98 protein-coding genes, 3 rRNA genes and 1 pseudogene (2 of these 102 cut by a window edge) are annotated in these 115343 nt (G+C 72.4%); 22 read left to right on the top strand and 80 right to left on the bottom strand.

Annotated elements, in window-relative coordinates:
• The 3 genes in view from ACZ466_RS43215 to ACZ466_RS43205 are tightly spaced (at most 46 nt apart) and all read right to left on the bottom strand, a layout consistent with a single transcriptional unit that may run on beyond the window.
• Window positions 1-265 carry the start of a vWA domain-containing protein gene (locus ACZ466_RS43215; RefSeq protein WP_378290702.1) on the bottom strand. 1169 nt of this gene lie to the left of the window's left edge, so 265 of the gene's 1434 nt are visible here — the first part of the coding sequence; the start codon lies at window positions 263-265; the stop codon falls past the left edge of the window.
• 2 nt (window positions 266-267) lie between these two features.
• Entirely contained in the window at window positions 268-1164 is an 897-nt protein-coding gene (locus tag ACZ466_RS43210; protein WP_378290700.1) for an AAA family ATPase, read from the bottom strand.
• A 46-nt stretch (window positions 1165-1210) separates the two neighbouring features.
• Window positions 1211-1744, bottom strand: a complete 534-nt coding sequence (locus ACZ466_RS43205) for a hypothetical protein (protein WP_378290698.1) — start codon at window positions 1742-1744, stop codon at window positions 1211-1213.
• A 141-nt stretch (window positions 1745-1885) separates the two neighbouring features.
• Between ACZ466_RS43205 and ACZ466_RS43200 the strand changes: the two genes are divergently transcribed.
• Window positions 1886-2239, top strand: coding sequence for a hypothetical protein (locus tag ACZ466_RS43200; RefSeq protein WP_378290696.1), 354 nt, complete (start codon window positions 1886-1888; stop codon window positions 2237-2239).
• Window positions 2240-2285: 46 nt separating this feature from the next.
• Here the strand turns inward: ACZ466_RS43200 and ACZ466_RS43195 are convergent, their stop codons facing one another.
• The 11 genes from ACZ466_RS43195 to ACZ466_RS43145 all read right to left on the bottom strand — a co-directional run bounded on the left by ACZ466_RS43195 (window position 2286) and on the right by ACZ466_RS43145 (window position 17517).
• On the bottom strand, window positions 2286-4484 hold the full coding sequence (locus ACZ466_RS43195) for an acyl-CoA dehydrogenase (protein ID WP_378290694.1): 2199 nt from the start codon (window positions 4482-4484) through the stop codon (window positions 2286-2288).
• A 202-nt stretch (window positions 4485-4686) separates the two neighbouring features.
• Window positions 4687-5754 carry a TerC family protein gene (locus ACZ466_RS43190; protein ID WP_378290692.1) on the bottom strand — a complete coding sequence of 356 codons (1068 nt, stop codon included), beginning with the start codon at window positions 5752-5754 and terminating at the stop codon, window positions 4687-4689.
• A 247-nt stretch (window positions 5755-6001) separates the two neighbouring features.
• Entirely contained in the window at window positions 6002-7192 is a 1191-nt protein-coding gene (locus ACZ466_RS43185) for a glycosyltransferase family 4 protein (protein ID WP_464044050.1), read from the bottom strand.
• A gap of 79 nt (window positions 7193-7271) precedes the next feature.
• The gene (gene murJ / locus ACZ466_RS43180) at window positions 7272-8879 is read right to left on the bottom strand and encodes a murein biosynthesis integral membrane protein MurJ (protein WP_378290690.1); all 1608 of its coding nucleotides are present in this window, start codon (window positions 8877-8879) and stop codon (window positions 7272-7274) included.
• A gap of 301 nt (window positions 8880-9180) precedes the next feature.
• Window positions 9181-10242 (bottom strand): hypothetical protein, encoded by a 1062-nt coding sequence (locus tag ACZ466_RS43175; protein ID WP_417281734.1) that lies wholly within the window; start codon window positions 10240-10242, stop codon window positions 9181-9183.
• Window positions 10243-10247: 5 nt separating this feature from the next.
• Window positions 10248-11204, bottom strand: a complete 957-nt coding sequence (locus ACZ466_RS43170) for a copper transporter (protein ID WP_378290688.1) — start codon at window positions 11202-11204, stop codon at window positions 10248-10250.
• Complete coding sequence (gene steA / locus ACZ466_RS43165; protein WP_378290796.1) at window positions 11201-12373, bottom strand: putative cytokinetic ring protein SteA; 1173 nt, start codon at window positions 12371-12373, stop codon at window positions 11201-11203. Before steA ends, ACZ466_RS43170 begins: the two co-directional genes overlap by 4 nt.
• Window positions 12374-13446: 1073 nt before the next feature.
• Complete coding sequence (gene recN / locus ACZ466_RS43160) at window positions 13447-15150, bottom strand: DNA repair protein RecN (protein ID WP_378290685.1); 1704 nt, start codon at window positions 15148-15150, stop codon at window positions 13447-13449.
• Window positions 15151-15262: 112 nt separating this feature from the next.
• Window positions 15263-16180 carry an NAD kinase gene (locus tag ACZ466_RS43155; RefSeq protein WP_378290683.1) on the bottom strand — a complete coding sequence of 306 codons (918 nt, stop codon included), beginning with the start codon at window positions 16178-16180 and terminating at the stop codon, window positions 15263-15265.
• Between the two features lie 144 nt (window positions 16181-16324).
• On the bottom strand, window positions 16325-17134 hold the full coding sequence (locus ACZ466_RS43150) for a TlyA family RNA methyltransferase (protein ID WP_378290681.1): 810 nt from the start codon (window positions 17132-17134) through the stop codon (window positions 16325-16327).
• On the bottom strand, window positions 17131-17517 hold the full coding sequence (locus tag ACZ466_RS43145; RefSeq protein ID WP_378290679.1) for a hypothetical protein: 387 nt from the start codon (window positions 17515-17517) through the stop codon (window positions 17131-17133). The genes ACZ466_RS43150 and ACZ466_RS43145 overlap by 4 nt, the downstream gene beginning before the upstream one ends.
• Window positions 17518-17585: 68 nt before the next feature.
• Between ACZ466_RS43145 and ACZ466_RS43140 the strand changes: the two genes are divergently transcribed.
• Window positions 17586-17927: an SCP2 sterol-binding domain-containing protein gene (locus ACZ466_RS43140; protein ID WP_378290677.1), complete on the top strand. Its 342-nt coding sequence runs from the start codon at window positions 17586-17588 to the stop codon at window positions 17925-17927.
• Window positions 17928-19124: 1197 nt separating this feature from the next.
• Here the strand turns inward: ACZ466_RS43140 and ACZ466_RS43135 are convergent.
• The 3 genes from ACZ466_RS43135 to ACZ466_RS43125 form a co-directional block, all read right to left on the bottom strand.
• Entirely contained in the window at window positions 19125-20111 is a 987-nt protein-coding gene (locus tag ACZ466_RS43135) for a glycerophosphodiester phosphodiesterase family protein (RefSeq protein ID WP_378290675.1), read from the bottom strand.
• A 157-nt stretch (window positions 20112-20268) separates the two neighbouring features.
• On the bottom strand, window positions 20269-21273 hold the full coding sequence (locus tag ACZ466_RS43130) for an HAD-IIA family hydrolase (protein ID WP_378290673.1): 1005 nt from the start codon (window positions 21271-21273) through the stop codon (window positions 20269-20271).
• A gap of 21 nt (window positions 21274-21294) precedes the next feature.
• Window positions 21295-21747 (bottom strand): tetratricopeptide repeat protein, encoded by a 453-nt coding sequence (locus ACZ466_RS43125; protein ID WP_378290671.1) that lies wholly within the window; start codon window positions 21745-21747, stop codon window positions 21295-21297.
• A 72-nt stretch (window positions 21748-21819) separates the two neighbouring features.
• Here ACZ466_RS43125 and ACZ466_RS43120 point away from each other — a divergent pair, with 72 nt between their 5' ends.
• Together ACZ466_RS43120 and ACZ466_RS43115 are read left to right on the top strand one after the other, a co-directional pair.
• Window positions 21820-23100, top strand: a complete 1281-nt coding sequence (locus ACZ466_RS43120) for a DUF1015 family protein (RefSeq protein WP_378290669.1) — start codon at window positions 21820-21822, stop codon at window positions 23098-23100.
• Between the two features lie 1338 nt (window positions 23101-24438).
• On the top strand, window positions 24439-24834 hold the full coding sequence (locus ACZ466_RS43115; RefSeq protein WP_464041912.1) for an NUDIX hydrolase: 396 nt from the start codon (window positions 24439-24441) through the stop codon (window positions 24832-24834).
• Here ACZ466_RS43115 and ACZ466_RS43110 read toward each other — a convergent pair.
• The gene (locus tag ACZ466_RS43110) at window positions 24809-25156 is read right to left on the bottom strand and encodes a single-stranded DNA-binding protein (protein WP_378290665.1); all 348 of its coding nucleotides are present in this window, start codon (window positions 25154-25156) and stop codon (window positions 24809-24811) included. The genes ACZ466_RS43115 and ACZ466_RS43110 overlap by 26 nt on opposite strands.
• 103 nt (window positions 25157-25259) lie before the next feature.
• On the opposite strand from ACZ466_RS43110, the gene ACZ466_RS43105 reads away from it, so the two are divergent.
• Window positions 25260-26192 (top strand): MBL fold metallo-hydrolase, encoded by a 933-nt coding sequence (locus ACZ466_RS43105; protein ID WP_378290663.1) that lies wholly within the window; start codon window positions 25260-25262, stop codon window positions 26190-26192.
• Between the two features lie 34 nt (window positions 26193-26226).
• Here the strand turns inward: ACZ466_RS43105 and ACZ466_RS43100 are convergent, their stop codons facing one another.
• The 15 genes from ACZ466_RS43100 to argC all read right to left on the bottom strand — a co-directional run bounded on the left by ACZ466_RS43100 (window position 26227) and on the right by argC (window position 45904).
• Window positions 26227-27441 (bottom strand): alkaline phosphatase PhoX, encoded by a 1215-nt coding sequence (locus ACZ466_RS43100; protein WP_464041911.1) that lies wholly within the window; start codon window positions 27439-27441, stop codon window positions 26227-26229.
• A gap of 196 nt (window positions 27442-27637) precedes the next feature.
• Window positions 27638-28687, bottom strand: a complete 1050-nt coding sequence (locus ACZ466_RS43095) for an ICP22 family protein (RefSeq protein ID WP_378290659.1) — start codon at window positions 28685-28687, stop codon at window positions 27638-27640.
• Window positions 28688-29892: 1205 nt separating this feature from the next.
• Window positions 29893-30009, bottom strand: a 5S ribosomal RNA gene (rrf, locus tag ACZ466_RS43090).
• A gap of 156 nt (window positions 30010-30165) precedes the next feature.
• Window positions 30166-33270: ribosomal RNA gene (locus ACZ466_RS43085) — 23S ribosomal RNA — on the bottom strand.
• Between the two features lie 449 nt (window positions 33271-33719).
• Window positions 33720-35235 (bottom strand): 16S ribosomal RNA (locus ACZ466_RS43080).
• Together the 16S, 23S and 5S rRNA genes form the textbook arrangement of a ribosomal RNA operon.
• 702 nt (window positions 35236-35937) lie before the next feature.
• Window positions 35938-37212, bottom strand: coding sequence for a tyrosine--tRNA ligase (gene tyrS / locus ACZ466_RS43075; RefSeq protein WP_378282284.1), 1275 nt, complete (start codon window positions 37210-37212; stop codon window positions 35938-35940).
• A gap of 76 nt (window positions 37213-37288) precedes the next feature.
• Window positions 37289-37696, bottom strand: coding sequence for a hypothetical protein (locus tag ACZ466_RS43070; RefSeq protein ID WP_378282285.1), 408 nt, complete (start codon window positions 37694-37696; stop codon window positions 37289-37291).
• 26 nt (window positions 37697-37722) lie between these two features.
• Window positions 37723-38385, bottom strand: a complete 663-nt coding sequence (locus ACZ466_RS43065; protein WP_378282286.1) for a DNA-3-methyladenine glycosylase — start codon at window positions 38383-38385, stop codon at window positions 37723-37725.
• Window positions 38386-38409: 24 nt separating this feature from the next.
• Window positions 38410-39843, bottom strand: a complete 1434-nt coding sequence (argH, locus tag ACZ466_RS43060; RefSeq protein ID WP_378282287.1) for an argininosuccinate lyase — start codon at window positions 39841-39843, stop codon at window positions 38410-38412.
• Window positions 39844-40025: 182 nt separating this feature from the next.
• Window positions 40026-40532 carry an arginine repressor gene (locus ACZ466_RS43055; protein ID WP_378282288.1) on the bottom strand — a complete coding sequence of 169 codons (507 nt, stop codon included), beginning with the start codon at window positions 40530-40532 and terminating at the stop codon, window positions 40026-40028.
• Between the two features lie 8 nt (window positions 40533-40540).
• Window positions 40541-41470, bottom strand: a complete 930-nt coding sequence (gene argF / locus ACZ466_RS43050) for an ornithine carbamoyltransferase (RefSeq protein WP_378282289.1) — start codon at window positions 41468-41470, stop codon at window positions 40541-40543.
• Window positions 41471-41473: 3 nt separating this feature from the next.
• On the bottom strand, window positions 41474-42727 hold the full coding sequence (locus ACZ466_RS43045) for an acetylornithine transaminase (RefSeq protein WP_378282290.1): 1254 nt from the start codon (window positions 42725-42727) through the stop codon (window positions 41474-41476).
• Entirely contained in the window at window positions 42724-43671 is a 948-nt protein-coding gene (gene argB, locus ACZ466_RS43040; RefSeq protein ID WP_378282407.1) for an acetylglutamate kinase, read from the bottom strand. Before argB ends, ACZ466_RS43045 begins: the two co-directional genes overlap by 4 nt.
• 50 nt (window positions 43672-43721) lie before the next feature.
• Window positions 43722-44879, bottom strand: coding sequence for a bifunctional glutamate N-acetyltransferase/amino-acid acetyltransferase ArgJ (gene argJ, locus ACZ466_RS43035; RefSeq protein WP_378282291.1), 1158 nt, complete (start codon window positions 44877-44879; stop codon window positions 43722-43724).
• Entirely contained in the window at window positions 44876-45904 is a 1029-nt protein-coding gene (gene argC, locus ACZ466_RS43030; protein ID WP_378282292.1) for an N-acetyl-gamma-glutamyl-phosphate reductase, read from the bottom strand. The genes argJ and argC overlap by 4 nt, the downstream gene beginning before the upstream one ends.
• Window positions 45905-46037: 133 nt before the next feature.
• Between argC and ACZ466_RS43025 the strand changes: the two genes are divergently transcribed.
• The 4 genes from ACZ466_RS43025 (at window position 46038) to ACZ466_RS43010 (ending at window position 49982) form a co-directional block, all read left to right on the top strand.
• The gene (locus ACZ466_RS43025) at window positions 46038-46583 is read left to right on the top strand and encodes a MarR family winged helix-turn-helix transcriptional regulator (protein WP_378282293.1); all 546 of its coding nucleotides are present in this window, start codon (window positions 46038-46040) and stop codon (window positions 46581-46583) included.
• Between the two features lie 42 nt (window positions 46584-46625).
• The gene (locus ACZ466_RS43020) at window positions 46626-47687 is read left to right on the top strand and encodes an ABC transporter ATP-binding protein (protein WP_378282294.1); all 1062 of its coding nucleotides are present in this window, start codon (window positions 46626-46628) and stop codon (window positions 47685-47687) included.
• A complete protein-coding gene (locus ACZ466_RS43015; RefSeq protein ID WP_378282295.1) occupies window positions 47684-48586 on the top strand; it encodes an ABC transporter permease in 903 nt (300 codons plus the stop codon). The genes ACZ466_RS43020 and ACZ466_RS43015 overlap by 4 nt, the downstream gene beginning before the upstream one ends.
• Before the next feature lie 121 nt (window positions 48587-48707).
• Complete coding sequence (locus tag ACZ466_RS43010) at window positions 48708-49982, top strand: dienelactone hydrolase family protein (RefSeq protein ID WP_378282296.1); 1275 nt, start codon at window positions 48708-48710, stop codon at window positions 49980-49982.
• A gap of 13 nt (window positions 49983-49995) precedes the next feature.
• Here ACZ466_RS43010 and ACZ466_RS43005 read toward each other — a convergent pair whose 3' ends face one another.
• From ACZ466_RS43005 to infC, 9 genes are all read right to left on the bottom strand, one after another.
• Entirely contained in the window at window positions 49996-51678 is a 1683-nt protein-coding gene (locus ACZ466_RS43005; protein ID WP_378282297.1) for an ABC-F family ATP-binding cassette domain-containing protein, read from the bottom strand.
• A 343-nt stretch (window positions 51679-52021) separates the two neighbouring features.
• The gene (pheT, locus tag ACZ466_RS43000; protein ID WP_378282298.1) at window positions 52022-54517 is read right to left on the bottom strand and encodes a phenylalanine--tRNA ligase subunit beta; all 2496 of its coding nucleotides are present in this window, start codon (window positions 54515-54517) and stop codon (window positions 52022-52024) included.
• Complete coding sequence (gene pheS / locus ACZ466_RS42995; RefSeq protein ID WP_378282299.1) at window positions 54517-55626, bottom strand: phenylalanine--tRNA ligase subunit alpha; 1110 nt, start codon at window positions 55624-55626, stop codon at window positions 54517-54519. The genes pheT and pheS overlap by 1 nt, the downstream gene beginning before the upstream one ends.
• Before the next feature lie 155 nt (window positions 55627-55781).
• Entirely contained in the window at window positions 55782-56819 is a 1038-nt protein-coding gene (locus tag ACZ466_RS42990) for a sensor histidine kinase (protein WP_378282300.1), read from the bottom strand.
• A gap of 569 nt (window positions 56820-57388) precedes the next feature.
• A complete protein-coding gene (locus ACZ466_RS42985; RefSeq protein WP_464041909.1) occupies window positions 57389-57880 on the bottom strand; it encodes an STAS domain-containing protein in 492 nt (163 codons plus the stop codon).
• 278 nt (window positions 57881-58158) lie between these two features.
• Window positions 58159-58977, bottom strand: a complete 819-nt coding sequence (locus tag ACZ466_RS42980) for a TrmH family RNA methyltransferase (RefSeq protein ID WP_378282302.1) — start codon at window positions 58975-58977, stop codon at window positions 58159-58161.
• Between the two features lie 23 nt (window positions 58978-59000).
• Window positions 59001-59378: a 50S ribosomal protein L20 gene (rplT, locus tag ACZ466_RS42975; protein ID WP_378282303.1), complete on the bottom strand. Its 378-nt coding sequence runs from the start codon at window positions 59376-59378 to the stop codon at window positions 59001-59003.
• A 69-nt stretch (window positions 59379-59447) separates the two neighbouring features.
• Window positions 59448-59642, bottom strand: coding sequence for a 50S ribosomal protein L35 (gene rpmI / locus ACZ466_RS42970; protein ID WP_378282304.1), 195 nt, complete (start codon window positions 59640-59642; stop codon window positions 59448-59450).
• 218 nt (window positions 59643-59860) lie between these two features.
• Window positions 59861-60427, bottom strand: a complete 567-nt coding sequence (gene infC / locus ACZ466_RS42965; RefSeq protein WP_464044049.1) for a translation initiation factor IF-3 — start codon at window positions 60425-60427, stop codon at window positions 59861-59863.
• Window positions 60428-60946: 519 nt separating this feature from the next.
• Here infC and ACZ466_RS42960 point away from each other — a divergent pair.
• Together ACZ466_RS42960 and ACZ466_RS42955 are read left to right on the top strand one after the other, a co-directional pair.
• A complete protein-coding gene (locus ACZ466_RS42960; RefSeq protein WP_378282305.1) occupies window positions 60947-61555 on the top strand; it encodes an NUDIX domain-containing protein in 609 nt (202 codons plus the stop codon).
• A 20-nt stretch (window positions 61556-61575) separates the two neighbouring features.
• The gene (locus ACZ466_RS42955) at window positions 61576-62541 is read left to right on the top strand and encodes a PfkB family carbohydrate kinase (protein WP_378282306.1); all 966 of its coding nucleotides are present in this window, start codon (window positions 61576-61578) and stop codon (window positions 62539-62541) included.
• Here ACZ466_RS42955 and ACZ466_RS42950 read toward each other — a convergent pair.
• Window positions 62508-63278, bottom strand: coding sequence for an HIT family protein (locus ACZ466_RS42950; protein WP_378282307.1), 771 nt, complete (start codon window positions 63276-63278; stop codon window positions 62508-62510). The genes ACZ466_RS42955 and ACZ466_RS42950 overlap by 34 nt on opposite strands.
• 261 nt (window positions 63279-63539) lie before the next feature.
• Here ACZ466_RS42950 and ACZ466_RS42945 point away from each other — a divergent pair, with 261 nt between their 5' ends.
• Window positions 63540-64847 carry a prenyltransferase/squalene oxidase repeat-containing protein gene (locus ACZ466_RS42945; protein WP_378282308.1) on the top strand — a complete coding sequence of 436 codons (1308 nt, stop codon included), beginning with the start codon at window positions 63540-63542 and terminating at the stop codon, window positions 64845-64847.
• Between the two features lie 29 nt (window positions 64848-64876).
• Here the strand turns inward: ACZ466_RS42945 and ACZ466_RS42940 are convergent, their stop codons facing one another.
• The 7 genes from ACZ466_RS42940 to ACZ466_RS42910 form a co-directional block, all read right to left on the bottom strand.
• Window positions 64877-65701 carry a shikimate dehydrogenase gene (locus ACZ466_RS42940; RefSeq protein WP_378282309.1) on the bottom strand — a complete coding sequence of 275 codons (825 nt, stop codon included), beginning with the start codon at window positions 65699-65701 and terminating at the stop codon, window positions 64877-64879.
• Window positions 65701-66876: an endolytic transglycosylase MltG gene (gene mltG / locus ACZ466_RS42935; RefSeq protein ID WP_378282310.1), complete on the bottom strand. Its 1176-nt coding sequence runs from the start codon at window positions 66874-66876 to the stop codon at window positions 65701-65703. Before mltG ends, ACZ466_RS42940 begins: the two co-directional genes overlap by 1 nt.
• Window positions 66873-67331, bottom strand: coding sequence for a Holliday junction resolvase RuvX (gene ruvX / locus ACZ466_RS42930; protein WP_378282311.1), 459 nt, complete (start codon window positions 67329-67331; stop codon window positions 66873-66875). Before ruvX ends, mltG begins: the two co-directional genes overlap by 4 nt.
• A gap of 135 nt (window positions 67332-67466) precedes the next feature.
• The gene (alaS, locus tag ACZ466_RS42925; RefSeq protein ID WP_378282312.1) at window positions 67467-70136 is read right to left on the bottom strand and encodes an alanine--tRNA ligase; all 2670 of its coding nucleotides are present in this window, start codon (window positions 70134-70136) and stop codon (window positions 67467-67469) included.
• 2 nt (window positions 70137-70138) lie between these two features.
• On the bottom strand, window positions 70139-70462 hold the full coding sequence (locus ACZ466_RS42920) for a DUF6167 family protein (RefSeq protein WP_378282313.1): 324 nt from the start codon (window positions 70460-70462) through the stop codon (window positions 70139-70141).
• Window positions 70463-70484: 22 nt separating this feature from the next.
• Window positions 70485-70952, bottom strand: coding sequence for a DUF948 domain-containing protein (locus tag ACZ466_RS42915; protein WP_378282314.1), 468 nt, complete (start codon window positions 70950-70952; stop codon window positions 70485-70487).
• A 301-nt stretch (window positions 70953-71253) separates the two neighbouring features.
• Window positions 71254-72534 carry a replication-associated recombination protein A gene (locus ACZ466_RS42910; RefSeq protein WP_464044048.1) on the bottom strand — a complete coding sequence of 427 codons (1281 nt, stop codon included), beginning with the start codon at window positions 72532-72534 and terminating at the stop codon, window positions 71254-71256.
• 277 nt (window positions 72535-72811) lie between these two features.
• Here ACZ466_RS42910 and ACZ466_RS42905 point away from each other — a divergent pair, with 277 nt between their 5' ends.
• The 4 genes from ACZ466_RS42905 (at window position 72812) to ACZ466_RS42890 (ending at window position 75252) form a co-directional block, all read left to right on the top strand.
• Window positions 72812-73249 (top strand): hypothetical protein, encoded by a 438-nt coding sequence (locus ACZ466_RS42905; protein WP_464041907.1) that lies wholly within the window; start codon window positions 72812-72814, stop codon window positions 73247-73249.
• 89 nt (window positions 73250-73338) lie between these two features.
• Entirely contained in the window at window positions 73339-73935 is a 597-nt protein-coding gene (locus ACZ466_RS42900) for a DUF3105 domain-containing protein (protein ID WP_378282316.1), read from the top strand.
• A complete protein-coding gene (locus ACZ466_RS42895) occupies window positions 73932-74573 on the top strand; it encodes a DUF305 domain-containing protein (protein ID WP_378282317.1) in 642 nt (213 codons plus the stop codon). The genes ACZ466_RS42900 and ACZ466_RS42895 overlap by 4 nt, the downstream gene beginning before the upstream one ends.
• A gap of 88 nt (window positions 74574-74661) precedes the next feature.
• Window positions 74662-75252: a TIGR03086 family metal-binding protein gene (locus ACZ466_RS42890; protein WP_378282318.1), complete on the top strand. Its 591-nt coding sequence runs from the start codon at window positions 74662-74664 to the stop codon at window positions 75250-75252.
• Between the two features lie 21 nt (window positions 75253-75273).
• Here ACZ466_RS42890 and ACZ466_RS42885 read toward each other — a convergent pair whose 3' ends face one another.
• Both ACZ466_RS42885 and ACZ466_RS42880 read right to left on the bottom strand, forming a co-directional pair.
• The gene (locus tag ACZ466_RS42885) at window positions 75274-76509 is read right to left on the bottom strand and encodes a DUF349 domain-containing protein (protein ID WP_378282319.1); all 1236 of its coding nucleotides are present in this window, start codon (window positions 76507-76509) and stop codon (window positions 75274-75276) included.
• Window positions 76510-76582: 73 nt separating this feature from the next.
• Window positions 76583-77359: a peptidylprolyl isomerase gene (locus ACZ466_RS42880; RefSeq protein WP_378282320.1), complete on the bottom strand. Its 777-nt coding sequence runs from the start codon at window positions 77357-77359 to the stop codon at window positions 76583-76585.
• A 331-nt stretch (window positions 77360-77690) separates the two neighbouring features.
• Between ACZ466_RS42880 and ACZ466_RS42875 the strand changes: the two genes are divergently transcribed.
• From ACZ466_RS42875 to aspS, 3 genes are read left to right on the top strand one after another with little or no spacing between them, the layout of a single operon-like run.
• Window positions 77691-78383 (top strand): MBL fold metallo-hydrolase, encoded by a 693-nt coding sequence (locus tag ACZ466_RS42875; protein ID WP_378282321.1) that lies wholly within the window; start codon window positions 77691-77693, stop codon window positions 78381-78383.
• 11 nt (window positions 78384-78394) lie between these two features.
• Window positions 78395-79663: a histidine--tRNA ligase gene (gene hisS, locus ACZ466_RS42870; RefSeq protein ID WP_378282322.1), complete on the top strand. Its 1269-nt coding sequence runs from the start codon at window positions 78395-78397 to the stop codon at window positions 79661-79663.
• On the top strand, window positions 79660-81417 hold the full coding sequence (gene aspS / locus ACZ466_RS42865) for an aspartate--tRNA ligase (RefSeq protein WP_464041906.1): 1758 nt from the start codon (window positions 79660-79662) through the stop codon (window positions 81415-81417). Before hisS ends, aspS begins: the two co-directional genes overlap by 4 nt.
• 238 nt (window positions 81418-81655) lie before the next feature.
• On the opposite strand, the gene ACZ466_RS42860 is transcribed toward aspS, so the two are convergent.
• The 18 genes and pseudogenes from ACZ466_RS42860 to pgsA form a co-directional block, all read right to left on the bottom strand.
• Entirely contained in the window at window positions 81656-83830 is a 2175-nt protein-coding gene (locus tag ACZ466_RS42860) for a RelA/SpoT family protein (RefSeq protein WP_464044047.1), read from the bottom strand.
• Window positions 83831-84726: 896 nt separating this feature from the next.
• Window positions 84727-85269 carry an adenine phosphoribosyltransferase gene (locus ACZ466_RS42855; protein WP_378282324.1) on the bottom strand — a complete coding sequence of 181 codons (543 nt, stop codon included), beginning with the start codon at window positions 85267-85269 and terminating at the stop codon, window positions 84727-84729.
• Window positions 85270-85338: 69 nt separating this feature from the next.
• Window positions 85339-86508, bottom strand: a complete 1170-nt coding sequence (gene secF, locus ACZ466_RS42850) for a protein translocase subunit SecF (RefSeq protein WP_378282325.1) — start codon at window positions 86506-86508, stop codon at window positions 85339-85341.
• Complete coding sequence (secD, locus tag ACZ466_RS42845) at window positions 86508-88307, bottom strand: protein translocase subunit SecD (protein ID WP_378282411.1); 1800 nt, start codon at window positions 88305-88307, stop codon at window positions 86508-86510. Before secD ends, secF begins: the two co-directional genes overlap by 1 nt.
• A gap of 141 nt (window positions 88308-88448) precedes the next feature.
• Window positions 88449-88949, bottom strand: coding sequence for a preprotein translocase subunit YajC (gene yajC, locus ACZ466_RS42840; protein ID WP_464041905.1), 501 nt, complete (start codon window positions 88947-88949; stop codon window positions 88449-88451).
• A gap of 214 nt (window positions 88950-89163) precedes the next feature.
• A complete protein-coding gene (gene ruvB / locus ACZ466_RS42835; RefSeq protein ID WP_378282327.1) occupies window positions 89164-90231 on the bottom strand; it encodes a Holliday junction branch migration DNA helicase RuvB in 1068 nt (355 codons plus the stop codon).
• Between the two features lie 8 nt (window positions 90232-90239).
• On the bottom strand, window positions 90240-90839 hold the full coding sequence (gene ruvA / locus ACZ466_RS42830) for a Holliday junction branch migration protein RuvA (RefSeq protein WP_378282328.1): 600 nt from the start codon (window positions 90837-90839) through the stop codon (window positions 90240-90242).
• Window positions 90836-91378 carry a crossover junction endodeoxyribonuclease RuvC gene (gene ruvC, locus ACZ466_RS42825; protein WP_378282329.1) on the bottom strand — a complete coding sequence of 181 codons (543 nt, stop codon included), beginning with the start codon at window positions 91376-91378 and terminating at the stop codon, window positions 90836-90838. Before ruvC ends, ruvA begins: the two co-directional genes overlap by 4 nt.
• A gap of 94 nt (window positions 91379-91472) precedes the next feature.
• On the bottom strand, window positions 91473-92627 hold the full coding sequence (locus ACZ466_RS42820; RefSeq protein WP_378282330.1) for a GNAT family N-acetyltransferase: 1155 nt from the start codon (window positions 92625-92627) through the stop codon (window positions 91473-91475).
• 72 nt (window positions 92628-92699) lie between these two features.
• Window positions 92700-93449, bottom strand: a complete 750-nt coding sequence (locus tag ACZ466_RS42815; protein ID WP_378282331.1) for a YebC/PmpR family DNA-binding transcriptional regulator — start codon at window positions 93447-93449, stop codon at window positions 92700-92702.
• Between the two features lie 4 nt (window positions 93450-93453).
• Entirely contained in the window at window positions 93454-94074 is a 621-nt protein-coding gene (pdxT, locus tag ACZ466_RS42810; protein WP_378282332.1) for a pyridoxal 5'-phosphate synthase glutaminase subunit PdxT, read from the bottom strand.
• Between the two features lie 108 nt (window positions 94075-94182).
• Entirely contained in the window at window positions 94183-94815 is a 633-nt protein-coding gene (locus ACZ466_RS42805) for a DUF6928 family protein (RefSeq protein WP_378282333.1), read from the bottom strand.
• Window positions 94816-94986: 171 nt separating this feature from the next.
• Window positions 94987-95913: a pyridoxal 5'-phosphate synthase lyase subunit PdxS gene (pdxS, locus tag ACZ466_RS42800; protein WP_464041904.1), complete on the bottom strand. Its 927-nt coding sequence runs from the start codon at window positions 95911-95913 to the stop codon at window positions 94987-94989.
• A 150-nt stretch (window positions 95914-96063) separates the two neighbouring features.
• Window positions 96064-97101, bottom strand: a complete 1038-nt coding sequence (locus ACZ466_RS42795; RefSeq protein ID WP_378282335.1) for a DUF3048 domain-containing protein — start codon at window positions 97099-97101, stop codon at window positions 96064-96066.
• A 99-nt stretch (window positions 97102-97200) separates the two neighbouring features.
• Entirely contained in the window at window positions 97201-97746 is a 546-nt protein-coding gene (locus tag ACZ466_RS42790) for a LemA family protein (protein WP_378282336.1), read from the bottom strand.
• 14 nt (window positions 97747-97760) lie between these two features.
• Window positions 97761-98936 (bottom strand): glycosyltransferase family 4 protein, encoded by a 1176-nt coding sequence (locus tag ACZ466_RS42785; RefSeq protein ID WP_378282337.1) that lies wholly within the window; start codon window positions 98934-98936, stop codon window positions 97761-97763.
• Complete coding sequence (locus ACZ466_RS42780; RefSeq protein WP_378282338.1) at window positions 98933-99862, bottom strand: phosphatidylinositol mannoside acyltransferase; 930 nt, start codon at window positions 99860-99862, stop codon at window positions 98933-98935. The genes ACZ466_RS42785 and ACZ466_RS42780 overlap by 4 nt, the downstream gene beginning before the upstream one ends.
• 218 nt (window positions 99863-100080) lie before the next feature.
• Window positions 100081-100692, bottom strand: a pseudogene (gene pgsA / locus ACZ466_RS42775) (phosphatidylinositol phosphate synthase); the annotation flags it as partial.
• A 360-nt stretch (window positions 100693-101052) separates the two neighbouring features.
• Between pgsA and ACZ466_RS42770 the strand changes: the two are divergent.
• Window positions 101053-103218 (top strand): elongation factor G-like protein EF-G2, encoded by a 2166-nt coding sequence (locus ACZ466_RS42770; protein WP_378282339.1) that lies wholly within the window; start codon window positions 101053-101055, stop codon window positions 103216-103218.
• Window positions 103219-103314: 96 nt separating this feature from the next.
• Here the strand turns inward: ACZ466_RS42770 and ACZ466_RS42765 are convergent, their stop codons facing one another.
• Complete coding sequence (locus ACZ466_RS42765) at window positions 103315-103725, bottom strand: thiol-disulfide oxidoreductase DCC family protein (protein ID WP_378282340.1); 411 nt, start codon at window positions 103723-103725, stop codon at window positions 103315-103317.
• 237 nt (window positions 103726-103962) lie between these two features.
• On the bottom strand, window positions 103963-104565 hold the full coding sequence (locus ACZ466_RS42760; RefSeq protein ID WP_378282341.1) for an HIT family protein: 603 nt from the start codon (window positions 104563-104565) through the stop codon (window positions 103963-103965).
• A 300-nt stretch (window positions 104566-104865) separates the two neighbouring features.
• On the opposite strand from ACZ466_RS42760, the gene ACZ466_RS42755 reads away from it, so the two are divergent.
• On the top strand, window positions 104866-105486 hold the full coding sequence (locus ACZ466_RS42755) for an Asp23/Gls24 family envelope stress response protein (RefSeq protein WP_378282342.1): 621 nt from the start codon (window positions 104866-104868) through the stop codon (window positions 105484-105486).
• 131 nt (window positions 105487-105617) lie between these two features.
• Here ACZ466_RS42755 and ACZ466_RS42750 read toward each other — a convergent pair whose 3' ends face one another.
• The 8 genes from ACZ466_RS42750 to ACZ466_RS42715 all read right to left on the bottom strand — a co-directional run bounded on the left by ACZ466_RS42750 (window position 105618) and on the right by ACZ466_RS42715 (window position 114759).
• Window positions 105618-106220 (bottom strand): hypothetical protein, encoded by a 603-nt coding sequence (locus tag ACZ466_RS42750; RefSeq protein WP_378282343.1) that lies wholly within the window; start codon window positions 106218-106220, stop codon window positions 105618-105620.
• Between the two features lie 136 nt (window positions 106221-106356).
• Window positions 106357-108336: a threonine--tRNA ligase gene (gene thrS, locus ACZ466_RS42745; protein WP_378282344.1), complete on the bottom strand. Its 1980-nt coding sequence runs from the start codon at window positions 108334-108336 to the stop codon at window positions 106357-106359.
• A 398-nt stretch (window positions 108337-108734) separates the two neighbouring features.
• Window positions 108735-110198, bottom strand: a complete 1464-nt coding sequence (locus ACZ466_RS42740) for a sugar porter family MFS transporter (RefSeq protein WP_378282345.1) — start codon at window positions 110196-110198, stop codon at window positions 108735-108737.
• Between the two features lie 40 nt (window positions 110199-110238).
• Entirely contained in the window at window positions 110239-110874 is a 636-nt protein-coding gene (locus ACZ466_RS42735) for a methyltransferase domain-containing protein (protein ID WP_378282346.1), read from the bottom strand.
• Between the two features lie 24 nt (window positions 110875-110898).
• Entirely contained in the window at window positions 110899-112137 is a 1239-nt protein-coding gene (locus ACZ466_RS42730; RefSeq protein ID WP_378282347.1) for an LLM class flavin-dependent oxidoreductase, read from the bottom strand.
• Window positions 112134-113150, bottom strand: a complete 1017-nt coding sequence (locus ACZ466_RS42725) for an ABC transporter substrate-binding protein (RefSeq protein WP_378282348.1) — start codon at window positions 113148-113150, stop codon at window positions 112134-112136. Before ACZ466_RS42725 ends, ACZ466_RS42730 begins: the two co-directional genes overlap by 4 nt.
• Window positions 113151-113191: 41 nt before the next feature.
• Complete coding sequence (locus ACZ466_RS42720; RefSeq protein WP_378282349.1) at window positions 113192-113956, bottom strand: ABC transporter ATP-binding protein; 765 nt, start codon at window positions 113954-113956, stop codon at window positions 113192-113194.
• Window positions 113932-114759: an ABC transporter permease gene (locus ACZ466_RS42715; protein ID WP_378282350.1), complete on the bottom strand. Its 828-nt coding sequence runs from the start codon at window positions 114757-114759 to the stop codon at window positions 113932-113934. The genes ACZ466_RS42720 and ACZ466_RS42715 overlap by 25 nt, the downstream gene beginning before the upstream one ends.
• Window positions 114760-115069: 310 nt before the next feature.
• On the opposite strand from ACZ466_RS42715, the gene ACZ466_RS42710 reads away from it, so the two are divergent.
• Window positions 115070-115343: the beginning of a sensor histidine kinase gene (locus ACZ466_RS42710; protein WP_378282351.1), read on the top strand. 1025 nt of this gene lie beyond the right edge of the window; only the first 274 of its 1299 coding nucleotides appear in the window; its start codon is at window positions 115070-115072; the stop codon falls past the right edge of the window.

Here is a 115343-nt window from a genome sequence, read left to right as displayed (position 1 = left end):
CGTCCCCCAGCGCCGGCGGGAACCACAGGTCGAAGAGGGTGTCGAAGGTGGGCCGGTGCGCGGGCCGCTTGATCAGCGTCGCCGCGTACGCGGCGCGCAGCGCCTCCCGGTCGACCAGGTCGATCACCTGCATGGCGCGCACCGCGTCCAGCCCCTCGGCGACCGACACCGGCATCCCCGCCTCGCGCAGCGCCGCCACGAAACCGGTGTGCCGGTCGACCAGGGACCGCCGCGTCCCGCCGGTGCCGCCGTCCGCCTCGTCCACGATCAACCCTGGAGGCCGAGTTCCTTGACGGCGCGCTCCTGGTCGGAGACGTGCTTGAGCACCACGCCCAGGGTGCGCGCCACCGCCGCCTCGTCGAGCTCGTCCAGGCCGAGCGCCAGCAGCGTGCGGGCCCAGTCGACGGTCTCGGCGATCGACGGCGCCTTCTTGACCTCCAGCTCGCGCAGCGTCCCGACCGTGCGGACCAGCTGCTCGGCCAGCGCCGCCTCGATCCCCGGGACCTGCGCCAGCACGATCTCGCGCTCCCGCTCGGGCTCGGGGTAGTCCAGGTGCAGGTAGAGGCAGCGGCGCTTGAGCGCCTCCGACAGCTCCCGCGCCGCGTTCGAGGTGATGAGCACGAACGGGCGGCGGACGGCGGCGACCGTGCCCAGCTCGGGGATCGTCACCTGGAAGTCCGACAGCACCTCCAGCAGCATGCCCTCGACCTCGACGTCGGCCTTGTCGGCCTCGTCGATGAGCAGGACGGTGGGCCCGGTCCGCCGGATCGCCGCCAGCAGCGGCCGCTCCAGCAGGAACTCCTCGGAGAAGATGTCGTCGTGGGTCTGCTGCCAGCCGCGGTCGTCCTGCGTGGCCTGGATGGCCAGCAGCTGCTTCTTGTAGTTGAACTCGTACAGCGCCCGCGCCTCGTCCAGGCCCTCGTAGCACTGCAACCTGATCAGTTCCGAACCGGTGGCGGCGGCGACCGCCTTGGCCAGCTCGGTCTTGCCGACCCCGGCGGGCCCCTCCACCAGGAGCGGCTTGCCGAGCGCCTGGGCGAGGAAGACGGTGGTCGCGATCTCCTCGTCCGCCAGGTAGTCGACCTCGGCGAGCCGCCGGCCGACATCGGCGGGCGAGGCGAACACCGCCGACTCCTCCCCCCGGCCGTCCACCTCGACGGTCATCCGCGCACCCTGCCGTGCGCGCCGTTCTGCACCCTGCTGTCCGAGATCATCCCTTGGCCTTCGTGTAGGTCTGGTTGTTGCCGGCGAACAGGAGTTTGCCGCCGGTGAGCGTGGCGCCCCAGTACGAGGCGGACTTCGGGTCGCCGCCCTGCCAGGAGAAGCGGTACTTGCCCTTGCCCTCGGGGATGACCTGGCCGTTCCAGAGGGAATGGCCGCCCTGCGTCCACGAGCCGCTGCCGTCCGCCTTGAACTGGAAGAAGTCCCCGGCCGGGCTCACCCACCGCCCGACCAGCGGCCTGACGTCGGCCGCCTTCACCTTCGGCACGGCCGGCAGCGCCGACTGCCCCGCGCCGGGCGGGACGCCGGCGGGCGCGGAGGGCACCGAGACCGGCGGGGGCGAGGACGTGGCCGCCCCGGTGGCGGGCTCCTTGTCGTCGCCGCCGCACCCCGACAGCGCCGACACCACGAGGGCGGACGCCAGCGCGCCGCCGCCGAGCGCGCCCCGGCGGCGCCGCGCGCTCGCTGGACGGGGGTGGGCGGCAAGGGCGGGAACGGCGGTCGGGCGGACCCGTGCTCTCACGTGGACCTCCGGGAGGTTCGTGGACGAAGTCGGCATTTTAACCGGCCGGTAGCCTCCGGCCGGCGTGGCCCCACGGGGGGACGGCGGGATTCGTCCCCAGGGGTGACGCGCCCGCCGCGCCCCTCCGCCTATAACCGGAGGATGACGACTCCACGCCTGCCGCGCGACGACCTGGCCGCGGCGCTGGCGGCCCGGCGGGAGCTGGGCCCCGACTATGACGACGCCTTCGTCGAGACGCTCGTCGACCGCATCGAGGAGACGCTCGCGGCGCGGACGGCCGCCCCCGCCCACCGGGGCCGCCGCGCCCCCGCCCCCGCCCCCGGGCCGGGGACCGGGCACGGGCACGGCTCCGATCTCGCCCTGGCCATCGTGTCCCTGGCCGCGGCCATCCCGCTGAGCGCGATCGGTGTCGTCAACGCCGGCATGCCGGGCCTGGTGATCGTCTGGGTCGCCATCGTCCTGGTCAACCTCATCTACGGCCGCCGTCCGCGCTGAGCCGCGGCGGGCGGGGCGCGCCCGCCCGCCGCGGCCGGCGCTCAGGTCACTTGCCGGGCTCGGGGTCGCGGGGCAGACCGAGCAGCCGCTCACCGATGATGTTGAGCTGCACCTCGGTGGTGCCGCCGTAGATCGTCATCGCCCGGGAGAACAGCATGTGCCGCGCCACGCTCGCGCTGCGCTCGTCCGGCACCTCGACGACCGCGCCGGCGCCCTGCGAGGCCCAGCAGTAGTCGGCCACGTCCTGGTTGAACTGCACGCCCAGCAGCTTGCGGACGCTGGCCTCGGCGCCGGGCTCCACCCCGTTCAGCTGCTTGAGCGTGGTGCGCAGGCTCAGCAGGTCGATCGCGTGGCCCTGGGCGACCAGCCGGCCCACCTCGGCCTCGGCGATCGGGTCCAGCTCGGCGCCCTCGAAGAACGCCAGCAGCTCGGGCACGCCCATGCCCAGCCCGCCGCCGGTCGACAGCGACACCCGCTCGTTGCTCAGGGTGTTGCGGGCGACCTGCCAGCCCTTGTCGACCTCGCCGACCACGCAGTCGTCGGAGACGAAGACGCCGTCCAGGAACACCTCGTTGAACAGGGACTCGCCGGTCATCTCGCGCAGCGGGCGCACGTCCACGCCCGCGGCCTTCATGTCGACCAGGAAGTAGGTGATGCCGTCGTGCTTGGGCGCGTCCGGGTTCGTGCGCGCCAGGCAGAAGCCCCACTGCGCGAACTGCGCCACCGACGTCCAGATCTTCTGGCCGGTGAGCTTCCAGCCGCCCTCGACCCGCTCGGCCCGCATCGACAGCGAGGCCAGGTCGGAGCCGGCGCCGGGCTCGCTGAACAGCTGGCACCACACCATCTCGCCGCGCAGCGTCGGGCGCAGGAAGCGCTCCTTCTGCTCCTCGCTGGCGTAGGCGACCAGCGAGGGCACCAGCCACGCGCCGATCACCAGGTTCGGCGGCTTGACCTTGGCGGCCTTGAGCTCCTGCTGGATCAGCACCTGCTCGACCGGCGAGGCGCCGCGCCCCCAGGGCTCGGGCAGGTGCGGCACGGTCCAGCCCCGGTCGCCCATGGTGCGCTTGAGCTCGCCCTTGTCGCCGATCTTCGCCAGCTCGGCGATCTCGGCCCGGAGGCGCTCGCGCAGCGGCTGGGTGTCGTCGTCCAGCTCCAGCTCGACCGCGCGGCGCCCGCCCGCCAGCGCGCGGCGGGCGACCTCGGCCGCGTGGGCCTTGGACGGTCCGGTCAGCGCCCGCAGCGTCAGCACGCGGCGCAGGTAGACGTGCGCGTCGTGCTCCCACGTGAAGCCGATGCCGCCGAGGATCTGGACGGCGTCGCGGGCGGTCTGCGCCGCGCCGTCCAGCGCGACCACGCCGGCGACGGCGGCGGCGAACGCGGCGTCCTCCGCGCGGTCGTCCAGGGCGCGGGCGGCGTCCCAGACGGCGGCGCGGGCCTGCTCCAGCGCGATCAGCATCCGGGCGGCCTTGTGCTTGACGCCCTGGAACTGCCCGATCGGGCGGCCGAACTGCTCGCGGACCTTGGCGTACTCGGCGGCGGTGGTGACGCACCAGCCCGCCACGCCGGCCGCCTCGGCGCCCAGCAGCGTGACCGCCAGGTCGCGCACGGCGCCGTCGGTGAGGCCGTCCAGGACGCGGTCCGCGGCCACCGAGGCGTCCGCCAGCTCCACGGCGGCGACCCGGCGGACCCGGTCCAGGCTCCGGACGGGGGTCACGGTCGCCTCGGCGGCGTCGACCGCCACCCACTCGCGGCCGCCGCCGTCGACGGCGACCGGCAGCACCAGCACGTCGGCCAGCGCGCCGCCCAGCACCAGGGCTGCGCTGCCCGACACCACCAGGGCGTCGCCGTCCCGCCGCCCGGTCAGCTCACCGGCCAGCGCCAGCGCGCCGGTGCGGGAGCCGTCGGCCAGGCCGGGCAGCAGCGCGGCGCGGGCCTTGGCATTGCTGGAGGCGTTCACCGCGGCGCTGGCCAGCACGGTCGGCAGGAACGGGCCGGGCGCCGCGGCCCGCCCCAGCTCCTCGATCACGACCGCCAGCTCCAGCAGGCCGAAGCCCTGCCCGCCGTGCTCCTCCTCGAGGTGCAGGCCGAGCAGCCCCTGCTCGGCCAGGGCCGACCAGAACCCCGGACGGGTCTCCTCGTCCGCGTCCAGCGCGGATCGTACGACCGTCGCCGTGATGTTGCGCTCGGCGAAGCCGCGCACCGACTCGGCGAGTGCCTCGTGCTCTTCGGTCAGCCCGATGGCCATGCGTCACCTTCTCTCAGCCCCATTGACGCACCGATTCTAGAACAGGATTCGAGTCCCGTGCGGCCGTGAGTTACGTCTCAGGCAACGCGTGTCGCACTTCTGTGTCATCCCACATCGGCGCCGACGCGCGCCCGGGGTGCGGTCCACATGGCGACGGCTCGCGCGGGGAGCCCGCGCGAGCCGTCGCCATCGGTCGTTCTCGTCAGATCTCGCGCGACTCCAGCGGGCGCGGGTCGTCCTCGTCGCCGCCGCCCGCGCGGGCGGCGCCGGTCTCCGCCGGCGCCTGCTCGGCGGCCTTCCCGGTCTCGGCCTTCCCGGCGGCGGCGCGGCCGGTGCCGCGGCGGTTCGCGGCCAGGCTCGCGACGGTGGTGGCCACCAGCGTGCCGGCGATGACCGCCAGCGACAGCCAGATCGGGATGTCGGGCGCCCAGGACACGCCGTACTCGTGCAGCGCGTGCAGGACCAGCTTCACGCCGATGAAGCCCAAGATGAACGCCAGCCCGTGCCCGAGGTAGACCAGCTTGTCGGTCAGCCCGCCCAGCAGGAAGTACAGCTGCACCAGGCCCATCAGGGCGAACGCGTTGGCGGTGAACACCAGGTAGGGCTCGGTGGTCAGACCGAAGATCGCCGGGATGGAGTCCAGCGCGAACATCACGTCGGTGGAGCCGATCGCGATGATGACCACGAACAGCGGGGTGACCATCCGGCGGCCGTCCCGCCGGGTGATGACCTTGTTGCCCTCGTACTCGTCGCTGGTGGGCAGCGTCCGCTTCACCCAGCGCAGCAGGAAGTTCTCCTTGACCTCGTCCTCGTCGCCGCCGCGCACCAGCCCGATCGCGGTCCACAGCAGGATGACGCCGAAGATGATGAACACCCAGGTGAAGGCGTGCAGGGCGGCGGCGCCCGCGGCGATGAACACGCCGCGCAGCAGCAGCGCGATCACGATCCCGGCCATCAGCACGGTGTGCTGGGAGTGCTTGGGCACCGCGAACCGCGCCAGGATCACCATGAAGACGAAGAGGTTGTCGACGCTCAGGCTCTTCTCGGTGACGAAGCCCCCGAAGTACTCGGCGGCGTACTGCCCCCCGGAGAAGGCCCACACCCCCAGGCCGAACACCACCGCGAGACCGATGTAGACACAGGACCAGAACGCGGCCCGGCGGGTGGTGAACTCCCGGGTGTCACCCCGGTGGATGACCAGCAGGTCAATGGTGATGATGGCGAGGATCCCGAACAGGGTCAGGCCCCACACCCACGGCGAAACGTTCAAAACAAACACCTCCGGCGGCATGCTCAAACGCCGGAGGTCTCTCCCGCCCTGAGGAACGGTGCGGGCCGATGATCCCGGGCCGGTACGGACCGGCCGTGCTGACGAGACCACCGCGCAGGGATACTCCCCTCCACTACCTCCTGAAACGCGGGGCGCAGCGGCCGCGTTCCAAGATTCTCAGGTTTTTTTGAGGAGAATCCGAACCGGAACGCGACCCCCGCCGTCTAAGGCCCGACGACTCCCAACCTCAACGCCCGCCGGACGGGGCGAGCCTGAGGTAGATGCCCGCGAGCTGGTCCACCGCGTCCGACTCGCTCGGCAGCGAGGTCGCCTGCCGCGCCGCGGCCGCGCCGAGCCGCACCGCCAGTGCGGGATCGTCCAGCACGCGGCTCACCGCCCGCTCCAGCGCCTCCGGGTCGCGCGGCGGAACCAGCAGCGCGGCCTCGCTCTCGGGGCCCCGCACCGGCCCCTCGCCGCCGGCCGGGCCGGCGCCGGTGCGCACCGCGCCCACCATCTGCGGGATCCCGCCGACCCGGGTGGCCACCAGCGGGCGGCCCGTGCGCAGGATCTCCTGGACGATCAGCGGCTGCCCCTCCCACACGCTCGGGACCACGGTGACGTCGGCCGCCGTCAGCAGCCCCGGCACGTCCCCGCGCCCGCCCAGCAGCCGCACCGGCAGGTCCTCGCGCTCGATCCGCGCCCGCAGCTCCCCCTCCAGCGGGCCGTTGCCGACGATCGCGACCAGTGGCGGAGGGGTCCGCCGGGCCCAGCCCTTCGCCGCGTCCAGCAGCGTCGGCAGGCCCTTCTGGTCGGCCAGCCGGCCCACGGTCAGGATCAGCGGCCGCTCGCCCACGCCCAGCTCGGCCCGCAGATCGGCGCGCTCCGCCGCGCTCGGCTGGGAGCGCGGCACCGGCGCGGGCACCAGCGCGTGCGCGACCGAACGGGCCCCCAACGCGCGCATCCGGTCCTCCAGGTCGGGCGAGACGCCCAGGACCTCGTCGGCGGCCAGCGCCACCACGCGCTCCAGCGCCCCGTAGGCCACGGCCGTCCGCCCGCCAGCGATCACCGCGTTGTGCAGCGTGACGACCAGCGGCGGGCCGCCGCCGCGGGCGACCCGCAGCGGGCCGGGCGAGACCCGGGCGCACGCCGCGGCGGCCAGCCCGCCCGCCCGCAGCCCGTGCGCGTGCACCACGTCGGCGCCGCGCAGGAGGGTCCGCAGCCGCGCGACCGCCTTGGCGTCGCTGACCGGCCGCGGCCGGTCGGCGAGCTCGACCGGGGCGAACCGCACCCCGTCCCGCTCGAACCTGAACGTCCGCTCGGTGTCGGCGGGCCCGCAGACCACCACGCGGGCGCCCCGCGCGGCCAGCCCGGACGCCACCGACCGCACGTGCCGTCCGACGCCGCCCGCGCTGGTGCCCAGCACGAGCGCCACCCGCAGCCCGTCCAGCGCGGCCACCTCCGCCACGGCCCCGGCCTCCCCTCGCCGCTCCGCCGCTTCCGGCCCGGCAACCGATCCATCAGTCATGACGCGCGACCTTCCGGCTCAGGACGGCCCGCAGATCCCGGCCGTCGATCACGAACGCGAACGCCGCGAACACCGCCGCGGCGACCAGGGCTGCCAGTGCCGCGACACCGATGTCGAGCATCCGGCCTCCCGTGCCGAGCGCGCCCGCCACCGCGGCACCCGCGGCCCCTCCGGCGGCGCCCCCGGCGATCCCGGCGGCGAGCGCGCGCGGTACGCCGCGTACCGCCGCCCTCCCCCGGGCACGTACCAGTGTGGCGATCAGCAACGCCCCCGCCACCGTCATCCCGGCGGCGTTGCCCAGGCCCAGCGCCGCCACCACCCAGTCCCGGCCGGCGGTCAGCACCAGCAGCACATCGGCGATCATGACCACCAGCCAGCCCGTGACGATGGCGACCGCCCCCATCCTGCCGCGATGGCAGGCGAAGAGCACCCTGCCCAGGTGGGCGACCAGGCCGTACCCGAGCAGGCCCGGGGCGAAGGCGAGCACGGCGCGGGCCAGCACGTCCTGCTGCGCGGGCTGGCCGGGGTTGAAGACCACCGCCGCCGGGACGGCCACCGCGGCCAGCACGGCCGCGCCCGCGCACGAGACCAGGATCACGGCGCGGGTGGTGGAGGCGGTGACCCGGTCGAACTCGGCCGCGTCGTCCGCCCGCGCCGACAGCATCGGGAACGCGCTGGTCGCGATGGGAACCGCCAGGATCGCCCACGGCAGGAGGTAGAGCGCCCACGCGTACTGGTAGTTGGCCAGGGCTCCGCCGGTGCCCTCGTAGCTCAGCCGGACCACCAGCAGCGCCGACAGCTGCTGCGCCACCACGGTCGCCAGGCCCGCGACCGCCAGCCGCCGCACCTTCCCGGCGACCCCGTCGGGGAAGCGCAGCGTGGGGCGCAGGCCCAGGCGCAGCCGCCACGCGGCGACGCCCGCGGTCGCCGCCATCGCCACGCCGCCGAGGGCCGTGCCGATCGCCAGCGTCAGCTCCGCGGGCAGCGGCAGCCGCGCCAGGTCGTTCTCGAACCCGCGGCCCAGCGGCGCGTACGCCAGGTAGGCGCCGATCACCACCAGGCTCGACATCAGCGGAGCCAGCGCCGGCGCGACGAACCGGCGGTGCGACTGCAGCAGCCCGTACAGCACCACCGCGACCCCGTACATCACCATCTGCGGCGCCATGATCGCCATCATGTCGGTGCCGACCGACACGATCCCCGACCGCGAGCAGCCCTGCAGGTCGCGGCCCACCAGCAGTTCTATGATCGGCCGCGAGAGCAGCGCCAGCAGCGCCGACAGCGGCACCATCAGCAGCACGATCCAGGTCAGCAGCGCCGAGGCGATCCGGCGCACCTGCTCGCGGTCGCCGCGCTCGGCGGGACCGGCCAGCACCGGGACGACCATGCCGGCCAGCGCCCCGCCCGCCACGATCTCGTACACGATGTTGGGCAGCTGGGTGGAGGTGAAGTAGGCCTGGCTGAGGCAGGAGGTGGTGACGGTCTGGGAGAAGGCGTAGGTGCGCCCGAACCCCGCCAGCCGGGACAGCACCGTGATCACTCCGATGACCACGGCGGCCCCGGCGAGCCCGCCGGTCAGCCGGAGCATCCGCGGCGTCACGCACGCCCCCGGGGGGACGGCGGCGGGTAGGTCAGGGTCACGGGTCTGGGGTTCACCACTGGCGTTCGTTCGGCGGTCGGGAGGCGGGGGCCGGACGGTGGTCCGGCCGGATGCTGCAGGGGCGGGTCGGGTCGGTCGGGGCGGAGTCTTCGGAGCGGTCGGGGGCGGGTCGGTCGGGGGCGGGTCGGTCGGGGGCGGGGCGGTCCGGGTCGCCGTCCGCCCGATCGGAGACCGGGGCGGCGGGCGGGCCCGGGCGGGGACGTCCCGCGCCCGGTGCCGCGGAGGTCGGGAGGGCCGGGACTCAGGGGGCGGGGTCGGTGACGGCTCCGCTCCCGGCTCCCGTCTCCCCGGCCGTCGCTCCCCCGGCGGACGCGTCCCCGGCCGCGTCACCGGAGCCGGCGTCGCCACCGGAACCAGTCTCACCGCCGGCAGCCGCCGTCGTGCCACCAGCGCCGGTCTCGGCGGCGGCCGGGCCCGGCTGCGGCGGCACCGGCGAAGGCACGGGCACCGCCGGGGGACGGCGTCCCAGCATGTCGATCCGGTTCAGCGCGGGCGTCTCCCGGATCACCTTGGTGAAGCTGACGAACTCGCTCGCGGCGTTCAGGCCCGCCACCCCGGCCAGCACCGCCAGCCGGGGGCCGCGCCCCAGGCGGGTGGCGGCCAGGCCCAGCAGCGCGCCGAGCGCGTTGGAACCGGTGTCGCCGAGCATGGCCCGCTCCGCCAGGTCCTCGGGCAGCAGCGCGGCCGCCGCGCCCAGCGGCGCCGCCACCACGGCCGACCCGGACGGGGTCAGCGCCAGCGGCACCCCGGTGATCAGCCCGACCTTGATCGCACGCCCGGGGCGCAGGTCGAACAGGTTCATCAGGTTGGCGCTCCCGGCCACGATCGCGCCGTTCAGCAGCGTGTCGAACGCCCGCCCGGCACGGGACGGGGCGGGCGACCCCGCGATCGCCGCGGCGGCCAGCCCGGTGGCGCCGATCCCGAGGATCTTCACCGCGCCGCTGGTCACCTCGCCGCGCGCCAGCGCGCCCAGATGGCCCTTGAAGCCGCGCGACCCGGCCGAGCCGGCCAGGTCGTCGTACCCGCCGAGCACGCCCGAGCCGGCACCGGCCAGCAGCGCCGCCGCGCGCACCCGTCCGCCCGGTCCGGGGGCCAGCAGCCCGGCCGCTGCGGCGCCCGCCACGAACGCGGGCCCCTCCAGCAGCGTCACGGGCTCCCCGCGGTGGTTGGACCGCCCCCAGACCTCCTCGCCCGGCAGCCCGTTCAGGCCCGGCGGGCGGCCGGTCAGCGCGCGGTAGGCGGCCTGCGCGGCCACGGCGCCCAGCGCCGCGCCGGCCAGCACCCGGACCGTCGGTCGGATCATGCGGGTCACCCGTTCCCTCCGGCGGCGGGCACCGGCGAGGGCAGGTACCCGTTCACACCCGAGCCCGTCCCGTACCGTCCGGCCTTGCCGCCCAGCTCGTTCTGCAACGCCAGGATGGTCACCACCTGGCCGGACGCGGTGTCCACGGTGTCCTGCGAGGACACCGTCTTGTCGAGGTCGGAGTCGCGCAGCGCCGCGATCAGCCCGCCCTCCTGGACGGCCGTCGACGGGCCGCCCAGCACCGCGCCGCGGCCGGCGCCGTCCAGGGCCGCGGCCAGCGCCAGCAGCGCCTTGTTGTCGGTGTCGCCGCCCTCGTAGGCGTACAGCGACGACGGCGCGATCATCACCGCGAGGGTGGCGTGCTGGCCCGGCTTGCCGCTGGTGGTCACATACCCGGCCTGCCGGAACCCGGCCAGGACGGCCGCGGCGGAGGCGTCCTCCCGGCCGGTGCTGGCGGCGTCCTTGGTGACCAACGCGCTCGCCAGTACGGCCGCCGCCTTCTCGTAGGCGCCCGCGCCCTGCGGGAAGGCCATCTCGCCGGGCTTGAGCTGGCCGGCCAGCTCGTCGACGGTGCCGACCTGGGGGTCGTCCAGGAACTTCTTCTGGATCGTCACCCGGCCGGTGACCGCGGCCCCCGCGCTCTTGGCCAGGTTGCTCAGCTGCTCGATGCTGTCGTTGCTCGCGCCGGGCGTCTCCACGAAGACCAGCGACTGGCCCTTGAGCCGCTCGGCGACCAGCTGCGGGCCCATCGTGCGGGCGAAGCTCTCGTCGCCCTCCAGCTGGGCCTCCAGCCGGCCCTGTGTGCGGCGCAGCTCGTCGTTGCTCTTGGCCAGCGACGAGGTCTGCCGCTGCAGGCCCTTGGTCACCGACTGCGACAGCGTCGTGGAGCCCAGGATGATCCCCAGCGCCAGCGCGAGGAAGATCGCGACGATGGAGACGAGGTGGTATCGGAAATCGATCACGTGAAAAGTCCGGTCAGCCAGAAGAGGAACGCGTGCCAGCGGTCGGCCAGCAGCGGACGGATGACGTCCCCGGCGGGCGACATGAACACCGCGGTGGTCATCGCGATGAACGCGCCCAGTACCAGGAACAGCAGCGAGCCGGTCGAGATCCGGCTGCGGTAGAGCCGGCTCACGCCCTTGGCGTCCACCAGCTTGCTGCCCACCCGCAGCCGGGTGAGGAACGTGCTGGCCATCCCGGCCCGGCCCTTGTCGAGGAACTCCACCATGTTGGCGTGCGTGCCGACGGCCACGATCAGCGTGGCGCCCTTGTCGTCGGCCAGCAGCATCGCGATGTCCTCGCTGGTGGCGGTGGCCGGGAACACCACCGCCTCCTGGTCGAGCTCGTGCACGCGCTTGAGGCCGGGCGCCCGGCCGTCCCGGTAGGCGTGCACCACGATCTCCGCGCCGCAGGTCAGCGCGTCGTCGGAGACCGAGTCCATGTCCCCGACGATCATGTCGGGCCGGTAGCCGGCCTCCAGCAGCGCGTCCGCGCCGCCGTCCACCCCGATCAGCACCGGGCGGTACTCGCGGATGTAGGGGCGCAGCGCGGCGATGTCCTCCCGGTAGTGGTAGCCGCGCACGACGATGAGCGCGTGCCGGCCCTCGATCCGGGTCTTCACCTCGGGCACGCCGACGCCGTCGATGAGCAGGTCGCGCTCGCGCTTGATGTACTCCATCGTGTTGGCGGCGAACGCCTCGATCTGGTGCGACAGCCCGGCCTTGGCCTCGGTCAGCGCGGCGTCGACCGTCTCGGCGGTCTGCGCGGTGCCCTTGGCCACCACCTCCTCGCCGCGGTGGACGACCTCGTCCTCGATCCGGACCTGGTCGCCCTCGGCGAGCCGGGTGAAGATCTCCGGGCCGACGTCGTCGACCAGCGGAATGCCCGCCTCGACGAGGATCTGCGGGCCCATGTTGGGGTACCGGCCGGAGATGCTGGGCGCCACGTTCACCACGCCGCCCACCTCGCACGACACCAGCGCCTCGGCGCTGACGCGGTCGAGGTCGACATGGTCGATCACGGCGATCTCGCCCGGCTGCAGCCGCTTGGTCAGGTTCTTGGTGCGGCGGTCGAGCCGCACCGTGGCGCTCACGCCGTTGCGGCCCTCCTCCCGGCCGCGGCGCCGGCGCAGCAGCCGCCGCGAGAGCCGCGCCCTCCGCTCGGCCGTGGCCGCGTCCCCGCCACCGGACGGGACGGACGCACCGGAGCCTCCCGGATCGGTTAGCGGCGACCCCGGAACCGCCGGGGCGGCGGCGTCCCCGTGCCGCCCCGCGGGCCCGGACGCCGTCTCGGACGCCGTGCGCACCTCGATCACCTCCGCGGAGGGACGTGATCCCGACGCCGGCCCGGGCACGGACCCCGAAGCCTTCCCCCGGCCCGGGCGCGTCTCGGTCTCCTCCTCGGAAGTCAGACGCGTTCCCGCCACCGCACTGTTCCCGGGCTCGGGGCTCTTTTCGGTCACGTCGCCGGGACCCGGGCGCACTCCGCCCGCTCCCTCGGGGGCCGCGGCCGCCTTCGGTGCCTTCCCGTGGCCGGGCCGCGTCCCGCTCTTCCGCTGGGATCGCGGGGGCTCAGTGCCCGGTTCGCCCGTGCCCGCGTCCGCGGACGGGACGCGCCGTCCGGCCTCCGCCCCGGTGGGCGGGGGCGCCTCGGATCCCTCGGAGGCCTCGCCGGTCTCGGCGGTCTCGGCCGGTGTGGAACGTGCCCGGGACCCGTCCGCGGCGGGCGCCTCGGACGGTCCGGCGGGCTGTCCGGCCGGCCGCTCGGTGGTGGGGGACGGGTCGTTCATCGCTTCCCGGCGGCGAGGTCCGAGACGCCCAATACGAAGAACAAGCCCTTCCCTCCCCTGAGCAACTGCTAGATTACCGTCCGTCAGCGACGGACGCTCCCGGCGGCAGGCGCTCCCGGCCTCATGGACGGGCCCCGCCGCCGCCCGGCGGAGATGCCGCACGCCCTCGCGGGCGGCCCTGCCCTGCTCGCACGTCGGCCTCCCGGCCGACGGCGGCCCGTGCACCGGAGAGAACCCGTGCGGCGGGACGCGTGCACCGGAGCGCCCGGCGCGCGATCACCGCACCCTCCCGAGCGCGGGCCGACGACAGCCATCCTGCCAGAGCAGGCGAGCGGACACGCCTCAAGGAGCGCACTCGGGCGTGTCCGCCCGAGTGCTCCGCGTCACTCCCGCAGCCCCCGGGGCCCATGGAACGATCATTTCTCCTCGGCGGCGAGCTCGAGGAGCTCCTCGGCGTGCGCGCGGCCCAGCTCGGAGTCCTCCAGCCCGGCCAGCATCCGGGACAGCTCGCGCACCCGGCCCTCGCGGTCGAGCGCGGTGACGCCGCTGCGGGTCACCGTCCCGTCGTCGGACTTCTCCACCAGCAGGTGCTGGTCGGCGAACGCCGCCACCTGCGGCAGATGCGTGACGACGATCACCTGCGCGTTGCGCGCCAGCCGGGCCAGCCGGCGCCCGATCTCCACCGCCGCCTTGCCGCCGACGCCCGCGTCCACCTCGTCGAACACGAAGGTCGGCACCGGGTCGGCACCGGCGAACACCACCTCGATCGCCAGCATCACCCGCGACAGCTCGCCGCCCGACGCGCCCTTGTGCAGCGGCAGCGGCGGCGACCCGGGATGGGGGGCGAGCCGCACCTCGACCTCGTCGGCGCCGTGCGGGCCGTACTCGCCCGTAGGGGCGACCGCGACCTCCACCCGGGCGTGCGGCATCGCCAGCGCGGTCAGCTCCTCGGTGACGGCCGCCGAGAACCGCTCGGCGGCCGCGGTGCGCACGGCGGTCAACTCGGCCGCCTCCGCCTCCAGCCGCCCGGAGAGCTCGGCGTGCTCGGCGCGCAACTGCTCGATCCGGTCGTCGTCGCCCTCCAGGTCGGTCAGCCGTTCCGCCGACCCCCGCGCCCACTCCAGCACCTCTTCCAGCGACTCGCCGCCGCCGTACTTGCGGGTCAGCGCGGTCAGCTCGGCGCGCCGCTCCTGGACGACCGCCAGCCGCGCCGGGTCGGCGTCCACCGACTCGGCGTAGGCGGCCAGGTCGGTGGCGACGTCGGAGACCAGGTACCCGGCCTCGGCGAGCCGGTCGGCCAGCGCGGCCAGGTCGGGATCGTGGTCGCGCACCGCGTCCAGGGCGTTGCGGGCGGTGCCGAGCAGGCTCACCACGTTGGCCGCCTCGAACGCCGCGGACGGATCGCCCAGCAGCGCCTCGTGCGCGGTGTCGGCCGCGCCGCGCAGCGCGTCGGCGTGCCCGAGCCGCTCCTCCTCGGTGGCCAGCTCCACGTCCTCGCCCGGCTTCGGATCGACCTTCTCGATCTCCTCCAGGCCGAAGCGCAGCCTCTCGGCCTCCTGCTCCCGTTCCCGGGAGCGGGTGGTCAGCTCCTCCAGCAGCGCCGTCACCTGGCGGTGCCGCTCGTAGGCCGAGGTGTAGGCGCGCAGCGGCTTGGTCAGCGCGTCGCCGGCATAGCGGTCCAGCGCGCCGCGCTGCCGCCCCGCCTGCAGCAGCCGCTGCTGGTCGGACTGGCCGTGCACGGCGACCAGGTCGTCCGCGAGGTTGATCAGCAGGCTCACCGGGACGGACCGGCCGCCCAGGTACGCCCGCGACCGGCCCTCCGCCGACACCGAGCGGGTGACGATCAGCGCGCCGTCGTCCAACTCACCGCCCGCCTCCTCGACCCGGCCGACCACCCGGCCGCCCGGGTCGACCGCGATACGGCCCTCGACGGTGGCCCGCTCGGCGCCGGGCCGGACCCGCTGCGGGTCGGCACGGCCTCCGAACAGCAGCCCCAGACTGGTGACCACCATGGTCTTGCCCGCCCCGGTCTCGCCGGTGACGACGTTGAACCCAGGCGACAGATCGAGCACGGCCTCGTCGATCACACCGAGGCCCTGGATCCGCACCTCATCGACCATCGGACGCACCAGCGTCACAACCCCTCGCAAAACAGATCCCGGTTTCAGCGCCTCGGGGGTGAGGTTATCGCCCCTGCCCGCTTCCGGCCTCCCCCGCTCGCATCGTCCCTGGTCATCGTCCCGCGCCCGGATCCGAACGCTGGCGGGCGCGGCCGCGCCAGCCCGTCACCGGCAGCCCGAACTTGGTCACGAGCCGGTCGGTGAACGGGGTCAGGTGCAGCCGCGCGAGCCGTACCGGATCGGCGCCCCGGCGCACCTCGACCCGCGCGCCCGGCGGCAGGTCGAGGGTGCGGCGGCCGTCGCACCACAGCACGGCCCGCGGCGTGCCGGGCAGCACCTCGATCGCCACCGCGGACCTGGGCGAGACCACCAGCGGCCGGGCGAACAGCGCGTGCGCGCTGATCGGGACGACCAGCATCGCCTCCACCTCGGGCCACACGACCGGGCCGCCGGCGGAGAACGCGTACGCGGTGGAACCGGTCGGTGTGGCGCACACCACGCCGTCGCAGCCCCAGTTCGACAGCGGGCGGCCGTCGATCTCGGCGACGACCTCCAGCATCCGCTCCCGCTCGGCCTTCTCCACGGTGGCCTCGTTGAGCGCCCAGGTGGTGCCGGCGACGCCGCCGTTCAGCCGGACCAGGACGTCGATCGTCATGCGCTCCTCGACGTCGTAGCGCCGGGTGACGACGCGTTCGACGGTGGCGGTGAGGTCCTCGCGCTCGGCCTCGGCGAGGAAGCCGACGTGGCCGAGGTTGACGCCGAGCAGCGGGGTGCCCGCCGGGCGCGCCAGGTCGGCCGCGCGCAGCAGCGTCCCGTCGCCGCCGAGCACCATCACCACCTCGGCCTCCTCGGCGGCCGCGGCGGTGCCCGGCCGCACGTCGACGCCGGTGCAGCCGATGTCGGCGGCCTCGCCCTCCAGCACGCGCACCGAGATCCCCGCCTCGCTCAGCCGCTCGATCACCAGCTGCGCGCTGCGCACCGCCTCCGGCCGCCCGGTGTGCGTGACGACCAGTACCGACCGCTCACCCATGGGCCCGCCGTCCCGTCCTCGACACGCCAGACATCGTCGCACCCGCCGCGCGGGCCGCGACCCGTGGGCTCGTCACATCCGTTCCGAATCTCACATCCGCTCTAACGTCCACGCCTCGTTCTACGTCAGCCCCGGGGCACCGGATCACCGCGGCCCCTCCTCCACGGCCCGTTCCAGGTCCGCCTCGGACAGGGGCGGCGCGCCCGCCCGCAGCCACAGGAAGTACTCGACGTTCCCGGCCGGGCCGGGCAGCGGGCTGGCGGTCACGCCGAGCACTCCCAGCCCCAGGGTCGCCGCGTGCGCCGCGACACCGCGCACCGCGTCGGCCCGCAGGCCCGGATCGCGGACGACGCCGCCCGCCCCGACGAGTTCCTTGCCCACCTCGAACTGCGGCTTCACCATGACGGCATAGTCGGCGTCGGCGGCGACGCACCGCTGGACCGGCTCGAGCACGAGGCGCAGCGAGATGAACGACAGGTCACCCACCACCAGATCGGGCGGCGCGGCCTCGGGCTGCCCCAGCATCTCGGACGTGAGGTCGCGGATGTTGACCCGTTCGAGGACGGTCACCCGGTCGTCGGTGCGCAGCGACCACGCGATCTGGCCGCGGCCCACGTCGACCGCGTAGACGTGCGCGGCGCCCGCGCGCAGCAGCACGTCGGTGAACCCCCCGGTGGACGCGCCCGCGTCCAGGCAGATCCGGCCCGCCGTCCTCAGGTCGCCGAACGCCTCCAGCGCCCCGGCCAGCTTGTGGCCGCCGCGCGAGACGTACTCGGGCCCTGCGTCCGCGGTGTCCACCACGATCGCCGCGCCCGTCTCGACCTGGGTGGCCGGCTTGCCCGCGGTCTGCCCGCCGACCCGGACACGCCCGGACGCGATCAGTTCGGCGGCGTGCTCACGCGACCGGGCCATCCCGCGGCGCACCAGCTCGGCGTCGAGCCGCCGGCGGCTCATCCCCCGCCCCCCGGCCACGACGGACGCGGCCCGGACACGCCCGGACGCGGTCCGGCAGCGGGCGAAGCAGCCCCGGGCACGGGCGGACGCACCGCGGGCCGCCCCCCTTCCGGGGGATCGTCCTGACCGGCGGAGGCGAGCAGTTCCTGAAGCCGCTGGTGGATCCCCTCGAAGATCTCCACGTGGCCGGACACCGGCGCCGCGTCCAGCTCCGCCAGCCGCGCCAGCGCCTCGTCGACCCGCACGTCGCCGGTCGGCTCGGGGCGCGCGGGCTCCCGGAGCCGCGGCACGGGGCCGCCGGGCGGCGCCGGTACCTGCGCGGACTCGTCCGACATCGCGTCCACCTCCCAGAAACGGGCCCCGTCCGCCGCCATGAGTCGCATCGGGCCCAGTCAGAACGCTACCGTCCCATCACGACATCGTTGTCGACCGAACGGGGAACGGCCTGACCATGGCGAACGAGGAGGAGTGCCGCGGCGCGCTCGACCGCATCTCCGAGCGCCTCGCGGAAGTGGACGCCGACCGGCTCGCCGAGCACGTGGTGGAACGGACGATCAGCTGCCGGATCCCCGACCTGCGGGTGGCGTACCTGACCCGGATCCACGCGGGCGGTCTCGACCCCTTCCGCCGTACCGACGACCCGGGGGGCGCGCAGGTCCGGCTCACCGTGAAGAGCGACGACCTGGTGGCCCTCGCCCACGACGAGCTCAACCCGGCGAAGGCATGGGCGTCCGGGCGGCTCAAGGTCGAGGCGAGCATCTTCGATCTGCTACGCCTCCGAAAGCTCCTCTGAGAGCCCCGGACACACGCGGGCCCCGAGACAGCCTTTCCCCGGCGAGGACGTCCTCGCCGGGGATCACGCATTAGAGGAATACACGCCACACTCGGGACCACGCCAAGGCACAGCAGCCCGCAATCATCCACCCGCGACTCCAAGTGGAACCTCCCTCCAATTCCACACACTCATACGCGAGAGAGTATCCTCCGCGTGCCGGGCGACTTCCAACTCAAGACTCCAATAAATCTACACCCCACCCCCTTGAAGAAGAAGACGACCCCAGATTCATTGCAACCACCCAGTGACCAAATCCCTGGTCACAGGCAGTGAACAAGGGTCAAATGAGACACCACGAGCAACGCCACGACCCCACCAACCAACCACCGCAGCCGACCCACCCCACTCCACCAAACTGCACGTTAGACGGTGCCAGAAGTCGCGACGCCCCTCACTTAGCCGGATCATCCCAAACGCCCAGCAAACCAAACCCACCACCTTATCGACCAATCGCCCTGAGCAGATCAGCACGGCTTCCGGCGATCTACACAGAGCCACACAAACACACAAATAATTAAACCGCCGCACTGCAATCGGCGGACACTGTCAAATGGCGTCTCGCCAGGGTCACACCAATGGGCGTACCCACAACGCACCAGCACGTGCACAGGGCAGCAAAGCCGCAGGAGCGCGCAGGGACGCAGGGGTCGAGACAAAGGAAGCGGAACAAAGGCGCAGGGGCGAGGGGGCTCAAGGGGTAAAAGGGGCGCCGGAGGACGTTCACGCCGCACGGCCATGTGAGGCCGTGCGGCGTGCGATGGCAATGCGGCCGCGGCTGTTCCAGTCCCTGTCGCGAAGCGGCCTCAGGCACCGCGCGAGCGCGTCACCTGGCCGGTGAGGCGATGCCGGAGGCGAGCATCACCGGCCAGATCCCGAACCGATGCCGTACCCACCAAGGCCCGGTAAGGCAAGCACCGGAACGACCAACGCCACCAGGCAAGCACCCGAACGGCCGACCCCGCCAAGCAAGCACCCGAACGACCAACCCCACCAAGCAAGCATCGGAACGACCGACGCCGCCAAGCAAGAATCGGAACGACCAACGCCGCCAAGCAAGAGCCGGAACGACCAACCCCGCCAAGCAAGCACCGGAACGGCCGACGGCGTCGGCCGAGCGCCGGCCAAGCGCCGTGAGTCGGGACTGTGAAACGCGGCTCAGCGTGCGGTGTAGGGGCGGGGCAGGCGCAGGCCTCGCTCCTTCATGACGGCGCGGAGACGGTCGGGGTAGTCGGTGATGATGCCGTCCACGCCGTCGTCCATGAGCTTCTCCATGGTGGGCGCGTCGTCGACGGTCCACGGGACGACCTTGAGGCCGAGGCGGTGGGCCTGGTCGACCATGGCCTTGGTCACGTACGGCCGGTACCCGGGGTCGGTGATCTTGCCGTTCTGCGGGAAGCCGTGGACCGGGGAGAACGCGGAGGCGCCGAACGACTTGACGGCCTTCAGCGGGTCGCCGCCGAAGTCGTCGATGTCGATGCCGCCCAGCCAGGGCGACCTGCCCGGCTGCCCCGTCTGCAGGAAATCGTAGTTGGTCAGGGCCACCAGGGGCAGGCGCCGTTCGACCTGGCGCATCCGCATGAGGGCGCCCCAGTCGAAGCTCTGGATCGTGACCTGGCGCAGGAGGCGGGCGCGGCGCACCTCTTTCGCCGTGACCTGGACGAACTGCTCGCGCGGGGCGGTCTCGTGCGGCGCGCCGGCCTCCACCTTGGTCTCGACGTTGAGCTTGACCCCGTACGCCCGGTGCCGGTGAACGAGCCCGAACACCTCGCTCAGCAGCGGCATCTTCGCCCCGGGGACGGCCCGCTGCCCGGGGTACTCCGCGAGCGTCTGCGAACCGCAGTCCATGGTGCGGACCTGTTTGAGCGTCAGCGTGTTGATGTACTTGCCGACGTACGGGTATTCGGGGTCGTTCGGTACCGCGGGCGCGGTGTCCTTGCACTTGCGGTCGCTGATGCGGCGGTCGTGGGTGACGACGGCCTGGCCGTCCTCGGTGATCTGGACGTCCAGTTCCAGGGTGCTGACACCCAGTTGCAGAGCGTTGCTGAACGCCGGCAGTGTGCTTTCCACGACCAGCCCCAGGCCGCCCCTGTGGGCCTGCAGGTCGAACGCCTTGCGCTTGCCCGGGGCGGACTCGCCCGCCATAGCGGGGGACCCCGCTCCGATGAGCCCTGCGGCCACCAGGCCCATTACGACAAAACGCCTCATGTATACCCCTCCCAAGACAACTCAGGAGAGATCACCATTTAGTCGTGACGGCCGGGCGAACGCCCGGCGGCGGGCTCCGTAACAGCGCAGCTATTCAGGCAAGGCCGAGATGGTCCAGGGCACCGCGCACCGCCTCGGGTGAAGGACTGGACTCGTCCCGCCAGGCCGCGGCCGCCAAGGCCCTCAACCCGTCATAGGGGTCGCCCTCGCCAGAGATTTCGATCACGTCGCCTTCCCAGCGGGCCGTCCACGCCTCGCACTGGAAGCCGTCGCCGTGCCGGCGCACCTCTGGATGCGGTACGAGCAGCCCTGCCAGATCACGAGCGATGTAGGCGGGACGCTGGTGAGGCGGGGCCGTGAGGGCGGTGAGGGGGTCGGTCACCCCGGTGAAGACCAGAAGGCTGTCGGCCCCACCGTTGAAGGCGCCCTCGATATCGGTGTCGAGCCGGTCGCCCACGACCAGGGGCCGTCGCGCCCCCGTACGCAGGATCGACTCATGGTGCAGTGGCCGCTCGGGCTTTCCCGTGACGACGGGGTCCACCCCCGTGGCGGCGCTGATGACCTTCAGGAGCGCCCCGTTGCCGGGCTGGGGCGGCCCCTCTCCACCGGGAATGGTCAGGTCTCCGTTGGAGCCGACGAACAAGGCCCCGTTCCGCACGGCCGTCGCCCCTTCGGCCAGCAGACCGTAGGACAGCCTCGGGTCGTACCCCTGGACGACCGCCGCGGGCCCTTCCGAGGCGGTGGACACGGGACGGAGGCCCTGCCCGTACAGAGCGTGGCGCAACCCCATGCCACCCACGACCAGCACCTTGGCACCGGCGGGCAACCGCTCGGCGAGCAGCCGGGCGGCGGCCTGGGCCGAGGTGACGACGTCCTCGGCGGACGCAGGAACGCCCACCGCGGTGAGCAGGGCGGCCACCGCCGACGGCGTCCGCGAGGCGTTGTTGGTGACGAAGGCCAGCCGCTGACCTCCCGCACGGGCCTTGGCCAGGGACTCCGCGGCCGCGGGGACCGGCCGGTGGCCGATGTAGACGACACCGTCGAGATCGAGCAGGGCGACGTCGTAGGCCTCACTCAGCGGCCGCTCGGAACTCTTCATCGCGGCCATCGTACGAGAAGATCATCTTCGTGCCGCGAGGGTGGCACGTGCATGGCGGAGCGCCTTGGCGTAGTCCTTGTTCTCCGGCCGCATCGCCACGGCCAGGGCCAGCGGCTCGACCGCGCCCTCGAAGTCCCCGAGGCGGCTCAGCGCGAGCCCGAGGCCGAACAGCGCGTAGTCCTCGGCCGGGTCGTCCTCGACGATGCAGCGGAAGTTGTCGGCCGCCTCCCGGAACCGCTTGGCGCCGTACTGGGCACGGGCCAGCGCCTCGCGAACGGAGCGCGACGAGGGCTCGGCGTCGGCCGCCCGCGTCAGCAACTGCACCGCGGCCGCGGCGCTTCCCGACCGGAGAAGCCGCAGGCCACGCGTGTACCACTCGTACACCCCGCCGTCCGGGCCGGCGGGGTCGAGATGGGCGCCGCGCGGATCCTCGCCCGGGGAATCGTCCGCCCGTCCCGATCCTTGACCATCCATGTGGACCTCCCCTTGGACGCCGACCACTCCGACCGTACCCACCCTCCAGGCGCGCACCCTTCGCTGGTTACCATGCCCACGGTGGACGACGATCTCCCCTCCGGCCTCACGCCGGAGGAGTTCAGCGCCCGGATCTTCGGGACGGCCGGGCCGCGGTCGGGCGCCGGCCTGGTGCTGGCGCCGTTCCGCGGCGTCCGTTTCGCGCCGGGGATCGATCCGGCCGCGGTGACCAGCCCGCCCTACGACCTGCTGGACCGCGACCAGGTGGAACGGCTGAAGGCGGGCGGGGGCCACAACATCGTCCGGATCACCCTCCCCGACGACTACGGCACGGCCGCGGCCACGCTCCGCCGCTGGCTCGCCGACGGCGCCCTGGTGACCGACCCCGACCCGGCGCTCTACCTGTACGAGACCGCCGGCCAGCGCGGACTGATCGGCGCCCTCGGACTGCGCGCCGAGGCGGACAAGGTGGTGCTCCCGCACGAGAACGTCTACCCCGGGCCGGTGCGCGACCGGCTCGCCCTGATGACCGAGACCCGCGCCAACCTGGAACCGATCTTCCTCGTGTACGGGGGCGGCGGCGACACGGCCGAGATCATCGACGCCACGGCCGAACGCCCCCCGCTCATGGAGTTCCGCGCCGACGGCGAGCCGCACCGCCTGTGGAGCATCACCGACCCCGCCCTGCACGCCCGTATCGCCGCGGACCTCCGCCCCCGCCGAACGCTGATCGCCGACGGCCACCACCGCTACGCCACGTACCGGGCCCTCCAGGCCCGCCACCACCAGCCGCCTTGGGACTACGGACTGGCCCTGCTGGTGGACTCCACGCGCTACCCGCCCCACCTGGGGGCGATCCACCGCGTCCTCCCCCACCTCCCTCCCGACGTGGCGCTCCAACGCGCCGACGGCATCTTCCGCACGACCGAACTCACCTGGCCGGACGCCCTTTCCGCATTGGCCGCCGCCGAAGGCCCTGCCTTCCTCCTGGCCGGCGGTGACACCTCCCATCTGCTCACCGACCCCGAGCCCGCCCTTCTCGAAGCCACCGTGCCCGCGAACTACTCCCCCCGCTGGCGCAACCTCGATACGGCGATCCTGGACCACCTCCTCATCAAGCACGTCTGGGACATCCCCGAGGACGAGCACAGCGTCGAGGTGGTCCACGACGACCCCGACGCCGCCCTGGACCGCGCCCACCGCTCAGGCGGAACCGCGGTCATCCTCAACCCCCTCAAGGTCGACGACGTCCTGGCCGTGGCCGCCGAGGGCGAACGCGTCCCCCGCAAATCAACCTCCTTCGGCCCCAAACCCCGCACCGGCCTGGTCCTCCGCCTGGTCGACACCCCCTAACAGCGCCGCCCGCCAGGATCCCCGCCGGTTCGGCCCTCGCGAGGATCCTGGCGCTGCCGACTCGCAGCGCCCCACCACGACGCCGCACGTCGACACGTCCGGTGGTCAGGCGCCCGGGCTCTACAACCGCCGCCGAGCGCCGCCGGATACGTACGGGCGCCGGGACAGCCACTACGCCTGGACGGCGCCGAGCTGCCGTCCGGGGGACGCGGCGGCCGTCCAGCCGGGCCCGCCGGGCCCTGGAACAGCAGATCGACGCCCGCTGGCAGGGCGCGCAGCAGGGCGGCGAGGCAGCATTGGCAAGCGCGCGGCCGCGCGCCGTCCCTTGGTACGGGCCGCCGACGCGCCCCGTCGCGGCCTCGCAAAGAAGCATCACCTGCCTCGCTGGCTTTGCATGCCTCGCTGGCCTCGCGGTCGTGCGGTGCCTCCCGGCCAGCCTCTCCACGCAGCTTCGGGTTCGCGTACCGGCGTCGGCTGCCCGCTGGCGGTGCGCGCCGCCGGGCGCTGCGCTGCGCACCGGAACCGAGGCGCCGCAGCACCCCCCTGGGTCACCAGCGGGAGGGCAACGGCCTGGCGCTTCACCGCGGCCTCGGCGGCCTGCCGTTTACCCACCGCCTGGACAGCAACGCCGTGGTCGTGCACCCCGGCTCCCTGCGCCACGCCTCGTGCCTCCCCGATCTCGCATGGTCCCCTCATCACGCAAGTGGGGCCTCACGCATGTCGCGTGACTCGCAAGCCTCGGCGTGCTCATGCCTTGCGGAGTCGCGCCTCGCGCGCCTGGCAGACTGGCAGTTCCTGCTTCGCATGCCCCGCTGGCCTCGCGAGCCTCGCCGTCCTCTCCGGACTCGCTGGTCTCGCATGCTTCCCTGGTGGTCTCTGATACCTCGCGGCGCGCGGGCCTTGCGGACGTCGTGGGACTCGTGTGCGTCCTTGGCCCGGCTGTTCAGGGCCTTGCGCATGCTGATCATTTCCGGCTCTCGAGATACCTCCCCTGGGGGTTGGCGGATTCGGGGTGTATTGGGTGGCCCATGGGCGAGGGCGTAAGCGGGTGAGGCTTTATCGGTTCGGGGTGGTGGGTGGTCGCGCGGTGGAGGCTGCGCTCACCGCGGAGGGGGATGACAAGCGCGTCGTTGACGGGCGCGGGTCGGGGAACTCCCCGCAACGGGGCCTGAGTGTGCAGCTCTGGGTTGGCCCGGTCGCCTGGCCGTGCATCGGGCCGGGTCTGCTGGTGCCCGAACGTGCTGGACGGGTGTCAGGTGGACTGTCATCTCGCGGTGTTGGGTGTGTGGGTGGTGGCGTAGGGTGCGTCGTCGTTGGGTGTCGGTGTTAGGGGCGGAAGTGTTGATCGACAAGGTGGCTTGGGTGCGGTTGGAAGGCGGGAAGGTGCTCAGCACGCGGTCTCGCGGGAAAGAGGTGTTCTACCTGCCTGGTGGTAAGCGGGAGGGCGGGGAGAGCGACCTTGAGACGCTGGTGCGTGAGATCAGGGAGGAGCTGGCGGTCGAGATCCTTCCTGGGAGCGTTGAGCGGCTTGGTGTGTGGGAGGCCCAGGCGCACGGGCAGTCGGCCGGGGTGACCGTGCGGATGAGCTGTTACACCGCGGATCATCGGGGGACGCCGACGGCCTCCAGCGAGATCGCCGAGGTCGATTGGCTCTCCTATGCCGACCGGGAACGGGTCGCGCCCGTCGACCAACTGATCTTCGACGATCTCAGGGCGATGGGCCGGCTGGACTGACCGGGGCGGCGTACTCCACCGGCTCGGCCTCGTGTACTTCGACCTCGTAACGGCCCAGGCGGGTGGCGTCGTTCCTCCAGAAACGGCGGCGAAGCGAGCCCTGGACGCCGATCAGGTCGCCGGGCCGCCAGGTGGCGGTGCGGTCGCCCAGGTGAGGGTCGAAGGTGGCGCAGCGGATGGTGTCGACCGTGCGCCGGCCGCCCCCCTCGCGCGGCCGGTCCACGATCAGCCGCCAGGACACGACGCCGCCGCCGGCGGGTAAGGAGCGGCGGGACGGGTACTCGGCGAGCCGGCCGACCAGGATGACGGTGTTGACGTGCATGGTGCTCCTTTCGACGGAGTCCACGCTGCCTGGTCGCGGGGCCGGGCGGAAGGCTCGGCGTGAATTGTGGATAACTCGGCCGGGTGCGAGAGATGATCGCGGGATGGCTACCACGATCACCCCCCTCGGCGGCGGCGTCTACGAGATCGACACCCGGATGGCGGGCTACGCGGGCATCACGGCGGGGTATCTGATCCTCTCCGACCGGCCCTGCCTGGTGGAGCCCGGGACGGCCGGTTCCGCACCCGTGGTGCGGGATGCGTTGAGCGAGCTGGGCGTGGGGCCGTCCGATCTGGCGACGGTGGTCGTCACGCACATCCATCTGGACCACGCCGGTGGGGTGGGTGACATCGCGTCGATGTATCCCGAGGCGGAGGTCGTCGTGCACGAGAAGGGGGCGCGGCACCTGGCCTCCCCCGAACGACTGATGCGCAGTGCGCGCATGGTGTACGGGGACGCGCTCGACACGTTGTTCGGGGAGTTGAAGCCGACCGAAGCGGCGCGTATCCGTGCGGTCGAGGACACCGGCGTGATCGACCTGGGCGGGGGACGCCGGTTGGAGTCCTACTACTCCCCCGGGCACGCCAAGCATCATGTGGGGTTGATGGACTCGCAGACGGGCGACCTGTACGTGGGGGACGCCGCAGGCGTGTACATCCCCGAGACGCAGGACGTGCGTCCCGCCACGCCCCCACCGGACTTCGACCTGGACACGGCGATCGCCTCGCTCGCCAAGTTCCAGGAGCTGGGGCCGCAGCGTCTGCTGTTCGCCCACTACGGGCCGGTGACGGAGGTGAACGACACGCTGGAGCGGTCCGCCGAGGAGCTCCGGGTCTGGGTGGACGCGGTGCGCGACGCGCGGGATCTGGGCCTGGACCTGGACCACGCGGTCGCGATGGTCAAGGACCGCACGTACGAGCGCTACGCGGTGACGCGCGAGGGGGCCGACCCGGAACTGGCCGCGAAGTACGAGGTGCTCAGCGGTGCCGAGGCCAACGTCGCCGGGATCATGCGGTCGTTGGATCGGAAGGACTGACCGCTGCGCCAGGGCAGACCCCCTCGCGGCGGGGCTAGTGGCGGAAGGGGCCTGTGACCTCGTAGGTGTAGCCGTCCGTACCGGCGACGAATCCGCTCTTGCCGCGCTGGGAGGAGAAGTAGAGGCGGCTGCCGTCGGGGGAGAAGGCGGGGCCGGTTATCTCTGACTCGTCGTGCCCGAGGAGGCGCAGGAAGGGGGTGACCGTGCCGTCCGGGGTGATGAGGTTGATCTCCATGTTGCCCCCGTCCTCGGCCACGAAGAGGTCGCCCGAGGACGCGCCGGTGATGTTGTCCACGCCCGTCAGCGGTGGTTCGCCTTCTGTGACGAGGTCGTCGTCGTAGGCCAGGTCCAGCCGTTCGGCTGCCGCGTCATAGGACCAGACGCGGTTGTCGCCCTTGGTGGTGAAGTAGCAGATGCCGCTTGCGTAGAAGCAGCCCTCGCCGCCGTCGAAGCGCATGGCCCCGGAGACCTGGTTTCGGGTGGGTGTGGTCCACAGGCGGGGGTTGGGCACCTGCGCCCAGCGGACGGGGCCCGTGCCCGTTCCGAGCAGCACCTCGAGCGTGCCTTCGGACAGTTCACCCCAGGTCTTGGGGCGGAAACGGTAGAAGCACCCGTCCGACTGGTCCTCGGTGAGATAGACGACCTTGCGTTCCGGGTCGCAGGCGGCCGCCTCATGCTTGAAACGCCCCATCGCGGGGTGGGAGCGAGCCGACTTGGCACCGAGGGGGTCGGTCTCGTACACCAGTCCGAGGTCATGCTCCTCGCATGACAGCCAGGTGCCCCACGGCGTCGCTCCTCCGGCGCAGTTCAGCGTCGTGCCGTTCAGGATGCGGTACGCGGAGGTCACGGTCCCGTCGGCGCCGAAGCGCACGGCCGAGGCCCCTCCGACAAGGGGGACCTCGGAATTGCTCACGTAGACCCAGCCGTCTCCGTCCCCGAAGCAGGCGCCGCCGTCGGGAGCGGGGTGCCAGGTGTGGCGGGTGCCGGGCACGCGTTGCAGCGAGCGGGCCACGACACGGCCGGTGAAACCCTTGGGGAGTTGGAGCCCGTTCGCATCGGCGGCCAGCGGCGGACCGTACGGGCCGGCGCCGGGTTGGGCCGGATCGGCAAAGGCCTGATGCCACAACGCACCTGTGAAGGCGGTCGTGCCGCCGGCGATGGCGGTCGTCCTAAGGAACACGCGTCGGTTCAGGGGGGTGGACATGACGCTCCTCACGCGATGGGCGAAGACCGTGAGGGAGTCGATCATGCCGGGGTGACTCCCTCACCCCCCGATCGGCACGATCATGTGAATATCGGGCGAATCACGACATGCGTCAACCCGTCCGCCGGGCGTCGTCCGCGGCCCGGCGTCCCCGCCGCGGTGCCGCGTAGCGGTGATCAGCGGCGTGGAAAAAGCCCGCCTGCCCGAAGGCAGGCGGGCTCGTCGGCTCGCGTTCTCGATTTCAGTGTTCGGCGGGGCCCCGCTCGTCGGGCTCGTCGGCGGTCTGCGGCTCCAGGAAGACCGCTGGCGCCTCTGGAGCCTCCGGCCCGTGCGCATCCTCGGTGGGCTCGCCCGGAGAGTCCGAGGCGTGCTCTGAGGCCGTTTCGGGCTGGGCCTCCTTGAATTCGATCGCGGTCGGCCCGGGTGGCTCCGGCGCGTCCTCGTCTGCGGCGGTTCTTCCTTCGGCGGTCCCGGCTTCGGCCGTGGCGGGAGCTTCGGTCGCCTCCTCGGCGTCCTGGGGCGGGGCCTCCTCGGCGTCCTGGGGCGGGGCCTCCTCGGCGTCCTGGAGCGGGGCCGCCTCACCGGTTTCCGCGTCGGCCTGGACGCCGTCGTGCTCCTCGGGCTCGGTCTCCTCGGTATCGAGGATGTGCAGGCCCTCGAGTTCCGCGTACCGCTCGGCCGCGTCGGTCTCGCCGTCCCGGTCGGCCGCCGCCGCCCGTGCGAACCACTCGGCCGCCTCTTCCTCACGCTGCGCGTCCGCGAGAGCGTCCGCGTACGCGTAGAACAGCCGTGCCGACCAGGGACGCAGCCTGCGGTCCCTCAGCTCGGGCACCTGCAGGGTGACCACGGCCGCGTCGTACTGGCCCAGGTCCCGGCGCGCGCCCGACTCGACGATGCGCAGCTCGATGCGGCCGGCCTGATCGAGCTTGTCGGCCTCCGGGGACTTGACGAGGTCGAGCGCGCGCTCGGGGCGTTCCAGGCCGCGCTCGCAGTCCGCCATGACGGGCAGGTAGGCGTCGTCGCTCGTGCTCAGGCGACGCGCCGCCCGCAGCTCGGCGAGGGCCTCCGCCCACTCGCCCGCGTGATAGGCGGCGAGCCCGGCGGCCTCACGCACCAGGCCCACCCGTGAAGCGACCCGCCGAGCCGCCTTCGCGTGCCGGTAGGCGGCCTCCGGGTCGTCCTCCGCGAGCCGTCCCGCCATCACCAGGTGACGCGCCACGCGTCCGGCCAGATCCTTGGGCAGGGTGCGCAGTTCCGCACGCGCCTCAACGTCCAGCTCTTCACCGGTCACATCATCGGGGAGCAGCGGGTCGTCGTGCTTGGGAGCGGGCCTTTCCTGTGCCTGGCCCTGTTCCCGGCGTCCAGCACGATCCCTGGGCGGCCCATACGAACGCCCGCCCGTGCCCTCCTGCGGCCTCCTCGGCCCACGCCCCTCGAACCGGCGGCCACCGCCGCCCTGTCCCTGACGCTCTCCACGCCCCGCACGATCGTCGCGGCGCGGCCGGTCATCGCGGCGAGGGCGGTCATCGCGGCGCGGCCGGTCGTCACGGCGTGGACGATCGTCGCGGCGTGGACCGTCCTTGCGGGGGTAGCGGTCCCTCGGCGACCGGTCATCACGACGGATCCGCTCGTCCTGGCCCGGCCGGTCGTCATGGCGCGAACCTTCGCCGGGCTTGGACTGGTCGCCACGACGCACACGGTCATCACGACGGAATCGGTCATCGCGGCCCGGGCGTCCGTCCCGTCCGCGACGGTCTCCCTGGGACGCGTTGTCGTCGCGCCGGAAACGGTCGTCGCGTGGCGTGCGGGGCCGGTCGTCCCTACGGGGGCCTCCATCGCGCCCCTTCGGGCCGCTTCCGGGCCTTTCCCCTCCTGGACGCCCCTGCCTCTCGCCTTGGGGACGCCCCGAGAAACGACGTTCTCCCTGGGGGCCGCCCGCTGCGCGCGGCCCTCGTTGAGCACCAGAACGGCCTCCGGGATGGAAGCCGCGCTCCTGCGAGCCACGCTCCTGCGAGCCGGACTCCGTTCCTCCCGGGCCTCGCCGCTCGCCTTCGCGCTTGAACGGCCGGTCCGGACGGCGGTCATCCCTCTTGCCGCCCTGCGGCTTCTTCCAACCGCCGCCGCCCGAGCCTGGACGGCCGGCGCCGAACGAGCGGCCGCGTTCGCCGCCGGCCTGGGGCCGGCGGCCTTCGCCCGAGCCGCCCTCGTAACGACCACCGTTGCCCTGAGAACCGCGGTCCCGCGGGCCACCGCCCTTGCGGTACCCCGAACCACCGGGGCCGCTGCGGGTGTTCCCCCCGCGACGGGGCGGCGTACCACGCCCCCCGTTCTTCCCGCGCCGCTCGCGGTTGTCGTCGCTGCGGCCGTCCTCTTCCGCGCTCATCACGTCCGTCACTGTTCTCGGTGGCTCCATGGACCTGTTCCACCCATATTGACAGGTCCACGACACGCGTCGAGGGCCGCCCCATAAATCGGGGCGACCCTCGACCAATAAATGTCCGGCGGTGTCCTACTCTCCCACACAGTCTCCCATGCAGTACCATCGGCGCTGAAGGGCTTAACTTCCGGGTTCGGGATGGGACCGGGTGTTTCCCCTTCGCCATAACCACCGAACGACCCACGCACACCAACCCCTGCAGGGCCGGTGGCAAGCTCGTTCGAGCCGTACGGCTCACACTATTCAAGACTCAAACACACGGGGTTCCCGTTTGTTCTCCGGGAACCACACAGGGACGCGAACACCAACCGCAGCAGACCTGCCGATCAGGGTGTGTCAAGCCACTCGGCCTATTAGTACCGGTCAACTCCACCCGTTACCGAGCTTCCATCTCCGGCCTATCAACCCAGTCGTCTACTGGGAGCCTTACCCCACCGAAGTGGGAGGGAGAACTCATCTCGAGGAAGGCTTCCCGCTTAGATGCTTTCAGCGGTTATCCCGACCGAACGTAGCCAACCAGCCGTGCCCCTGGCGGGACAACTGGCACACCAGAGGTCCGTCCGTCCCGGTCCTCTCGTACTAGGGACAGACCCTCTCAATTCTCCTACGCGCGCAGCGGATAGGGACCGAACTGTCTCGCGACGTTCTAAACCCAGCTCGCGTGCCGCTTTAATGGGCGAACAGCCCAACCCTTGGGACCTACTCCAGCCCCAGGATGCGACGAGCCGACATCGAGGTGCCAAACCATCCCGTCGATATGGACTCTTGGGGAAGATCAGCCTGTTATCCCCGGGGTACCTTTTAGCCGTTGAGCGACACCGCTTCCACACGCCGGTGCCGGATCACTAGGCCCTGCTTTCGCACCTGCTCGACCTGTCAGTCTCACAGTCAAGCTCCCTTGTGCCCTTGCACTCACCACCTGATTGCCAACCAGGCTGAGGGAACCTTTGGGCGCCTCCGTTACTCTTTGGGAGGCAACCGCCCCAGTTAAACTACCCACCAGGCACTGTCCCCCACCCGGATCCACGGGTGCGGGTTAGACGCTCAAAACGACCAGAGTGGTATTTCACCAACGACTCCACCGACACTGGCGTGCCGGCTTCACAGTCTCCCACCTATCCTACACAAGACGCTCCAAACGCCAATGCCAAGCTATAGTGAAGGTCCCGGGGTCTTTCCGTCCTGCTGCGCGAAACGAGCATCTTTACTCGTACTGCAATTTCACCGGGCCTGTGGTTGAGACAGCGGGGAAGTCGTTACGCCATTCGTGCAGGTCGGAACTTACCCGACAAGGAATTTCGCTACCTTAGGATGGTTATAGTTACCACCGCCGTTTACCGGCGCTTAGATTCTCAGCTTCGACCCGAAGGCCTAACCGGTCCTCTTAACGTTCCGGCACCGGGCAGGCGTCAGTCCGTATACAGCGTCTTACGACTTCGCACGGACCTGTGTTTTTAGTAAACAGTCGCTTCCCCCTGGCCTCTGCGACCACCCCCAGCTCCGGCAGCAAGTGCCATCACCGGACGTGGTCCCCCTTCTCCCAAAGTTACGGGGGCAATTTGCCGAGTTCCTTAACCACAGTTCACCCGATCGCCTTGGTATTCTCTACCTGACCACCTGAGTCGGTTTAGGGTACGGGCCGCCGGTACACTCACTAGAGGCTTTTCTCGGCAGCATGGGATCACTCACTTCACCTAAAACGGCTCGGCATCACATCTCACCCTCAACGGCATGCGGATTTACCTGCACACCGGGCTACATGCTTACCCCAGGACAACCATCGCCTGGGCTGAGCTACCCTCCTGCGTCACCCCATCGCTCACCTACTACCCCCTCGGGCCGACCGCTAGGCCCGGAAGAAACCCGAAGGCTCCAACCAGGATTCAGGGTCTTAGCATCAGAGGATTCAGCGTTGGCGCATACCAGCGGGTACGGGAATATCAACCCGTTGTCCATCGACTATGCCTGTCGGCCTCGCCTTAGGTCCCGACTTACCCTGGGCGGATTAGCCTGCCCCAGGAACCCTTGGTCATCCGGCGGGAGAGTTTCTCACTCTCCATTCGCTACTCATGCCTGCATTCTCACTCCCACGCCCTCCACCACACGATCACTCGGCGGCTTCACCGGACGCAGGACGCTCCCCTACCCATCCCAGCCTCACGACTGAAATGCCACGGCTTCGGCGGTGTGCTTGAGCCCCGCTACATTGTCGGCGCGGAATCACTTGACCAGTGAGCTATTACGCACTCTTTCAAGGATGGCTGCTTCTAAGCCAACCTCCTGGTTGTCACGGCAACTCCACATCCTTTACCACTTAGCACACGCTTAGGGGCCTTAACCGATGATCTGGGCTGTTTCCCTCTCGACTACGAAGCTTATCCCCCGCAGTCTCACTGCCACGCTCTCACTTACCGGCATTCGGAGTTTGGCTGACGTCAGTAACCTTGTCGGGCCCATCGGCCATCCAGTAGCTCTACCTCCGGCAAGAAACACGCAACGCTGCACCTAAATGCATTTCGGGGAGAACCAGCTATCACGGAGTTTGATTGGCCTTTCACCCCTAACCACAGGTCATCCCCCAGGTTTTCAACCCTGGTGGGTTCGGGCCTCCACACCGTCTTACCGGCGCTTCACCCTGCCCATGGCTAGATCACTCCGCTTCGGGTCTACAGCATGCGACTCAAACGCCCTATTCAGACTCGCTTTCGCTACGGCTACCCGCCACCGGTTAACCTCGCCACACACCATAACTCGCAGGCTCATTCTTCAAAAGGCACGCCATCACGAACAACCCCCGAAAGGGCTGAGGACGCTCTGACGGCTTGTAGGCACACGGTTTCAGGTACTCTTTCACGACCCCTCACCGGGGCACTTTTCACCTTTCCCTCACGGTACTGGTCCGCTATCGGTCATCAGGAAGTATTCAGCCTTACCACGTGGTCGTGGCAGATTCACACGGGATTTCACGGGCCCCGTGCTACTCGGGAACACACCCAGAAGCCACTCAGATTTCGTCTACCGGACTCTCACCGTCTACGGTCGGCCTTCCCATGCCATTCGACTACCCGAGCAGTTTGTAACTTCTTGTCAGCACGGCAGCACTGACCGGATGGTCCCACAACCCCGCACACGCAACGCCTGCCGGCTATCACACGCGCACGGTTTAGGCTCCTCCGCTTTCGCTCACCACTACTCACGGAATCACTATTGTTTTCTCTTCCTGCGGGTACTGAGATGTTTCACTTCCCCGCGTTCCCACCAACCGCCCTATACATTCAGACGGCGGCGACACCCCATGACGGGTGCCAGGTTTCCCCATTCGGAAATCCCCGGATCAAAGTCTGGTTGCCGACTCCCCGAGGCATATCGCAGGCTCCCACGTCCTTCATCGGCTCCTGATGCCAAGGCATCCACCGTATGCCCTTAAAAACTTGAACACACAAAACGATCAACAAATCGCAACAGAGAACAAGAACCCCCGAAAGGGCCCTCATTCAGAGATGCTCGCGTCCACTGTGCAGTTCTCAAAAAACAACCGGGACCACCAGCCCCCCAGCCACCAACCGGCGACCAGGGCAACCAGCCCCGCAATCCAGAAGAAACAACCCAGCCCCATCACACCCGAGTCGAAGACTCTCGTGTTCAGGGGCTGAAGGGTCCGTTTCCTCAGGACCCAACAGCGTGTCCAGCTCCCCACCCGCCCGACGACCAACGTTCCCACTCCCGACCCCGAAGAGTCAGGCGGTACTAGCCGGCTCGCACGAGCGGCGAGCTGAATAACCAGTGCTCCACATCTATGAGCAGCCACCCGGCAGACACTCGCTGCCGAAGACGGCCACCGACCACAAGCCCCCTAGAGGCACTCGTAGCCGACTGTGCTCCTTAGAAAGGAGGTGATCCAGCCGCACCTTCCGGTACGGCTACCTTGTTACGACTTCGTCCCAATCGCCGGCCCCACCTTCGACCGCTCCCCCCAAAAAGGTTGGGCCACGGGCTTCGGGTGTTGCCGACTTTCGTGACGTGACGGGCGGTGTGTACAAGGCCCGGGAACGTATTCACCGCAGCGTTGCTGATCTGCGATTACTAGCGACTCCGACTTCACGAAGTCGAGTTGCAGACTTCGATCCGAACTGAGACCGGCTTTACGGGATTCGCTCCACCTCACGGTATCGCAGCCCTTTGTACCGGCCATTGTAGCATGTTTGCAGCCCAAGACATAAGGGGCATGATGACTTGACGTCATCCCCACCTTCCTCCGAGTTGACCCCGGCGGTCTCCCATGAGTCCCCACCCGAAGTGCTGGCAACATGGAACGAGGGTTGCGCTCGTTGCGGGACTTAACCCAACATCTCACGACACGAGCTGACGACAGCCATGCACCACCTGTCACCGGCCCAAAAGGACCCCGCATCTCTGCGAGTTTTCCGGCGATGTCAAGCCTTGGTAAGGTTCTTCGCGTTGCGTCGAATTAAGCAACATGCTCCGCCGCTTGTGCGGGCCCCCGTCAATTCCTTTGAGTTTTAGCCTTGCGGCCGTACTCCCCAGGCGGGGCGCTTAATGCGTTAGCTGCGGCGCGGAATCCGTGGAAGGACCCCACACCTAGCGCCCAACGTTTACGGCGTGGACTACCAGGGTATCTAATCCTGTTCGCTCCCCACGCTTTCGCTCCTCAGCGTCAGTACAGGCCCAGAGCACCGCCTTCGCCACCGGTGTTCCTCCCGATATCTGCGCATTTCACCGCTACACCGGGAATTCCATGCTCCCCTACCTGCCTCTAGTCTGCCCGTATCCACCGCAGACCCACAGTTAAGCCGTGGGCTTTCACGACGGACGCAACAAACCGCCTACGAGCTCTTTACGCCCAATAATTCCGGACAACGCTTGCGCCCTACGTATTACCGCGGCTGCTGGCACGTAGTTAGCCGGCGCTTCTTCTGCAGGTACCGTCACGTTAGCTTCGTCCCTGCTGAAAGAGGTTTACAACCCGAAGGCCGTCATCCCCCACGCGGCGTCGCTGCGTCAGGCTTCCGCCCATTGCGCAAGATTCCCCACTGCTGCCTCCCGTAGGAGTCTGGGCCGTGTCTCAGTCCCAGTGTGACCGGTCGCCCTCTCAGGCCGGTTACCCGTCGTCGCCTTGGTAGGCCATCACCCCACCAACAAGCTGATAGGCCGCGAGCCCATCCCCAACCGAAAAACTTTCCACCCTCACACCATGCGACGGAGGGTCATATCCGGTATTAGACCCGGTTTCCCAGGCTTATCCCAGAGTCAGGGGCAGGTTGCTCACGTGTTACTCACCCGTTCGCCGCTCGAGTACCCCCGAAGGAGCCTTTCCGCTCGACTTGCATGTGTTAAGCACGCCGCCAGCGTTCGTCCTGAGCCAGGATCAAACTCTCCATCAAGGTCCGAACGACGACTCCGAAAAGCCGCCAAACCTCAGGAAAAAATCCCAGCAAAACACCAACCCGTACACGGGCCGGTGCACTGCCTCAAAGAAATCCCCACCACGAACCCTCACAAGAAGGGACCGCGGCCACGGGGTGGTCCGACCTAAACGGCCGGACCTATAAAGGCACTGGCTTTTAACACGCTGTTGAGTTCTCAAGAAACGGACACCCACCGCGTTCGCGCCCACTCTCGCGAGCCCGTCCTCCGGGGCAACCCTTCTACCCTACCCGACTCGACCGATTTGTCAAACTTCGTCCGGTTCGGTGTACCTCCCAGGTCCGAAGGACGTGAAGAATCTTCACGCCTGCGGTCTGGGAGGTTCCCCTCGGGCCAGCCGCCTGTCGGCGTCCCGCTCCCCTTGGGGCAGGTAGAACATTAGGTCGGTCCCGCAACAGCGTCAAATCGGGGATCGGAGGACCTGAAACCCCAGGTGACAGGGCGTTTTCAGGCGTTGGAACATGCCCGTAACACCCGTCCCGTGACCGCACTGTGACGTGAATCTACCGAGCTTTTCCGTGCCGGCCGTCCGAGGTCGGCGCGCTTCCGCGCAGGTGGACGCCCAGACGCGCGTCCACGGCCGCACGGCAGGAGCCCGGGCCCCGCGTCAGCGAACGGACCGGGACCCGGGCTCCTTGTGCCTCATGGCCGCGTGGAGGTCAGTCTCGCTTGACCTCTACGCCGCCCACGTTGCGCTTGCCCCGCCTCAGGACGAGGAAGCGGCCGTGCAGCAGGTCGTCCGCGGACGGCACGGCGTCCTCGGCGGCGACCTTGGTGTTGTTCAGGTACGCGCCGCCCTGGGCGATCGCGCGCCGCGCCTCCGACTTGCTCTTGCACAGCCCGGACGACGCCAGCAGGTCGGCCACGGGCGGCAGCTCGCCCGTCGGGATCTCCACGCGGGGGACCTCGGCCAGCGCCGACCGGAGGGTCCGCTCGTCCAGCTCCTCCAGAGCCCCCTGGCCGAAGAGGGCGCGGGACGCCGCGACGGCGCGGTCGGTCTCGTCGGCGCCGTGGACGAGCGTGGTCATCTCCTCCGCGAGCGCCCGCTGCGGGATGCGCGCGGCCGGACGGTCGCCGCCCTGCTTGACCAGGTCCTCGATCTCCTCCCGCGAGCGGAAGGAGAACACCTTGAGGAACTTCTCCACGTCGCGGTCGTCGGCGTTGAACCAGAACTGGTAGAACGCGTACGGCGAGGTCAGCTCGGGGTCGAGCCAGTAGGTCTCGCCGCCGGCGGTCTTGCCGAACTTGCTGCCGTCGGCCTTGGTGAGCAGCGGGGTGGTGAGGGCGTGCGCGGACGCCCCCTCCACCCGGCGGATCAGGTCGACGCCCGCGGTGAGGTTGCCCCACTGGTCGCTGCCGCCGGTCTGGAGCAGGCAGCCGTACCGCCGGTGCAGTTCCAGGTAGTCCATCGACTGCAGCAGCACGTAGCTGAACTCGGTGTAGCTCAGCCCGGTCTCGAGGCGGGTCTTCACCGTCTCGCGCGCCAGCATGCGGTTGACCGGGAAGTGCTTGCCGATGTCGCGCAGGAACTCGATGACCGACAGCCCGCCGGTCCAGTCGAGGTTGCTGACCATGGTGGCCGATTCGGGGGCGTCGCCGAAGTCCAGGAACCGGGAGATCTGCCCGTGGATCCGCCGGACCCAGCCGGCGACGGTCTCCTCGGAGTTCAGGACCCGCTCGGCGCTCTTGCCGCTGGGGTCGCCGATCAGTCCGGTGGCGCCGCCGACCAGGCCGATGGGACGGTGCCCGGCCTGCTGGAAGCGGCGCAGCAGCAGGATCTGGATGAGGTTGCCCAGGTGCAGCGACGGCGCGGTCGGGTCGAATCCGCAATAGAGCGTGACCGGCCCCGCGGCGAGCAGTGCCCGCAGTTCGTCCAGATCGGTGGACTGCGCGATCAGTTCGCGCCACGCGAGATCGTCGAGGATGTCGGTCACGTTCTCCCTCGTTCCAGCATTGCCGGTGGTACGTCTACCAGGTTGCCTGATGGGCCGCCGTTCACCGTAACGGTTTTCAGCGGCCATACATGAAAGAGCGGGCGGGCACGAAGAGTTCGTGTCCCGAGGCGAACCGGGCCCGGACGCCGGCGGGTTCCCAGACGGCGTCCTTGAGCACGGGCCGGTCTCCGACCGGGAGTTCGATCTCCACGAAGTGCCCGTACCCCAGGCCCGAGTCGCGTCCGGCGTAGATCTGGTGCTCCACGACCCGGCCGAAGATCAGGCTGCGTCCTTCCTGCAAGCCTATGTAGTGCTGCGACTCGTCCGGGTACTGGATGGTCGACGGTTGCTGCAGCTGCTTCAGCGTGGTCGTGCGCTGCAGCGTCAGGTCCAGGAAGAGGACCGCGAGGATGACCACGGCCGGCACGAGGGAGGCGGCCAGGGCGATCCCGCGGGAGCTCCCGCGGGCCGCTTTGCGGGGCATTGCGCCCTCCTCTTCCAGTCCGGGGGTCATGCGGTCGGTTTCCGCTTGCGCGGGACGTGGGCGCGGTACGGGGAGACGGTGGGGTCGCCGTCGATCCAGAAGCGCCAGGGCGTCTCCTTGCCCCCGTTCACGCCGGTGCGGGGTCCTGACCTGATCCGGGACGGGTCGGCCGGCTCCCCCGCCGTGATCTTCAGCGGGCGGTCCGGGGAGCACACGTCCGAGCCGTTCTGGTCGCGCCCGATGCCCAGGGCGGTGCACAGCCGTGCGGGGCCGCGGGCCAGGTCGCGTTCGGTGGAGTTCGGGCGGCGTTCCCTGGCGGTGCCCATCCCGGCGACGATCCCGCCGGCGCGCAGCAGGACGGCCGAGGCCGTGCCGTCCTCGCCGCAGACCAGGTTCACGCAGAAGTGCATGCCGTAGGTGAAGTACACGTAGGCGTGCCCCGGAGGCCCGAACATCACCGCCGTACGGGGCGTGAGCCCGCGGTACGCGTGCGAGGCGGGGTCGAGCATGCCCGCGTACGCCTCGACCTCGGTGAGGCGCAGCGCGACGTCGCCGTGGACGAGGACGTGCCCGAGCAGGTCCGGGGCGACCTCCTCCACGGGCCGGTCGAAGAACTCCCTGGGCAGCGGTTCGCGGGTGAGGGCCTGGGCGGAGACCTCGGGCCCCCCGGGGGGTTGTGTGGGTGCCATCGTGCGGGTCGCGTCCAGGAGGGGTCAGGAGTCGGTGTCGGTGCCGTCCGAGCCCGCGGCCCAGGCGGCGTGGCCGTCGACGAGGGCGCGCAGCGAGGCCAGCTGGTCGCGGACGCGGTCGGGGGCGGTGCCGCCGTGCGCCTTGCGGCTGGCCAGGGCGCCCTGGACGTTGAAAACCTCGCGGACGTCCGGGGTCAGGTGCGGGGACACCTTGACCAGCTCCTCGTCGGTGAGGTCGTCGAAGTCCTTGTCGTTGACCTGGCACCAGACGACCAGGTGGCCGACGACCTCGTGCGCGTCGCGGAAGGCGACGCCGCGCCGGACCAGCAGCTCGGCCAGGTCGGTGGCCAGGGCGAAGCCGTCGGGGGCCGAGGACTCCAGGCGCTCGGTGTTGACCCGCATGGTCGCGATCAGGCCGGACATGGCGGGGAGCACGAGCAGCAGCGTCTCGACGGCGTCGAAGGCGCCCTCCTTGTCCTCCTGCAGGTCGCGGTTGTAGGTCAGCGGCAGGCCCTTGAGGGTGGTCAGGAGGCCGACCAGGTGGCCGATGAGGCGGCCGGCCTTGCCGCGGGCCAGCTCGGCGACGTCGGGGTTCTTCTTCTGCGGCATGATCGACGACCCGGTGGCGTAGGTGTCGTCCATCTCGATCCACCGGAACTCCTGCGAGGCCCACAGGCAGATCTCCTCGCCCAGGCGGGAGAGGTGGACGCCGGTGAGCGCGGCGGCGAAGAGGAACTCGGCGACGAAGTCGCGGTCGGCGACGGCGTCCATGGAGTTGGGGGCGGCCGCGTCGAAGCCGAGCTCGGCGGCGGTGGCCTGCGGGTCCAGCGGCAGCGACGAGCCGGCCAGGGCGCCCGAGCCGAGCGGGGAGACCGCGGCGCGGCGGTCCCAGTCGCGCAGCCGGTCGATGTCGCGGGTGAGCGGCTGAACGTGCGCCAGCAGCTGGTGGGAGAACAGCACGGGCTGGGCGTGCTGGAGGTGGGTCATGCCGGGGGCGGCGACGCCCATGTTGTGCTCGGCCTGGGTGATCAGCGCGGTCTCCAACTCGACCAGCCGGCTGACGATCTGCCGGACGTGGTCGCGCAGGTAGAGCCGCAGGTCGGTGGCGACCTGGTCGTTGCGGCTGCGGCCGGCGCGCAGCTTGCCGCCGAGGGCGCCGAGGCGTTCCAGCAGGCCGCGCTCCAGCGCGGTGTGCACGTCCTCGTCGGCGACGGTGGGACGGAACTCGCCGTTGCGGCAGGCCGTCTCCAGGTCGTCGAGGGCACCGAGCATGCGCTCGAGCTCGTCGCCGGTGAGCAGCCCCGCCCGGTTGAGCACGCGGGCGTGCGCGCGCGAGCCCATCAGGTCGTACGGGGCGAGCCGCCAGTCGAACTGGACGCTCACCGAGAGCCGCGCGAGCGCGTCCGACGGCCCGCCCTCGAACCGGCCGCCCCACAGTCGCGTCGGTGCCTTCGTCACGAAAATCCTCTTTCCCACCGCTAGGGGTTTGTTCCTCGGTGCCGCGTCACCGCGCGGGCGCCGGGGTCTCCTGCTGTCTCCGGAGTCCGGCTCGGCCCGGGCGCGCAGGTGCCCGTCCAACCGTACTGCCACCCGGGCATCCGGCATCAACGCACGGCCGCGAGCCCGGCCCCGAGGGCCGGTCAGCCGCGCCGTTCCCGCCCGGCGGCCAGCTTCAGCAGCGCCTGGGCCAGTTCCTCGCCGCCGTCCGGGCTGCGCGCGATCACGAGGATGGAGTCGTCGCCGGCGACCGTGCCGAGGACCGAGGGCCACTCGGCGTGGTCGATGGCCGAGGCCAGGTACTGGGCGGCGCCCGGCGGGGTCCGCACCATGACCAGGTTGGCCGACGCCTCGGCGGAGACCAGGAGTTCGGCGGCCAGCCGGCCGAGCCGGCCGGTGAACGACTCGGCGTCGCCTCCGGTGCGGGCGCGCCGGATCCGGTCGCCGCCCTCCCCCGGGACGGCGTAGATCAGGCTGCCGTCGTCGCCGCGGAGCCGGACCGCGCCGATCTCCACGAGGTCGCGCGACAGCGTCGCCTGGGTGACCTCGACGCCCTCGTCGGCCAGCAGCTTGGCCAGCTCCGCCTGGGAGTGGACGTGGTTGCGGGACAGCAGATCGACGACCTTGGCCTGGCGCGCGGTCTTGGTCATCGGGATCGTCATCGCGCGCCGCCCGCCGAGCGCTCCAGCAGCCAGGCGATCAGCGCCTTCTGCGCGTGCAGCCGGTTCTCCGCCTCGTCCCAGACCACGCTGCGGGGGCCGTCGAGGACGGCGGCGGCGATCTCCTTGCCGCGGTAGGCGGGCAGGCAGTGCAGCACGATCGCGTCGTCGTCCGCCTGGGCCAGCAGCGCCTCGTCGACGGCGTACGGCTCGTACAGCGAGGTGTCCTTGCCCTCCTGCCCCATCGACACCCAGGTGTCGGTGGCCAGCACGTCGGCGCCGGCGGCGGCCCGCTTGGCGTCGGCGGTGACGGTCACGGACCCGCCGGTGGACGCGGCGATCTCCGCGGCGCGGGCCACGACCGCGGCGTCGGGCGGCAGCGACTCGGGGGCGCCGATCCGCACGTGCATCCCGGCGGTGGCGCCGCCCAGCAGGTAGGAGTGGGCCATGTTGTTGGCGCCGTCGCCGAAGTAGGCGAGGGTCAGCCCGGCGAGGGCTCCCTTGGACTCCCGGACCGTCTGCAGGTCGGCGAGGACCTGGCAGGGGTGGAACTCGTCGGTGAGGGCGTTGATCACCGGGACGGTCGTGCCCGCGGCCATCTCCTCGATCCGCTCCTGCCCCGCGGTCCGCCACACGATCGCGCCGGCCTGCCGTTCCAGGACCCGGGCGGTGTCGGAGATGCTCTCCCCGCGGCCGAGCTGGCTGGTGCCGGCGTCCAGGACCAGGGCGTGGCCGCCGAGCTCGGCGATGCCGGTGGCGAAGGAGATCCGGGTGCGGGTGGACGGCTTGTCGAACAGCACCGCCACCGTCCGGGGGCCTTCCAGGGGCCGGTGGGCGAACCGGTCGCGCTTCATGGCGGCGGCCAGCTCCAGCACCTCGGCCTGCTCGGCGGGCGTGAGATCGTCGTCCCGGAGGAAGTGCCTGGCCATCGGTCAGTTCTCCTTCTCGGCGGCGGCGTCGAGGATCGCCGGGAGGGCGTCCACGAACGACCCCGCCTGGTCGGGGGTGAGGATGAGGGGCGGGGCGAGCCGGACCGCGGCCGGCTGCAGGGCGTTGACCAGGAACCCGGCGGAGCGGGCGGCGGCCTCGACCGCGGCGGAGCGGTCGGCGGTCAGCACCAGCGCCCGCCACAGTCCGCGGCCGCGCACGCCGGCGTCCCCGGCGGCCAGCAGGGGGTGGCCGACGGCGGCGATCCCGGCGGCCAGGCGCTCCCCGACGGCGGTGACCTGGTCGAGCAGGCCCTCCTTCTCGATGGTGCCGATCACGGCGAGGGCGGCGGCGGCGCTCACCGGGTTGCCGCCGAACGTGCTGCCGTGGTCGCCCTTGGCGAAGACGTCCCCGTGCGGGCCGAACGCGACGCACGCGCCGATCGGCAGGCCGCCGCCCAGCCCCTTGGCGAGGGTGAGGACATCGGGGGCGGCCTCGCCCAGCTCGTGCCGGAAGGCGAACCAGGCCCCGGTGCGGCCGACCGCGGACTGGATCTCGTCGGCCACGAACAGCGCCCCGGTGGCGTCGCAGATCCGCCGCGCGGCGGCGAAGTAGCCCTCGGGCGGCGGGACGACCCCGGCCTCGCCCTGCGCGGGCTCCAGGAACACCGCCGCGCACTCGTCGGTCACCGCGGCCTCGAGCGCCGCGGCGTCCCCGTACGGGACGAACCGCACGTCCAGCGCGTACGGGCCGAACGGGTCGCGGATGGCGGCCTTGCCGGTCAGCGCCAGCGCGCCCATGCTGCGGCCGTGGAAGCCGTTCTCGGCGGCGACGAAGTAGGACCGGCCGTGCGTCTTGCCGTACTTGATGGCGATCTTGAGCGCGGCCTCGTTGGCCTCGGTGCCGCTGTTGGCCAGGAACACCCGGGCGTCGGCGCCGAGCAGCTCCAGGAGCTTCTCGGCCAGCAGCACCTCGGGCTCGTGCAGGAAGAGGTTGGAGGTGTGGGCGAGGCGCGCGACCTGCGCGGACACCGCCTCGACCAGGGCCGGGTGGCCGTGCCCGAGGCTGCTGACGGCGATGCCGGAGATCAGGTCGAGGTAGACGTTGCCGTCGACGTCCCACACCCGGCTGCCCTCGCCGCGCGCCAGCGCCAGCGGCGGGACGCCGTAGTTGGGCATGAACGCCGCCCCGAACCGCGCCCTGAGATCGTCGTTCGCGCTCGTGGTGTTCGTGGTGTTCGTGCCGTTCGTCCCGGTCATGGCGTGTCCTCCGCTCCGCTCGCCGTCCCCGCGGCCCCGGCCGGGACGGCGGCGGCGCCCGGCACGCTGGGCAGCACCATCGTCCCGACGCCCTCGTCGGTGAAGATCTCCAGCAGCAGCGAGTGCGGCACCCGGCCGTCCAGCACGTGCGCCTGCGGGACCCCGCCCCGCACCGCGTGCAGGCAGGCCTCCATCTTGGGCACCATCCCCGACGACAGCTCGGGCAGCAGCCCCGCCAGCTCGTCGGTGGTGAGGCCGTCGATCACGTCGTCGCTGGCGGGCCAGTCGGCGTACAGGCCCTCCACGTCGGTGAGCACCACCAGCTTCTCGGCGTCCAGCGCCACCGCCAGCGCGGCCGCGGCGGTGTCGGCGTTGACGTTGTAGATCTGGCCGTCGTCGCCGCGCGCCACGCTGGAGACCACCGGGATCCGGCCGTCGTCCAGCAGCGCGCGGACCGCGCCGACCTGCACCTCGACGATCTCCCCGACCTGGCCGATGTCGACCGGCTCGCCGTCCACCACGGCGTGCTTGCGCTCGGCGGTGAACAGGTTGGCGTCCTCGCCCGACATCCCCACCGCGAACGCGCCGTGCCGGTTGACCAGCCCGACCACGTCCCGGTTGACCTGGCCGACCAGCACCATCCGGACGACCTCCATCGCCTCGGGGGTGGTCACCCGCAGCCCGGCGGTGAAGCTGGACTCGATCCCGGCCCGGTCCAGCGCGGCGTTGATCTGCGGGCCGCCGCCGTGCACGATCACCGGGCGCAGCCCCGCGTAGCGCAGGAACACGATGTCGTCGGCGAACGAGGCGCGCAGCGCCTCGTCGGTCATCGCGTGCCCGCCGTACTTGATCACGACGGTGGTGCCGTGGAACCGCTGCAGCCAGGGCAGCGCCTCGACCAGCGTCCCGGCCTTCTCCAGGACCCCGGCCCGGTTCTTGCGCATCCGCGCCCCGGAGACCGTGCTCACCCCGTCGCTCCGCTCCTCGGCCGGGCTCATGTGCTGTACGCCGAATTCTCGTGGACGTACTCGGCGGTGAGGTCGGTCGTCCAGACGGTGGCGCTGTGCGGGCCCGCCGACAGGTCGACGGTGATCGTCACGTCCCGGGGGCGCAGGTCGACCTTGTCGCGGTCGTCGCCGACCGAGCCGTTCCGGCAGACCCACACTCCGTTGATCGCGACGTTGAGGTGGGCGGGCTCGAAGACGGCGTCGGTGGTGCCGACCGCCGACAGCACCCGGCCCCAGTTGGGGTCCTCGCCGTGGATGGCGCACTTGAGCAGGTTGTTGCGGGCGATGGAGCGGCCGACGGTGACCGCGTCGTCCTCGCTGCCGGCGCCGACGACCTCGATGGTGATCGCCTTGGACGCGCCCTCGGCGTCGACCAGGAGCTGCCGGGTCAGGTCGGCGGCGACCTCGGTGAGCAGCGCGGTGAAGGCGGCCTCGTCGGGCGTGACGCCGGAGGCGCCGGAGGCCAGCAGCAGCACGGTGTCGTTGGTGGACATGCAGCCGTCGGCGTCCAGCCGGTCCAGGGTGACGCCGGTGGCGGCGCGCAGCGCCCGGTCCAGGGCGGCGGCGTCCAGGTCGGCGTCGGTGGTGATCACGCAGAGCATGGTGGCCAGCGAGGGGGCCAGCATGCCGGCGCCCTTGGCCATCCCGCCGATCATGTAGCCGCCCGCGCCCTGCCGGAAGGCGATCTTGGCGACGGTGTCGGTGGTGCGGATGGCGTCGGCGGCGGCCAGCCCGCCGTCGCCGCGCGTCAGCTCGCCGCCCGCGGCGTCCACGCCGGACAGCAGCGCGTCCATCGGCAGCCGCTCCCCGATCAGTCCGGTGGAGCAGACCGCGATCTCGCCGGCGGAGTCGTCCAGGACCTCGGCGACCTTCTCGGCGGTGGCGTGGGTGTCCTGGAAGCCGGCGGGGCCGGTGCAGGCGTTGGCGCCGCCGGAGTTGAGCACCACCGCGCGCACCCTGCCGCCCTTGAGGACCTGCTCGGACCACAGCACCGGGGCGGCCTTCACACGGTTGCGGGTGAAGACGCCGGCCGCGGCGCGGGACGGCCCGTCGTTGACGACCAGGGCCAGGTCTCGGGCTCCGCTGTCCTTCAGCCCGGCGACGACGCCGGCGGCGCGGAACCCCTGTGGGGCGGTGACGCTCAAGGGGACACTCCGATCGTGGTGAGACCGAGTTCTTCGTGGAGGCCGAGGGCGAGGTTGGCGCTCTGCACGGCGCCGCCCCCGGTGCCCTTGGTGAGGTTGTCGATGGCGGCGACCACGACGGCGCGGCCGGCGCGCTCGTCGTGGGCGACCTGGACGAGGGCGGTGTTGGCGCCGAGCGTCATGGACGTGGCCGGCCACCGCCCCTCGGGCAGGAGGCCCACGAACGGCTCGCCGTCGTAGGCCAGGCCGTAGGCGTCGCGCAGGGTCTCCAGGGTGACGCCGGGCCGCGTCTTGGCCGTGCAGGTGGCCAGGATGCCGCGGCTCATCGGCGCCAGCGTGGGCGTGAACGACACGGTGACCGGCTCACCGGCGACCCCGCTGAGGTTCTGGATCATCTCGGGGGTGTGCCGGTGGACGCCGCCGACGCCGTACGCGCTGACCGAGCCCATGACCTCGCTGCCCAGCAGGTGGGGCTTGAGGCTGCGGCCGGCGCCGGAGGTGCCGGAGGCGGCGACGACGACCACGTCGGGCTCGACCAGTCCGGCGGCGAAGGCGGGGTAGAGCGCCAGCGTGACCGCGGTCGGGTAGCAGCCGGGGACGGCGATGCGCCTGGCCCCGGCGAGGGCCTCGCGCTGGCCGGGCAGCTCGGGGAGCCCGTACGGCCAGGTCCCCGCGTGCGGGGTGCCGTAGAAGTCGGTCCAGTCGGCGGGGTCGGCGAGCCGGAAGTCGGCGCCGCAGTCGACCACCAGCACGTCCTCGCCCAGCTTCTCGGCCAGCGGCCCGGACTGGCCGTGCGGCAGCGCCAGGAACACCACGTCGTGCCCGGCCAGGGCGTCCGGCGTGGTCGGCGCGAGCGTGCGGCCGGCCAGCGATCGCAGGTGCGGCTGGTGCGCGCCGAGTTCGGTGCCGGCGTTGGAGCCGGCCGTGAGCGTGCCGATCTCGAATCCGGGATGGCCGGCGAGGATGCGCAGCACCTCGCCGCCCGCGTATCCGCTGGCGCCGGCGACCGCCGCCCTGACTCCCATGGTCTCCGCCCCTTCCCCGATGAACGAACGGCAAGAGTATGCATGAGACTGGATGGATATTCAAGTCGATCTCAAGGATACTTCGAGAACTAATCATTTGACAGCTAAATTTCGGGTGCCTAAGAATAGGGTCATGCAGGAGGAACCCAACCTGGGCTTCGGCGACCTGAGCGCCCTCGGCCCCGTCGAGGAGTGGCCCGTCGGACGCCTGTTCGCCGCGGCCGCCCGGCTCTCCGGCCCGGTCATGTACCGGCTGGTGGAGCGGCACGGTGCCAGCCCGGCGGGCTTCTTCCTGCTGCGCGCGCTCATGCTGGAGAACGGGCTGCGCGCCGGGGAGCTGGCCAAGCGCCTGATGATCACCCCCGCGACGGTCACCTCGGTGGTCGACACCCTGGAGCGCAACGGCCACGCCGAACGCCGCCGCGACCCGCGCGACCGCCGCGCCGTCCTGGTGCACATCACCGACTCGGGCCGGAGCCTGGTCTCGGAGACGGGGCACGCCCTCCAGGACGACCTCTGGCAGCTCTACGACGTGGTCGACGAGGCCGACGAGCCGGCCGTCCGCCGGTTCCTGCTCCGCCTGATCGAGCGCTTCGACCGGTTCCCCGACGACGATCCCCCGCGCTCCCCCGAGGACGGGGCCCGGGGCGGCATCCCGGGCTGCGCCCCGCCTCGCTGACCCCGCACGCGGCCACCCGACCACGACGAAAGGACCGAGCACGTGTCCCCACCCCAGGAGACCGCCAGGTCCTCCGGCGCGACGGCGCCCGAGGACGCGGCGGCGAAGGTGGCCGGGGCCGCCCCGGCCGCGGCCGCGGCAGGCGGCGACGAGCGCCCCGTGGCCGTCCGCACGGTCGATCTGCACAAGACCTACTCCAGCCCGCGCGGCGACGTTCGCGCCGTGCAGGGCGTCGACCTGGACGTGGCCCAGGGCGAGTTCTTCGGCCTGCTCGGCCCCAACGGCGCCGGCAAGTCGACCACCATCGGGATGCTCACCACGCTGGTGGTGCCCACGTCCGGACGGGCCGAGGTGTGCGGGCTCGACGTCGTCCGCGACCAGGTCGAGGTCAAGCGCCGCATCGGGATGGTGTCGCAGAACAACACCCTCGACAACGACCTGGACGCGTTCGAGAACCTGGAGTTCCGCGGCCGCTACTTCGGCATGGGGCGCAAGGACGCCCGGCGCCGCGCCGACGAGCTGCTGGAGATGTTCAACCTGACCGACCGGCGGAAGGGCAACCCGTTCGAGATGTCGGGCGGCCAGGCCAAGCGGCTGATGATCTGCCGCGCGCTGGTGCACCGCCCGCAGGTGCTGTTCCTGGACGAGCCCACCGCCGGCCTCGACCCGCAGACCCGCGTCAACCTCTGGGAGGTGCTGCGCACGCTGCAGGCCGACGGGCAGACCACCGTCCTCACCACGCACTACATGGAGGAGGCGGAGGCGCTCTGCGACCGGGTCGCGGTCGTCGACCACGGCAAGGTCCTGGCCAGCGGCACCGTGGACGGCCTCAAGTCCTCCGCGGGCGCCGACACCGTGATCACCGTGACCTACGACGGGCCGCCGCCGGACGGCGTCGCGGCGCTGCGCGAGCACGCGGCCGTCGGCAGGGTCGAGATCACCGGGCGGCAGGTGCGGGTGTTCGCCCGCGAGGCCGACGGCGTGCTCGGCGACCTGGTGGCGATCGGCGCGGCGGCCGGGGTCGGCGTCACCGACGCCGCGCAGCTGCGGCCCAGCCTGGAGACCGTGTTCCTCACCCTGACCGGACGGGAGTACCGCGAATGAGCACCGAGCAGGCCGCACAGGACGAACAGTCCGGGCAGGTCGCGCAGGCCGGGCGGGTGCTGCTGGAGCCGCCGGCGATGCGCCCGACCGTGACGCGGACGTTCCTGGCGATGATGGCCCGCGAGGTGCGGGTGATGCGCAAGAACTTCATCGCCACGTTCCTGCGCGTGCTGGCCCAGCCGCTGATGTTCGTGTTCGTGTTCGCCTACGTGCTGCCGAAGATCGGCGGCGGTGCGGCGACGATGGGGGCGGGCGGCGCCGCGGCGCAGGGCGCCAACTTCACCACCGTCCTGGTGCCGGGGCTGGTGGCCTCCTCGATCCTGATGCAGGCGATGATGGCGGCGATCATGCCGCTGATGATGGAGCTGACCTGGCAGCGCTCCATCACCGACCGGGCGCTGGCCCCGCTGCCGGTGCCGATGCTGGCCATCCAGAAGATCACCGCGGCCGGGCTGCAGGGGCTGATCGGCGGGCTGCTGGTCTTCCCCGCCGTGCTGTTCATCCACGCCGACGGCCAGGCGCCGCAGGTGCACGTCAGCAGTTGGGCGGTGCTGATCGTGATGATGGTGGCCGGGTCGCTGCTGGCCGCCTCGGGCGGGCTGCTGCTCGGCACGCTGATCGACCCGCAGAAGGCGCAGATCCTCTTCGCGGTGATCCTGCTGCCGGTCACCATGCTCGGCTGCGTCTACTACCCGTGGTCGGCGCTGGACGAGATCCGCTGGCTGCAGATCGCCAGCCTGTTCAACCCCCTGGTGTACGTGAGCGAGGGGCTGCGGGCGGCGCTCACGCCCGACGTCGGGCACATGCCCACGTGGGCGTTCATGCTGGCGGTCATCGGCGGCACGGCGGTGCTGACCTGGGTGTCGACGCGCACGTTCACCAAGCGCGTGCTGACCTGAGCCGCGGGCGGCAGAGCGGAGTGTGCCCGGCCCGGCGGCCACGGCGGTGTCGTCAGGTACACCCCGCTTCGGGTGTTCAGGCCCATGGGGCCCGCCCGGCCCGCTTCCTAGCGTCATGGGCATGACGAAGAACACCTTCCGGAATGCCTCCCGGCGAGCGGGCACCGCGCTGCTCGGCGCGGGCCTCGCCCTGACGGCCGTGCCCACCGCGGCCGCCGCCCTCACCTCCCCCGAACGCCCGCCCGCCGCGCCCGGGAAGAAGGCGGACCCGCGCGGCACGGTGGTGTCGGCCACCCGCGTCGCGCACATGTCCGGCGACGAGGCGGGCCGCTACCTCACCGCCATCAGCCCCGATTTCGGCACCCCCGCGCCCCGCCACGGCGTCGACACCTACCGGGTCGTCTACCGGACGATCTCGGCGACGGGCGCCCCGACCACCGCCAGCGGGGTGGTGTCCCTGCCGGCCCGCACCGCCGGCCGGACCCTGCGCGCCGTCAGCTACGCGCACGGCACGCACGCCTCCCGCGACATGGCCGGGTCCGTCGACGAGCAGGGGCAGAGCCGGGTCGCGGCGATCTACTACGCGGCGGCGGGTTACGCCGGGGTCGCCCCCGACTACCTCGGCCTGGGCCTCGGCCCCGGGCACCACCCCTACATGGACGCCGCGTCCGAAGCCTCGGCGTCCCTGGACATGCTGCGCGCCGCCCGCGCCGTCGCCGCCTCGCACGGCCGCGTCCTGAACCCGCGCGTCCTGGTCACGGGCTTCTCCCAGGGCGGGCACGCGGCCATGGCGCTCGGCCGCGAGCTGCAGAACGGCGCCGACCGGCACCTGCGCCTGGGCGCGCTCGCCCCCATCAGCGGCCCCTACGACATCCGCGACGCCCAGATCCCCGCCTCCCTGTCGGAGGACGGCCCGCTCGCCCCCAGGGCCTCGGTGTTCTACCTGTCCTACGTCTCGGTGGCCTGGAACCGGCTGCACCACATCTACGACTCCCCCTCCCAGGTGTTCAACGCCCCGCACGACAAGGCCGTCGAGGGCCTGTTCAACGGCACCACCGGCGAGGAGGAGATCGTCACGCGGCTGCCCGGCACCATCCGCGAGCTCGCGACGCCGCGGTACCTGCGGCAGCTGGAGCACCCGTCCGGGGCGCTGCTGCGGGCGATCCGGTCGGCGGACGGCACCTGCGACTGGCGCCCCCGCGTCCCGGTCCGCATCTACGGCGCGAGCGGGGACGAGCACGTCGCGTTCGCCAACGCGCGCAGCTGCGCGCGCACGCTGCGCGCGCACGGCGCCCGCCCGCAGGTCGTGGACTACGGGCCGGACGCCGGGCACGACGCGACGGTGTTCAAGGGCCTGCCGGACACCCTCCGCTGGTTCCAGGCCCTCGGCCGCTGAACGGGCGCCGCGGCTACATCGGGTCGACCTCGGTCAGCCCGGCGTCCCGGTCCAGGCGGAGCCACCGTGTGATCCCGATGGTCCGCAGGAAGGGGACGTCGTGGCTGACCACCAGCAGCGCGCCCTGGTAGGCGTCCAGGGCCTGGCCGAGCTGGCGGACGCTGGCCATGTCGAGGTTGTTGGTCGGCTCGTCCAGCATCAGCAGCCGGGGAGCGGGCTCGGCCAGCAGCAGCGCCGCCAGCACGGCCCGGAACCGCTCCCCTCCGGAGAGGGCCCCGGCGCTCCGCTCCGCCCGCGCGCCGCGGAACAGGAACCGCGCCAGCCCCGCCCGCACGGTGTTGACCGGCGCCGACGGCGCGTACGCGCGGACGTTGTCCACCACGCTCAGCCGGTCGTCCAGGACGTCCAGCCGCTGCGGCAGGTACCGGACGCCCTCCACGCCCACCCTGACCGAGAGGCCGTCCGCGCCCGGCACGCCGTCCTCGCCGAGGATCGCCCGCAGCAGCGTGGTCTTCCCGGCGCCGTTCGGCCCGACCAGCGCGATCCGCTCCGGGCCGCGGACGACCAGCTCCCCCAGGGCGCCGGCCCCGGACTCCGGCGCCGGCGAGTCGGACGGCCCGGACGCGGGCACGGCGAGTCCGGTGACGGTCAGCACCGTGCTCCCGGCCGGGACCCGCGTGGCCGGCAGCGCCACCCGGATCTCGGCGTCGTCCCGGACCGCCTCCTCCGCCTCGGCCAGCCGGTCCCGGGCGTCCGACAGCCGCCCCTCGTGCATGATCCGGTGCTTGCCCGCCGACACCTGCGCCTGCCGCCTGCGCTCCTGCATGACGACCTTCGGCTCGCGCTTGCTCTCGAACATCTTGTTGCCGTACCGGACCCGGCGGGCCAGCTTCACATGGGCCTCCTCCAGCTCGCGCTTCTGCCGCCGCAGATCGCCCTCGGCGGCGCGGACGGCCCGTTCGGCCGCCTCCCGCTCGACCGCCAGCAGCTCCTCGTAGGCGGTGAGACCGCCGCCGAAGGACCGGACGGCGCCGTCGCGCAGGTCGGCGATCTCGTCCACCCGCTCCAGCAGCTCCCGGTCGTGGCTGACCACGATCAGCACGCCGGGCCAGGACGACACCGCCTCGTGCAGGCGGCGGCGCGCGTCCAGGTCGAGGTTGTTGGTGGGCTCGTCCAGCAGCAGCACGCCGGGACGGGCCAGGAACCGCCCGGCCAGCCCTACCATGATCGCCTCTCCGCCGGAGAGGGTGCCGACGGTGCGGTCCAGGCCGTCCTTCTCCTCGGCCAGGGACGCGAGGCCGAGGCGGGCCAGCTCGGCGCGGGCCCGTTCCTCCACGTCCCACCCGTCACCGACGGCGGTGAAATTCTGCTCGGTGGCCTCGCCGCGCTCGATCGCGTGCAGCGCGGCGCGCACGGCGGAGACGCCGAGCAGGTCGGACACGGTTTGGGCGGTGCCGAGCGGCAGGTTCTGCGGCAGGTGGCCGATCTCACCGGCCACCGCGACCGAGCCGGACGCCGGGCGCAGCTCGCCCGCGATCAGTTTGAGCAGCGTGGACTTGCCGGAGCCGTTGACGCCGATCAGGCCGGTGCGGCCGGTGCCGAACGCGGCGTCCAGGCCGTCCAGGACGACGGTGCCGTCCGGCCAGGAGAACGACAGCTCCGAGCAGACCACGGAGAAAGGGGATGCGGAAGACATGCGCGGACCTCCAGAACGCGTCGAATCGATCAGGACACGTGGAGACACCGCGGGAACGCGCATCTGGGGCCGGGCCGCCGCGCGGGCATGCGAAAAGCCCGGGACGGAGGGTCCACCAAGGTCAAGAAACGCGCGCGGGCCAAGCCCACCGCGCGGTGTCTGCGACCTCAGTTCTCCAACGGACTCCCCAGCCGGGCGACGATGTGACCGAGCGAGCATACCCGGACGACCAACGCGACACAAGAGCTATTGAGTGGCATCAGTCGCGTTGAAAACGCGAGAGCGGCCCCGGTGCGGCGCGCGCACCGGGACCGCTCCCCTCGCCTGAATGCCGGACGGGCGGTCAGCCGCTCCGGAGCACCGCCCCGGTGCGCTCCACCGCGGCGGCCACCGCGGCGTCCCGGGACGCGCTCAGCTCCTCGGCGGTCAGCGTGCGGTCGGGTGCCCGGAACCGCAGGCTGTAGGCCAGCGACTTGCGCCCCTCCCCCGCCTGCTCGCCGGTGTAGACGTCGAACAGCCGGATCGACTCCAGCAGCTCTCCCGCGCCCTCGCGCAGCGCCGCCTCCACCTCCGCCGCCGGAACGGCCGCGTCGACGACCAGCGCCACGTCCTGCGCGGCCATCGGGTACGGCGACACGTGCGGCGCCCGCACCACCCCGGGCTCGCCGAGGCGGCGCAGCTCCAGCTCCATCGCGCAGGTGCGCGCCGGCAGCCCGTACGCCTTGATCACCCGCGGGTGCAGCTCGCCCGCGTGCCCCACCAGCGTCTCGCCCGCGTACAGCGCGGCGCAGCGGCCCGGATGCCACGGCGCGTGCCGGTCCGCCCGCACCGTCAACTCCACCCCGGCCTCGCGCGCCACCGTGCGGGCGGCCTCGATCGCGTCCGCCCAGTCCGCCGGACGGCCCTCGCCCCACCAGCCGGACGGCTCCCGCTCACCGGCCAGGACGACGGCCACCCGCTCCGGCTGGTCCGGCAGCGCCGCCTCGACCGAGGCGATCTCCTCGGCCGTCGGCCCCCGGTCCACCGGAAGCCGCGGCGACCGCAGCGGCGACTCCGAACGCGGCCGGAAGACCAGGCCCGTCTCGTAGACGCCCACGTCGCCGAACCCCCGGCCCACGTTGCGGGCCAGCGCCTTCAGCAGGCCCGGCAGCAGCGTGGTGCGCAGCAGCGGCTCGTCCTCCGACATCGGGTTGGCCAGCCGCAGCGCCCGGCGGCGCGCGTCGCCGGCCGGCAACTGCAGCGCGTCCCAGTCCTTCTCGGCGACGAACGGGAAGCTCAGCACCTCCACGTACCCGGCGCCGGCCAGCGCGCGGCCGACCCGGCGGCGCAGCCGCTGCCGCGGGGTGAGACCGCGCCCGGCGACCGGCCGCGGCGCCCGCGCCGGGATGGCCTCGTAGCCCTCCAGCCGGATGACCTCCTCGGCCAGGTCGTTGGGGTCGGTCAGGTCGGGGCGCCACGACGGCGGCGTCACCGTCAGCGTGTCGTCCCCGGCCACCGCGCAGCCGACCTGCTCCAGCCGCCGCACCACGGCCGCCCGGTCGTACGGCACTCCCGCGACCCGGCCGGGATGCGCGGCCGCCATCGTCACCGTGCCCGGCTCCACCGGGGCCTGCGCGTGGGTCACGCCCGGAACGATCTCCGCGCCGCCCAGTTCGGCCAGCATCCGCACCGCGCGGTACGAGGCGTACAGCGGCAGCTCGCGGTCGACCCCGCGCTCGAACCGGTAGGACGCCTCGCTGTGCAGCCGGTGCCGCCGCCCCATCCGGGCGGTGCCGATGTCGTCGAAGTGCGCGGCCTCGATCACCATGTCCGCGGACTTCTCGTCGATCTCGGTGGTCAGGCCGCCCATCGTCCCGGCCATCGAGATCGGCCCGGACCCGTCGGTGATCAGGATGTCCTCGGGGTGCAGCTCGCGCCGCACGTGGTCGAGGGTCTCCAGCCGCTCGCCGGGCTCGGCGCGCCGCACCACGACGGGACCGGTGAGCTTCTCCCGGTCGAAGGCGTGCAGCGGCTGGCCCAGCTCCAGCATCACGTAGTTGGTGACGTCGACGGCCAGCGACACCGGGCGCATCCCGGCGCGGTGCAGCCGCACCCGCATCGGCATGGGCGTCTGCGCCGCAGGGTCGAAGCCGCGCACCTCGCGCAGCACGAACCGGTCGCAGGCGGTCGGGTCGGCGATGCTCGCCGGGTACGCCTCGCCCGCCGCGTCGCCGGCGGGAAGATCGACGCCCGCGGGATCGGTGAACGGCACGCCGTAGGCGATGGCGGCCTCCCGGGCGATGCCGCGGATCGACAGCGCGTAGCCCCGGTCGGGGGTGACCGCGATGTCGAGCACGTCGTCGCGCAGGCCCAGCAGCTCGACCGCGTCGGTGCCGGGCGGCTCGGCCCCGTCCGGGACGGGCGGCAGCACCAGGATGCCGTCGTGGTCGTCCCCGATGCCCAGCTCACGCACCGAGCAGATCATGCCCTCGGAGAGCCTGCCGTAGGTCTTCCGTGAACCGATCTTGAACCCGCCGGGCAGCTCGCCGCCGGGCAGGATCACCACGACCCGGTCGCCCACCGCGAAGTTGGTCGCGCCGCAGATGATGTTCTGCGGCTCGCCGGTGCCGTTGGCCCGCCCGACGTCCACCTGGCAGTAGCGGATCGGCTTCTTGAACCCGGTCAGCTCCTCGATCGCCAGCACCCGGCCGATCACCAGCGGGCCGGTGAGGTCGGCGCCGGCCTGCTCGACCGTCTCCACCTCCAGCCCGGCGTCGATCAGCCGGGCGGCCAGCTCGCGGCCGGTGACGTCGGCCGGGAGCGCCACGTACTCCCGCAGCCACGAAAGCGGCGCGCGCATCAGATCTCCATCCCGAACGGAAGGGCGAAGCGCACGTCGCCCTCCACCATGTCGTGCATGTCCTCGACCCCGTGCCGGAACATGAGCGAGCGCTCCACGCCCAGCCCGAACGCCCAGCCGCTGTAGCGCTCGGGGTCGATGCCGCAGGCCACCAGCACCCGCGGGTTGACCATGCCGCAGCCGCCCAGCTCGATCCAGCCCTCCGAGCCGCAGGTGCGGCAATGAGGTGCGCCGGGCTCCACCGACGCGCCCCGGCACACGAAGCACTGCATGTCGACCTCGGCCGACGGCTCGGTGAACGGGAAGTAGGACGGCCGGAACCGCGTCCTGAGCCCTTCCCCGAACATCCCGTTGACGAACGCGTCGATGGCGCCGCGCAGGTCGGCCATGGTCAGGCCCTCGTCCACCGCCAGGCCCTCCAGCTGGTGGAAGACCGGGCTGTGCGTGGCGTCCAGCTCGTCGGTGCGGTAGGTGCGGCCGGGCACCACCACGTACACCGGGAGGGGCCGCGTCAGCAGCGAGCGCACCTGCACCGGCGAGGTGTGCGTGCGCAGCACCAGGTCGGCGTCCTCCGACTCCACGAAGAAGGTGTCCTGCATGGTGCGCGCCGGGTGGTCGGGCTTGAAGTTGAGCGCGTCGAAGTTGAACCAGCCCGCCTCGACCTCGGGGCCCTCGGCGATCTCGAAGCCCATGGAGACGAAGACGTCGGCCATCCGCTCCTGCAGGGTCGTCAGCGGGTGCCGGGCGCCGCGCGGGGCGCGGTCCCACGGCAGCGTGACGTCGACGGTCTCCTCGACCAGCACGCGCTGGTCGCGCTCCTCCTCCAGCTCGGCCTGGCGCTTCTTGAGGGCCTGGGCGACGGCGCCGCGGGCGGCCCCGATCCGCTTGCCGGCGTCGGCGCGGGCGGCGGGCGGCAGCGCGCCGATCTCCCGGTTGGCCAGGGCCAGCGGGGAGCGGTCGCCGGCGTGCGCCAGCCGGACCTGCTTCAGCCCGTCGAGATCGGACGCGGCGGCGATGGCCGCGAGGGCCTCGTCGCGGGCCCGGTCGAGCTCCTCGGGCTGCAACGCGGACACCTCGACGGGGTCGTAGGACTTGTTGGGTGCAGACATGGTGGTGTGACAACTCCGGTCGGCGTGGAACGCCCGCAGTCTAGTGGGCGGACGGGAAAGATCCGGAAAGGACGGGCCGGCCGTCGGCGCGGCGCGCTCGGCCCGGTGGTGCCGGGGGAAAGCCCGCGCGGGCGCTCGGAGGAGGGGCGCCTCGGTCAGGAGGCGTAGTCCGGAGCGCCGGCGGGCATGGTAAATCGGAACTCGGCGCCGCCGCCGGGGGCGCGCCGCACGGTGATGGTGCCGCCATGGGCCTCGACCAGGCCCTTCACGATGTAGAGGCCGAGCCCGGTACCGCCGCGGCGGTTGCCGCCGGGGCCGCGCCAGAACTGCCGGAACACGCGCTGGACGGCCTCGGGCGGGATGCCCTCGCCCTCGTCGCGCACCGACACGGCGGCCCCCTCCTTGTGCGCGTCCGGTTCCACCACGATGGTGACAGTACCAGCGCCGTGCCGCACCGCGTTTTCCAGGAGGTTGCCCAGGATCTGGTCGATCTTGTCCGGGTCCAGCCACATCTCGGGCAACTCGCCGCGCGACTCGAACCGGAACCGGTCCTCCGGGTCGCCCGCCGCGATCCGGCCGGCGATGACCTTGCGGGTCTCCTCGATCAGGTCGACCACCTGGCGGCGCATCTCCAGCCGGCCCGACTCGATGCGGGACACGTCCAGCAGCTCGGTGATCAGCCGGGTCACCCGGTCGGCGTCGGCGTTGACCGTCTCCAGCATCACCCGCTTCTGGTCGTCGTTGAAGCGGTGCCACTTCGCCAGCAGGGTCGCGGTGAAGCCCTTGACGCTGGTCAGCGGGGAACGCAGCTCGTGCGCGACGGTGGAGACCAGATCGGCCCGGTCGCGCTCCTGCCGGGCGCGGTGGGCGGCGTCGCGCAGGCACACCGTGAAGCGCCGCACCCGGCCCCGCTCGTCCCGCCGGTAGGCCGCGGTGACCAGCAGCTCGCAGCCCCCGGGCAGGAACAGCGACCGCTCGGGGTGGCGGGTGCGGGTGGCCAGCCCGTCGTAGGGCGCCAGGCACTTCCACCAGTCGCGGCCCTCGGCGTCGTGCAGCGGCAGCACGTCGCGGAAGTCGCGGCCGATGGCCGAGGCGGCGGAGATCTTGGTCATCCGTGCGGCGGCGGCGTTGAAGGTGATGACGCGGGCGTCACCGTCGGCCACCACCAGCCCGTCGGGCAGATCGTCGGTCATGTCCTCTTGTACGGACTCGTGTGCGGGGCGGGACGTGCCCTCTCGCGAGGGCACGCGGCGAGGCGCGTGCGGGGAGTCGTCTCCGCCCACAACGGCCTCCAGACACGGTAGAGACTCGGTAGAACGCGGTAGAACGCGGACTGTCGAGAAGAGACTCTAGCCGGAGACGGCCACCTTACGGGACCCGCAGAACTCCCTGCGGCTAGGCATTTGTGGCCTCACCGCCCAGGATCCGGCCGTACGGGAAAGCCGCCTCCCCCTCCCGCCCCGCCCATCACGCACCGTCGGGCCCCCGGCAGCCCCAACGGCCCGGGCACCCCGTCAAAGCACCCCAAAACCACAGCAACCCATACAACCACCCCCAACACACCCGCCCCCCGCGAGAGCCGCCCCGGAGCCACGGAGATCACCCCAGACACGGAAGGCCACCCCGCGCACGCAAGAGCCACCCCAGACACGCGAAAGCCGCCCCGCACACGCGAAAACCGCTGCGGGCGCGGGAAACCCGCGCCAGACGCGCGAAGGCCGCCGCGGGCAGGCGCGGCCAAGGTGCGGGTAGGTGGGCGGGGTCAGGCCGTGGGGGCGGGCTGGGCCGCCAGCGCGTCCTCGACGTCCTCGTAGACGGGGAAGACCCGGTGCAGGCCGGTGATGCGCAGCAGCTTCCGCTGGGCGGGGCGCACCCGGGCGAGCCGGACCTCGCCGCCGTCCGCGGACACGCGGTTGTGCACGGCGACCAGCGCCCCCAGTCCCGCGGCGTCGCAGAACGGCACGGCGGCGAAGTCGACCACCAGGTGGCGGTGGCCGGCGGCGTGCAGTGCCGTCAGCCGGGTGCGGAGCAGGTCGGCGGTCTGCAGGTCGATCTCCCCGCGGACCTCGGCCAGGACCGCGGCGCCGCGCGTCTCGACCGCCTCCACCTCCAGGAGGAGCCCGCCGCCGGGGCAGGCGGGGTCGCGGACCGGCCGTGCTCCGCCGGAGCGGCAGCGCAGCTCGGGCGCCCGCCGGGCGTGCCGCTGCACGCCGCGGCCCGTCCTGCCGGTGGTCCTGCCATCGTCGGTCATCATGTCGCCCCCAAATCGCACGGCCTCGTCGCCGTCCTGGTGAACACCGTAGGGATCGCGGCCCGCCTCGCGGATCCCTCGCGGGTCGGTTATCACGCTCCTCCTCAGGAACGACCCCACCACCCGCGCGCCCCGTGCGCATCCCACCGATGTCCGTTCATCCTTGCAGGTCAGCACGGGAGAAGCATGATCCGAACCGGCCGTTTGCGGCCAGCCTTGCGGGAACACAGGCGGCCGCGCGTGAAACCCCAGGTGACGGCGTGTCGCCTGGGAACCGCGAGTCAGGCGCCGGCGCGCCGGGCGCGCGCCGAGGCATAGAGACAGACGGCCGCGGCGGTGGCGAGGTTGAGGCTCTCGGCGCGGCCGTAGATGGGAACCCGGATCACCTCGTCGGCGTGGGCCAGGATCTCCTCCGGCAGCCCCCAGGCCTCGTTGCCGAACACCCAGGCCGTGGGACGGGCGAGGAGACCGTCGTCGATCGCCTCGTCCAGGGTGCGCTTGCCGGCGCCGTCGGCCGCCAGGACGGTCAGCCCGGCGCCCTTGAGGTCGGCGACCAGCTCCTCGAAGCGGGGGCCGACGACCACGGGAAGGTGGAACAGGCTGCCCGCGGAGGCCCGCACGCACTTGCCGTTGTACGGGTCGACCGAGGCGTCGGTGAACACCACCGCCTCCGACCCGGCGGCGTCGGCCGTGCGCAGGACGGTGCCCGCGTTGCCCGGGTCGCGGACGTGGGCCAGCACCGTGACCAGCCGGGGGGCGGTCTCCAGCGCGGTGCCCAGGGGGACGTCGACGAACTCGCAGACCGCCAGCAGCCCCTGGGGGGTGACGGTCTGCGCCAGCTCGGCCATGACCTCGCCGCTGACCCGGAGCACCGGGACCCCGGCGCGCTCGGCGGCCTGCACCAGGTCGCCGTGCCGTGTCTCGGCCTCGGCCGTGGTGAACAGTTCGGCCAGCCCGCCCGGGATCTCCAGGGCCTCCCGGACGGCCTGGGGGCCCTCGGCGAGGAAGCGGCGCTCGCGGCGCCGGAAGGCGCGTTTGGCGAGCCGCCGAGCCGCCTTCACCCTGGGTGATCGGACAGAGGTCAGCTCGCGGCCCGCCATGCGGTGAATCGCCCGTCCGCCGGTCAGGCGGCCTGGCTGCCCTCGGCGGGCAGCGCGGCCTTGGCCACCTTCACCAGGGCGGCGAAGGCGGGGGCGTCGTTGACGGCGAGCTCGGCCAGCATGCGCCGGTCGACCTCGACCTCGGCGGCCTTGAGGCCCTGGATGAACCGGTTGTAGGTCATCCCGTTGGCGCGGGCGGCGGCGTTGATCCGCTGGATCCACAGGCGGCGGAACTGGCCCTTGCGGTCCTTGCGGTCCCGGAACGCGTAGGTCATCGAGTGGAGCTGCTGCTCCTTGGCCTTGCGGTACAGCCGCGAGCGCTGTCCGCGGTAGCCGCTCGACCGCTCCAGGACGACCCGACGCTTCTTGGCGGCGTTGACCGCCCGCTTCACGCGTGCCACGTTTCGAACTCCTTCGTGGGGGCCGGGGCCTCCGGGCCTCGGCCGGTCGTACGGGGTCTGGGGCGCCGGCTACTTGCGCAGCAGCTTCTTGATGTTCTTGGCGTCGGCCGGGGTCACCACGGCCTGGCCGTCCAGCCGGCGGGTGCGCTTGGACGGCTTGTGCTCGAGCAGGTGGTTGCGGTTGGCGCGGCGGCGCATCACCTTGCCGGAGCCGGTCAGCTTGAAACGCTTCTTGGCACCGCTGTGGGTCTTGGTCTTCGGCATGGTCGCCGTCGTCTCCCTCACTGGATCCCTCGGGTGCCTCCGCTCGGGCACGGAGGCGTGCCTGAGCGGACGCGTGCCGCCGGTGGCGGTGAGCGCCTGTCAGGCTGATGTACGTGCGTCACGACCCTGCGAGCGCAAGCGCGGCGAGCGCAGGATCGGGCCGGGGCGGTCGCTGTGACGGCCGCCCCGTCCGGCCCGGGCCCGGCGGGCCGGGCCCGTCAGACGGAGGCGGGACCGGAGTCCTGCTGGGCGCGCGCCTTGGCCTCCGCGCGCTCCGCCTTGGCCTCCGCCTTCTTCTTGTGCGGGCCGATCACCATGATCATATTCCGGCCGTCCTGCTTGGGCCGGGACTCGACGAAGCCGAGATCCTCGACGTCCTCGGCCAGCCGCTGCAGCAGCCGGCGGCCCAGTTCGGGCCGGGACTGCTCGCGACCGCGGAACATGATCGTGACCTTGACCTTGTCCCCGGCCTTGAGGAACCGCACCACGTGACCCTTCTTGGTCTCGTAGTCGTGCGGGTCGATCTTCGGCCGGAGCTTGATCTCCTTGATGATCGTGTGCGCCTGGTTCTTCCGCGCCTCACGCGCCTTCATCGCGGACTCGTACTTGAACTTGCCGTAGTCCATGAGCCTGGCGACGGGCGGGCGCGCGGTGGGCGCCACCTCGACGAGGTCGAGATCCGACTCACGCGCGATTTCAAGGGCCTTGGCGATGGGCACGATGCCCACCTGTTCGCCGTTCGGGCCGACGAGCCGGACCTCGGGCACGCGAATGCGGTCGTTGATACGCGGTTCGGCGCTGATGGGACCTCCTTGGGGCCGTTCTCACGTCGTTCTCAACGTCTTGTGGACCGGTCGTACCCCAGGCCTTCCATGCGAAAAGCCCCGCACGACTCGCATGCGGGGCCACCTTCGGTCGCCTCGGACGCCGGAGCGGCCGAGGACGCCGACGGAACGGGCGTCGTGACGCCCGTACGCCGGACCGAGACCCACCAGCCTTCTGGCCGGTCAGGTGGGAGGTGGCCTCCGCTTGAGCGCCCCGTGCGGTCTGCCGTGCGGGCATCCGTACAGGGCCGGTCGGTTGTTCAGCTTATCACCTGCGGGGCCACACCGTGACCTGCGGCATGCCGGCGTCAAGACCGGCATGCCCGGCCGCGGGCGGCACACCCGCATCGGAGTCTGACTGAGGTACGCAAACAGTCTCAACACCCCGCCGTCACCGTTCATTCCCCGGCCCGCCGCCGGTTGTTACCGTGGTGCCGAGCACGGACCGCCAGGGTCGGTAGCACGGAAAGACCCCCAGCTATGCCCGCATTCAGGACCGATGCCCCGCTGCCCGCCGCCTTCGGCGAGGCCCGCCCCAAACTGGAGTTCGCCCAGAAGGCCTTCATCCTCGACGAGGACCGCCTGCTCATGGTGCGCAAGTCCGCGTCCGATCCGTACCATCCGGGCCGCTGGGAGGTTCCGGGCGGGCGGCTCGAGGTCGCCGGCGACCTCGATCTGGACGACCACATCCGCCGCGAGGTCTGGGAGGAGGTCGGCCTCAAGATCGCGCCCGGACCGCCGTTCCACCTCTGGCAGTGGTACATGCCGGGCCGGCCGCGCGGCCGGAAGGCCATCCTTCCCCGCCCCGTCCGGGTGGTGGCGGCGGCGCGGCTGTGCAGCCCGGTGACGCACGAGGTGAGCGTCGAGAACCAGACCGCCACCGACCATCTGGCCGACGCCGCCTGGGTGCCGCTGCGGGAGATCGACGGGTACGACCTAATCCCCAGCCTGCGTCCGGTGATGAGGGCGTTCCGGCAGATGTGCCCCGCGCAGTCCCTGCCCACGCGGTACTCGTCCCCGTCCCACCCCCAGCCCGCCTGGTTCTCGCCCGACTTCCCAGACCTTCCGGACCTCCCCGCGCCGGGCTGAACCCCGCCGCCGGCCCCGCCATGGACATCACCGAGACTCCCACCCGATCGCCCGTGGACTGGCCCGGCCTCCAGGGCGTCGCCGACCGCCGCTTCCGCCTGCTCGCGATCGGGGACGTCCGGATCGAGGTGCGCGCCACCCTGCCCGGGCTGCGCTTCACCGAGGTCACCCACGACCGGCTTGCCTACGCCCCGGCCCGGGCGATCGTCGCGGGCACCGCGGTCAACATGGCCCGGCGCGCGGCCGGCTACTTCCGCCGGGTCGGCGTGCTCGCCCGGGTCGGCGACGACGACTACACCCCCGTGATCCGCCGGGAACTGCGCCGGCTCGGGCTGCGCGACCGGCTGCGGGTCGAGCACGGCACGCCCAACGGGGTGACCGTCATGCTGCGCGACGGCCCCTCCCCGGAACGCCGCGGCGCGCGGCTGCTGGTGGCCGACGACGACGCGCCCTCGCGCCGGCTGTCGGAGCACGACGTGCGCTCGGCGGCCGCCGAGATCCGCCGGGCGGACGCGCTCTTCCTGGACGGGTACGCGCTGCTGTCGCCGGTGTCGCGGGCGGCGCTGCACCGGGCCGCGGCGATCGCCCGGCGGCACGGCACCCTGGTCGCCTTCGACCTCGTCCCGCACGACATCGACGCCCGGCTCCCCGCCGCCGACGTGGTGCCGCTACTGCGCCAGGCCGACGTGGTCATCAGCGAGGCGCCGACGCTCGCCCGGCTCCTCGGAGGGACCGCGACGGTGACCGGCTCCGCCGAGGCGCGGGAGCTGCTGCCCGTCCTTGACGCGGCCGTCGAGGGGCGGCGGCCCCTGTGGCTGCTGCGCTTCGGCGCCACCTCCCTGGAGCACGTGCTCGCCCACCGGCGCGACGAGCTGCTGCTGGAGTACCCCACCGGGTTCGGCGAGGGCGTGGAGCGCGCCGGGTTCGGGGACCGGCTGGCCGCCGGTGAGCTCTACTGGTGGCTGGCCGCGCGCTCGGAACGCTGACGGGCGTCGTCGGCCGCCACCGCCGTGCGCAGGTCCTCCAGAGTGCGCAGGAACCGTGCCCGGCTCTCGGGAAGGCCGAACGACTCCTGCCAGCGCCAGGACCGCTCTTCCCCCGCGTCGCCCTCCAAGACGCGCATGGCGACCCCGCGCAGGTACTGGCTCGGCACGCCGTCGGCCGGGTGGACGGTCGCCCTCCCCTGCTCGTCCACCAGCAGGTAGGAGCGCCCCGCAAGGAAGAGGCCATGCACGGTGTCGCGTGTGGCGCACGCGCCGGGAAGCCCGTGCGCCTCCAGTCTGTCGCGCACGCCGCCCCCTGCCCCGCTGCCGCGCGGCAGCAGGTGCCAGTGCGCGTGGTCGATGCAGGCGCCCCCGCCCTGCGAGGTCCCGGGCCCGTGCTCGAACATCAGCAGGCCGTCTCCGCCATAGGCGTCTCTGTAAAGACGGGCGACACGGTGACGCCATTGCCACGCCCGTGCCCACAGCCCCTTCCCGAAGGCTCCCGCACACTGGAGATGCCTGGACGTCACCAGCAGCACATGCCCCTCGGCCAGCGGAGCCAGGTCAGGCATGAGGAAGAAGTCGCCGTCGGCGGCGAGCACCGCCCGCTCACCCGGAAGGTCCGCCATCGCGTTGAGCCGGAACCGCAACGGCGGGCACAGCACGCAGTCCTCTCCCGCCTGTCGGCTCGCCTCGTCCACCTCCTGCCCCGGTCCCCGCTCCACAGGTCGCCGCACCATCCCGTCCTCCTCGTGTTCCGCGCCAGGGTGGCGGGACCGCCACTCTCCCGTTTCTTGACTACTCGCCCTAACTGGAACCCCCTGACTGAAACGTGCCCGCGCACGGGCATCCCTCTGGACGGTCGCGGACACAGCCACCAAACCGGCGGGGTAGAGAACCTGGCTGAACGGGCACATAGCCAGGAGAAGGCGGTAACCGTGCACCTCTCCCCCCACTCCCGCAGGACGGCGCCGGCGGCGCCCCGGACTCCGGCTCTTGACATGGCCGTGCTCACCGCACGCCTCGACGAGTCGCTCGACGTGCTGCGCGACGCCTACGCGGTGGCCGACGGCGACGGCGGCGGCTGGTACCACGACCTGACCAGGCCCGAGCCCGGCACCACCGCGACCGCGCTGGGCCTGCTGGCCTTCGCCGAGGCGAGACGGCCGTTCGAGCACTTCGACGACGGCCTGGCCTTCCTCACCTCGCGGCAGACCGCCTCGGGCGACGTGCTGCGCGACGGAGGATGGTCGACCAAGACGAGCCTGGGCATGCCCGTCGTCGAGGCCACCGCGTGGATCGCCCGGTTCCTCGCCCGCTCCCGCTGCGACCTGCGGGACGACGCCCCCGACGTGCGGCGCGCCTACCACTGGCTGCTGCGCAACCAGAACTCCGACGGCGGCTGGGGCTCGCTGCTGGGCTGCCAGTCGCGGGTGTGGCTGACCTGCCTGGCCCTGCGCGCCCTCACCCAGCTCAACCCCTACGACCCGGCGATCGTGCGGGGCGTGGAGTGGCTGACGGCCGACCGCACCGGGGAGCGGCCCGGCTGGGGGCCGACGTCCATGGCGGCGCCGACCGTGACGCACACCGCCTTCGCGCTGGTGACGCTGGCCGAGGCCCGCCCCGGCCACAGCGACGCGCGCATCCTGGCCGCGCACGACTGGCTGATCGAGCACTTCGACCCCGAGGACGAGCACACCTGGATCGAGACCTACGACGTCTCCCCGCACGGCACCGGGTCCAAGCCCGTCTGGCGGCTGGCCCTGTGGCACTTCGGGCTGCCCATCGCGCTCATGGCGCTGCTGGGCGACCCGCGCGGACCGTCGGGCGCCACGGTCGCGCGGGCCTTCCACACCCTCGTCCAGGGAAAGGTGACCAACCCGCGCTGGAACGGCTACCCGGGCAGCGGCCGCACGTCACTGTGGACGCTGTGGTGGCGGCTGGAAGGGCTCACCGAACTGTTGCGGCTGCCGCTGCTGCGCCCGAGGGACATGCTGCACCTGACGCCGGACGCGACGGTCGTGCAGCGCGCGCACGCACGCGACCGCCCCTTGCCCGCCCTCATCCCGGCACGCCCGCGCACCGACCTGGTCCGGCTGGTCAGGCGGCACTGGACGGTACTGGTGCTCACCCTGGTCACGGGCGGAAGCCTGGGCGGCGTGGCGGTCGGCCTGTGGGAGTGGAAGGACTTCTGGCTCAGCGTCATCCTGCCGATCGTCCTGACCTTCACCCACGAGGCCGTGAAACGCCGCCGGTCCCCGCCGGCCGTCCCCCCGGCCCCGGAACCGAGCCAGCGCTCGTCGGTCTGACCTGGGGGGACTGCGACGCACCAGGGGCGTCAGGCGGACGCGCGGCGGGCCAGTTCGGCCTCCCCGGCGGCGCGCATCGCCTCGACCGGGACGTCCTCACGGCCCGTCATCAGGACGACCTGCCGCGCGGCCTGGTGCAGCAGCATCTCGAAGCCGCCGACGACCGTGCCGCCCGCCGCCTCGACCGCCGCCGCGCACGTCGTCGGCCACGGCGCGTACACCACGTCGAACAGGGACGCCCCGGACGCGGCGACCTGCGCGGCGTACGGGTCGGCCGCGATCCCCGGCAGGGTCGAGATCACCAGCTCGACGCCCAGCAGGTCCGGCAGCCGGTCCAGCGCGCCGATCCGCAGCGCCAGCCCGAACCGCTCCCCCGCCGCCATCGACTCGGCCGCCCGGTCGGGGTTGCGGACGGCCAGCCCCGCCTTGGTCAGCCCGAGGTCGGCCAGCGCCGCCAGCGCCGAGGCCGCCGTGGCCCCGCCGCCCAGCACCAGCGCCGACGCGGGGGCGCCCAGCCCCGCCTCGGTCAGCGCGGCCACGATCCCGTGCACGTCGGTGTTGTCGCCGTGCCTGCGCCCCTCGCGGAGCACGATCGTGTTCGCGCCGCCCACCGCCACCGCCAGGTCGGACACCGTGTCGACCAGCTTCAGCGCGGTCCGTTTGAGCGGCATCGTCAGCGACAGCCCGGCCCACTCCTCGTCGAGCCCCTCCAGGAAGCCCCACAGGCCGGTCTCGTCGCACTCGTACGCCTCGTACACCCAGTCGTCCAGGCCCATCGCCGCGTACGCCGCGCGATGCAGCACCGGCGACAGCGAGTGTTCGATCGGCCTGCCGAGCACCGCCGCCCGCGCCACTAGTTGCCTCCGTTCTGGGCGAGGTACTGGTTCAGCTTCTGCCGCAGCCGGTTGAACTCCTGCTCGTCGGCGGCGTACTCGGTGATCCGGTTCTTGGGGTCGGTGGCCACGAAGAACAGCCAGTCGCCTTCCTCGGGCTCGATCACCGCGTCGATCGCCTTCTCCCCGGGGTTGGAGATCGCGCCCGGGGGCAGCCCCCCGTAGTTGTAGGTGTTGTAGCGGTTCTTGGACTTGATGTCCTCGTTGCTGGCCACGATCCCGTACTTGTTCAGCCCGTAGAGCGTGGTGCTGTCGAACTTCAGGAACATCGGCACCGGCTTGTGCCGCAGCCGGTTGTAGATCACCCGGGAGATCTTCGGCATGTCATCGGGCCGCCCGCTCTCGGCCTGGATCAGGGAGGCCATGGTGATCACCGTGCCCGGCTGCAGCTTCGCCCGCTGCGCCCGGCCGGCCAGGTCCGACTGCTGGGCGAACTGGTTGAACCGGTCCACCATCGACTTGAGGATCTCGCGCGCGGAGGCGTTGGGGTTGAGGTTGTACTGCCCCGGCCACAGGTAGCCCTCGATCTTGCCCTTGGCGTAGGGGGGCAGCCCCAGCCCGGTCGGCCTGGTGATCACCCGCTGGAACTCGCGCACCGGAATCCCGGTCTTCTTCGACAGCTGCTGCGCCACCTGCACGGCCCGCAGCCCCTCCGGGATGATGATCTGGTTGCCGGCCCGCGCCTTGGGGTCCAGCAGCAGCGCCATCGCCGACGACGACGACATCCGCTTGCGCATCTGGTAGAAGCCCGGCTGGATGCCGGCGGCCTTGGGGTTCTTCCCGTAGACCGACACGAACGCCCGGGTGCTCTTGACCACCTCGTGGCTCAGCAGCGTCGCCGCGATCGTCGAACCGCTGTCGCCGTCCTTGATCTGGACCGTGACAGCGCCGCTCCCCTGGCCCTCGTAGTCCGGCGGGTGCAGCCGCTGGTCCACCCAGGCGACGCCCAGCACGCCGCCGGTGCCCACCACCGCCACCAGGAAGGCCATCGCGAACAGGAACGCCGCACTGCCGCTGCGGCGCCGCCGCCGCTGGCGCTGGCGCCCGGCGCGCCGCCCCCGCCGGGGATCGGGCCCTCTGGCGTACCCGCGGTCGCCGTGCGGATCGGAGTCGGAGAACAGGTCCAAGTCGTTCATGAGCTTCCCCGGACGATCTCGCCTGGGGGTCGTCCCGTCAACCGCTCGCCGTCCAGCGCCGCCTGCAGCAGCACGGCCGCCGCGGCCTGGTCGACGACCTTGCGGCGGTCGCGGCCGTGCACCCCGCCCGCGCGCAGGCCGCTCTCGGCCGTCACGGTGGTGAGCCGCTCGTCGTACAGCCGGACGGCCTCGGCGGGGAGGCGCCCGGCGAGGCGGGCGGCGAACTTGCGCGCCCCCTCCGCCGCCGGCCCCTCGCGGCCCGACAGCGAGGTCGGCAGCCCGACGACCACCTCCACCGCCTCGTGCTCGCCGGCCAGCGCGACCAGCCGGTCCAGGTCGCCCTTGCCGCGCTTGACGGTCTCCAGTGGCGAGGCGAGGATCCCGGCGGGGTCGCTGCGCGCGACCCCGATCCGCACGGTACCCACGTCCACGCCGAGCCGGACGCCGTTCCTCATAGGCCCGCTCCGTCCATGGCTGCTTCGTCCGCGGCCCCCGCCCCGCTCACCGGCAGGCTCACACGACCCCCCGGCGGGGGAACGGCCCCCCGCAAACCCCCGCGGGACCGGCGCTCATGCCCTCGCTCCGCCCTGTCATGACGCTCCCACCGCCCGTTCCACGGCGGCGAGCGCCTCGTCGACGGCGCCCGGGTTCGAGCCGCCGCCCTGCGCGAGGTCGTCCTTGCCGCCACCGCCGCCGCCGAGCGCCTTGGCCGCGACGCCGACGAGCCTCCCGGCCTTCAGGCCGCGCTCGCGGGCGCCCTCGGTGACCGCGATCACCACGACCGGACGGTCCTTCGGCACGCCCACGACCATGACCACGGCGGGCCGGGCGGTGAGCCGGCCGCGCACGTCGACCGCCAGCTTGCGCAGGTCGTCCGCGCCGGTGCCGTCGGGCGCGCGGTAGGCGGCGAACGCCGTCCCGCCGACGTCGCGGGCGCCCTCGGCCAGCGATCCGGCGACCGCCAGCACCTCGCGCGACCGCAGCCGCTCCAGCTCCTTCTCCGCGTCGCGGAGCCGGGCCACCACCCCGGAGATCCGCTCGGGCAGCTCCTCCTTGCGCGTCTTCATCTGCTCCGACAGCTGCGCGACCAGCACGCTCTCCTTCGCCAGGAAGCGGAAGGCGTCGATGCCGACCAGCGCCTCGACCCGGCGCACGCCGGCGCCGATCGACTGCTCGCCCAGCACCTTGACCAGGCCGAGCTGCCCGGAGCGGGCCACGTGGGTGCCGCCGCACAGCTCCCGGGAGTAGTCGCCGACCTCCACGACCCGGACCTCGTCGCCGTACTTCTCGCCGAACAGCGCCAGCGCGCCCATCGCCCGGGCCTCGTCGATGGAGGTGTGGAAGGCCCGCACGTCCAGGTCGTTCACCAGGACCTCGTTGACCTCGTCCTCCACGTCGCGCAGCACGCTGGGCGGGACGGCGCCCGAGGCGGTGAAGTCGAACCGGAAGCGGCCGGGGGAGTTCTCCGAGCCCGCCTGCGCCGCCGACTCGCCCAGCGCCCGCCGGAACCCGGCGTGCACCATGTGGGTCGCGGTGTGCGAGCGGGAGATCGCCCGCCGCCGCTCCACGTCGATCTCGGCGTAGGCGGTGTCGCCGACCCGGGCCTCCCCGGAGCGGACCCGGCCGCGGTGCACGACCAGCCCGGCCAGCGGGGACTGCACGTCGTCGATCTCGATGACCGCGCCGCCGCCGAGCCGGATCAGGCCGTGGTCGGCGAGCTGGCCGCCGCCCTCGGCGTAGAAGGGGGTGCGGTCGAGGACCACCTCGACCTCGGCGCCCTCGCCGGCCGCGGGCACGTTCGCGCCGTTGACCAGCAGCCCGGCCAGCCGGGCCTCGCCCAGCACCTCGCCGTAGCCGATGAAGTCGACCGCGCCGCCGGCGCCGACGAGCAGCTCGTCCAGGACCGAGACGTCCAGGTTGCCGGTCTTCTTCTCGCGCGCGTCGCGCTTGGCCATCTCGCGCTGCTCGGCCATCAGCCGGCGGAAGCCCTCCTCGTCGACCCGCAGGCCCTGCTCGGAGGCCATCTCCAGGGTCAGGTCGATCGGGAAGCCGTAGGTGTCGTGCAGCTTGAACGCCTGGTCGCCGGCCAACAGCGGGGTCCCGGCGCGGCGCGCCTCCGCCACCGCCTGGTCGAAGATCGTGTTGCCGGTGCGCAGCGTCTGGAGGAACGACTCCTCCTCCGCGTCGATCACCGTGTGGATGGTGGCGGCGGTGCGGACCAGCTCGGGGTACTGCTCCCCCATCGCGCCGATCGCGGCCGCGGTCAGCTCGTGCATGAGCCCGGCGTCCTGGCCGCCCAGCAGCCGCAGGTTGCGGATGGAGCGGCGCAGGATGCGGCGCAGCACGTAGGCGCGGCCCTCGTTGCCGGGGCGGATGCCGTCGGCGACCATCATCGTGCCGCTGCGCACGTGGTCGGCGATCACCCGCAGCGACACGTCGGCGCGGTGGTCGCGGCCGTACCCGGTGCCGGTGAGATCGGCCGCCCGGGTCAGCACCTTCCACAGCGTGTCGGTCTCGTAGATGTTGTCGACGCCCTGGAGGATGGCGGCCATCCGCTCCAGGCCCATGCCGGTGTCGATGTTCTTGGCCGGCAGGTCGCCCGCGACATCGAAGTCGATCTTGGTGCGGACCTCGGCCAGCTGCGACTGCATGAAGACGAGGTTCCACACCTCCAGGTAGCGGTCCTCGTCGACGACCGGGCCGCCCTCGCGGCCGTACTCGGGGCCCCGGTCGTAGTAGATCTCCGAGCAGGGGCCGCCCGGGCCGGGCACGCCCATGTGCCAGTAGTTGTCGGCCAGGCCGCGCCGCTGGATGCGCTCCAGCGGGACGCCGACCTTGTCGTGCCAGATGCCGGCGGCCTCGTCGTCGTCCTCGTAGACGGTGACCCACAGCTTCTCCTCGGGGAAGCCGAACCCGCCGTCGGCCTGGGGGCGGGTGAGCAGCTCCCAGGCGAAGGGGATGGCCCCCTCCTTGAAGTAGTCGCCGATGGAGAAGTTGCCCAGCATCTGGAAGAAGGTGGCGTGCCGGGTGGTCTTGCCGACCTCCTCGATGTCGGGCGTCCGCACGCACTTCTGCGCGCTGGTCATCCGCACCGCGGGCGGCGTGCGCTGGCCGAGGAAGTACGGCTTGAACGGGACCATCCCGGCGTTCACCAGCAGCAGGGTCGGGTCCTCGGCGATCAGGCTGGCCGAGGGAACCACGGTGTGCCCGTGCTCTTCGAAGAACCCGAGGAAGCGGCGCGCAACCTCTGCCGACTCCATGATCAGTGGCCATCCTTGTCGTCGTCGATGATCGTGTAACGCGGCGCGCGGAGGATCCGGCGGCGCGCGGGGCCGTCCGGCTCCGGGGGCGCCTGGTCCATCTCGACGGCCTCCCGGAGCTCGGCCTCACGTGCCCGCATCTCGGTACGCACGTCGTCGGCGAAGTTCCTCAACCGGTCGCCCGCGCCGTGCCCGGCGGTCACCGCGCGGGCCGCCACGCCCTCGGGCGACAGGCTGCGCGCGAAGCGCTCCACCCGCCGCTTGACCCGGTGCGTGGCGTAGACGCCCGCGCCGGCGCCCACCGAGAGCCAGAACAGTCTTCTCATTGTGCCTCGCTTCGACCGGGGATCATCTGCCGCGCCCCCTGCCGCCGGACCGGGCCTGCAGCTGCGGCCGCGAGGCGCCCCCGCCGGAGCGGCCCCCGCCGGAGCGCCCCTCGCGGGACTCGCGGACGTCGCGGGCCTCCTCGGCCCGGCTGCCCAGGGCCTTGCGCACGCCGTAGGAGAACGCCGCGGCCTTCACCAGCGGCCCGCCCATCACGGAGGTCATGACGGTGGTGACCGCGGAGACGTTCTGCGTCACGCCCGCGACCTGCTTGGTGATCACGTCGGTGCGGCCGAGCTGCTCGTTGGCCCGGCGCACCGTGCGGCTCATGTCCTCCATCAGCGGCAGCGCCTGGTCGCCGATCTCCGAGAGGACCTTGCTCGCCTCGGTCAGGACGCGGGCGAGCTTCAGCAGCGTCAGGGCGAGGAAGGAGACCAGCACCGCCCAGAACACGGCCACGATGAGACCTGCCAGCTGTCCACCAGTGAGCATCAGGGCTTCCGTTCCGCTGTGTGTCCGCAGTGTGTACGAGTCGGGTGCCGTCGAATGATCTCGGGTACCTGTCGGGTCCGTGCCGGGCCGGCGTGCCGGGCCCGGTCTGGAGAGAGACCTTACCCTGGCCACCGGCCCTGACCGTGCCGGGTCGCGGACCCCGCGCCGACGGCGGCGCCCCGCGATCCCAGGGGCGTCCCCGGGCAGGCTATCGGGCGAGCGCGGCCGATGGCGGGAGCAACGGCCGCAAAGATCGAATCCGCCGCCCGCCTCCCTTCCGGCGGCTCGGTCTTCTAGCGGCTCAGCCGTCCCTCGGCTCGCTCCTGCCCCGCAGGACGGAACGAATGCGCGACAGCACCTCCGAGAACCGGGCCTCGGCGCCGTGCCGCGTGGGCCGGTAGTACTCGCGGCCGTGGACGGAGTCGGGCGCGTACTGCTGGCGCACGACGCCGCCCGGATGGTCGTGGGCGTACCGGTAGCCCTGGCCGTGCCCGATCTTGGCGGCGCCCTTGTAGTGGGCGTCGCGCAGATGACCGGGCACCGGGCCCGCCTCGCCCTTCTTCACGTCGGCGATCGCGGCGTCCACCGCCATGATCACCGCGTTGGACTTGGGGGCCAGGGACAGGTGGATCACCGCCTGGGCCAGGTTGATCCGCGCCTCGGGCAGCCCGACGAACTCCACCGCCTGCGCCGCGGCGGTCGCGGTCTGCAGCGCGGTCGGGTCGGCCATGCCGATGTCCTCGCTGGCGTGCACGATCAGCCGGCGGGCGATGAACCGCGGGTCCTCGCCCGCCTCGATCATCCGGGCCAGGTAGTGCAGCGCGGCGTCGACGTCGCTGCCGCGGATGCTCTTGATGAACGCGCTGATGACGTCGTAGTGCTGGTCGCCCTCGCGGTCGTAGCGGACCGCGGCCCGGTCGACCGCCTTCTCCAGCACGTCCACGTCGATCGCCGCGCCGCCGTCGGCGACCAGGGCGGCGGCCTCCAGGTAGGTGAGGGTGCGGCGGGCGTCGCCGCCGGCCAGCCGGATCAGGTGGTCCTCGGCGGCCGGGTCGAGCGCCACCCGCCCGCCGAGCCCGCGCTCGTCGGCCAGCGCCCGCCGGACGACCTCGCGCAGGTCGTCCTCGCCGAGCGGCTCCAGGGTGAGCAGCAGCGAGCGCGACAGCAGCGGGCTGATCACCGAGAAGAACGGGTTCTCGGTGGTGGCGCCGATGAAGGAGACCCAGCGGTTCTCCACCGCGGGCAGCAGCGCGTCCTGCTGGGCCTTGTTGAAGCGGTGCACCTCGTCGACGAACAGCACGGTCTGCCGGCCGGTCATGCCGAGCTCGCGGCGGGCCAGGTCGATCTCGGCGCGGACCCGCTTCACCCCGTCGCTGACCGCCGAGACCTCCACGAAGCGGCGCGCGGTGGCCTGGCTGACGACCGTGGCCAGGGTGGTCTTGCCGGTGCCGGGCGGGCCCCACAGCACCAGCGACATGGGCACGTCGCGGTCGACGAGCTGCCGGATGGGGGTGCCGGGGCCGAGGAGGTGCTGCTGGCCGACGACCTCGTCGAGCGCGCGCGGCCGCATCCGCACGGCCAGGGGCTGCTCGGCCCCGCCGCCCGCGCGCCCGCCGCCCGCGGCCGCGCTGGGGGCGCCCGGCGACGCCTCCGCCGGCCCTGGGGCCCCGGGATGGTCGAAGAGCCCTTCCGGTTGCCCTGGTTCAGCCCTGCTGGTCACGCTCCGACACTATCTCGGCGAACGGACGTCCCTGACGGCCCGCGGGCGCCGCTAGTATCGCGATTCGCGGGCTTTGTCCGGGAACTCCGCACCCCGCCCGCGGCGTTGGTTCGCCCGGAGGTTGAATCGGAGCGTGACGGTGGGCCGTACAGACCCGCGACCGCGCCATGGGCCCGCAGGGCTGCTCATGGCGCTGTTCCTGGTGGCCGGCCTCACCTTCAGCTACGGGCTCGGGCACGCGCCGCCGCCGCGGGTCTGCACCGCCCACGCCACCAGCGTCCCGGCCGGTCTGGCCGACGCGGCGGCCGCCCAGCACGCGGGCGCCCCCGCCACCGGGCCCCTCGCGGCCTCCGGGGCGGCGGCGTTCAGCGAGCCCGTGCACCTGCCTCCCATGGGCCCGAACGACGCCTGCCTGAGCCTGGCGGTGCTGCTGGCCCTCCTGGTCCTCAGCGTGGCCGCCCACCCCGGCCCAACGGGCGCGCGGCGCCCGCGCCGCTCGGGCTGGTTCCTCGCGCCTCCCGCACTTCCCGCGCCCTTGGCGCGCTCCCTCTCCTGCCTGCAGGTGCTCCGGCTGTGACGCGCCGGCCGTGAGGCCGGGCCATGCCCGGTCCACGGCCGTCCCAGTCACCCGTCCCCGAGCACAGCACCCCGAGAGGGAGTTCCATCATGTCCAAGAGCGCACGCAACCGAGCGCAGCGCAGCGTCCTCAACCAGCGCCAGGTGCCCTGGGGGAGCATCGCCTTCTTCACCGTGATCGGCCTCGTCGCGGCCGTCGCGATCGGCTACGCCTTCGTCCAGAGCCGCCCGTCCTCCGCCGACTCCTCGATCGCGGGCCTGATCCAGAAGGACGACCTCGCCCAGGGCCACACCTCCAGTCCCGTCCAGTACGACACCACGCCCCCGATGGGCGGCGACCACGACCCGGTGTGGCAGAACTGCGACTCCCGGATCTACGACCGCCAGCTCCGCAACGAGAACGCCGTCCACTCCCTGGAGCACGGCGCCGTGTGGATCACCTACACGCCCGGCCTGGCCGCCGACCAGATCGACAAGCTCAAGGGCAAGGTGGAGAACACCGACTACACGCTCATGAGCCCCTACCCCGGCCAGGACGCGCCGGTCATCCTCACCGCGTGGGGCAAGCAGCTCAAGCTCCAGAACGCCTCCGACGCGCGGGTGGACGCCTTCCTGCGCGCCTTCGTGAAGGGTGAGCAGACGCCCGAACCCGGCGCCGCCTGCAACGGCGCCAAGGACGCGCCGTGACAGGGGCATCGCGGGGGCGGCGGGTCACCGTCGCCCTCGCGGTGCTCGTCCTGGCCGTCGCGGGCGTGCTGGCCGCGCTGGCGGGACTGCGGTCGGGACGTCCGGCCGGCGACGGCCCCGAGGCGGGGTTCGCCCGCGACATGAGCGTCCACCACGCCCAGGCGGTGCGGATGTCGTTCATCGTGCGGGACCGGACCGAGGACGAGCGGGTCCGGCTGCTGGCCTACGACATCATCAACACCCAGTCGGCCCAGATCGGCATGATGACCGCCTGGCTGGACGAGTGGGAGCTGCCCAAGACCGACCCGGCGGGCCCGATGCGCTGGATGGCCGGGCACGGCGGCCACGGCGGGTCCGGGGCGGCCCGGCCCGGCGGCGCGGCGGCCATGCCCGGCATGGCCTCCCGGGAGCAGCTGGACCGGCTCGAGCGCGCCTCCGGCAGGGACGCCGAGGTGCTCTACCTCCAGCTCATGATCACCCATCACCGGGCCGGGGTGGAGATGGCCGAGGCCGTCCTGGCGCGCACCGGCCACGAACGCGTACGGCGGCTGGCCCGCACCATGGTGAACGGCCAGGGCTCGGAGATCGCGCTCATGACCGACATGCTCCGGCAGCGCGGCGCGACCGCGGGCCGGTGAGCCCGGGGCAGGGGTGACCGGACGGGCGGGAAGGCCAACCTGCCGATAACGCTTGACACCGAACCCGGTTCGCGGGTCACTGGCCACCATGGCTCCGAACCTCAGCGGATACCACCGGGCACTGGACCTCTTCGAGGACATGGTCGGCGGCGTGCCCGGCGATCGCTGGTCCGCGCCCTCGCCGTGCCCTGAGTGGACGGCCCGTGACGTCACCGGGCACGTCATCGCGGGTCAGTACGCCATCCTGGCGCTGGCCACCGGGCGGCCGGCCCCGGACGCGCCCTGCCGGCCCGGCGTGTTCGCCGCCGACGACGCGCTCCAGGCCTGGCGCACGGCGCGCAAGGAGTGCGACGCCGCGCTCACGCCGGAGGCGCTGCGCCGGCCGATCCCGTTCGGGACGCTGGGAGAGGTTCCGCTGATCGACTTCCTGGGCGCGAGCGTGCTGGAGCCCCTGGTGCACTCCTGGGATCTGGCCCGCGCCACCGGCCAGCCGGCCCGGCTCGACCCCGGCCTGGTGCACCACGCGTTCGCCACGGCCCAGGTGGTGGCCGCCGGCCTGCGCAGGGACGGGCGGCTGGGCCCGGCGCTGACGCCGCCGCGCGGCGCCGACGAGCAGACCCGGCTGCTGGCCTTCCTCGGCCGCGCCGCCGAACCGGCCGCCACGCGCCCGGCCGACTGAGATCGTCCCGGAGGGAAGGGGTCAGGAGAACTCGGCGAGGGTGCGCTCGGCCTCCTCCAGCCAGGCGCGGCGGGCCGTCAACGCCTCCTCCGCGTCCTTGACGGCCTTGTCCCGGCCCGCGCCGCGGGCCTTCTCCAGGTCCTTCTCCAGCTTCTCGATGGAGCCGCGCAGCTGCGCCACCGTCGCCTCGGCACGGGCCCGCGCCTCGGGGTTGGTGCGCTGCCACTCCTTCTCCTCGGCGCCCCGCACCGTCTCCTCGATCTTGCGGAGCCGGCCCTCCAGCCGGTCGCGCTGGTCGCGCGGCACCATACCGGCGGCCTCCCAGCGCTCCTGGATCGCGCGGAGCGCCTGCCGCGCCTGCCGCACGTCCCGGACGGGCAGCAGCCGCTCGGCCTCGGCGAGGATCTTCTCCTTCTCCTCGGCGTGCACCCGCAGCTCGGCGTCGCGCTCGGCGAACGCGGCGGACCGGGCGGCGAAGAAGACGTCCTGGGCGCCCTTGAACCGGGCCCACAGGTCCTCCTCCACCTCACGGGAGGCCCGCCCCGCCAGCTTCCAGCGGCGCATCAGGTCGCGGTAGGCGGCGGCGGTGTCGCCCCAGTCGGTGGACCCCTGCATCGCCTCGGCCTCGGCGACCAGGCGCTCCTTGTCGCGCCGGGCCTCCTCGCGCTGGTCGTCCAGGGTGGCGAAGTAGGCCTTGCGGCGCTTGGTGAAGGCGTTGCGGGCCGCCGACAACCGCTTCCACAGCGCGGTCTCGGTGGGACGGTCGATGCGGTCGGCCGCCTTCCACTCCTCCACCAGCCTGCGCAGCCGCTCGCCGCCGTTCTTCCAGTGGGTCTCCTCGGCCGCGATCCGCTCGGCCTCGGCGACGATCCGCTCCTTGATCTCGCGGGCCTCGTGCCGGGCGTGCTCGCGCTGGGCCTTGACCTCCTCGCGCTTGCGGCCGACCTGCTCGGTGAGGCCGTCCAGCCGCCGCACCAGGCTGTCGAGGTCGCCGACGGCGTGCGCGTCGGTGACGGCCTCGCGCAGCCGGGCGACGCTCTGCTGGGCCTGGGCGGGCTGCAGGTCGGTGGTGCGCAGCCGCTGCTCCAGCAGGCCGATCTCGGTGGCCAGCGCGTCGTACTTGCGCTTGAAGTAGGCCAGGGCCTCCTCCGGTGCACCGGCCTGCCAGGAACCCACGACGCGCTCGCCGTCCGACGTCTTCACGTAGACGGTGCCGTCCTCGTCCACCCGGCCCCAGGGATCGGTCGCGCTGGACACCCTTGCCTCCTGAATCACGGGCCCGATCGTGTACACAACCACCGGACCCTCCACACCTTAGTATCCCGTTCGCCTAATTCCCGGCGATCGAGACGCTCTGGATCGTGACCTTCTTCTTCGGCTGCCCGGTGCCGTCCTCGCCGGGCTTGTCGACGCCGCCCTTGGCGACCTTCTCCAGCGCGTCCAGACCCGAGGTGATCTTGCCGAACACCGAGTAGTTCGGCTGCAGCTGCGAGTCGCCGTAGACGAGGAAGAACTGGCTGCCGTTGGTGCCGGGGCCGGAGTTGGCCATGGCGAGGGTGCCCTTGGTGTACTTGGCGCCCTCGAGGTTCTCGTCGGCGAACTGGTAGCCCGGGCCGCCGGAGCCGGAGCCGGTCGGGTCGCCGCACTGCAGCATCCGCAGGCCCTCGCTGGTGGACAGCCGGTGGCACGAGGTCTTCTCGAAGAACTTCTTCGCCGCCAGGAAGACGAAGGAGTTGGTGGTGCAGGGGGCCTTGGCGCCGTCCAGTTCGATCCCCACGTCGCCCTGGGTGGTCTTGATCGTCGCCTTGACCGGGCCCTTGTGCTGCGGCGTCGCGGCCGGGGTGCCCAGGTCCTTGGGCGCCCCCGCCTCCTGGGCCGGGGTGTAGGTGCAGTCGCCCGCCTTGGCCTGCGGCTCCTCGGCGTTGGACGAGTCGTCCCGCCCCACCAGGGCCACGGTCCCGGCGGCACCCCCCGCGACGATCGCCACCGCGGCCACCACCCCGATGATCCGGATGCGGCGGGCACGGGCCTCCTGGGCGCGCCTACGCGCCTGCTGCCGCTCGTAACGCTGCCGAGCGAGCTCCTTCTTGCGGTCCTTCCCCGCCACGTGCCTAGCCTCCGGTGTGATCAGATCAGGTGAACGTGCAGCGCATAGTAGCGGTCCACGGCGAGCCGCGGGTCCGCCGTCACCCGGCCGGACCGGCCCGCCACCGCGGGTGCCCGGCCGCCGCCGCCGCGACACGACGATCAGTGAATCCCGTTCGCGGTGGCCACGGCCCCGCCGGTACCCTCGGAGGCACCGCGCGATTGGCCGGGTGTGGCCCGGCCACGGCGCGCACCGGACCCACAGCTCCATCCAGCGAAGTTTCAGGAACGCCGCTTCCCGGACGCGCTGACGAACCGCACCGCCGCAACCATGGCCTGAAGGAAGGACGACCGTGCTCGTCGCCGGGTTCCCCGCAGGATCGTTCGCCGCGAACTGCTTCGTCGTGGCACCCGCCGCGGGTGAGGAGTGCGTCATCATCGACCCCGGCCAGGACGCCGAGGCCGGAATCGAGGAGATCCTGCGCGAACACAGGCTCAAGCCGGTCGCGGTGCTCCTCACCCACGGCCATCTCGATCACGTCTGGTCGGTCGCGCCGGTCTGCGGCGCCAAGGACGTCCCGGCCTACATCCATCCCGACGACCGCGACCTGCTCAGCGATCCCGCCAAGGGCTTCTCGCTGAACGCGGGCCAGCAGCTGTTCGGCGGGCTGGAGCTGTCCGAGCCCGACGATGTGAAGGAGCTGACCGACGGGGCCGCGCTGGAGCTGGCGGGGCTGAGCTTCACCGTCGACCACGCCCCGGGCCACACGCCTGGGTCGGTGACGTTCAGGACGCCGCCCGCGGGGGAGATCCCCGACGTGATGTTCAGCGGGGACCTGCTGTTCGCGGGTTCGATCGGGCGCACCGACCTGCCGGGCGGCTCCTACGAGGAGATCCTCGCCAGCCTGGCCCGGGTGTGCCTGACGCTGCCCGACCAGACCGTCGTCCTGCCGGGCCACGGCGAGCAGACCACCATCGGCCGCGAGCGCGCCACCAATCCGTTCCTGGCGGAAGTGCCCGCAGACGGTCCACGACAGGGATTCTGACCTTAACGATCATGAGTTCGAGCTTTCAGGCCCCCAAGGGGGTCAGCGAATACGTCCCGCCGCGCGCGGACCTGTTCTCGGCCATCCGCCAGGCGTTCGCCGAGCAGGCCAGGCTGGCCGGGTACGGCTATCTGGAGCTGGCGGTCTTCGAGGACACCAACCTCTTCAAACGGGGGGTCGGGGAGTCCACCGACGTGGTCAGCAAGGAGATGTACACCTTCGAGGACCGGGGCGGCCGGTCGCTGACGCTGCGCCCGGAGTTCACCGCCGGGGTGCTGCGGTCGGTGCTGGAGCACGGCCTGCACAAGCAGGGCGGGCTGCCGGTCAAGATCTGGACGACCGGCCCGGCGTTCCGCGCCGAACGGCCCCAGCAGGGCCGCTACCGGCAGTTCTACCAGCTCGACCTGGAGGCCATCGGCAGCGAGGACCCGCAGGTCGACGCCGAGACGATCGCGATCGCCTGGAACTGGTACCGCTCCCTCGGCCTCACCCAGGTGCGGCTGCTGCTGAACTCGCTGGGCTGCAAGGAGTGCCGTCCCGCCTACCGGGCCCTGCTGCAGGACTTCCTGCACGGCCTCGACCTGGACGAGGCCACCCGCGCCCGCATCGACATCAACCCGCTGCGGGTGCTGGACGACAAGCGTCCCGCGGTGCGGGCCCAGCTGGACGGCGCCCCGCTGATGGCCGACCACCTGTGCGGCGACTGCAAGGCCCACCACGACCGGGTCCGCGAGCTGCTCGCCGACCTGGGCATCGCCTGGGAGGACACCCCCACGCTGGTGCGCGGGCTGGACTACTACACCCGCACCACCTACGAGTTCGACCACCCGCTGCTCGGCGCCCAGTCGGGCATCGGCGGAGGCGGCCGCTACGACGGCCTGTCGGAGGACATCGGCGGCCCGCCGCTGCCCGGCATCGGGTTCGGGCTCGGCCTCGACCGCACCGTCCTGGCGCTGGAGGCCGAGGGCACCGGCTTCACCGCCCCGCCGCGCTGCCAGGTGTTCGGCGTCGCGCTCGGCGACGAGCCGGGCCGCAGGCTGTTCACGCTGGTGAACGAGCTGCGCCAGGCCGGGATCGCGGCCGACATGGCCTACGGGGGCAAGAAGCTCAAGGGCGCCATGAAGGACGCCGACCGGTCGGGGGCACGGTACGCGGTGATCCTGGGCGAGCGAGATATCGCCGCCGGGTCCGCGCAGGTGAAGGACCTGGAAGGCGGTGACCAGGCCGCCGTGCCGCTCCCCCAGATCGTCTCCACGTTGAAGGAAAGGCTTTCAGGATGATCCGCTCGCACGAGGCGGGGACGCTCCGCAAGGAGCATGCCGGTCAGCAGGTCACGCTGGCCGGCTGGGTGGCCCGCCGGCGCGACCACGGCGGTGTCACGTTCATCGACCTGCGCGACGCCTCCGGCACCGCGCAGGTGGTGTTCCGGGAAGAGGACACCGCGCACGACCTGCGGTCGGAGTACTGCGTCAAGATCACCGGCGAGGTGCGGGTGCGGCCCGCCGGCAACGAGAACCCCGAGCTGCCCACCGGCGACATCGAGGTCGCCGCCTCCGACATCGAGGTGCTGTCGGAGGCGGCGCCGCTGCCGTTCCCGATCGAGGGCGACGTCAACGTCAACGAGGAGGTCCGGCTCAAGTACCGGTACCTCGACATCCGCCGCGACGCCGTCGCGAAGGCGATGCGGGTCCGCTCCGAGGGCTCCTTCCTCGTGCACGAGGTCATGCGCGAGCACGGCTTCGTCAACGTCGAGACCCCGACGCTGACCCGCTCCACCCCCGAGGGCGCCCGCGACTTCCTGGTGCCGGTCCGGCTCAAGCCGGGCAGCTGGTACGCGCTGCCGCAGTCCCCGCAGCTGTTCAAGCAGCTGCTGATGGTCTCCGGCCTGGAGCGCTACTACCAGATCGCGCGCTGCTACCGCGACGAGGACTCCCGCGCCGACCGGCAGCCGGAGTTCACCCAGATCGACATCGAGATGTCGTTCGCGGAGCAGGACGACGTGATCCGGGTCGCCGAGGACCTGGTGGCACGGCTGTGGAAGGAGATCGCCGGGTACGAGGTCCCCCGGCCGATCCCCCACCTCACCTACGCCGAGGCCCTGTCGCGGTACGGCTCCGACAAGCCCGACCTGCGCTTCGGCAACGAGCTGACCGAGCTGACCGAGTACTTCTCCGGCACCTCGTTCCGGGTGTTCCAGGCCCCCTACGTCGGCGCCGTCGTGATGCCGGGCGGGGCCTCCCAGACCCGCAAGGAGCTGGACGCCTGGCAGGACTGGGCCAAGGCGCGCGGCGCCCGCGGCCTGGCCTACGTCCTGGTCCAGGAGGACGGCACGCTCGGCGGCCCGGTCGCCAAGAACCTCTCCGACGACGAGAAGGCCGGGCTGGCCGCCAAGGTCGGCGCCGCGCCCGGTGACGCGGTCTTCTTCGCGGCCGGGAAGCCGCACGCGATGCGCGAGCTGCTGGGCGCCGCCCGGCTGGAGATCGGCCGCCGGTGCGGTCTGATCGACGAGTCGGCGTGGGCGTTCTGCTGGGTGGTGGACGCGCCCGTGTTCGAGCCCGCCGAGGACGAGAAGGGCGAGCAGATCGGCTGGACGCCGGTGCACCACCCGTTCACCGCGCCCAAGCCCGCGTACTGGGGCGACTTCCAGGAGCGCCCCGGCGAGGCCCTCGCCGACGCCTACGACATCGTCTGCAACGGCAACGAGATCGGCGGCGGCTCCATCCGTATCCACCGCGCCGAGATGCAGCAGCGTGTGTTCGACGTGCTGGGTCTGTCGAAGGAGGAGGCCGAGTCCAAGTTCGGGTTCCTCCTGGAGGCGTTCAAGTACGGCCCGCCCCCGCACGGCGGCATCGCCTTCGGCTGGGACCGCATGGTCATGCTGCTGGCCGGGGTCGACACCATCCGCGATGTGATCGCCTTCCCGAAGGCCGCCTCCGGGCACGACCCGCTGACCGGCGCCCCCACCCCCATCACCGAGCAGCAGCGCGCGGAGGCCGGCGTCGACGCCGTCCCCGAGGACACCCCCGAAAACTGAGCGTGCGCAAAAGGGCCGGTCCCAACGGACCGGCCCTTTCCTCGTGGAAAGACCACCCAAGCCCGCTGAGCAACCCCGCGACGACCTCAGGCGTCGCGATCGCGTGCGAAGCCAGGTTCGAGCGAAGCGAGAACCTGATCGCGAAGCGAGCCGTCAAGGCGAGTTCGGAGCGATGCAGCGATCGCCGTCGGCGCGACAAGCGAGGAGCGCCAGCGACGAGCGCAGCTCGCGCCGACAATCAACGCTGCGCGCCGCTGGTGACGCGGTAGACGTCGTAGACGCCGTCGATCGAGCGGACCGCCTTCAGGACGTGCCCCAGATGCTTGGGGTCGCCCATCTCGAAGGTGAAGCGGCTGACGGCGACCCGGTCGCGGGTGGTGGTGACCGACGCGGACAGGATGTTGACGTGCTGGTCCGACAGCACCCGCGTCACGTCCGACAGCAGCCGCGGCCGGTCGAGCGCCTCCACCTGGATGGCGACCAGGAAGACCGAGTCCTCGCCGGGCGACCACTTGACGTCGATCAGCCGGTCCGGCTGGGATTTCAGGCTGGCCACGTTGGCGCAGTCGGAGCGGTGCACCGACACGCCGTGCCCGCGGGTCACGAAGCCGACGATGTCGTCGCCGGGCACCGGGGTGCAGCAGCGCGACAGCCGCACCCACACGTCGGAGTCGCCCGCCACGACCACGCCGGGGTCGCCGGTCGTCCGGGTGCGCTTGCGCTTGGTGGGGAGCGCGATCTCGGCCAGGTCCTCGTCGGCGCTCTCCACCCCGCCGAGGGCCTCCACCAGCCGCTGGACGACGTTCTGCGCGGAGATGTGGCCCTCGCCGACGGCGGCGTACAGCGAGGAGACGTCCGGGTAGCGCATGTCGCGGGCGAGCGCCAGCAGCGCCTCTCCCGACATCATCCGCTGCAGCGGCATGTTCTGCTTGCGCATCGCGCGGGCGATGGAGTCCTTGCCGGACTCGATCGCGGTGTCCCGCCGCTCCTTGGAGAACCAGTGCTTGATCTTGTTGCGGGCGCGGGCGCTCTTGACGAAGTTGAGCCAGTCGCGGCTGGGCCCGGCGTCCTGGGACTTGGAGGTGAAGACCTCGACGGTGTCGCCGTTGTCCAGGGTGGACTCCAGCGGCACCAGCCGCCCGTTGACGCGGGCGCCGATACATCGGTGCCCGACCTCGGTGTGGATGGCGTAGGCGAAGTCGACCGGCGTCGCCCCCTGCGGAAGGGCCATCACGTCGCCCTTGGGGGTGAAGACGAACACCTCCGAGACCGACAGGTCGAACCGCAGCGACTCCAGGAACTCGGCCGGGTCGGCGGTCTCCTTCTGCCAGTCGAGCAGTTGCCGCAGCCACTGCATGTCGCCGGCCTTCCGGCCGCCGACCGTCTCCTCCTTGTACTTCCAGTGCGCCGCGACGCCGTACTCGGCCCGCCGGTGCATGCCCCAGGTGCGGATCTGCAGCTCGACCGGCTTGCCCTCGGGCCCTATCACCGTCGTGTGCAGCGACTGGTACATGTTGAACTTCGGCATCGCGATGTAGTCCTTGAACCGGCCGGGGACCGGGTTCCATCGCGCGTGGATCGAGCCGAGGGCGGCGTAGCAGTCGCGGACGCTGTCGACCAGCACCCGGATGCCGACCAGATCGTAGATGTCGTCGAAGCTGACATCCCGGGCGATCATCTTCTGGTAGATCGAGTAGTAGTGCTTGGGTCGGCCGGTCACGCTGGCCTTGATCTTGGCCTCGCGCAGGTCGGTCGACACGTTCTCGATCACGTCCTGCAGGAAGTCGTCGCGGCGCGGGGCGCGTTCGGCGACCAGCCGGGCGATCTCGTCGAACCGCTTGGGGTAGAGCGTGGCGAACGAGAGGTCCTCCAGCTCCCACTTCAGCGTGTTCATGCCCAGCCGGTGGGCCAGCGGCGCGAAGACCTCCAGCGTCTCGCGGGCCTTCTTCTCCTGCTTGTGCCGCGGCATGTAGCGCAGCGTGCGCATGTTGTGCAGCCGGTCGGCGAGCTTGATCACCAGTACCCGGATGTCGCGGGACATCGCCACGACCATCTTGCGGACGGTCTCGGCCTCGGCCGCCTCGCCGTACTTGACCTTGTCGAGCTTGGTCACCCCGTCGACCAGCGCGGTGATCTCGTCGCCGAAGTCGGAGCTCAGTTCCTCGAGGGTGTAGGCGGTGTCCTCGACGGTGTCGTGCAGCAGCGCCGCGCACAGCGTCTCGGTGTTCATCCCGAGCTCGGCCAGGATGGCGGTGACGGCGAGCGGGTGGGTGATGTAGGGGTCGCCGCTCTTGCGCTTCTGATCGCGGTGGTAGTGCGCCGCGACGTCGTAGGCGCGCTCGATCTGCCGCAGGTCCGCCTTCGGATGCGTGTTGCGGACGGTCTTGATCAGTGGTTCGAGTACCGGGTTCATGGTGGGACCGCGCTGGGAGCCCAGGCGGGCGAGCCTGCGGCGCACCCGGGCGGCGGACGGCGGGATCGTGGTCTGGGACGGGCTCGCGGCCCGGCCGGACCTGGACGAGGACGTACTGGTGGACGGGCCTCCCGGCCCTTTGTGTCCGGAGTCTGAGGCCCTGGTGGGCCTCGTTCCCTGCCGGTCGGAGGCTCTGGCAGGCGGCGCCCCACCGGAGGAGCGCCCCGGCGGGGGGCTCCCCGTCCCGCCGGAGGAGGACGCGGGCTGTGGGGACGAGGGCTCTGCGGAGGCGGGCCTGGCGGACGTGCCCTTCGCCCGGGGCTCCTCGGGGGTGATCTTCGTCACATCGGACCCGCTGCCGGGTCCGGTGGTCGCGTCTTCCGGGGAGGGCCGGCCGGCGAGGGCGTCCGCCGCCTCCGGCGTGACCTCGGCGATCCGGGGCGTCGAGCCCGCCGGATTCGGCCTGCCGGACCGGGACGGTGCGGCGGCGGGACCGGAGCGGGTGGGAGGAGTTTCGGTCGGGCCGTTGGCGGCCGCGGCGGCGGGTGCCTGGGATCCGGAACCGGTGGACGTGGCCTGGCCGTCGGGTGATCCGCCCGCCGGAGCGGGGCCGCCGGGCTCACCGGGGGCGGGCTCGGGGGCGGAGGGCGCGGAGGGCGCGGAGGCCGTGCCGGCGGCCCTGGTCCGGGACGCGTGCGCGTCCCGCCTGGTCCCCGGCTGCGTCGCCGGGCCCGCCGTTCCCTCGGCCACCGTTTCGGTCACCGCGTCGGTCGATACCACCTCACCGGGCACCCAGCCTCCTCTGACCTCGGGGCGCCGTAGCCTCCTCGCCGAGCGGGATGCGCCCGTCCCCCGCCGGACCCGATGGCGTCAGTGTATCCGCCACCCATTTCGTACTAGACCGTAACCAGTGAATGAACGTCCAGATTCCCGAGCTTGTCCCGTCCGTGCAGGAACGACAGCTCCATCAGGACCGAAATCCCGACGACCTCGCCGCCCGCCCGGCGGACCAGTTCCGCCGCCGCCCGGGCGGTGCCGCCCGTGGCCAGGACGTCGTCGACGATCAGCACCCGTTCACCGGAACCGAACGCGTCCACGTGCATCTCGATGGTCTCGGTCCCGTACTCGAGATCATAGGTCTCCTCGTACGAGCGCGAGGGCAGCTTTCCCTTTTTCCGCACGGGGACGAACCCTGCACCGAAGTGGTAGGCCACCGGGGCGGCCAGGATGAACCCGCGCGCCTCGATCCCGACGATCTTGTCGACGGTGCCGCGGCCGTGGTGGTTGACGATGGCGTCCACCACGCCCGCGAACGCCACGTGGTCGGCCAGCAGCGGGGTGATGTCCTTGAAGACGACGCCGGCCTTGGGATAGTCGGCCACGTCCCGGATCCGGTCCTGGATCAGCTTGTCGAGGTCCACCTGATGCTCCCTGGTCATGCGTCGGCCGTGCCCCCGTCCCGAGGACGGTGGGCACGGCCGGCGCTTCCGTTCGTTCGCTGTCCGCCGCTACTTGCCCCGGCGCTGCTGCCGGGAGCCCCGCTTGGGCTGCTGGCGCGGCCCCTGCTGGACGACCTTGCGCACGCTCACCGAGGCCGGGAGCTCGTCCGCCGGGACGTCGTCGGAGGGCTCCGCGTCGTCACCGGGGTCGCCCGAGCCGCCGCCTCCGCCGACGGCCACCGCCGCCTCGGCCTTGGCCACCTTGGCCTGCCGCTTGGCGCTGCTCTCCCGCCGGGCGATGTTGGCCCGCAGCTCGCGGTACTTCGGCTCGCGCTCCTTCAGCTGCACCAGCAGCGGCGTGGCCACGCAGATCGAGGAGTAGGTACCGACGATCATGCCGACGAACAGCGACAGCGACAGGTCCTTCAGCGTGCCCGCGCCGAACAGCGTGGTGCCGATGAACAGGATCGCCGCGACCGGCAGGATCGCCACCAGCGAGGTGTTCAGCGAGCGCACCAGGGTGCTGCTGAGCGCCTGGTTGGCCGCCTCACTGTAGGTGATCTTGGAGGTGGGGCCGAGCGGCTTGGTGACCTCCTTGATCATGTCGAACACCACCACGGCGTCGTACAGCGAGTAGCCCAGGATGGTCAGGAAGCCCAGCAGCGTCGCGGGCGTGACCTCGAACCCCGACCAGGCGTACACGCCCGCCGTGATCACCAGGTCGTGCACCAGCGCCACCACGGCGGCCAGCGCCATCCGCCACTCGAACGCCACCGACAGGTAGGCGATGATCAAGATCATGAAGACCAGCAGCGCCTGCCAGGCCTTCTCGGAGATCTCACCGCCCCAGGACGCCCCCACCACCTGGGTGCTGACCCGCTGGGCGGGGACGTTCAGCTCCTCGGCGACGTGGTTCTTGACCTCGGTCACCTTGCCGGAGCTGAGGCTCTCGGTGGTGACCCGCCAGTCGCCGCCCGCCTTCTGCACGATCGCCTGGTGCGCCCCGCCGCCGGTGACGGCGCCGCGCACCTGCTCGATCGAGGCGCTGGGCGCGCTGAAGGTGAACACCGAACCGCCCTTGAACTCCACGCCGAAGTTCAGGCCCTGGATCAGCAGGCCGGCGATGGACACCACCAGCAGCAGCCCCGAGATGGAGTACCACACCTTTGGCTTGCCGACGATGTCGGCGCTGATCTCGCCCCGGTAGATCCGGGAGATGACTGCGCGCAGCCCCAGCATCAGGCCTCCTGGCTCTTCGGGCTCGTGGAGCGGGCGGAACCGGCGCCGGCGGTCGCGGTGGCCTTGGCCGGGCCGGCGGCGGGCACCGCGGCACCGGCGGTACGCGCCGCCGCCTTGCGCAGCCGCTTGGCGTCAAGCCCCGACAGCGGATGGCCGCGGCCGAAGAACCTGGTCCGCGACAGCAGGCCCACCAGCGGCTTGGTGAAGAAGAACACCACGACCACGTCGATCAGCGTCGTCAGGCCCATCGCGAACGCGAAGCCCCGGACCCCGCCGACCGCGAGGAAGTACAGCACGAGGGCGGCCAGGAAGGTCACCGCGTCGGCGACCAGGATGGTGCGCCGCGCCCGCTTCCACGCCACCTCGACCGAGGGCCGCAGCGTGCGTCCCGCGCGCAGTTCGTCGCGTAGTCGCTCGAAGTAGACGATGAACGAGTCGGCGGTGATGCCGATCGAGACGATCAGACCGATGATGTGCGGCAGCGACAGCCGGAAGCCCATGTTCTCACCCAGGATCACCACCGACACGTAGGTGATCCCGGTGGCCACCAGCAGGCTGGAGACCGCCACCAGCCCCAGGCCCCGGTAGTAGAGCAGGCAGTACAGCACCACCAGCACCAGCCCGATCGCACCGGCGATCATGCCGCCGCGCAGCTGGTCGGAGCCCAGCGTGGAGGACACCTCGTCGATCGAGCTCTGGGTGAACTCCAGCGGCAGCGCGCCGTACTTGAGCACGTTGGCCAGGTCGGTGGCGTAGACCTGGTTGAAGCTCTCCGGCGGGCCGTCGATCTGGGCGGTGCCGCCGGTGATGGCGCCCCGGCTGATGCTGGGCGCCGACACGACCTGGCCGTCAAGGACGATCGCGATCTGGGAGCGCGGGGAGCTGGGGTCCTGCTGGTAGGCCTGGTACGCCTCGGTGGTGGCCTGCCCGAACTGGCGGCCGCCCAGGGACTTGAACTTCATGCTGACCCACCAGCTGCTCTGCCCCTGGGTGGCGTCCGGCGGCATCGCCGAGGCGTCGGAGACCTGCTCGCCCAGCACCCGGACCGGGCCGAGGATGTACTTGGCGACCTGGCCCCGCTCCTCCTTCTGGTCGCAGGCGGCGACCCACTTGCGGTTGGGGTCGTTGGACCCCTGCACCCGCTTGTCGGGCACGTAGCAGTTCAGCTCCTCGAACTGCTGGATGACCTTCTTGTCGTCGATGCCGGTGTAGTCGGGGGCGCCGCCGGCGGCGCCCGGCGGCACCAGGTTCGACGGCAGCGACGTCGGCGCCTGCGAGGCCGGGGCGGAGGGCGACGCCGACGGCGACGCCCCGCCCGAGCCGGACGGCGTGGGCGTCGGCGCCGCGAACGCCTCCGACATGGCCCGGCCCCGCGAGGACGGCGACGCGCTGGGCGAGCCGCTCGGCGACGGGCTCGGCTTGCCCGAGCTCTTGGGGGTGGGCGTGGCCGCCGGGCTCGGCGCCGCCCCCGTCGGCTTGCCGTCGGCCACCGCGTACACCTGGCGGAACTGCAGCTTGGCCGTGGTGCCGATGAGCTGGACGACCCGGTCCTGGCCCTCGCCCGGCACGTTCACCACGATGTTGCTGGAGCCCTGCTTGGCCACCTCGGCGTCCGAGACCCCCAGACCGTTGACCCGCTGGGTCATGATCTTGACGGCCTGGTCCATCTGGGTGGACGGCGGCGTCCGCCCGTCGGCGGTCTTGGCGGTCAGCGTGACGGTGGTCCCGCCGGCCAGGTCCAGCCCCAGCTTGGGGGTGGGCTGACCCTGCAGGAACATCACGCCGGTGAGGGCCGCCATGACCACGAACAGCGCGAGGAGCGTACGCCCTGGATTGGGAATGTTGCTGCGAGGCGGAGCCACTGGTCGTCTAACTTCCCGTAGTCGTCGTGGGTCGGCGACCGGGCGCCGCGCCCGGCCGTGGTCGGCGGATCGCCGGAATCAGCCGGAGGACTTCTTCAGGCCCTTGCCCGCGCCGGCTCCCTGCGCGGCGGGCTTGCCGTCCTTGCCGTCCTCGTCCTCGCCGGCGGCGGCCCCGCCGTCCTCGGCGTCGGCGGACTCGCCCTTGCCGTCCTTCTTCAGGTCGGTCTTGGCGGTCTCCTCGCCGAGGTCATCGTCGTCGTCCTCGGTGAGGTCGATCTCCTCGGCGGGCTTGTCGGCCTCGGTGACGACCTGCATCACGGACTGCTTGACGAACCGGGCCTGGACACCGGGGGCGATCTCCAGCACGAGGCCGTCGTCGTCCACCGACACCACGTCGGCGTACATCCCGCTGGTCGTCATCACCCGCGCCCCGGGCGCCAGGGCGCTCTGCATCTGCATCTGCTCCTTGCGCCGCTTGCTCTGCGGGCGGATCAGCAGGAAGTAGAAGACCAGGGGAACGGCCAGGAGCAGCAGGAGGTTGAAGGCCCCGCTACCGCCCTGCTCTGCCGCAATAATCATGTCGCTGCCCATCACTGGGGCATCCTTCCGATGTGGTTTGCCCAGCCTGTCGCCGGTGTGGCGGCATCCGATGGAGCGGTCGGCCGGGAACGGGTGACCAAGTCCCGGAGTCTAGAGAGTACGCCAGACACCGGCAACGACGTGACGATCGGGAGCGGCGTGAAGTTCCCAAGCCGTTACTGCCCGCACGCCACTCCGTGATCATCGGCGACGATCACTGCTCCGGCGGGTCGCCGTCGTCGTCCAGTGCGAACAGCGTACCCGCCATCGGCGCGGAGGCGGGCGGGGTGAGCCCCAGATGCGCCCACGCCGCCGGGGTGGCCACCCTGCCCCGTGGCGTGCGGGCCAGCAGACCCTGCCTGACCAGGAAGGGCTCGGCCACGACCTCGACCGTCTCGGGCTCCTCCCCCACCGACACCGCCAGCGTCGACAGCCCCACCGGTCCGCCGCCGAACTTGCGCATCAGCGAGGCCAGCACGGCCCGGTCGAGGCGGTCGAGGCCGCGCTCGTCGACCTCGTACAGCCTGAGCGCGGCCCGGGCCAGCTCGCGGTCGACGGCGCCGTCGGCGCGCACCTCCGCGTAGTCGCGGACGCGGCGCAGCAGCCGGTTGGCGATCCGGGGCGTGCCGCGGGAGCGCCCGGCGACCTCCGCGGCGCCCTCGTCGCTGATGTCGACCTCCAGCAGCCGGGCCGACCGCTTGACGATCACTTCCAGCTCGGCGGGCTCGTAGAAGTCCATGTGCGCCACGAACCCGAACCGGTCGCGCAGCGGCCCCGGCAGCATGCCCGCCCTGGTGGTGGCGCCGACCAGCGTGAACGGGGCGATGTCGAGCGGGATCGCGGTGGCCCCCGGGCCCTTGCCCACCACGACGTCGACGCGGAAGTCCTCCATCGCCATGTAGAGCATCTCCTCGGCGGGACGCGCCATCCGGTGGATCTCGTCCAGGAACAGCACCTCCCCCTCGGCGAGGGTGGACAGCACCGCCGCCAGGTCGCCGGCCCGCTCGATCGCGGGCCCTGAGGAGATCCGCAGCGGCTGCCCGAGCTCCGCCGCGACGATCATCGCGAGGGTGGTCTTGCCCAGCCCGGGCCCGCCCGACAGCAGCACGTGGTCGGGGGTGCGGCCGCGCCGCAGCGCGCTGTGCAGCACCAGCGACAGCTGCTCGCGCACCCGCTCCTGGCCGATGAAGTCGTCGAGCCGCTTGGGGCGCAGCGCGGCCTCGATGACCTGCTCCTCGGGCCCGTCGGCGTCGGCCGAGACGATCCGTTCGGGCTGGTCCATCGGCCCCGTCACCTGCTGAGCTTCTTCAGCGCGGACTTCAGCAGCACGGCGACCGGCGGCGGGTCGCCGCCGTCGAGGTCGGCGGCGACCGCGTCCACGGCGGCGTCGGCGTCCTTGGCCGACCAGCCCAGGTTGATCAGGCCGTTCTGGACCTGCTCGCGCCACGGCTCGGCGCGCACGGGGGCGCGCGTGTCGCCGCCCCCGACCGGGCCGCCGAGCCGGTCCTTCAGCTCCAGCACGATCCGCTGGGCGCCCTTCTTGCCGATGCCGGGCACCTTGGTCAGCGCCGCGAGGTCCTCGCCGGACACCGCCAGCCGCAGCGCGTCGGGGCTGTGCACGGCCAGCATCGCCAGCGCCAGCCGCGGGCCGACGCCGCTGGCGGTCTGCAGCAGCTCGAACACCGTCCGCTCGTCGTCGTCGGCGAACCCGAAGAGCGTCAGCGAGTCCTCCCGGACGACCAGCGAGGTCGGGACCCTGGCCTCCTCGCCCACCCGCAGCCCGGCGAGCGTCGCCGGGGTGCACTGCACCGACAGGCCCACGCCGTGCACGTCGATGACGGCGGCGTCCGGTCCGGCGGCGGCCACCGTGCCGCTGACGAAGGCGATCACTGGCTCGTTCCCCCTCGGGTGCTGGTGCGGTCGCTCCTGGTACGGGCGGCGGCCAGCCGCGCCTGCGCGCCGCCGCGCCAGACGTGGCAGATCGCCAGCGCCAGCGCGTCGGCCGCGTCGGCCGGCTTGGGCGCGGTCTCCAGCCGCAGCAGCCGCGTCACCATCTTCGTGACCTGGGCCTTGTCCGCGCGGCCGTTGCCGGTGACGGCGGCCTTGGCCTCGCTGGGGGTGTGCATCGCCACCGGCAGCCCGCGCCGGGCGGCGACCAGCATGGCGACCCCGGCCGCCTGCGCGGTGCCCATGACGGTGCGCACGTTGTGCTGGGAGAAGACCCGCTCGACCGCGACCGCGTCGGGCCGCAGCTCGTCCATCAGGGCCTCGATGCCGATCTCGATGCCCAGCAGGCGGGTGGCGATGTCGGCGTCGGGCGCGGTCCGGACGACCTCGACGCGCACCAGCCGCAGCGGTGTGCCCGGGGCGCCGTCGACCACGCCGACCCCGCATCTGGTGAGCCCGGGGTCCACGCCCATCACCCGCAACGCCGCTCCTTCGATCTTGTGTTCGACGGGTCGCCACGCTACTAAACCCGCCGGACAATCGTCGCGTATCCCGGGGACGTGTCGTCCCACCGGGTCAGAAGTGGTCGAGCGCGAACGGCGTGGCGGCGAAGGCCGCGTCCAGGGCGGGCGCGTCGCCCTCCAGGAGCCCGGCGGAGCGGAGCGTGGAGGTCGGCACCCCGCCGTACAGGGCGGCGAGGCCGCGGGCCCCGACCCGCACGGCCGGACGGCCCGCCGCGTTCCCGCGCTCCAGGCGGCCGGCGCCGTCCCGCACGCTCAGCCACCAGGACCCGGAGTTGGCCGGGAGCTGCGGATCGTCGATCTCCAGGGCGGCCTCGGCCGACACGCCGGGCGGGAAGCCGCGCGCCTCGACCGCGGCCGGGGCGTCGATCACGCGCAGCATCCAGCGGGTCCGCCGGACCTCCTCGAACGTGCGTTCCCGGGTCAGCCAGAAGACCGGGTCGTGCGGCGCCACGTTCGCGTACACGGTGGGAACGATCGACGAGCCGGACCCGACGAGCGCCCAGAGCGCCCGCAGCGTCGCCTCCGAGCCCGCCACCACCCGCTCGACCTCCAGGGACGTGTTGCCGTCGCCCCAGTGGTAGTCCAGGAAGCCGTCCTCGGCCAGGTAGTGGTAGACGTCGCGGTCGGCCAGGTAGATCCGCCAGGCCGTCTCTCCCCAGTCGATCGGCCCGCAGTGGCCGGCGTCGCGGTGCACCCGGCGGACGGTCTCGGCCACTTCGGCGGCGTCGTCGGGGCCCGCACGGCGCGGAGAGACGGAGGTGTCGGCCCGTACCTCGCGCAACGCCTCGGCGGGGAGCGCGGCCCGGTGCAGGGAACCGGCGTGCTCCCAGCCCAGCGAACGGTACAGCGGCGTGGTCGCGGGATACAGCACCGACAGGGGGTGCCCGAACGCGGCGCAGCGCTCCAGCACCTCGGTCATCAGACGGCGGCCGACCCCCCTGCCGCGGGCCTCGGGGGCCACCGCCACCGCGCCGACGCCTCCCATGGAGACGGGACGGCCGTGCCACCACTGCGCCAGGTCGTGGATCCGCGCCATCGCCACCGGCCGGCCGCCTTCGTAGCAGGCGAGCTGGCGGCCCCCGCGCAGCGTGTGGCCCGCGAGCCGGATGCCCTGCGCCCACTGGCCGTCCGACAGCGGCCCGAACCCCTGGGAACGCAGGTCGCGGACGGCGTCCAGCCCTGCGGCGTCCAACGACCGGATCTCCATGATCCCGACCCTACGGGACGCGCGGCCGGACGCCGCCGCGAGAGGCGGGCGGAGTCCGGACGCGGACCGCGGCTAGTCGAGGGAGGCCATGATCTCGTCGGAGACGTCGAAGTTGGCGTAGACGTCCTGGACGTCGTCGGAGTCCTCCAGGGCCTCGATCAGGCGGAACACCTTCTTGGCGTTCTCCTCGTCCAGCGGGACCGAGACGCTGGGCAGCCAGCTGGAGTCGGCCGACTCGTAGTCGATCCCGGCGTCCTGCAGCGCGGTGCGCACGGCGGTCAGGTCGCCGGCCTCGGAGACGACCTCGAAGTTGTCGCCGAGGTCGTTGACCTCCTCGGCGCCGGCGTCCAGGACGGCCAGCATGAGGTCGTCCTCGGTGGTGCCCGCCTTCGGGACGATCACGACGCCCTTGCGGTTGAACAGGTACGACACCGAGCCCGGGTCGGCCAGCGAGCCGCCGTTGCGGGTGAGCGCCACGCGCACCTCGGAGGCGGCGCGGTTGCGGTTGTCGGTCAGGCATTCGACCAGGAGCGCCACACCGCCGGGGGCGTAGCCCTCGTAGGTGATGTTCTGCCAGTCGGCGCCCCCGGCCTCCTCACCGGCGCCGCGCTTGCGCGCGCGCTCGATGTTGTCGTTGGGGACGGAGTTCTTCTTCGCCTTGAAGATGGCGTCGTACAGCGTCGGGTTGGCGTCGGGGTCGCCGCCGCCGGTCCGCGCCGCGACCTCGACGTTCTTGATCAGCTTGGCGAAGAGCTTGCCCCGCTTGGCGTCGAGGGCCGCCTTCTTGTGCTTGGTCGTCGCCCATTTGGAATGGCCGGACATCCTCTTACTCCTCCTCCATCGCCCGGCGCACCAGATCGGCGAAGTAGTGGTGCACTCGGTGGTCGCCCGTCAGTTCAGGATGGAACGCGGTCGCCATGAGGCGCCCTTGGCGGACGGCGACGATCCTACCGATGTTCGGGCCGCTCTCGGCGCGGCCGAGGACGCTGACGCCCGCGCCGACGGACTCGACCCAGGGCGCGCGGATGAAGACGGCGTGGAACGGCGTGTCCCCGACGCCCTCCAGCGGCACCTCGGCCTCGAAGGAGTCGACCTGGCGGCCGAAGGCGTTGCGGCGCACCGTCATGTCGATGCCGCCGATCGTCTCCTGGCCGTCCGCGCCGTCCCGGATCCGGTCCGCCAGCATGATCATGCCGGCGCAGGAGCCGTAGGCGGGCATGCCCGCCTCGATCCGCTTGCGCAGCGGTTCGAGCAGCTCGAAGGTGCGCGCCAGCCGCCACATCGTGGTGGACTCCCCGCCGGGGACGACCAGCGCGTCCACGCGCTCCAGCTCCTCGGGGCGGCGCACCCGCACGGTCCGCGCCCCGGCGCCCTCGAGGGCCCTGGCGTGTTCGCGCACGTCGCCCTGGAGGGCGAGGACGCCGATGGTGGGCACGGCAGCAGTCACGTGGAACCTTCCGGGGAGAGTGCAGGGGCGCGGGCGCCCCTCAGGACAACCCTAGACGTTCAAGTACAACGTTCCCGGACCTGGCACGTCTTCCCCCTGGCCGGGCCCTCAGGAGAGCTTGAAGCGGCGCACCGGCAGCTCCAGCGGCAGGAAGCCGTCCTCACCGCGGTCGGTGATGCCGCGGCCGAACATGTGGGCGCCCGCCAGCGCCAGCCCGAACTCCTCGGGGTCGAAGGGCAGCGGCACGTCCGGGGCGCCGTCGTCGACGGGCTTCCAGAACGGCGCCTCGACCGGCAGCCGCCCGCCCTGGTCGACCACCACGCCGTCCTCGGCGGTGACGAACACGTCGCGGCGCAGCAGGCCCCCCTCGTACCAGCGGAACCAGCAGCCGGAGATCACGCTGTGCAGGACGAGGACGCCGCAGCGCGCGCCGGGCAGGGTCGCGGCGACGCTGTCGGCGATCCGGCGGGCGTCGTCGTCGAGGCAGAACAGCCGCCGGTCGCACAGCAGCAGCGCGCGCCCCGGGCCGTCGCCGAACACGCCGACGAACAGCTCGTCCTCGTACGGCCACAGCGCGAAGTCCAGGACCGTGTCGCCGGTCTCGGTGAGGGTCGCGGCGGGATAGAGCCCGCGGGCCAGCGTCGCGGCGGCCTCGGGATCGGGGTGGGGGTCCAGGCCCGGCCGGAACACCTCGGCGGGTTCACCGGCGCTCGCACAGGCCAGCGCGACCGACCACCCCATGATCGTCCCCTCCCGCGGCCGCCTGCCGCCCGGGGGCCCGCTCCTCCCCCAACGACCGCGCGGCCAGCGTAAACCCTGGGGCGCGGGTTGGGGAGGGGGCGCCGCAAGTAACCGGCGGGTCACCGGCCCGCCGCCCGGAGCGGCCGGGGCCTGGCCGGCCCCGGCCCGGGGTCACCAGCCGCGGCCGGCGAACTTCTGGTCCTCGCCCAGGGAGGCGACGTTGATGCCGACCATGGCGTCGCCGAGGCCGCGCGAGACCTTGGCGATCACGTCCGGGTCGTCGTGGAAGGTGGTGGCCTCGACGATGGCCTTGGCGCGCTTGGCGGGGTCGCCGGACTTGAAGATGCCCGAGCCGACGAAGACTCCCTCGGCGCCCAGCTGCATCATCATGGCCGCGTCGGCCGGGGTCGCGATGCCGCCCGCGGTGAACAGCACCACCGGCAGCCTGCCCGCCTCGGCGATCTCCTTGACCAGCTCGTACGGCGCCTGCAGCTCCTTGGCGGCCACGTACAGCTCGTCCTCGGGCAGCCCCTGTAGCCGCCTGATCTCACCCCGGATCTTGCGCATGTGGGTGGTGGCGTTGGAGACGTCGCCGGTGCCGGCCTCGCCCTTGGAGCGGATCATGGCCGCGCCCTCGGTGATCCGGCGCAGCGCCTCGCCGAGGTTGACGGCCCCGCACACGAACGGGACGGTGAACGCCCACTTGTCGATGTGGTTCTCGTAGTCGGCCGGGGTCAGGACCTCGGACTCGTCCACGTAGTCGACGCCCAGCGCCTGCAGCACCCGGGCCTCGACGAAGTGGCCGATCCGGGCCTTGGCCATGACGGGGATGGAGACCGCCGCCTTGATGCCCTCGATCATGTCGGGGTCGCTCATCCGGGAGATGCCGCCCTCGGCGCGGATGTCGGCGGGCACCCGCTCGAGCGCCATCACGGCGACCGCGCCGGCGTCTTCGGCGATCTTCGCCTGGTCGGGCGTGACCACGTCCATGATCACTCCGCCCTTGAGCATCTCCGCCATGCCGCGCTTGACCCGGGCGGTCCCGGTGGCGGGAGCGTTGGTCGGCTCGGGGGCGGGATTCGCAGTGGACACGGGCATTCCTCACGTGGACGGACGACGGGTATGAATCCATGATATTGCCTGCTCGACACGGCCCTGGACCCGCCATGGTGTCAAGATCGCGGGCGCCTTCCTTACGGAGTGGAGCCTTGCACCGCGGTGCCCGCGCCTGCAGGGGGCACCGGGGCCTCAGGGGATGCGGGGGCTGCCGTTGTTGACGAGCACCATCCACACCTGACCGGGCGCGAACGTCATCGGCTCGCCGCCGGCGGTGGTGAAGGTCGTCCCCTTGTCCTCCGACGGCCGCGACCACGTGGTGTCGTAGGCCTTGCCGTCGCGCAGCACCACGGCGCGCCCGGTGCCGGTGGTCTTGATCAGCGGCGTGTAGTTGCCGAGGAAGTCGTGGAACTGCGAACGGGTCGTCTCGGCGTACTGGACGACCACCGTCCGCCCGCCCAGGACCCCGCCCTCGGCCGCGGTGTTGGTCCGGCCGTTGTGGGCCGACAGCCACCGCTTCTGCTTGGCCGACCAGGTGAAGGACATCCGCGTGGACGGCCAGCGGGCGGTGAACGTCGCGGTCGGCTTGCCGCCCTCGGGCGCCGGGCCGAACCGGAACCCGATGTCGCGCGGCCCCTCCGCCTTGGGTGCCTGCTTCAGCAGCGTCCTCGGGTTGGCGTAGAGGTTGTAGGGGATGGGCTTGGGCCCGTAGCGGAAGTAGGCGCGGCCGCCGTTGTCCTGCGAGATGTCGTACACCGGCGCCTGCTTGATGTACTTCTTCATCTTGCTCTGGACGCCGGAGAACGCGAACGCGGGCCGTCCGAACTGCGGGAGGAGGTGCAGGTCGGAGATCCGGGCGCTGCGCACCGGCCCGACCCGCGCGGGCAGCTTGGAGGAGTAGACGGCCATCAGCCGGGTCTCGCCGCCCTCGACCTGCTCCACGTACACGATGTCGGCCGAGCCCACCCCGGTCTGCGGCAGCGCCATCTGCGTGTTCTCGATCTTCACGGCCAGGACCGGGTTGTTCACTCCGGCCCGCCCGCCGGTGAAGGGATGCGTGGCGGGCGCCGACGGCCGGTCGGCGCCGCCGCCGGGGGCGGCGGCGTTGGGGGGCGCGGCCGTTTCGGGCCCGTCCGAGCCGGAGCACGCCGTCAGGGCGCCGCCGAGCACGGCGGCACCGATTCCGGCGGCCAGCCGTCCGCGCACCCCTCCGGCCCATGCGTTTCGCACGTTCTCACCCTCCAGTCGGCAACCTGCCCGAGGGTAGCGAATACGAATTACCGCATTGGTCCGGTTCAATCCCGGGCATCCCGGGGTCTTCCGGTCAGGTCAGCCGCGCAGGGCCTCCGGCGGATCGTCGTCGATCTCGAAGAAGCCCGGCAGCGGCGCCCGCCCGGCCAGCGGCAGCACCCGGATCAGCATCTTGCGGCGCGCGGTCCGGGCCTGCGCGACCGCGTCGTTGTAGAACCGGCGGGCGTAGACGACCTTGGCCGCCGCCCCGCCCATCTCGTCCAGCACCGGCTGCCCGCCGCCCTTCTCCTTCAGGGTGTCGGAGAAGTCGGGCTGGTCCACCACCGCCCGCAGCGCGCGGGACAGGTCGCTCTCGGCGAACTCCCGGGACTCGGCGTCGGCGGTGCGCGCCTCGTGCGCCGCGGTGGCCAGCACCAGGCTGGTCGCGGGGTCCAGCAGCCGCGAGGCGGCCAGCTCCAGCGCCACCGCCGCGCGCCGCACCAGCGCCGCGTCCAGCGCGGCGCGGGCCGTCTCCACGCGCACGTGCAGCCGGTCCAGCCGGGTGGCACGCCAGGAGACGTACACGCCGACGAGGAAGACGACCGCGATCCAGAACAGGACGTCGATGATCCAGTCGGGGAACATGTGATCGAAACCTCTCAGGCCCCGCGACCGGACTCGACGACACCGGCGCCGTCCAGCGCGACCGTCTCGTACACCCGCAGCACGTCGCGCGCCACCGCCGACCAGTCGTAGCGGCGGACGGCGGCGCGCGCCTCGGCCGACAGCTGCTTGCGCCGGGCCGGGTCGTCCAGCAGCTCGCCCGCCGCGGCGGCCAGCGCCTCGTGGTCGCCGACCGGGAACAGCGCCCCGGCGCGGCCGCCCAGCAGCACCCGGTCGAAGGCCTCGATGTCGCTGGCCAGGATCGGGGCGCCCGCCGACATGGCCTCGGCCAGCACGATGCCGAAGCTCTCCCCGCCCAGGTTGGGCGCCACGAAGACGTCCACCGAATGGTAGGCGCGGACCTTGTCCTCCTCGCTGACCATGCCCAGCACCACCACCCGGTCGCGGAGCTCGGGCGAGACCTTGGCGACCGCGTCGTCGGCGTCGCCGGGCCCGGCCAGCAGCAGCCGCAGCCCGGGCCGCTCGCGGCCGAGGATCTCGAACGCGCGCAGCAGCACCGGCAGGCCCTTGCGCTGCTCGTCCATGCGGCCCAGGAAGCCCAGCGCGCCGCCGGCGCCGCGGCCGGTCCCGGCCTCCTCGCCGCCGTCGGCCCGGCCCGGCCAGCCGGGCAGCGGCTCGGCCATCGCGTACCGCTCGGTGGCGACCCCGTTGGGGATCAGCACCGCGTCGCCGCCCAGATGCTCCACCAGCGTCTTGCGGGCCGCCTCCGACACCGCGATCCGACCGGTGATCTTCTCCAGCGCGCTCTGCAGGATCGGCGCCGTGACCGACACCAGCCGCGACTTCTGGTACGAGGCGTGGAACGTGCCCACGATCGGCCCGTCCGCCGCCCAGCAGGCCAGGATGCCCAGCGACGGCGCCGCGGGCTCGTGCACGTGCAGCACGTCGAAGCCGCCCTCGTTGATCCACCGCCGGACCCGGCCGGCCGACAGGAACCCGAAGGCGACCCGGCCCACCGAGCCGTTGTAGGGCACCGGCACGGCCCGGCCCGCCGGCACCACGAACGGGGGCAGCGGGACGTCGTCGTCGGCGGGCGCGATCACCGACACCTCGTGGCCGAGGCCGATCAGCGCCTCCGCCAGGTCGCGGATGTGCTGCTGGACGCCGCCCGGGACGTCCCACTCGTACGGGCAGACGATGCCGATCCTCACCGGCCCGCCTCCTCCAGATCCTCGACCCACACCTTCTGGAGCATGTGCCAGTCCTCGGGGTGCGCGGCGATGCCCTCCTCGAACACGCGTGCGAGCTGCTGCGTCATGGCCTGGATCTTCTCCTGTCTGACGCCCCCGGCCGGAACCGGGATCTCGTCGTGGACACGCGCCGCCCAGTACTCGCCTTCGTACCACAGGGTGACCGGGAGGAGCGCGGCCCCCGTCTGGACCGCCAGCGCCCCCGACACCGCCGGCATCCGGGCGGCGGACCCGAAGAACTCCACCTCGATCCCGCTCTCGGTGAGGTCGCGGTCGACGACCAGGCACACCATGCCGCCGCCGCGCAGCCGCTGGGCGAGCCGCCCGTAGGCCGAGGCGCCCCTGTGCGCCAGCACCTCCATGCCCAGGCTCTCACGGAACGCCACGAACCGGTCGAAGAGGGATTCGGGCCGCAGCCGCTCGGCCACGGTGGTGAAGGTCTGGCCCTGGTGGGCCAGCCAGGCGCCCGCGTGCTCGTAGTTGCCCATGTGGGGCAGCGCCAGGATGACGCCGCGGCCGGAGTCGAGGGTGGAGAAGATCTTCTCGTGGCCGGTGACCCGCATCCGGCCGACGACGCGCTCGCGGTCGTACTCCGGCAGCCGGAACACCTCCAGCCAGTAGCGGAAGTAGGACCGCATGACCTTCTTGCTGAGGATCCTGACCTCGTCGTCGACGGCGTCCTTGCCCAGCACCCGGGACAGGTTGCGCTCCAGTTGGCGCACGCCGTGGCCGTGCCGCTGCCAGGTGCGGTCGGCCAGGGCGGTGAAGGCCGCCCTGGCGGCCCGTTCGGGCATCTTGCGAACGATCGTCCAGCCGAGCGCGTAGGCGGTGTCCATCACCTCGTCGCGGACGGACGCGAGCTTGGAGGGCGCGGCGCCCGCGGTCACGCGGGGCGCTCCGCCCGCTGCTTGGCGCCGCCGCTGCGGCGACCGGAGCGGCCGCCGCCGTCACGGCCGCGGGGGACGTTCTTCGGCTCGGCGCGCGGGACCGCCGGCGCCGCCCCTTCCTTATCCTTCTGCTCCGGGGCGGCCGCGGCGCCGTTCTGACCGGCGGCGGGCCCGGTCCCGTCCTCTTCGGACTCCTCGGACTCCTCGGCCTCCCCGGACGCGCCGGACGCGTCGGCGGCCAGCGCCTGGGCCCGCACGGTCGCGAACCGCTGCCCGACCGTGACCGTGCTGAGCGCGGCCAGCACCCACAGCGCCAGGGCCAGGATGAACGGCACCCCGAGGCCGTCGAACCCGGCCGCCACCAGCACCACGATCAGCCGTTCGGCGCGCTCGGCGATCCCCACGTCGCAGGTGTACCCGAGCCCCTCGGCGCGGGCCTTGGCGTAGGAGACCACGGCCCCGGCGACCAGGCAGTACAGCGCCAGCCAGGCCAGGCCCTCCTGGCCGTCCCGGTACAGCCCGATCATCAGCCCGGAGAAGATCGCCGCGTCCGCGACCCGGTCCATCGTGGAGTCGAGGAACGCGCCCCACTTGGAGATCTTGCCGGTGACCCGGGCCACCGCCCCGTCCAGCATGTCGAACAGCACGAACGCGGTGATGACCATCGTGCCCCAGAAGAACTCGCCGCGCGGGAAGAACCCCAGCGCCCCGGCGAGCACGCCCGCCGTCCCGATGACGGTGATGGCGTTGGGCGAGACCCCGGTCCGCGCGACGGTCTGGCCGATGGGGGTCAGAACGCGTCCCAGCGCGGGCCGCAGTTTGTTGAGCATCGCGTCCGATCCTGTGAAGTCGTGGTGGAGGTCCCGCCGGGATCGCTCCAGGGTCCGCACCGGGCCCGCGGCGAACGACGCCCGCGGGCCGCGCAGCGCGCCCATCGTAGTGGGAGCGCTCGTCGCCGGGGGTCAAGGCGGCGCGCCGTGGGCAGGTTCACCTGAGAAGTGATGGCGGACGTTTGCCGTTCACCTCTTGTGATCCTCGCCGTCACGGGAAAAGGTATTGACACGGGTGTGACGTCGGTCACGCCGTCGGGAGGTGGCCTGGCGCCGCACTCGGACGTGAGGACCGGGCCCCGCCAGGGGCCGGGCCCTCAGCCGCACACGGCCCCGCGGGGCCCGTCCGAGGAGGTAGTCATGGCGGACAAGGGAGGCCATCCGGGAGGCTCCGGGAGGGCACCGGAGGCCGGCCGGCCCGACAGGGTGCGCAACGTCGCGCTGGTCGGCCATTCGGGGGCGGGCAAGACCACGCTGGTCGAGGCGCTGCTGGCCGCGACCGGCACCGTCCAGCGCCGCGGGCGCGTGGAGGACGGCACCACGGTCAGCGACTTCGACGAGGTGGAGGTGCGCCAGCAGCGCTCGGTCAACCTGGCGCTGGCACCGCTGACCTTCGGCGACGTCAAGGTCAATCTCATCGACACACCCGGGTACGCCGACTTCGTCGGCGACCTGCGGGCCGGGCTGCGCGCCGCCGACGCCGCCCTGTTCGTCATCTCGGCGGTGGACGGCATCGACGGCCTCACCAGGCTGCTGTGGGAGGAGTGCGCGGCGGTCGGCATGCCGCGCGCGGTCGTCGTCACCAAGATCGACCAGCAGCGCGGCGACTTCGACGACGTCGTGCTGGCCTGCCAGGACGCCTTCGGCGAGGGCGTGCTCCCCTGCTACTTCCCGGTCGGCTCGGGCGACGGCCTCAAGGGCGTGATCGGGCTGCTCACCCAGCGCTGCCTGGACTACTCCTCCGGCGAGCGCGTCGAGTGCGCCCCCGACCCGGAGTTCCTGGACCAGATCGCCGAGCAGCGCGCCGCGCTGATCGAGGGGATCATCCAGGAGAGCGAGGACGAGACCCTCATGGACCGGTACCTGTCCGGCGAGGAGCTCCCGGTCAAGGAGCTCATCGAGGACCTGGAGACCGCGGTGGCGCGCGGCAGCTTCTACCCGGTGCTGGCCACCTCCGTCCCGCACGGCGACCATCCCGGCCCCGTGATCGGCATGCTGGAGCTGCTGGAGGTCATCACCCAGGCGTTCCCCTCGCCGCCCGAGCACGGCATCCCGACCGTGACCGGCGTGGACGGCGGACCGGCCAGGAACATCGCGTGCGACCCCGAGGGCCCGCTGGTCGCCGAGGTCGTCAAGACCACCTCCGACCCCTACGTCGGCCGGATCTCGCTGGTCCGGGTCTTCTCCGGCACGCTGCGTCCCGACAGCACCGTGCACGTGTCCGGGCACGGCCTGGAGGACCGCGGCCACGAGGACCACGACGTCGACGAACGGGTGGGCGCGCTCACATCCCCGCTGGGCAAGGCGCAGCGCATCATCTCCTCGTGCGCCGCCGGCGACATCTGCGCCGTCGCCAAGCTGGGCCGGGCCGAGACCGGCGACACCCTGTCCGATCCCGGCGAGCCGCTGCTGATGGCGCCCTGGTCGATGCCCGACCCGCTGCTGCCCGTCGCCATCCAGGCCCACTCCAAGGCCGACGAGGACAAGCTCAGCCAGGCGCTGGGCCGGCTGGTCGCCGAGGACCCGACACTGCGGCTGGAGAACAACTCCGAGACCCGCCAGCTGGTGCTGTGGTGCATGGGCGAGGCCCACGCCGACGTGCTGATCGAGCGGCTCCGCACCCGCTACGGCGTGGAGGTCGAGCGGATCGAGCTGCGGGTGCCGCTGCGCGAGACGTTCGGCGCCGCCGCCCAGGGCCTGGGACGGCACGTCAAGCAGAGCGGCGGGCACGGCCAGTACGGCATCTGCCACATCGACGTGGAGCCGCTGCCCTCGGGCGAGGGCTTCGAGTTCGTCGACAAGATCGTCGGCGGGGTGGTGCCGCGCCAGTTCATCCCCTCGGTGGAGAAGGGCGTCAAGCAGCAGATGGCGCGCGGGGTGTCGGCCGGCTATCCCATGGTCGACATCAAGGTCACCCTGCACGACGGCAAGGCCCACTCGGTCGACTCCTCCGACATGGCGTTCCAGGCCGCCGGCGCGCAGGGCCTCAAGGACGCGGCGGCCAAGGTCCCGATCCTGCTGCTGGAGCCGGTCGACGAGGTCACGGTGCTGATCGGCGACGACTACGTGGGCCAGGTCATGTCCGACCTGACCTCGCGGCGCGGGCGCGTGCTGGGCTCGGAGTCGGTGCCCGGCGGCCGGACGCTGATCAGGGCGGAGGTCCCGCAGCTGGAGATCATCCGGTACGCGATCGACCTGCGCTCGCTGTCGCAGGGCACCGGCACCTTCAACCGCGTGTTCCTGCGGTACGAGCCGCTGCCCAGCACCATGGCCGACAAGGTGTCGGCCGAGGCCAGAACGGTCTGAGCGGGCCGCCCGGCCCCGGGGCGCGCGAGCCCGCGGCGCCCCGGGGCCGCCGCTCTCGCGGGGGGCGTGCGGGTTCGGCACGGCGCCCGGTACGGGTCAGCGGGATGCGGGGCCCGGTCCGGGTCTCTGCTCGGCGGGGAGCGCGCACGCGGGCGTGGCCCCCGGCAGGCGGCCCCGGTTGCCGGCCACCAGGCGGTAGACGCCGTGCGCCGCCCAGCGCAGCGGCGGCACCCGGATCAGCAGCCCGAGCGGCCGCCACGGACCCCCGGCGTCGACCAGCAGCATCGCGGCGGCCTGCGCGCCCCCGTAGAGGCGGCCGTCGCGCGCCACCCAGACGACCTCGCGCGAGGCCCGCTCGACAGAGGTGCCGAGCGCGTCCAGATCGGCCACCTGGTAGGGCACCGGCTCGGCCGAGGTGGGGACGCGCCGCTCCACGAACCGCACGGAGGCGGTGCAGAAACCGCAGTCGCCGTCGTACAGCAGCACGGGCCGGTCTCGCTTCGTCATTCCCCCGTCCTGCCCGCGGGGCCGGCGTCCCAAGCCGAGTGCCGGTAGTAACACTCTGAGGGGGCGACCCCTCAGACTCCCCGGCAAGAGCGGGACTGACCGTCACCCTCCACTCCGCCGGCGCTCCGCTCCGGGTGCCGGTCGTTTCACCCTGAGGGGGCGACCCCTCAGACTCCCCGGCAAGAGCGGGACTGACCGTCACCCTCCACTCCGCCGGCGCTCCGCTCCGGGTGCCGGTCAGTCGTGCCCGGGCCAGGCGTCGGCCAGGATCTGGCGGGTGTCGCGCAGGAGCTGCGGGAGCACCTTGGTGCGGCCGACCACCGGCATGAAGTTGGTGTCGCCGCCCCAGCGCGGCACCACGTGCTGGTGCAGGTGCGCGGCGATCCCGGCGCCGGCGACGTGGCCGAGGTTCATGCCGACGTTGAACCCCTGCGCGCCGCTGGCCTTGCGCAGCGCGGTCAGGGCGCGGCGGGTCAGCTTGGCCAGCTCGTCGTACTCGGCCGGGTCCAGTTCGGCGTAGTCGGCCACGTGCCGGAACGGCACCACCATCAGGTGCCCGGAGTTGTACGGGTAGAGGTTGAGCACCGCGTAGACCCACTGGCCGCGGGCCACGATCAGGCCGTCCTCGTCGCTCATCTCGGGGATCTCGCAGAACGGACAGCCGTCGTCGGCGCCCGCGCCGGTCGGCTTGCCCTCGCCCTTGATGTAGGCCATCCGGTGCGGCGTCCACAGCCGCTGGAAGTTGTCGGGCATTCCGGCGCCGCCCCGTTCCTCCTCGAAACGGGGCTGGCGAGCGGTCTGCGCCCCCGGCTCGGGCGCTTCCTCGCGCACCTCCGGCATCACAGGCTCCTCCGGCTCTACGCTCAAGGCGGCGGTCTCCTTTTGTTCACGGCCTGACCAGCAGCATAGAGAGAGAAGCCGGAGGCCATGAAGCCGGGATGCCTCCGGCGCGGCCCCGGCGCCGCCCTGGCACGCCCCCTTCGGCGACCCCGATTCGCTCCGTACTCGGCAGAACGTGCAGAGTTGGCTTGAGTTCACCAGACATCACCAGACTTCACCCGAGTCGTCCCCCGCCACCGTCGTCACTCCGACACCATGGGGGGCGAAACGGGACGGGCAACGACCGTGGGGAGCCGAACGATGACCGACCTCGACAAGGAATTCCCGGGCGGCGGAGCGGAGGACCCGCGTCCGGAGGTCAGGTCCATGCCGTTCTTCCCGGGGCCGCCGGCCCCGGGGCCGTCCTCGGGACCGTCGTCGACCGGCGGCGTCCCGCTGCCCGCCCCCGCGCCGGTTCCCCCGAGCACTCCCCCGGCCGCTCCCCCCGCCGCTCCCGCGCCCGAGGAACGCCAGGCGCCCGCCATCCCGACCGCCACCTCCGCCGCGGTCGTCAAGGGCCGAATCACCATCGAGGATCAGGTGATCGAGAAGATCGCGAGACTGGCCGCGCTGGAGGTCGAGGGGGTCGCCGCGTCGTCCGTGCGGCCCTCCTCCCCGGGCGGGCCGGCCGGCGGGGCACCGCCCGAGGGGACGGGGCGGCCCGGCGGCCGGGGCCCCGCGCACGACAACGAGATCTCGCTGGACCTCACCCTCACCGTCGAGTACGGCCGGGTGGTCATGGACGTGGCCAAGGAGGTCAAGACCAACGTGGCCCGGGTGGTCAGCCAGATGCTCGGGATGCGCGTGGTCGCGGTGAACATCTCCGTGGACGACGTCGTCCTGCCCGCCGCGGCCGGGCGCGACGGACGCGCCCCGGCCTGACCCGGCGGAGAGAGATCGGGGTCGTTCCCCTCCCGCCCACGGGAACGACCCCGACGATCCCTCGGGCCGCCATCGCGACCAGGAACGCACTCTAGACAGCGCGAGGATCCGCACGAAGCGGTTTCGCCCGGTTACCGCCCGGCGCGCGCGTAGCAGGTCTGCATCGCCACGCCGACGGACACCGTGGTGATCTTCACCCGTTCCACCATCGGCTCCGTGACGCCCGCGAACCGGAACGAGTGCGGCCGGCCGCCGGTCGCGGTGCCCTGCCGGGACTGCGGCGCCCGGCCGCGCAGCGACACCTCGGCGCGGACGAGCCCGCTGGCCGCGACGTTGACGGTGACCTCCAGGCCGCCGGCCGCGGCCCGGTAGAACGCGGTGCCGGCCGGGCACCAGGTGACGGTGCCGCCGCCCCCGCCCGGCCCCGCCGGGCCGCCGCCGCCCTGGTCCTGCCCGCCGCCCTGCCCGGGCGTGCTCCCCCGGCTCTGCTGCGGCTCGGGGTCGACGGCGCCCGTCCCGCCGGGAAGGGGCTGGACGGGCTGGGGCGCGGCGGGGGTCGTCCCCGTGCCGGAGGCGGCGCGGCCGTTTCCGGCCGCCCCGCGCGGCTCGTCGCCGAGCAGCGGCACCAGCAGGACCGCCACGGCCGCCGCCACGAGCGCCAGCGCCCCGCCGTACCCGGCGAACCGGCTCCAGGCCGGGGCGCGGCGCCCGGCCGCCCTGCGCGTGGACTTCATACCGCCGTGGACTCCAAACCAGTGGGCGTCGAGGCTGCAGCGCCCGACACTACCGAACGGTAACAACTTTCGGAGCGCCATGCCCGCGGACGGCACCGATGACCACAGAGGAGCAGAGAGGAGCGGACCGCGGGGATCAGACCTGGACGCGGTCCCGGACGGCCGCCACGACCTCCTCGACCGCCTCCTCGATGGAGACCCCGTTCTTCTGCTCGCCGCTGCGGTAGCGGAACGACACCGCGTCCTTGGCCACGTCGTCGTCCCCGGCCAGCAGCATGAAGGGCACCTTCTGCTTCTGGGCGTTGCGGATCTTCTTCTGCATCCGGTCGGCGGAGGCGTCGACCTCCACCCGGATCCCCCGCTCGCGCAGCCGCTCGGCCACCTTCTGCAGGTGCGGGACGTGCGCGTCGCCGATCGGGATCCCGACCACCTGGACCGGCGCCAGCCACGGCGGCATCGCACCCGCGTAGTGCTCCAGCAGCACCCCGAAGAACCGCTCGATCGACCCGAACAGCGCCCGGTGGATCATGACCGGCTGCTGCCGCGACCCGTCGGCGGCCTGGTACTCCAGCTCGAACCGCTTCGGCTGGTTGAAGTCGACCTGGATGGTCGACAGCTGCCAGGTGCGGCCGATCGCGTCCTTGGCCTGCACGGAGATCTTCGGGCCGTAGAACGCGGCGCCGCCCGGGTCGTCCACCAGGTCGAGCCCGGAGTCGTCGGCGGCCTCCTTGAGCGCGGCGGTCGCCTCCGCCCAGTCCTCCTCGACGCCGATGAACTTCTCCGAGTCGTCCCGGGTGGACAGCTCCAGGTAGAACTCGTCGAGCCCGTAGTCGCGCAGCAGGTCGAGCACGAAGCCGAGCAGGTTCTTGATCTCCCCGACCATCTGCTCGCGGGTGCAGTAGATGTGCGCGTCGTCCTGGGTCATCCCGCGCACCCGGGTGAGGCCGTGCACCACGCCGGACTTCTCGAACCGGTAGACGCTGCCGAACTCGAACAGCCGCAGCGGCAGCTCGCGGTACGACCGCCCGCGCGCCCGGAAGATCAGGTTGTGCATCGGGCAGTTCATCGGCTTGAGGTAGTAGTCCCCGCCGTCCACCTCCATGGGCGGGAACATGTCGTCCTTGTACCAGCCCAGGTGCCCGGAGACCTCGAAGAGGTTCTGCTTGGTGATGTGCGGGGTGTTGACGAACTCGTAGCCCGCCTCCTCGTGCCGCCGCCGCGAGTAGTCCTCCATCACCCGGCGGACCACGCCGCCCTTGGGGTGGAAGACGGCCAGGCCGCTGCCGATCTCGGGCGGGAAGGAGAACAGGTCGAGTTCGGCGCCCAGCCTGCGGTGGTCGCGCTTCTCGGCCTCCTCCAGCAGCTTGAGGTACTCGTCCTGCTTCTCCCGCGACTCCCAGGCGGTGCCGTAGATCCGCTGGAGCTGCGGGTTCTTCTCGCTGCCCCGCCAGTACGCGCCGCCCGAGCGCATCAGCTTGAAGGCGGGGATGACGCGGGTGGTCGGCAGGTGCGGGCCCCGGCACAGGTCCTTCCAGCGCAGCTCGCCGGACTTGGCGTCGAGGTTGTCGTAGATGGTCAGCTCGCCGGCGCCCACCTCGACGTCGGCGCCCTCGCCCGCCTCGGGGGCCGAGCCCTTGAGGCCGATCAGCTCCAGCTTGTACGGCTCGCGGGCCAGCTCCTCCCGGGCCTCCTCGTCGGAGACCGGGCGGCGGGAGAACCGCTGCCCCTGCTTGACGATCTCGCGCATCCGCTTCTCGATGCGCTTGAGGTCCTCGGGGGTGAACGGCTCGGGCACGTCGAAGTCGTAGTAGAAGCCGTTCTCCACCGGCGGGCCGATGCCCAGCCGGGCCTCGGGGAACAGCTCCTGGACGGCCTGCGCCATCACGTGCGCGGCCGAGTGCCGCATGATCGCCCGCCCGTCGGCCGAGCCGATCTCGACCGGCTCCACGCTCTCGCCCTCGCGGACCCGGTAGGCCAGGTCGCGCAACTCGCCGTCCACCCGGGCGGCGATGACGGTGCGCCCGTCGGCGTCCAGCACGGTCCCGGCGGTCGACCCCGGCTCCACCACCCGCTCGCTTCCGTCGAGGGTGATGCGCAGCTCAGGCACGGTGGACACGGGTACTCCTCGCGATGATGAAGGCGATGATGAAGGGATGTGCACGGGGTCCGATCCAGGACCGGGGTCCGATGCTACCGAGTCCGGCAGGTCACCGGACGCATCCTCCCCAGGGCCCTCGGCCCGTTCCCGTCCGGGGGCCGGTTCCTGTCCCATGGTTCGCTCCTGTCTCGTCGTATCGGTGGGAGCGGCCCCGGGGAACGGCCCTGGCAAAGGCGAAAGGCCCCGGGATCGCTCCCGGGGCCTCGCCGCTGGCTCGTCAGGTCAGGCGGCGGTCGCGCCGGGAGTCCCCGGCGTCGTCGTCGCCGGCGCGTGATGCGCGCCCATGCCTGCCATGCGCCCCATGGTAGCCGACGCGGCCGGGGGCCGCCGTGCGGTCGGCCGGGGGCGCCGTGCGGTCAGGTCCGCGCCGGCGTGGCCAGCTGGTCCATGTCCTCCAGCTCGCGGCCCTTGGTCTCCGGCACGGCCCGCATCACGAAGATGAAGGCCAGCGCCGCGAAGACGGTGTACATGCCGTACGCCAGCCCCAGCGAGACGCCGGAGATCCCGGGGAAGGTCGTGGTGATCAGCCAGTTGGCGATCCACTGCGCGGCGGCGGCGACGGCCAGCGCCGAGGCCCGGATGAAGTTGTTGAACATCTCGCCGAGCATCACCCAGACCACGGGGCCCCAGGTGGCGGCGAACGACAGCACGTAGACGTTGGCGGCGACCAGCGCGACGGGCCCGGCCGCGCCGCCGAGCACGGGCTCCCCGTTCACCACCGGGGCGGTGGCGAAGCAGATCGTCATGATCCCCAGCGTGACCGTCATCCCGGCGGCCCCGGCCAGCAGCAGCGGGCGGCGGCCGATCTTGTCGACCAGCGCGATCGCCAGCAGCGTGGCGAGCACGTTCACCACCGAGTTGATCACGGAGGTGAGCATGGCGTCGTTCTCGCTGAACCCGACGGCCTGCCACAGCGAGGACGAGTAGTAGAAGATCACGTTGATGCCGACGAACTGCTGGAAGACCGACAGCAGGATGCCCACCCACACGATCGGCAGCAGCCCGAGCCGGTGGCCGCGCAGGTCGCGCAGGTGGACGGGCCGGTCGCGGGCCAGCGAGCGGCCGATCTCGCGGATCTTGAGGTCCACGTCGCCGTGCCCCATCACCCGGGCCAGCACCGCGCGGGCCTTCGCCGGCTGGTGCTTCTTGACCAGGTAGCGGGGCGACTCGGGGATGGTCGTGGCGATCACCCCGTACATCACGGCGGGGACGATCGCGCTGGCGAACATCCAGCGCCAGGCCGTGCCGCCCCAGGGGAACTGCCCGGACGCCCCGCCCTCGGAGGCGCGGGCGATGACGTAGTCGACCACCAGCGCGGCGAAGATGCCCAGCACGATCGCCATCTGCTGGAGCGAGCCGAGCCGCCCGCGCAGCTCCGCCGGGGCGATCTCGGCGATGTAGGCGGGCGCGATCACCGACGCGGCGCCGATCGCCAGCCCGCCGACCAGGCGCCAGAACGTCAGGTCCCAGGCGTTGAAGGCCAGCGCCGAGCCCAGCGAGCTGACCATGAAGAGGATCGAGGCGATCAGCATCACCCGGACGCGGCCGATCCGGTCCGCCAGCGGCCCGGCGAACCAGGCCCCGGCGGCGCACCCCAGCAGGGCCGACGACACCACCAGGCCCACGACCACCGGGTTGAGGCCGAACTGGGCCTTGATCGCGTCCACGGCGCCGTTGATGACCGAAGAGTCGTAACCGAAGAGGAATCCGCCCAGTGCCGCCGCGCCGGCCAGCATCGCCGCGGTCGCCGCCGAATGCGACGGCCCCTCCGGGTGGGCGGGTCCCAGGTCGCCTTGTCCGGGTACCCCGTGTTGAGCCATGAACGTGCCTTTCCCGATGAAAAGCACGTTAAGCAAGTCCTTACTCGCGCACAGCCACGCCGATCACGTGCGGGGAGGCCGGGTTGGGGAGACGCGAGGCGGGGAAGGCGAAGCGGCGCTCGCGGCGCACGGTGAAGCCGCAGCTGGCGATCCACTCGTCGGTGGGCCGGGAGACGTGGCAGCCCGCCGCGACGTACGGCCACACCACGTCGGCGTACTTCTGGAACGTCACCATCCCGGTCGTGTCGCCCCGCACGTGCTCGTAGTAGCGCAGCTCCCCGCCGGGACGCAGCACGCGGCGCAGCTCGGCCAGCGCCCGGACCGGGTTGCGGACCGAGCACAGCACCAGCGAGACGACCGCCACGTCGAAGGAGGCGTCGTCCAGGTCGAGCCGCTCGGCCACCCCGGCCCGCACCGCCACCGGCACCGGCGCCTGCGCGGCGGCGGCGACGGCGCGGGCGCGCAGCGCGGGCTCCGGCTCGACGGCGACCACCTCGGTCACGCCGCCCGGATAGTGCGCGAAGTTGGCGCCGTGGCCCGCGCCGAGCTCCAGGACGCGCCCGGAGGCGCCGGCCAGGAGCTCGTCGCGGTGCGCGTCACCGCCGATCCGCGCGGCGGCCGCGTCCAGCCGGGGGTAGAGACGGGCGAAGACGGGGTGCCTGAGATCATCGGTCATCCCAGCAGTCTCCGCCACGCGCGTCTAACCCGTCGAGGCGGCGGTGGCCTCGGCGTGGCGCTCCGCGACGGCGGGCCGGGGCTCTCCGGACACGGGGGACACGACGGACGCCGCGGACGCGGCGGCGGCGCGCCGGTGCAGCTCCGGGATCACCCCTTCGGCGAACCAGTAGGCCTCCTCCAGGTGCGGGTAGCCCGACATGATGAACTCCTCGATGCCGAGCGCCGCGTACTCCTCGATGCGCTCGGCCACCTCGGTGTGGCTGCCGACCAGCGCGGTGCCCGCGCCGCCCCGCACCAGGCCGACGCCGGCCCACAGGTTCGGGTAGATCTCCAGGTCGCGCGCCGGGCCCCGGGCGCCCGCGCGGTACGACTCGTGCAGCTCGCGCATCCGCCGCTGCCCGACCGAGTCGCTGGCGGCCAGGGCCTGCTGCGCCTGCTCGACGTGGGACGGGTCGACGCCGTCCAGCAGCCGCCGCGCCTCGCCCCAGGCCGCCTCGGAGGTGTCCCGGCTGATGGTGTGCAGCCGGATCCCGAACCGCAGCTCGCGGCCCTCGGCGGCGGCCAGCCCGCGCATCCAGGCGATCTTCGCGGCCACCTGCTCCGGCGGCTCGCCCCAGGTCAGGTACACGTCGACGTGGCGGGCCGCGACGGGTCCCGCGGCCTGCGAGGAGCCGCCGAAGTAGATCTCGGGGAGGGGGTCGGGCGGGCGCGGCGCGACGGCGCCCTCGACGCGGTAGTGCTCGCCCTCGAAGTCGAACGGCTCGCCGCTCCAGGCGCCGCGGACGATCTCCAGGAACTCGCCGGTGCGAGCGTACCGGTCGGCGTGCGGCAGGTGGTCGCCGAAGCGGCGCTGCTCGGCCGACTCGCCGCCGGTCACCACGTTCAGCAGCAGCCGCCCGCCGGAGATCCGCTGGTAGGTGGCGGCCATCTGGGCGGCCAGCGTCGGCGCGACGAATCCCGGCCGGAAGGCCACCAGGAACTTCAGCCGGGAGGTCTCGCGCAGCAGCGCCGCGGTGACCAGCCAGGCGTCCTCGCACCAGGTGCCGGTCGGGGTCAGCACCGCCTCGAAGCCGAGCTGCTCGGCGGACCGGGCGATCTGGGCGAGGTAGTCGATGTCCGGCGGGCGCACCCGGTCGGCGCTGCCGGGACGGTCGCCGGGGCGCCCGACGCCCGCCGGGACGCTGTGCCCGCCGCCGACCAGGGCGCGGCTGTCGCCGGTGGTGGGCAGGAACCAGTGGAAGCGCGGGACGCCCGCGGTCATCGGCTCACCTCGATGTCGTTGAAGCGGCGGTCGACGAACTCGGCCATCTCGACCTTCCCGGGGATCAGCTTCTCGCCGAGGAAGGTGTCGGCCACCTGCTGCTCGTGCCGCACCAGCGCGTCGTCGACCTTGATCAGGCTGGCGGCGCGGCGGCGGGCCGCCTGCACGGCCACCGGGAGCGGCAGCCCGGTGTCCTTGGCCCAGACCTCGCCCCACTTCTCCGGGTGCTCGGCGGCCCAGACCAGGGCGCGGCGCTGCCGGGCGAGGTAGTCGCGCAGCGCGGCCGTCTTCGCCTTGTCGTCCAGGGCCTTCTCGGCGGCGACGATGAGGTTGTAGCCGGTGGTGTAGCCCCGGCCGTCGACGAGGACGCGGGCGCCCGCCTGGCTCTGGCCCTGCGCGGTGTAGGGGTCCCAGACGGCCCAGGCGTCCAGCCTGCCCTGGCTGAAGGCGGCGAGGGCGTCGGGGGGCGCGAGGTACTGCGGCTGGATGTCCTTGAAGCCGAGCCCGGCCCGCTTCAGGACGGCCAGCAGGTGGTAGTGGGCCGAGCTGCCCTTGGCCACGCCGATCCGCTTGCCCTTGAGGTCGGCCGGGGCTTTGATCGCCGAGTTCCCGGGCACCAGGACGGCCTGGCCGGTCAGCCCGAGGTCGGCCGCCGCGGCGATCTTGATCTTGGATCCGGCGGCGGCGGCGAACACCGGCGGGGTGTTGCCGACGGCGCCGAAGTCCAGCGCCCCGGCGTTGACCGCCTCCAGCAGCGGCGGGCCGGAGGTGAACTGGTTCCAGGTGACCTTGTACGGCAGCTTGCCCAGTTCACCGGCCGCGGTGAGCAGGGCCTGCTGGCCGCCCTTCTGGTCGCCGATCCGCAGCGTGACCTTGGACAGGTCGACCGATCCGTCCTGGCGGATCGCGGCGTTCTGCGCGTCCTCCCCGCCGCCGCAGCCGGTGGCGGCCGACGCGGTGAGGACGAGCGCGGCCACGCCCGCCAGCAGCGTGCGGAGTCTTCCGATCGTCATGGGTGGTTCCTCGCTCTTCGAGGGGACTCGGGAGGGCGTGCTCAGGTGGGCGTGACGCCGAGGCGGTCGAGGAGGACGTCCCGCAGCGCGGTGAGCTCGGGGTTGTCGCGGTGCCGGGGCCGGGGGACCGTGACGCGCGACTCGTGCGCGATCCGGCCGCCGTCCAGGACGAGCACCCGGTCGGCCAGCAGCAGCGCCTCGTCGACGTCGTGGGTGACGAGGAGGATGCCGGGGCCGTGCCGCTCCCACAGGTCCAGGACGAGCCGGTGCATGGTGATGCGGGTGAGGGCGTCCAGGGCGCTGAACGGCTCGTCCAGCAGGAACAGGCGGGGCTCGCGGACGAGCGCGCGGGCGAGCGAGGCGCGCTGGGCCTCGCCGCCGGACAGCGTGAGGGGCCAGGCGCCGCCGCGCTCGCTCAGGCCGACCTCCTCGAGCGCCTTCTCGGCGGCCGCCCGCGGCTCGGGGACGTCCAGGCCGAGCGCGACGTTGGCCCGGACCCGTTTCCAGGGCACCAGGCGGGGCTCCTGGAAGGCCACGGCGGTGGTGCCGCGGACGGTCAGGCCGCCCTCCTCGGTGAACTCGGTGTCACGGTCCAAGCCGGCCAGGGCGCGCAGCAGCGTCGACTTGCCCGAGCCGCTGCGGCCGAGCAGGGCGACGAACTCGCCGCGCTCGATGGTCAGGTCGATGCCGTCCAGGACCGTCCGGTCGCCGAACCGCCGGGTCAGCCCCTCCACCGTCGCGACGGGCTCGGCGGGGGCCGGGCCGGGCGTCCCGGCGGCGATCACGTCAGGAAGTCCTTGCGCCATGTCAGCGCCCTCCTCTCCAGCAGCCGGACCAGCGCGTCGGTGATCAGGCCGAGCGCCGCGTACACCACCAGCCCCAGCACGACCACGTCGGTGCGCAGGAACTCGCGGGCGTTGTTGATCATGAAGCCGAGGCCGGAGGAGGCGTTGACCTGCTCGGCCACGATGAGCGCCAGCCAGGCGATGCCCAGGCTCTGCCGCAGCCCGACCAGGGCCTGCGGCAGCGCGCCCGGGAGCACGATGTGCCGGATCAGCGCGAACCGGCCCAGCCGCAGCGTGTGCGCGACCTCGGCGAGCTTGCCGTCCACGCCGCGGATCCCGGCGAAGGTGTTGAGGTAGAGCGGGAAGGCGACGCCGAGCGCGACCAGTGCGACCTTGGGCGTCTCGCCGATCCCGAACCACAGGATGAACAGCGGGATCAGGCCGAAGTGCGGCAGTGCCCGCAGCATCTGCATCAGCGGGTCGACGGAGTTCTCGCCGAGCCTGCTGAGCCCGGCGATCACGGCCAGCCCGACGCCGGCGACGCCGCCGATGAGGAAGCCCAGCGCGGCGCGCTGCACCGAGACCCCGATCGCGCTGGGCAGCGTGCCGTCGCGGAGGAGGTCCACGCCGGTGGCGGCGATCGTGGTGGGCGCCGCCAGGAGGCGTTCGGAGAGCAGGCCGGTGGACGAGGCCAGCTGCCACAGCACCAGCAGGACGAGCGGGCTGACGGCGCGGGCCAGCGCGGAGCGCGGGAGGCGCACGGAGAGGATCTTCGGGCGGGCCCGGGCGGGGGCGCGCGCCAGATCGAGGGAGGAGGTGGACACGGTGAAGGAGCCCTTCGCGGCGTTCGTTCGGGGGACGGCGTACGTTCAGGGGACGCGGCGTGCGGGGCCGTGGGAGGCGCCCGCTAGGCGGGGCGACACAGGCAGCCGGCCTGCCGCCGGAGGACGACGTGCAGGCGCGCTGCGGGATGGGCGGGGCGGCTCACGATCTTCACCCTGAACCAAAATCCCTATTAAGTCAATCGGGAATATTAATAAAGTAGGACATTGACCGCTACCCAGGGCCCGGTCGCGATCTCCCTCCCCCGGGGCAGGCGGACCGTCGGTGCCGCGCCTTAGGCTCCAAGGTGCGATGACCGATGTTCCCCTTCCCCCGCGCGACGAGCCCGCGCCCCACGGCCCCCTCCGGCCCGAGCCGGCGCGGCACGACCACGTGCGCCTGGTGCAGGGCGTCCGCGCGGCGCTGATCCCGGGCCCGCACGACCCGCGGGCCACCATGCTGCCGCCGCCGATGTGGCTGCGCGTGCCGATCCTGCTGCTCATGCTGGCCATGACGATCGGGTTCACGGCGGGCTCCATCGCCATCCCGATCGAGGTCGACGGCCGGCCCCCGGGCCTCAGCGCGC

The sequence above is a fragment of the Actinomadura rugatobispora genome (assembly GCF_055379765.1).
The sequence above is the reverse complement of the archived record's forward strand: the minus strand, read 5'-3'. Positions and strand labels throughout refer to the sequence as shown.

Coding starts and splice junctions, on each gene's coding strand:
- ACZ466_RS43210 (WP_378290700.1), bottom strand. CDS start 1,164: ATGACCGTCGAGGTGGACGGCCGGGGGGAGGAGTCGGCGGTGTTCGCC.
- ACZ466_RS43200 (WP_378290696.1), top strand. CDS start 1,886: ATGACGACTCCACGCCTGCCGCGCGACGACCTGGCCGCGGCGCTGGCG.
- ACZ466_RS43195 (WP_378290694.1), bottom strand. CDS start 4,484: ATGGCCATCGGGCTGACCGAAGAGCACGAGGCACTCGCCGAGTCGGTG.
- ACZ466_RS43175 (WP_417281734.1), bottom strand. CDS start 10,242: ATGATCCGACCGACGGTCCGGGTGCTGGCCGGCGCGGCGCTGGGCGCC.
- recN (WP_378290685.1), bottom strand. CDS start 15,150: ATGGTCGATGAGGTGCGGATCCAGGGCCTCGGTGTGATCGACGAGGCC.
- ACZ466_RS43155 (WP_378290683.1), bottom strand. CDS start 16,180: ATGGGTGAGCGGTCGGTACTGGTCGTCACGCACACCGGGCGGCCGGAG.
- ACZ466_RS43150 (WP_378290681.1), bottom strand. CDS start 17,134: ATGAGCCGCCGGCGGCTCGACGCCGAGCTGGTGCGCCGCGGGATGGCC.
- ACZ466_RS43145 (WP_378290679.1), bottom strand. CDS start 17,517: ATGCGACTCATGGCGGCGGACGGGGCCCGTTTCTGGGAGGTGGACGCG.
- ACZ466_RS43140 (WP_378290677.1), top strand. CDS start 17,586: ATGGCGAACGAGGAGGAGTGCCGCGGCGCGCTCGACCGCATCTCCGAG.
- ACZ466_RS43135 (WP_378290675.1), bottom strand. CDS start 20,111: ATGGCGGGCGAGTCCGCCCCGGGCAAGCGCAAGGCGTTCGACCTGCAG.
- ACZ466_RS43130 (WP_378290673.1), bottom strand. CDS start 21,273: ATGAAGAGTTCCGAGCGGCCGCTGAGTGAGGCCTACGACGTCGCCCTG.
- ACZ466_RS43125 (WP_378290671.1), bottom strand. CDS start 21,747: ATGGATGGTCAAGGATCGGGACGGGCGGACGATTCCCCGGGCGAGGAT.
- ACZ466_RS43120 (WP_378290669.1), top strand. CDS start 21,820: ATGCCCACGGTGGACGACGATCTCCCCTCCGGCCTCACGCCGGAGGAG.
- ACZ466_RS43110 (WP_378290665.1), bottom strand. CDS start 25,156: ATGCACGTCAACACCGTCATCCTGGTCGGCCGGCTCGCCGAGTACCCG.
- ACZ466_RS43105 (WP_378290663.1), top strand. CDS start 25,260: ATGGCTACCACGATCACCCCCCTCGGCGGCGGCGTCTACGAGATCGAC.
- ACZ466_RS43100 (WP_464041911.1), bottom strand. CDS start 27,441: ATGATCGACTCCCTCACGGTCTTCGCCCATCGCGTGAGGAGCGTCATG.
- ACZ466_RS43070 (WP_378282285.1), bottom strand. CDS start 37,696: ATGCCCCGCAAAGCGGCCCGCGGGAGCTCCCGCGGGATCGCCCTGGCC.
- ACZ466_RS43065 (WP_378282286.1), bottom strand. CDS start 38,385: ATGGCACCCACACAACCCCCCGGGGGGCCCGAGGTCTCCGCCCAGGCC.
- ACZ466_RS43055 (WP_378282288.1), bottom strand. CDS start 40,532: ATGACCAAGACCGCGCGCCAGGCCAAGGTCGTCGATCTGCTGTCCCGC.
- argF (WP_378282289.1), bottom strand. CDS start 41,470: ATGGCCAGGCACTTCCTCCGGGACGACGATCTCACGCCCGCCGAGCAG.
- ACZ466_RS43045 (WP_378282290.1), bottom strand. CDS start 42,727: ATGACCGGGACGAACGGCACGAACACCACGAACACCACGAGCGCGAAC.
- argB (WP_378282407.1), bottom strand. CDS start 43,671: ATGCGCAAGAACCGGGCCGGGGTCCTGGAGAAGGCCGGGACGCTGGTC.
- argC (WP_378282292.1), bottom strand. CDS start 45,904: ATGGGAGTCAGGGCGGCGGTCGCCGGCGCCAGCGGATACGCGGGCGGC.
- ACZ466_RS43025 (WP_378282293.1), top strand. CDS start 46,038: ATGCAGGAGGAACCCAACCTGGGCTTCGGCGACCTGAGCGCCCTCGGC.
- ACZ466_RS43015 (WP_378282295.1), top strand. CDS start 47,684: ATGAGCACCGAGCAGGCCGCACAGGACGAACAGTCCGGGCAGGTCGCG.
- ACZ466_RS43010 (WP_378282296.1), top strand. CDS start 48,708: ATGACGAAGAACACCTTCCGGAATGCCTCCCGGCGAGCGGGCACCGCG.
- ACZ466_RS43005 (WP_378282297.1), bottom strand. CDS start 51,678: ATGTCTTCCGCATCCCCTTTCTCCGTGGTCTGCTCGGAGCTGTCGTTC.
- pheT (WP_378282298.1), bottom strand. CDS start 54,517: ATGCGCGCGCCGCTTTCGTGGCTGCGGGAGTACGTGGCGCTCCCGGCC.
- pheS (WP_378282299.1), bottom strand. CDS start 55,626: ATGTCTGCACCCAACAAGTCCTACGACCCCGTCGAGGTGTCCGCGTTG.
- ACZ466_RS42990 (WP_378282300.1), bottom strand. CDS start 56,819: ATGACCGACGATCTGCCCGACGGGCTGGTGGTGGCCGACGGTGACGCC.
- ACZ466_RS42985 (WP_464041909.1), bottom strand. CDS start 57,880: ATGATGACCGACGATGGCAGGACCACCGGCAGGACGGGCCGCGGCGTG.
- ACZ466_RS42980 (WP_378282302.1), bottom strand. CDS start 58,977: ATGGCGGGCCGCGAGCTGACCTCTGTCCGATCACCCAGGGTGAAGGCG.
- rpmI (WP_378282304.1), bottom strand. CDS start 59,642: ATGCCGAAGACCAAGACCCACAGCGGTGCCAAGAAGCGTTTCAAGCTG.
- ACZ466_RS42960 (WP_378282305.1), top strand. CDS start 60,947: ATGCCCGCATTCAGGACCGATGCCCCGCTGCCCGCCGCCTTCGGCGAG.
- ACZ466_RS42955 (WP_378282306.1), top strand. CDS start 61,576: ATGGACATCACCGAGACTCCCACCCGATCGCCCGTGGACTGGCCCGGC.
- ACZ466_RS42950 (WP_378282307.1), bottom strand. CDS start 63,278: ATGGTGCGGCGACCTGTGGAGCGGGGACCGGGGCAGGAGGTGGACGAG.
- ACZ466_RS42945 (WP_378282308.1), top strand. CDS start 63,540: ATGGCCGTGCTCACCGCACGCCTCGACGAGTCGCTCGACGTGCTGCGC.
- mltG (WP_378282310.1), bottom strand. CDS start 66,876: ATGAACGACTTGGACCTGTTCTCCGACTCCGATCCGCACGGCGACCGC.
- ruvX (WP_378282311.1), bottom strand. CDS start 67,331: ATGAGGAACGGCGTCCGGCTCGGCGTGGACGTGGGTACCGTGCGGATC.
- alaS (WP_378282312.1), bottom strand. CDS start 70,136: ATGGAGTCGGCAGAGGTTGCGCGCCGCTTCCTCGGGTTCTTCGAAGAG.
- ACZ466_RS42920 (WP_378282313.1), bottom strand. CDS start 70,462: ATGAGAAGACTGTTCTGGCTCTCGGTGGGCGCCGGCGCGGGCGTCTAC.
- ACZ466_RS42915 (WP_378282314.1), bottom strand. CDS start 70,952: ATGCTCACTGGTGGACAGCTGGCAGGTCTCATCGTGGCCGTGTTCTGG.
- ACZ466_RS42900 (WP_378282316.1), top strand. CDS start 73,339: ATGTCCAAGAGCGCACGCAACCGAGCGCAGCGCAGCGTCCTCAACCAG.
- ACZ466_RS42890 (WP_378282318.1), top strand. CDS start 74,662: ATGGCTCCGAACCTCAGCGGATACCACCGGGCACTGGACCTCTTCGAG.
- hisS (WP_378282322.1), top strand. CDS start 78,395: ATGAGTTCGAGCTTTCAGGCCCCCAAGGGGGTCAGCGAATACGTCCCG.
- aspS (WP_464041906.1), top strand. CDS start 79,660: ATGATCCGCTCGCACGAGGCGGGGACGCTCCGCAAGGAGCATGCCGGT.
- ACZ466_RS42860 (WP_464044047.1), bottom strand. CDS start 83,830: ATGAACCCGGTACTCGAACCACTGATCAAGACCGTCCGCAACACGCAT.
- ACZ466_RS42855 (WP_378282324.1), bottom strand. CDS start 85,269: ATGACCAGGGAGCATCAGGTGGACCTCGACAAGCTGATCCAGGACCGG.
- secF (WP_378282325.1), bottom strand. CDS start 86,508: ATGCTGGGGCTGCGCGCAGTCATCTCCCGGATCTACCGGGGCGAGATC.
- secD (WP_378282411.1), bottom strand. CDS start 88,307: ATGGCGGCCCTCACCGGCGTGATGTTCCTGCAGGGTCAGCCCACCCCC.
- yajC (WP_464041905.1), bottom strand. CDS start 88,949: ATGATTATTGCGGCAGAGCAGGGCGGTAGCGGGGCCTTCAACCTCCTG.
- ruvB (WP_378282327.1), bottom strand. CDS start 90,231: ATGGACCAGCCCGAACGGATCGTCTCGGCCGACGCCGACGGGCCCGAG.
- ACZ466_RS42820 (WP_378282330.1), bottom strand. CDS start 92,627: ATGGAGATCCGGTCGTTGGACGCCGCAGGGCTGGACGCCGTCCGCGAC.
- ACZ466_RS42815 (WP_378282331.1), bottom strand. CDS start 93,449: ATGTCCGGCCATTCCAAATGGGCGACGACCAAGCACAAGAAGGCGGCC.
- ACZ466_RS42805 (WP_378282333.1), bottom strand. CDS start 94,815: ATGGGGTGGTCGGTCGCGCTGGCCTGTGCGAGCGCCGGTGAACCCGCC.
- pdxS (WP_464041904.1), bottom strand. CDS start 95,913: ATGCCCGTGTCCACTGCGAATCCCGCCCCCGAGCCGACCAACGCTCCC.
- ACZ466_RS42790 (WP_378282336.1), bottom strand. CDS start 97,746: ATGTTCCCCGACTGGATCATCGACGTCCTGTTCTGGATCGCGGTCGTC.
- ACZ466_RS42770 (WP_378282339.1), top strand. CDS start 101,053: ATGGCGGACAAGGGAGGCCATCCGGGAGGCTCCGGGAGGGCACCGGAG.
- ACZ466_RS42765 (WP_378282340.1), bottom strand. CDS start 103,725: ATGACGAAGCGAGACCGGCCCGTGCTGCTGTACGACGGCGACTGCGGT.
- ACZ466_RS42760 (WP_378282341.1), bottom strand. CDS start 104,565: ATGCCGGAGGTGCGCGAGGAAGCGCCCGAGCCGGGGGCGCAGACCGCT.
- ACZ466_RS42755 (WP_378282342.1), top strand. CDS start 104,866: ATGACCGACCTCGACAAGGAATTCCCGGGCGGCGGAGCGGAGGACCCG.
- ACZ466_RS42750 (WP_378282343.1), bottom strand. CDS start 106,220: ATGAAGTCCACGCGCAGGGCGGCCGGGCGCCGCGCCCCGGCCTGGAGC.
- ACZ466_RS42740 (WP_378282345.1), bottom strand. CDS start 110,198: ATGGCTCAACACGGGGTACCCGGACAAGGCGACCTGGGACCCGCCCAC.
- ACZ466_RS42735 (WP_378282346.1), bottom strand. CDS start 110,874: ATGACCGATGATCTCAGGCACCCCGTCTTCGCCCGTCTCTACCCCCGG.
- ACZ466_RS42730 (WP_378282347.1), bottom strand. CDS start 112,137: ATGACCGCGGGCGTCCCGCGCTTCCACTGGTTCCTGCCCACCACCGGC.
- ACZ466_RS42725 (WP_378282348.1), bottom strand. CDS start 113,150: ATGACGATCGGAAGACTCCGCACGCTGCTGGCGGGCGTGGCCGCGCTC.
- ACZ466_RS42720 (WP_378282349.1), bottom strand. CDS start 113,956: ATGGCGCAAGGACTTCCTGACGTGATCGCCGCCGGGACGCCCGGCCCG.